General features: G+C 60.0%; 98 protein-coding genes and 1 tRNA gene (2 of these 99 cut by a window edge). 50 read left to right on the top strand and 49 right to left on the bottom strand.

Features of this window, described 5'->3' with window-relative positions; translation table 11 throughout:
• The 8 genes from rpe to AB4N64_RS27575 form a co-directional block, all read right to left on the bottom strand.
• On the bottom strand, positions 1–580 hold the 5' portion of the coding sequence (rpe, locus tag AB4N64_RS27610; protein ID WP_460120366.1) for a ribulose-phosphate 3-epimerase. Its footprint begins 95 nt before the window's first position; the window shows 580 of its 675 coding nt (coding positions 1–580); it begins with the start codon at positions 578–580; the stop codon falls past the left edge of the window.
• Positions 581–660: 80 nt separating this feature from the next.
• Positions 661–1809 (bottom strand): iron-containing alcohol dehydrogenase, encoded by a 1149-nt coding sequence (locus AB4N64_RS27605; protein WP_460120364.1) that lies wholly within the window; start codon positions 1807–1809, stop codon positions 661–663.
• 101 nt (positions 1810–1910) lie between these two features.
• Positions 1911–2735: an ABC transporter permease gene (locus AB4N64_RS27600; RefSeq protein WP_460120361.1), complete on the bottom strand. Its 825-nt coding sequence runs from the start codon at positions 2733–2735 to the stop codon at positions 1911–1913.
• A gap of 12 nt (positions 2736–2747) precedes the next feature.
• Positions 2748–3995 (bottom strand): ABC transporter permease, encoded by a 1248-nt coding sequence (locus tag AB4N64_RS27595; protein WP_460120360.1) that lies wholly within the window; start codon positions 3993–3995, stop codon positions 2748–2750.
• A gap of 165 nt (positions 3996–4160) precedes the next feature.
• A complete protein-coding gene (locus AB4N64_RS27590) occupies positions 4161–5204 on the bottom strand; it encodes an ABC transporter substrate-binding protein (RefSeq protein ID WP_460120358.1) in 1044 nt (347 codons plus the stop codon).
• A 45-nt stretch (positions 5205–5249) separates the two neighbouring features.
• Positions 5250–6374, bottom strand: a complete 1125-nt coding sequence (locus AB4N64_RS27585; RefSeq protein ID WP_460120356.1) for an ABC transporter ATP-binding protein — start codon at positions 6372–6374, stop codon at positions 5250–5252.
• A gap of 345 nt (positions 6375–6719) precedes the next feature.
• Positions 6720–7349 carry a response regulator gene (locus AB4N64_RS27580; RefSeq protein WP_201191885.1) on the bottom strand — a complete coding sequence of 210 codons (630 nt, stop codon included), beginning with the start codon at positions 7347–7349 and terminating at the stop codon, positions 6720–6722.
• Positions 7350–7362: 13 nt separating this feature from the next.
• Entirely contained in the window at positions 7363–9759 is a 2397-nt protein-coding gene (locus AB4N64_RS27575; RefSeq protein ID WP_460120354.1) for a PAS domain-containing sensor histidine kinase, read from the bottom strand.
• 73 nt (positions 9760–9832) lie between these two features.
• Here AB4N64_RS27575 and AB4N64_RS27570 point away from each other — a divergent pair, with 73 nt between their 5' ends.
• Positions 9833–10825, top strand: a complete 993-nt coding sequence (locus AB4N64_RS27570) for an alpha/beta hydrolase family protein (RefSeq protein WP_460120352.1) — start codon at positions 9833–9835, stop codon at positions 10823–10825.
• Between the two features lie 59 nt (positions 10826–10884).
• Here the strand turns inward: AB4N64_RS27570 and AB4N64_RS27565 are convergent, their stop codons facing one another.
• Genes AB4N64_RS27565 through AB4N64_RS27555 form a run of 3 tightly spaced genes read right to left on the bottom strand, consistent with a single transcriptional unit; the run spans position 10885 to position 13338 of the window.
• Positions 10885–11649 carry a TerB family tellurite resistance protein gene (locus AB4N64_RS27565; protein ID WP_460120350.1) on the bottom strand — a complete coding sequence of 255 codons (765 nt, stop codon included), beginning with the start codon at positions 11647–11649 and terminating at the stop codon, positions 10885–10887.
• A 1-nt stretch (position 11650) separates the two neighbouring features.
• Positions 11651–12322, bottom strand: coding sequence for an N-acetylmuramate alpha-1-phosphate uridylyltransferase MurU (gene murU / locus AB4N64_RS27560; protein ID WP_460120348.1), 672 nt, complete (start codon positions 12320–12322; stop codon positions 11651–11653).
• Positions 12319–13338, bottom strand: a complete 1020-nt coding sequence (locus AB4N64_RS27555) for an aminoglycoside phosphotransferase family protein (protein WP_460120346.1) — start codon at positions 13336–13338, stop codon at positions 12319–12321. The genes murU and AB4N64_RS27555 overlap by 4 nt, the downstream gene beginning before the upstream one ends.
• A 130-nt stretch (positions 13339–13468) precedes the next feature.
• On the opposite strand from AB4N64_RS27555, the gene AB4N64_RS27550 reads away from it, so the two are divergent.
• The 11 genes from AB4N64_RS27550 (at position 13469) to AB4N64_RS27500 (ending at position 27578) form a co-directional block, all read left to right on the top strand.
• Positions 13469–16267, top strand: a complete 2799-nt coding sequence (locus AB4N64_RS27550; RefSeq protein ID WP_460120345.1) for an LPS-assembly protein LptD — start codon at positions 13469–13471, stop codon at positions 16265–16267.
• Positions 16242–17564: a peptidylprolyl isomerase SurA gene (surA, locus tag AB4N64_RS27545; protein ID WP_460120343.1), complete on the top strand. Its 1323-nt coding sequence runs from the start codon at positions 16242–16244 to the stop codon at positions 17562–17564. The genes AB4N64_RS27550 and surA overlap by 26 nt, the downstream gene beginning before the upstream one ends.
• Positions 17561–18550, top strand: coding sequence for a 4-hydroxythreonine-4-phosphate dehydrogenase PdxA (gene pdxA, locus AB4N64_RS27540; RefSeq protein WP_460120341.1), 990 nt, complete (start codon positions 17561–17563; stop codon positions 18548–18550). The genes surA and pdxA overlap by 4 nt, the downstream gene beginning before the upstream one ends.
• The gene (rsmA, locus tag AB4N64_RS27535) at positions 18547–19365 is read left to right on the top strand and encodes a 16S rRNA (adenine(1518)-N(6)/adenine(1519)-N(6))-dimethyltransferase RsmA (RefSeq protein WP_460120338.1); all 819 of its coding nucleotides are present in this window, start codon (positions 18547–18549) and stop codon (positions 19363–19365) included. The genes pdxA and rsmA overlap by 4 nt, the downstream gene beginning before the upstream one ends.
• Before the next feature lie 123 nt (positions 19366–19488).
• Positions 19489–19869, top strand: coding sequence for a Co2+/Mg2+ efflux protein ApaG (gene apaG / locus AB4N64_RS27530; protein ID WP_460120335.1), 381 nt, complete (start codon positions 19489–19491; stop codon positions 19867–19869).
• Positions 19869–20750, top strand: coding sequence for a symmetrical bis(5'-nucleosyl)-tetraphosphatase (locus tag AB4N64_RS27525; RefSeq protein ID WP_460120333.1), 882 nt, complete (start codon positions 19869–19871; stop codon positions 20748–20750). Before apaG ends, AB4N64_RS27525 begins: the two co-directional genes overlap by 1 nt.
• Before the next feature lie 33 nt (positions 20751–20783).
• Positions 20784–21113, top strand: a complete 330-nt coding sequence (glpE, locus tag AB4N64_RS27520) for a thiosulfate sulfurtransferase GlpE (protein ID WP_460120330.1) — start codon at positions 20784–20786, stop codon at positions 21111–21113.
• A gap of 296 nt (positions 21114–21409) precedes the next feature.
• Positions 21410–23332: a PrkA family serine protein kinase gene (locus AB4N64_RS27515; protein ID WP_460120329.1), complete on the top strand. Its 1923-nt coding sequence runs from the start codon at positions 21410–21412 to the stop codon at positions 23330–23332.
• A 122-nt stretch (positions 23333–23454) separates the two neighbouring features.
• A complete protein-coding gene (locus tag AB4N64_RS27510; RefSeq protein ID WP_460120326.1) occupies positions 23455–24726 on the top strand; it encodes a YeaH/YhbH family protein in 1272 nt (423 codons plus the stop codon).
• On the top strand, positions 24723–26285 hold the full coding sequence (locus tag AB4N64_RS27505; RefSeq protein ID WP_460120324.1) for a SpoVR family protein: 1563 nt from the start codon (positions 24723–24725) through the stop codon (positions 26283–26285). The genes AB4N64_RS27510 and AB4N64_RS27505 overlap by 4 nt, the downstream gene beginning before the upstream one ends.
• Positions 26286–26348: 63 nt before the next feature.
• The gene (locus AB4N64_RS27500; protein ID WP_460120322.1) at positions 26349–27578 is read left to right on the top strand and encodes a multifunctional CCA addition/repair protein; all 1230 of its coding nucleotides are present in this window, start codon (positions 26349–26351) and stop codon (positions 27576–27578) included.
• 82 nt (positions 27579–27660) lie between these two features.
• Here AB4N64_RS27500 and folK read toward each other — a convergent pair whose 3' ends face one another.
• Positions 27661–28185, bottom strand: a complete 525-nt coding sequence (gene folK, locus AB4N64_RS27495) for a 2-amino-4-hydroxy-6-hydroxymethyldihydropteridine diphosphokinase (protein ID WP_460120320.1) — start codon at positions 28183–28185, stop codon at positions 27661–27663.
• Positions 28176–28532 (bottom strand): dihydroneopterin aldolase, encoded by a 357-nt coding sequence (gene folB, locus AB4N64_RS27490; RefSeq protein ID WP_460120318.1) that lies wholly within the window; start codon positions 28530–28532, stop codon positions 28176–28178. Before folB ends, folK begins: the two co-directional genes overlap by 10 nt.
• Positions 28533–28606: 74 nt before the next feature.
• Here folB and plsY point away from each other — a divergent pair, with 74 nt between their 5' ends.
• Positions 28607–29176 (top strand): glycerol-3-phosphate 1-O-acyltransferase PlsY, encoded by a 570-nt coding sequence (gene plsY, locus AB4N64_RS27485; RefSeq protein WP_460120316.1) that lies wholly within the window; start codon positions 28607–28609, stop codon positions 29174–29176.
• 23 nt (positions 29177–29199) lie between these two features.
• Here plsY and tsaD read toward each other — a convergent pair whose 3' ends face one another.
• Entirely contained in the window at positions 29200–30225 is a 1026-nt protein-coding gene (gene tsaD, locus AB4N64_RS27480) for a tRNA (adenosine(37)-N6)-threonylcarbamoyltransferase complex transferase subunit TsaD (protein WP_460120314.1), read from the bottom strand.
• 199 nt (positions 30226–30424) lie between these two features.
• Here tsaD and rpsU point away from each other — a divergent pair, with 199 nt between their 5' ends.
• The 6 genes from rpsU (at position 30425) to AB4N64_RS27450 (ending at position 40613) form a co-directional block, all read left to right on the top strand.
• Positions 30425–30640: a 30S ribosomal protein S21 gene (rpsU, locus tag AB4N64_RS27475; RefSeq protein WP_002551877.1), complete on the top strand. Its 216-nt coding sequence runs from the start codon at positions 30425–30427 to the stop codon at positions 30638–30640.
• 474 nt (positions 30641–31114) lie between these two features.
• Entirely contained in the window at positions 31115–33085 is a 1971-nt protein-coding gene (dnaG, locus tag AB4N64_RS27470) for a DNA primase (RefSeq protein ID WP_460120313.1), read from the top strand.
• A 67-nt stretch (positions 33086–33152) separates the two neighbouring features.
• Positions 33153–35000 carry an RNA polymerase sigma factor RpoD gene (gene rpoD, locus AB4N64_RS27465; RefSeq protein ID WP_460120311.1) on the top strand — a complete coding sequence of 616 codons (1848 nt, stop codon included), beginning with the start codon at positions 33153–33155 and terminating at the stop codon, positions 34998–35000.
• Positions 35001–35120: 120 nt separating this feature from the next.
• Complete coding sequence (locus tag AB4N64_RS27460) at positions 35121–38867, top strand: EAL domain-containing protein (RefSeq protein WP_460120309.1); 3747 nt, start codon at positions 35121–35123, stop codon at positions 38865–38867.
• Between the two features lie 15 nt (positions 38868–38882).
• Positions 38883–38959, top strand: a tRNA-Ile gene (locus AB4N64_RS27455).
• Between the two features lie 442 nt (positions 38960–39401).
• Entirely contained in the window at positions 39402–40613 is a 1212-nt protein-coding gene (locus AB4N64_RS27450; protein WP_460120307.1) for a glycosyltransferase family 4 protein, read from the top strand.
• A gap of 9 nt (positions 40614–40622) precedes the next feature.
• Here the strand turns inward: AB4N64_RS27450 and AB4N64_RS27445 are convergent, their stop codons facing one another.
• The gene (locus tag AB4N64_RS27445; protein ID WP_460120305.1) at positions 40623–41249 is read right to left on the bottom strand and encodes a peptidase M41; all 627 of its coding nucleotides are present in this window, start codon (positions 41247–41249) and stop codon (positions 40623–40625) included.
• A gap of 145 nt (positions 41250–41394) precedes the next feature.
• On the opposite strand from AB4N64_RS27445, the gene AB4N64_RS27440 reads away from it, so the two are divergent.
• The 10 genes from AB4N64_RS27440 to AB4N64_RS27395 all read left to right on the top strand — a co-directional run bounded on the left by AB4N64_RS27440 (position 41395) and on the right by AB4N64_RS27395 (position 52292).
• The gene (locus tag AB4N64_RS27440; RefSeq protein ID WP_460120303.1) at positions 41395–41856 is read left to right on the top strand and encodes an Lrp/AsnC family transcriptional regulator; all 462 of its coding nucleotides are present in this window, start codon (positions 41395–41397) and stop codon (positions 41854–41856) included.
• Positions 41857–42027: 171 nt separating this feature from the next.
• Positions 42028–43710 (top strand): flavin monoamine oxidase family protein, encoded by a 1683-nt coding sequence (locus AB4N64_RS27435; protein ID WP_460120301.1) that lies wholly within the window; start codon positions 42028–42030, stop codon positions 43708–43710.
• Between the two features lie 12 nt (positions 43711–43722).
• A complete protein-coding gene (locus AB4N64_RS27430) occupies positions 43723–44517 on the top strand; it encodes a carbon-nitrogen hydrolase family protein (RefSeq protein ID WP_460120299.1) in 795 nt (264 codons plus the stop codon).
• 48 nt (positions 44518–44565) lie between these two features.
• Positions 44566–47010: a pyrroloquinoline quinone biosynthesis protein PqqF gene (pqqF, locus tag AB4N64_RS27425; RefSeq protein WP_460120297.1), complete on the top strand. Its 2445-nt coding sequence runs from the start codon at positions 44566–44568 to the stop codon at positions 47008–47010.
• Between the two features lie 133 nt (positions 47011–47143).
• Positions 47144–47218, top strand: a complete 75-nt coding sequence (pqqA, locus tag AB4N64_RS27420) for a pyrroloquinoline quinone precursor peptide PqqA (protein ID WP_009045898.1) — start codon at positions 47144–47146, stop codon at positions 47216–47218.
• Between the two features lie 79 nt (positions 47219–47297).
• On the top strand, positions 47298–48209 hold the full coding sequence (gene pqqB, locus AB4N64_RS27415; protein ID WP_460120295.1) for a pyrroloquinoline quinone biosynthesis protein PqqB: 912 nt from the start codon (positions 47298–47300) through the stop codon (positions 48207–48209).
• 119 nt (positions 48210–48328) lie between these two features.
• The gene (gene pqqC, locus AB4N64_RS27410; protein ID WP_460120294.1) at positions 48329–49081 is read left to right on the top strand and encodes a pyrroloquinoline-quinone synthase PqqC; all 753 of its coding nucleotides are present in this window, start codon (positions 48329–48331) and stop codon (positions 49079–49081) included.
• Entirely contained in the window at positions 49078–49353 is a 276-nt protein-coding gene (pqqD, locus tag AB4N64_RS27405; RefSeq protein WP_460120292.1) for a pyrroloquinoline quinone biosynthesis peptide chaperone PqqD, read from the top strand. The genes pqqC and pqqD overlap by 4 nt, the downstream gene beginning before the upstream one ends.
• A gap of 4 nt (positions 49354–49357) precedes the next feature.
• Positions 49358–50500 (top strand): pyrroloquinoline quinone biosynthesis protein PqqE, encoded by a 1143-nt coding sequence (gene pqqE, locus AB4N64_RS27400; protein WP_460126878.1) that lies wholly within the window; start codon positions 49358–49360, stop codon positions 50498–50500.
• Positions 50466–52292: a S9 family peptidase gene (locus AB4N64_RS27395; protein WP_460120290.1), complete on the top strand. Its 1827-nt coding sequence runs from the start codon at positions 50466–50468 to the stop codon at positions 52290–52292. The genes pqqE and AB4N64_RS27395 overlap by 35 nt, the downstream gene beginning before the upstream one ends.
• A 102-nt stretch (positions 52293–52394) precedes the next feature.
• Here AB4N64_RS27395 and AB4N64_RS27390 read toward each other — a convergent pair whose 3' ends face one another.
• The 4 genes from AB4N64_RS27390 to AB4N64_RS27375 all read right to left on the bottom strand — a co-directional run bounded on the left by AB4N64_RS27390 (position 52395) and on the right by AB4N64_RS27375 (position 54843).
• Positions 52395–52553, bottom strand: coding sequence for a YqaE/Pmp3 family membrane protein (locus AB4N64_RS27390; protein WP_003228885.1), 159 nt, complete (start codon positions 52551–52553; stop codon positions 52395–52397).
• A gap of 82 nt (positions 52554–52635) precedes the next feature.
• A complete protein-coding gene (locus tag AB4N64_RS27385) occupies positions 52636–52956 on the bottom strand; it encodes a helix-turn-helix domain-containing protein (protein ID WP_460120288.1) in 321 nt (106 codons plus the stop codon).
• Positions 52949–53305 (bottom strand): type II toxin-antitoxin system RelE/ParE family toxin, encoded by a 357-nt coding sequence (locus tag AB4N64_RS27380; RefSeq protein ID WP_460120287.1) that lies wholly within the window; start codon positions 53303–53305, stop codon positions 52949–52951. Before AB4N64_RS27380 ends, AB4N64_RS27385 begins: the two co-directional genes overlap by 8 nt.
• A gap of 254 nt (positions 53306–53559) precedes the next feature.
• Positions 53560–54843 carry an aspartate aminotransferase family protein gene (locus tag AB4N64_RS27375; protein WP_460120285.1) on the bottom strand — a complete coding sequence of 428 codons (1284 nt, stop codon included), beginning with the start codon at positions 54841–54843 and terminating at the stop codon, positions 53560–53562.
• Between the two features lie 169 nt (positions 54844–55012).
• Between AB4N64_RS27375 and AB4N64_RS27370 the strand changes: the two genes are divergently transcribed.
• Entirely contained in the window at positions 55013–55936 is a 924-nt protein-coding gene (locus AB4N64_RS27370) for a LysR family transcriptional regulator (RefSeq protein WP_460120283.1), read from the top strand.
• 224 nt (positions 55937–56160) lie between these two features.
• Here the strand turns inward: AB4N64_RS27370 and AB4N64_RS27365 are convergent, their stop codons facing one another.
• From AB4N64_RS27365 to bioB, 11 genes are all read right to left on the bottom strand, one after another.
• The gene (locus tag AB4N64_RS27365; RefSeq protein ID WP_460120281.1) at positions 56161–57939 is read right to left on the bottom strand and encodes an acyl-CoA dehydrogenase C-terminal domain-containing protein; all 1779 of its coding nucleotides are present in this window, start codon (positions 57937–57939) and stop codon (positions 56161–56163) included.
• 203 nt (positions 57940–58142) lie between these two features.
• Complete coding sequence (locus AB4N64_RS27360; RefSeq protein WP_460120279.1) at positions 58143–59939, bottom strand: acyl-CoA dehydrogenase C-terminal domain-containing protein; 1797 nt, start codon at positions 59937–59939, stop codon at positions 58143–58145.
• 91 nt (positions 59940–60030) lie between these two features.
• Positions 60031–61320 carry a GGDEF domain-containing protein gene (locus AB4N64_RS27355; protein WP_460120277.1) on the bottom strand — a complete coding sequence of 430 codons (1290 nt, stop codon included), beginning with the start codon at positions 61318–61320 and terminating at the stop codon, positions 60031–60033.
• Positions 61321–61473: 153 nt separating this feature from the next.
• Positions 61474–63588 (bottom strand): cytochrome-c peroxidase, encoded by a 2115-nt coding sequence (locus tag AB4N64_RS27350; protein ID WP_460120275.1) that lies wholly within the window; start codon positions 63586–63588, stop codon positions 61474–61476.
• Between the two features lie 262 nt (positions 63589–63850).
• Entirely contained in the window at positions 63851–65656 is a 1806-nt protein-coding gene (locus tag AB4N64_RS27345; RefSeq protein WP_460120274.1) for a phenylacyl-CoA dehydrogenase, read from the bottom strand.
• Between the two features lie 276 nt (positions 65657–65932).
• Complete coding sequence (locus tag AB4N64_RS27340) at positions 65933–66229, bottom strand: pyrroloquinoline quinone biosynthesis protein PqqE (protein WP_460120272.1); 297 nt, start codon at positions 66227–66229, stop codon at positions 65933–65935.
• Positions 66230–66342: 113 nt separating this feature from the next.
• The gene (bioD, locus tag AB4N64_RS27335) at positions 66343–67023 is read right to left on the bottom strand and encodes a dethiobiotin synthase (RefSeq protein ID WP_460120270.1); all 681 of its coding nucleotides are present in this window, start codon (positions 67021–67023) and stop codon (positions 66343–66345) included.
• Complete coding sequence (gene bioC, locus AB4N64_RS27330) at positions 67020–67832, bottom strand: malonyl-ACP O-methyltransferase BioC (RefSeq protein WP_460120268.1); 813 nt, start codon at positions 67830–67832, stop codon at positions 67020–67022. The genes bioD and bioC overlap by 4 nt, the downstream gene beginning before the upstream one ends.
• The gene (locus AB4N64_RS27325) at positions 67825–68556 is read right to left on the bottom strand and encodes an alpha/beta fold hydrolase (protein ID WP_460120266.1); all 732 of its coding nucleotides are present in this window, start codon (positions 68554–68556) and stop codon (positions 67825–67827) included. Before AB4N64_RS27325 ends, bioC begins: the two co-directional genes overlap by 8 nt.
• Positions 68549–69727 (bottom strand): 8-amino-7-oxononanoate synthase, encoded by a 1179-nt coding sequence (gene bioF / locus AB4N64_RS27320; protein WP_460120264.1) that lies wholly within the window; start codon positions 69725–69727, stop codon positions 68549–68551. The genes AB4N64_RS27325 and bioF overlap by 8 nt, the downstream gene beginning before the upstream one ends.
• A 155-nt stretch (positions 69728–69882) precedes the next feature.
• Positions 69883–70938 (bottom strand): biotin synthase BioB, encoded by a 1056-nt coding sequence (gene bioB, locus AB4N64_RS27315; protein WP_460120262.1) that lies wholly within the window; start codon positions 70936–70938, stop codon positions 69883–69885.
• Positions 70939–71035: 97 nt separating this feature from the next.
• On the opposite strand from bioB, the gene AB4N64_RS27310 reads away from it, so the two are divergent.
• From AB4N64_RS27310 to rarD, 5 genes are all read left to right on the top strand, one after another.
• Complete coding sequence (locus tag AB4N64_RS27310) at positions 71036–71767, top strand: double zinc ribbon domain-containing protein (RefSeq protein WP_460120259.1); 732 nt, start codon at positions 71036–71038, stop codon at positions 71765–71767.
• 152 nt (positions 71768–71919) lie between these two features.
• A complete protein-coding gene (locus tag AB4N64_RS27305) occupies positions 71920–72684 on the top strand; it encodes a TOBE domain-containing protein (RefSeq protein ID WP_460120257.1) in 765 nt (254 codons plus the stop codon).
• Positions 72685–72741: 57 nt separating this feature from the next.
• A complete protein-coding gene (locus tag AB4N64_RS27300; protein WP_460120255.1) occupies positions 72742–74643 on the top strand; it encodes a PhoX family protein in 1902 nt (633 codons plus the stop codon).
• Between the two features lie 160 nt (positions 74644–74803).
• On the top strand, positions 74804–75778 hold the full coding sequence (locus tag AB4N64_RS27295; RefSeq protein WP_460120253.1) for a serine/threonine protein kinase: 975 nt from the start codon (positions 74804–74806) through the stop codon (positions 75776–75778).
• Positions 75779–75973: 195 nt separating this feature from the next.
• Positions 75974–76861 (top strand): EamA family transporter RarD, encoded by an 888-nt coding sequence (gene rarD / locus AB4N64_RS27290; protein ID WP_460120251.1) that lies wholly within the window; start codon positions 75974–75976, stop codon positions 76859–76861.
• 216 nt (positions 76862–77077) lie between these two features.
• Here rarD and AB4N64_RS27285 read toward each other — a convergent pair whose 3' ends face one another.
• Positions 77078–77596: a glycine cleavage system transcriptional repressor gene (locus AB4N64_RS27285; protein WP_460120249.1), complete on the bottom strand. Its 519-nt coding sequence runs from the start codon at positions 77594–77596 to the stop codon at positions 77078–77080.
• 507 nt (positions 77597–78103) lie between these two features.
• Between AB4N64_RS27285 and AB4N64_RS27280 the strand changes: the two genes are divergently transcribed.
• The gene (locus tag AB4N64_RS27280) at positions 78104–80281 is read left to right on the top strand and encodes a malate synthase G (RefSeq protein WP_460120248.1); all 2178 of its coding nucleotides are present in this window, start codon (positions 78104–78106) and stop codon (positions 80279–80281) included.
• A gap of 32 nt (positions 80282–80313) precedes the next feature.
• Here the strand turns inward: AB4N64_RS27280 and AB4N64_RS27275 are convergent, their stop codons facing one another.
• Both AB4N64_RS27275 and AB4N64_RS27270 read right to left on the bottom strand, forming a co-directional pair.
• The gene (locus AB4N64_RS27275; protein WP_460120246.1) at positions 80314–80448 is read right to left on the bottom strand and encodes a hypothetical protein; all 135 of its coding nucleotides are present in this window, start codon (positions 80446–80448) and stop codon (positions 80314–80316) included.
• 34 nt (positions 80449–80482) lie between these two features.
• The gene (locus AB4N64_RS27270) at positions 80483–80929 is read right to left on the bottom strand and encodes a response regulator (protein ID WP_460120244.1); all 447 of its coding nucleotides are present in this window, start codon (positions 80927–80929) and stop codon (positions 80483–80485) included.
• Between the two features lie 259 nt (positions 80930–81188).
• Here AB4N64_RS27270 and AB4N64_RS27265 point away from each other — a divergent pair, with 259 nt between their 5' ends.
• From AB4N64_RS27265 to AB4N64_RS27230, 8 genes are all read left to right on the top strand, one after another.
• Positions 81189–83123: a putative nucleotidyltransferase substrate binding domain-containing protein gene (locus AB4N64_RS27265; protein WP_460120242.1), complete on the top strand. Its 1935-nt coding sequence runs from the start codon at positions 81189–81191 to the stop codon at positions 83121–83123.
• The gene (locus AB4N64_RS27260) at positions 83120–83827 is read left to right on the top strand and encodes a 3'-5' exonuclease (protein ID WP_460120240.1); all 708 of its coding nucleotides are present in this window, start codon (positions 83120–83122) and stop codon (positions 83825–83827) included. Before AB4N64_RS27265 ends, AB4N64_RS27260 begins: the two co-directional genes overlap by 4 nt.
• 219 nt (positions 83828–84046) lie before the next feature.
• Entirely contained in the window at positions 84047–84565 is a 519-nt protein-coding gene (locus AB4N64_RS27255) for an RNA polymerase sigma factor (protein WP_460120238.1), read from the top strand.
• The gene (locus AB4N64_RS27250; RefSeq protein ID WP_460120236.1) at positions 84562–85533 is read left to right on the top strand and encodes a FecR domain-containing protein; all 972 of its coding nucleotides are present in this window, start codon (positions 84562–84564) and stop codon (positions 85531–85533) included. The genes AB4N64_RS27255 and AB4N64_RS27250 overlap by 4 nt, the downstream gene beginning before the upstream one ends.
• 190 nt (positions 85534–85723) lie before the next feature.
• A complete protein-coding gene (locus AB4N64_RS27245) occupies positions 85724–88132 on the top strand; it encodes a TonB-dependent siderophore receptor (RefSeq protein ID WP_460120234.1) in 2409 nt (802 codons plus the stop codon).
• Positions 88133–88200: 68 nt separating this feature from the next.
• Complete coding sequence (locus AB4N64_RS27240) at positions 88201–89331, top strand: PepSY-associated TM helix domain-containing protein (protein ID WP_460120232.1); 1131 nt, start codon at positions 88201–88203, stop codon at positions 89329–89331.
• The gene (locus AB4N64_RS27235) at positions 89328–89507 is read left to right on the top strand and encodes a hypothetical protein (protein WP_460120230.1); all 180 of its coding nucleotides are present in this window, start codon (positions 89328–89330) and stop codon (positions 89505–89507) included. The genes AB4N64_RS27240 and AB4N64_RS27235 overlap by 4 nt, the downstream gene beginning before the upstream one ends.
• 148 nt (positions 89508–89655) lie before the next feature.
• Positions 89656–90321 (top strand): glutathione S-transferase, encoded by a 666-nt coding sequence (locus AB4N64_RS27230; RefSeq protein ID WP_460120228.1) that lies wholly within the window; start codon positions 89656–89658, stop codon positions 90319–90321.
• 220 nt (positions 90322–90541) lie between these two features.
• Here AB4N64_RS27230 and creD read toward each other — a convergent pair whose 3' ends face one another.
• From creD to creB, 3 genes are all read right to left on the bottom strand, one after another.
• On the bottom strand, positions 90542–91912 hold the full coding sequence (creD, locus tag AB4N64_RS27225) for a cell envelope integrity protein CreD (RefSeq protein WP_460120226.1): 1371 nt from the start codon (positions 91910–91912) through the stop codon (positions 90542–90544).
• A 172-nt stretch (positions 91913–92084) separates the two neighbouring features.
• A complete protein-coding gene (gene creC, locus AB4N64_RS27220; RefSeq protein WP_460120224.1) occupies positions 92085–93503 on the bottom strand; it encodes a two-component system sensor histidine kinase CreC in 1419 nt (472 codons plus the stop codon).
• Positions 93503–94183, bottom strand: a complete 681-nt coding sequence (creB, locus tag AB4N64_RS27215) for a two-component system response regulator CreB (protein WP_460120222.1) — start codon at positions 94181–94183, stop codon at positions 93503–93505. The genes creC and creB overlap by 1 nt, the downstream gene beginning before the upstream one ends.
• Before the next feature lie 167 nt (positions 94184–94350).
• Here creB and AB4N64_RS27210 point away from each other — a divergent pair, with 167 nt between their 5' ends.
• The gene (locus AB4N64_RS27210; RefSeq protein WP_460120220.1) at positions 94351–95430 is read left to right on the top strand and encodes an RHS repeat-associated core domain-containing protein; all 1080 of its coding nucleotides are present in this window, start codon (positions 94351–94353) and stop codon (positions 95428–95430) included.
• Between the two features lie 44 nt (positions 95431–95474).
• On the opposite strand, the gene rloA2 is transcribed toward AB4N64_RS27210, so the two are convergent.
• Positions 95475–95978, bottom strand: a complete 504-nt coding sequence (rloA2, locus tag AB4N64_RS27205) for a retropepsin-like aspartic peptidase RloA2 (protein ID WP_460120218.1) — start codon at positions 95976–95978, stop codon at positions 95475–95477.
• A 268-nt stretch (positions 95979–96246) separates the two neighbouring features.
• Here rloA2 and AB4N64_RS27200 point away from each other — a divergent pair, with 268 nt between their 5' ends.
• Positions 96247–97134, top strand: a complete 888-nt coding sequence (locus AB4N64_RS27200; RefSeq protein WP_460120216.1) for an acyltransferase — start codon at positions 96247–96249, stop codon at positions 97132–97134.
• 1 nt (position 97135) lies between these two features.
• Here the strand turns inward: AB4N64_RS27200 and AB4N64_RS27195 are convergent, their stop codons facing one another.
• The gene (locus AB4N64_RS27195) at positions 97136–97684 is read right to left on the bottom strand and encodes a DUF2780 domain-containing protein (protein ID WP_460120214.1); all 549 of its coding nucleotides are present in this window, start codon (positions 97682–97684) and stop codon (positions 97136–97138) included.
• A 548-nt stretch (positions 97685–98232) separates the two neighbouring features.
• On the opposite strand from AB4N64_RS27195, the gene AB4N64_RS27190 reads away from it, so the two are divergent.
• Positions 98233–98529: a DUF6124 family protein gene (locus AB4N64_RS27190; RefSeq protein ID WP_460120213.1), complete on the top strand. Its 297-nt coding sequence runs from the start codon at positions 98233–98235 to the stop codon at positions 98527–98529.
• Between the two features lie 175 nt (positions 98530–98704).
• Here the strand turns inward: AB4N64_RS27190 and fdhA are convergent, their stop codons facing one another.
• The 8 genes from fdhA to AB4N64_RS27150 form a co-directional block, all read right to left on the bottom strand.
• Positions 98705–99904: a formaldehyde dehydrogenase, glutathione-independent gene (gene fdhA / locus AB4N64_RS27185; protein ID WP_027617107.1), complete on the bottom strand. Its 1200-nt coding sequence runs from the start codon at positions 99902–99904 to the stop codon at positions 98705–98707.
• 118 nt (positions 99905–100022) lie between these two features.
• Complete coding sequence (gene purU, locus AB4N64_RS27180) at positions 100023–100880, bottom strand: formyltetrahydrofolate deformylase (protein WP_460120210.1); 858 nt, start codon at positions 100878–100880, stop codon at positions 100023–100025.
• A gap of 142 nt (positions 100881–101022) precedes the next feature.
• Positions 101023–101655 (bottom strand): sarcosine oxidase subunit gamma, encoded by a 633-nt coding sequence (locus AB4N64_RS27175; RefSeq protein WP_460120208.1) that lies wholly within the window; start codon positions 101653–101655, stop codon positions 101023–101025.
• Between the two features lie 145 nt (positions 101656–101800).
• Positions 101801–104818, bottom strand: coding sequence for a sarcosine oxidase subunit alpha (locus tag AB4N64_RS27170; protein ID WP_460120206.1), 3018 nt, complete (start codon positions 104816–104818; stop codon positions 101801–101803).
• Entirely contained in the window at positions 104815–105144 is a 330-nt protein-coding gene (locus tag AB4N64_RS27165; protein ID WP_368555738.1) for a sarcosine oxidase subunit delta, read from the bottom strand. Before AB4N64_RS27165 ends, AB4N64_RS27170 begins: the two co-directional genes overlap by 4 nt.
• A 14-nt stretch (positions 105145–105158) precedes the next feature.
• Positions 105159–106409 (bottom strand): sarcosine oxidase subunit beta, encoded by a 1251-nt coding sequence (locus AB4N64_RS27160; protein ID WP_007980419.1) that lies wholly within the window; start codon positions 106407–106409, stop codon positions 105159–105161.
• A gap of 23 nt (positions 106410–106432) precedes the next feature.
• Positions 106433–107686: a serine hydroxymethyltransferase gene (gene glyA, locus AB4N64_RS27155; RefSeq protein ID WP_460120204.1), complete on the bottom strand. Its 1254-nt coding sequence runs from the start codon at positions 107684–107686 to the stop codon at positions 106433–106435.
• A 234-nt stretch (positions 107687–107920) separates the two neighbouring features.
• Positions 107921–108670 carry a TraX family protein gene (locus tag AB4N64_RS27150; RefSeq protein WP_460120202.1) on the bottom strand — a complete coding sequence of 250 codons (750 nt, stop codon included), beginning with the start codon at positions 108668–108670 and terminating at the stop codon, positions 107921–107923.
• Positions 108671–108803: 133 nt separating this feature from the next.
• On the opposite strand from AB4N64_RS27150, the gene AB4N64_RS27145 reads away from it, so the two are divergent.
• Positions 108804–109844, top strand: coding sequence for a threonine aldolase family protein (locus tag AB4N64_RS27145; RefSeq protein ID WP_460120201.1), 1041 nt, complete (start codon positions 108804–108806; stop codon positions 109842–109844).
• Between the two features lie 110 nt (positions 109845–109954).
• Entirely contained in the window at positions 109955–110779 is an 825-nt protein-coding gene (locus tag AB4N64_RS27140; protein ID WP_460120200.1) for an SDR family oxidoreductase, read from the top strand.
• A gap of 143 nt (positions 110780–110922) precedes the next feature.
• Here the strand turns inward: AB4N64_RS27140 and gbcB are convergent, their stop codons facing one another.
• Positions 110923–112023 (bottom strand): glycine-betaine demethylase subunit GbcB, encoded by a 1101-nt coding sequence (gene gbcB / locus AB4N64_RS27135; RefSeq protein ID WP_460120198.1) that lies wholly within the window; start codon positions 112021–112023, stop codon positions 110923–110925.
• 283 nt (positions 112024–112306) lie between these two features.
• Here gbcB and gbcA point away from each other — a divergent pair, with 283 nt between their 5' ends.
• Positions 112307–113602: a glycine-betaine demethylase subunit GbcA gene (gene gbcA, locus AB4N64_RS27130; RefSeq protein ID WP_460120196.1), complete on the top strand. Its 1296-nt coding sequence runs from the start codon at positions 112307–112309 to the stop codon at positions 113600–113602.
• 635 nt (positions 113603–114237) lie between these two features.
• On the opposite strand, the gene AB4N64_RS27125 is transcribed toward gbcA, so the two are convergent.
• Both AB4N64_RS27125 and etfB read right to left on the bottom strand, forming a co-directional pair.
• Entirely contained in the window at positions 114238–114804 is a 567-nt protein-coding gene (locus tag AB4N64_RS27125; RefSeq protein WP_460120195.1) for an N-acetyltransferase family protein, read from the bottom strand.
• A 148-nt stretch (positions 114805–114952) separates the two neighbouring features.
• Positions 114953–115343 carry the 3' portion of an electron transfer flavoprotein subunit beta gene (etfB, locus tag AB4N64_RS27120; protein ID WP_460120193.1) on the bottom strand. 380 nt of this gene lie beyond the right edge of the window, so the window shows 391 of its 771 coding nt (coding positions 381–771); the start codon falls outside the window, past its right edge; its stop codon occupies positions 114953–114955.

Here is a 115343-nt window from a genome sequence, read left to right as displayed (position 1 = left end):
CGGCGCCAGCGGCGGCGATTTCACGGATGTTGTTGACGTTCACGCCGCCATCGATTTCCAGGCGGATATCGCGACCGGACGCATCGATCAGCGCGCGGGCTTCACGCAGCTTGTCGAGGGTGCCCGGGATGAATTTCTGCCCGCCAAAGCCCGGGTTTACGCTCATCAGCAGAATCATGTCGACCTTGTCCATCACGTACTTGAGCACGTCCAGCGGAGTCGCCGGGTTGAACACCAGGCCCGACTTGCAGCCGCCTTCGCGGATCAGTTGCAGGGAACGGTCGATGTGCTGAGTGGCTTCGGGGTGGAAGGTGATGTACGTCGCGCCCGCTTCGATAAAGTCACCGACGATGCGGTCCACCGGGCTGACCATCAGGTGCGCGTCGATCGGCGCGGTCACGCCATACTTGCGCAGCGCAGCGCAGACCATCGGGCCGATGGTCAGGTTCGGTACGTAATGGTTGTCCATGACATCGAAGTGTACGAAGTCGGCGCCGGCGGCCAGGACATTGTCCACTTCCTCGCCCAGACGGGCGAAGTCGGCGGAGAGAATCGACGGAGCAATTACGAAGGGCTGCATGACGCACCTTTTCTGAGCTAAATCACGATGGCGCGCATTGTATACCTCATGCTTTGGCGTGCGCACCGTGAGCGCGATGATCAGTAGGCCGAGCGATAGATCTTCTCGATATCAATGGCGCTCAACTTGCGCGGATTGTTGCGCATCAAGCGCTCGATACCTGCGGCTTCCGCCGCCATGGCGGGAATGGCATCCTCTGGGACCCCGAAACTGCGCAAACCTGGCGGAATTTCCACTGCCGCGCATAACTCGGTCATCGCCTCGACGGCTTTGTCGGCCGCTTCGTGGGCACTCAGGTGAGCGGTTTTCACCCCCATGGCTTCGGCAATATCCTGCATGCGCTCGACACAGGCCATCTTGTTCCAGGTCATGACATAGGGCAGCAACAAGGCGTTGCTGACACCGTGGGCGATGTTGAAACGCCCACCCAGCGGATACGCCAACGCATGCACCGCCCCAACACCGGCATTGCCGAAGGCCATGCCGGCCATCAAGCTGGCGGTGGCCATGTCTTCGCGCGCTTGCAGGTTGGATGGGTTGGCATAGGCCTTGGGCAGCGCCTTGGCGATCAGCTTGATCGCACCGATGGCCAGCGCATCGGTAATCGCCGAGGCGTTGATCGACAGATAGGCCTCGATGGCGTGCACCAGCGCATCAACGCCACTGGCGGCGGTCACGCTGCGCGGGCAGGTCAGGGTCATTTGCGGGCTGACCAGCGCCACGTCGGGCAACAGATAGTCACTGACGATGCCTTTTTTCAGCTGCGCGGCCTTGTCGGAGAGGATCGCCACGTTGGTCACTTCAGAGCCGGTGCCGGCGGTGGTTGGGATCGCGATCAGCGGTGGCCCCTTGCGCGGCACCTGGTCGATGCCGAACAGATCTTCCAATGCGCCGTGATAACCGGCGTACGCCGCGACACATTTGGCGATGTCGATGGCACTGCCACCCCCGAGGCCGATCAGGCCGTCATGTCCGCCTTCGCGGTAAACCCGCATGCAGTCTTCGACGATGGCGATTTCCGGATCGGGCAGCACACGGTCAAAAATCTCGTAAGTACGATCACCCAGCTGTGCCAGCGCCAGGGCAACCGTGCCGGACTTGACCAACGCCGCATCCGTGACGATCAGCGGGTTGTCGATGTCCAGACGGTTGAGTTCGGCGGACAACTGCTCGATGGCAGCGGCGCCCGTGATCAGTTTGTGAGCGATTTTGAACGAGGAAAGACTCATCGTGCGCAGCCTCTTATAGCTAGGGGAGCTGGGCACAATAGTAGCTGGGGAATTGGGGTTGTCTCCCATTCAGGTTGTGAATGGGAGACAGGGGACGGCATTTACACCTGCGCGGTCCGCAGTTTCTCGCTACGGCCACGCAGCCATTCCAGGGTCAGCAGCAGGATCACCGAGAAAGCGATCAGCAGCGTTGCGGCGGCGGCGATGGTCGGGCTGAGGTTTTCGCGAATGCCGCTGAACATCTGCCGTGGCAGGGTCGCTTGCTCAGGACCGGCGAGGAAAAGCGTCACCACCACTTCATCGAACGAGGTAGCGAAGGCAAACAGCGCCCCCGAGATCACGCCCGGCGCAATCAGCGGCAACGTCACCCGGCGGAACGTCGTCAGCGGCGAAGCCCCGAGGCTGGCAGCGGCGCGCACCAGGTTGTGGTTGAAGCCCTGCAAGGTCGCTGACACGGTAATGATCACGAACGGTACTCCCAGCACCGCATGCACCACGATCAGCGAGAAGAAGCTGTTGCCCAGGCCCAGTGGCGCGAAAAACAGATAACTCGCTACACCGATGATGACCACCGGCACCACCATCGGCGAAATCACCAGCGCCATTACCAGGGATTTGCCCGGGAAGTCCCCGCGCGTCAGACCAATCGCCGCCAGCGTGCCGAAAACCATCGCCAGTGCCGTAGCCGCCGGGGCGACGATGATGCTGTTCTTCAGCGCGCGCATCCATTCCGCCGAGGCGAAGAAATCGTGGTACCACTGCAACGAGAAGCCCTGCAGCGGATACACCAGGAAGCTGCCGGAGTTGAACGACAACGGGATGATCACCAGCACCGGCAGCACCAGGAACAACAGGATCAGGCCGCACAGAATCCGCAAACTGTAGAACCACACCCGCTCGATGGGCGACATATAAGGACTCAGCATTTCAATCTCCCCTTAGCTCAGACGCAGGCGACTGGCGCCCACCAGCCAGCTGTAAATCAGATAAAGCACGACGGTTGCCAACAGCAGCAGCCCACCGAGTGCGGTCGCCATACCCCAGTTGATGCTGGTGTTGGTGTAGAAGGCGACGAAGTAGCTGACCATCTGATCGTTCGGGCTGCCCAGCAGTGCCGGGGTGATGTAGTAGCCAATGGCAAGGATGAATACCAGCAGGCAACCAGCCCCGACACCGGCATAGGTTTGCGGGAAGTACACCCGCCAGAAACTCGCGAACGGATGGCAGCCGAGGGAAATCGCTGCGCGCATGTAAGTCGGCGAAATGCCCTTCATCACGCTGTAGATGGGCAGAATCATGAATGGCAGGAGGATGTGCACCATGGAGATGTAGACCCCGGTGCGGTTGAATACCAGCTCCAGCGGTTTATCAATGATGCCCATGGCCATCAGCGCGCTGTTGATCAGGCCGCCCGACTGCAGCAAAACGATCCAGGCGGCAACCCGCACCAGGATCGACGTCCAGAACGGCAACAGCACCAGAATCATCAACAGGTTGCTCTGGCGCGCTGGCAGGTTTGCCAGCAGATAGGCCAATGGATACGCCAGCACCAGGCAGAGCGCAGTGATGATCAGGCCCATCCAGAACGTACGGGCGAAAATATCGAGATAGATCGCTTGATCGGGGGTCGCCGGTGCCACCTCTCCAAGGTCATCGATGCGATGATCGACCGCAGCCAGCAGGTAGTATGGCGTGATGCTGCTGGTGTTGCGGCGCACCGCTTGCCAATAGGCCGGATCGCCCCAGCGCTCATCGAGGCCTTCCAGCGCATCTTTATAAGAAGCCGGCACATCGGCGAATGGCAAGGCACGGGCGGTTTTGGTCAGCAGGCTGCGATAGCCGGCCAATTCCATGTTCAGGCGCTTGGACAAGTCACCCAGGGTCTGATTCTTGCGGGCTTCGGCGAGGTCTTCGGCGGCCGCTTTGTACACAGGTTCTGCGGGCAGGCCGCGGCCGTCCCAACTGGCAATGGCCTCGACCGTGCGCGGCATGCCGCCGACCACTTCAGGGTTGCCAACGCTTTTGTAGAGCAGCGCCACGATCGGCACCAGGAACACCAGCAACAGAAACAGCACCAGCGGCGCAATCAACGCCTGGGCTTTCCAGCGGTTGACACGCTCGGCGTGCTTGAGCCGCTGCTTCAAAGTGGGGTCAGTGCCCGCGTTCGCGGGAACGGCGATAGCCATGGCGTACTCCGGAAATCTATTGTTCTAATTCAAACGAACGGTAGGAGCGGGCTTGCCCGCGATTGTGTCGGCGAATTCAACAGCAATGGCGACTGGCAGACCGCTATCGCGAGCAAGCTCGCTCCTACAGGGGTGAGTGGTTAGCCCACCCCGGCAAGGTGTTGCTTATTTGGCAGCCCAGGCGTTGAAGCGCTGTTCCAGTTGCTCGCCGTTGTCAGCCCAGAAGCTGACATCGATCTGCACCTGGTTGGCGATGTTTTCCGGGGTGGTCGGCATGTCTTTCAGGACATCCTTGTTCAACAGCGGCACAGCCTGGGTGTTGGCCGGGCCGTAGGCGATGTTTTCCGAGTAGGTCTTCTGCTGTTGCGGCTGCACCGAGAAGGCGATGAATTTCTTCGCCGCTTCGGCACGCGCCTTGTCCAGCCCACGTGGAATGGCCCATGCGTCAAAGTCATAGATGCCGCCGTTCCACACGACCTTCAGGTTGCTTTCTTTCTGCACCGCAGCGATACGACCGTTGTAGGCCGAGCTCATGACCACGTCACCAGAGGCCAGGTATTGCGGCGGTTGTGCGCCCGCTTCCCACCACTGGATGTTTGGCTTGAGTTCATCGAGCTTTTTGAATGCGCGGTCCTGGCCATCTTTGCCGGCCAGCACTTTGTAGACGTCTTTTGGCGCAACGCCGTCGGCCATCAGGGCGAATTCCAGGGTGTACTTGGCGCCTTTACGCAGGCCGCGCTTGCCCGGGAATTGCTTGGTGTCCCAGAAGTCCGCCCAACTGGTTGGTGCGGTTTTCAGTTTGTCGGCGTTGTAGGCCAACACGGTGGACCACACGAAGAAGCCCACGCCGCAAGGCTGGATGGCGCCCTTGACGTAGTCTTCGGTCTTGCCGAATAGCGCAGGGTCGAGCTGCTCGAACATGTCTTCGTCGCAACCACGGGACAGCTCCGGCGATTCAACTTCCACCAGGTCCCAGGACACGCTCTTGGTGTCGACCATGGCCTTGACCTTGGCCATTTCACCGTTGTACTCGCCCGCTACGATCTTGCCGTTACCCGCCGCTTCCCACGGCGCGTAGAAGGCTTTGACTTGCGCCGCCTTGTTCGCCCCGCCAAAGGAGACGACGGTCAGGTCCGGGCCCGCCGCCATCGCGTGTGCCGCACCGATCATGCCCATGACCAGGGCGGTGAATTTCAGGGATCTCAACATTTATTGTTTTCTCCATGTGCAGGGTTGGTTGAAGCAGGGGGGCGATTAATTCGCCTCTAAAAGAGGGTCGAGCGCGCGAACGTGTTCGACCTGCCAGCCAAGCGGTACCACGTCACCGACGGCGAGCTGCGGATCGAGCTCGGCAATCGGTTGTTTCACGAAGAAGTCAGTCTTGCCGCAGACTTCCAGGCGAACTCGGACGTGGTCGCCCAGATAGATGAATTCCGCCACCCTCCCTGAGAAGCGGTTGACGCAGGACTCGCTCGAACCATTGAGGCTCACGCGCTCCGGACGAATCGACAGCGTGACGGGTTCGCCGGTCTTGCCGACATTGACCGCCAGGGCTTCAACCTTTTCACCACGACCTAACTCGACGACGCAGCGGTCGCCGGTCTGGCTGTGCAAACGGCCATTGAGACGGTTGTTCTCGCCGATAAAGTTAGCGACGAAGGTGTTTTTCGGTTCTTCATAAAGGTGGCGCGGTGGGGCGATCTGCTGGATTTCGCCCTGGTGGAACACCGCCACGCGGTCGGACATGGTCAGGGCTTCGCCCTGGTCGTGGGTCACGTAGACCACGGTTACGCCGAGGCGCTCGTGCAGGTGCTTGATCTCCATCTGCATGTGTTCACGCAGTTGCTTGTCCAATGCGCCGAGCGGTTCGTCCATCAGCACCAGTTGCGGTTCGAATACCAAGGCGCGAGCCAGGGCTACACGCTGTTGCTGTCCACCGGACAGTTGCGCCGGGTAGCGTTGGGCGAAGGTATCCAATTGCACCATGCTCAGGACACGTTTGACCCGTTCGCTGACATCACTTTTGTTCAGGCCACGCACGGTCAACGGGAACGCGAGGTTCTCCGACACGGTCATGTGCGGGAACAGCGCGTAGTTCTGGAACACCATACCGATGTCACGTTTGTGCGGCGGCACGTTGTTGATAGAGCGCCCCGCCAGAAGGATTTCACCGGCGGTCGGGGTTTCGAAACCGGCGAGCATCATCAGGCTGGTGGTCTTGCCCGAGCCCGAGGGCCCGAGCAAGGTGAGGAACTCGCCTTTGCGAATGTCCAGGTTGAGGTCTTTGACGATCAGGTTCTCGCCGTCGTAGCTCTTCTGCACTCCACGAAAGCTGACCAGAATGTCACTGGCCCCTGCGCTTGAATCAACCTGGCTCATACCCGCACCTTTGTTATTGATGACTGCTGTGGACTAAGCCTAGTGGACGCTTTGGAGCACGCAAATCGGGGCGCAGGAGAGAATCGCCTCAGCAGGACGGAAGGTCGAGGGTAGGGATTGCCCTACAAGGATGGCGCGCATTGGCATCCGCAGTTGTGAGCTTCAAGCGGCAAACCGCAAGCAAGGGCAAAAGCGGTGCGCGGGCGTGTCGCAAATGGATATGAACACCGCATATACCCTGTAGGAGCGAGCTTGCTCGCGATTGCGTAGCGCGGGCTTGCACATTGAGATCTGACACACCGCATCGCGAGCATGCTCGCTCCTACAGGGCGGGATGCGTAGGCCTTAGAGGAGCTTATGCTCCATCGCGTACTTCACCAATTCGGCCAGGGAGGTGATGTTGAGTTTTTGCATCAGCCGCGCCTTGTGGGTGCTGATGGTCTTGTTGCTCAGGGCCAGTTGCTGGGCGATGTCATTGACGTTGGCGCCCTGGGCCAAGCGTTCGAACACCGAGAACTCACGCTCCGAGAGCAGCGAATGCAAAGGCCGCGAATCGGTCAGACCGACTTCGAAGACCATGCGGTCGGCCAGTTCCGGGTCGATGTAGCGCCCGCCGGAGGCAACTTTACGGATCGCCGTCAGCAATAGCGCCGGGTCGCTGTCCTTGGTGGCATAACCCGCCGCGCCAACTTTCAAGGCCCGTGCCGCCATTTGCGCTTCGTCGTGCATCGACAACACCAGGATAGCCGGCGGATTGTTCAGCGCGCGGATCCGCGGAATCGCCTCCAGGCCATTGACCCCGGGCATGGAGATGTCCAGCAGCACCACTTCACACGGGACATGGCGCAAGGTCTCGAGCAATTGCTCGCCATTGCTCGCCTCCCCCACCACCTGCAGATCCTTGGCCAGGCCAATCAACTGTTTAATGCCTTCGCGAACGATGGTGTGGTCTTCGGCTACCAGTACACGGATCACTTTCTTCTCCAGATCAGGCTTTATCCACCGGTACGCGCACACTTAACGTCGTGCCCTCCCCCGGCTCACTCTCCAGCAACAACTGCCCGCCCATGATCAGCACCCGCTCGCGCATGCCGACCAAACCAAAGGATGTTGGCCGACCAGTGGCGGCGATAAATCCTACGCCATCATCGCTGATCGTAAGACACAACTCGTCGCCTTCCAGAGTCAGTGTCAATTCGACAGTATGCGCCTGAGCGTGTCGCATGACATTGGTCAGTGCCTCCTGAAGGATTCGGAACAGGCCGATAGCCTTGGCATCACTGAGCACTGGCAGACTCTCCGGCACTTGCACCAGGCACGGGATCTGTGTGCGCGCCTCGAAGCGCCGCGCCTGCCATTCGATGGCCGAGGCAATCCCTGCATCGAGAATCGGTGGACGCAGCGCCGTCGCGACATCACGCACCAATTGGAACAACTGGGCAATCAGGCGCTTCATGCTATTGAGGCGTTCGTTCAGACCCGGGTCCAACTGGGCGTAGGCCAGTTCGCACATGGACGTTTCGAGCTTCAATACCGTCAACATCTGGCCCAATTCATCATGAACTTCGCGAGCGATCCGCGCCTTTTCCTCTTCCCTCACACTTTCCAGATGCGCGGACAACTCGCGCAGTTGTTCGCGTGAACTGGCCAGCTCCAGTTCGATACGCTTGCTCTCGCTGATATCCCAGACAATACCGTCCCACACCGAGCTGCCATCCTCGAGTCGACGGGTAATGGCCTTGATCTCGGCCCAGCGCAACTCACCCAGACGCGTGAGAATCCGTCCCTGCCACGACCAGTCGCTGTCAGTGTCCAGCGCCTGATCCTGGGTCTGGTGGTAACTGGCCTTGTCCTCCGGGTAAACCAGGCTGCGCAAGCCCTTGTCGCGATGGGCCAGGGTTGCCGGCGAGTAACCCACCAAGCTTTCACTGCCCTCACTGATGTAGGCAAAGTCGATCTGCCCGGTGACCGGTGCACGCTCCAGGCGAAAGACCAGTCCCGGTACGTTGGCGGCGATCCCTTGCAGGCGAGCCTCGCTTTCCTGCAAGGCAGCCAGTGCGCGACGGCGCTCGGTCACATCGTTGAGGTAAACCACCAGGTATTCGCCACCACGAAAACGCAGGAAGCTCAGGGAAACATCGGTTGGGAGTATGCTGCCATCGGCCCGCAAGCAATTGGTTTCGAAGCTGAGCGGTCCTTCCTCACTGGCCCGCGCACGTTTCCACAGGTTCAACCAGCGGTCCATGTGCAGTCCGGGTTCGAAGTCGATCAGCGGCCGGTCGATGATGCCTCCCACGGGATAGCCGAGCATGGCTTCGGCCGCGCGGTTGGCATAGCGCACGTGGCTGTCCCAGTTCACCCAGAGGATACCGACAGTACTCTGGTCAATGGAAAACTGAGTCAGGCGCAGCGCTTCTTCACTGGCGACGCGCAGGGCAATGTCCTCCCGGGCGGCGAGCAGGCGCTGCTCCAGGCTGTGTTGCTGCCGACGCTGCCAGAACACGATGGCCATGCTGCTCAACATCAACACGGCCAACAGCAGGCTGAGGTTCTGCCAAAACCCCCGAGATTCGGTCAGGCGTGGATACTTGGGTTGCAGCCATTGATTGTGCAACTGCTCCAGGTCCTTGGCAGGAATCACCCGCAGTGCGCTTTCAACAATGCCGGCGAGTTCCGGCCAGTCGCGCCGCGTGGCCACGCGCAGCAGTTGGGGCAAACCGATGTCGCCGACCACCACCAAGCCCGCAAAATCCGGCTCAACCGACAGCCGCCCCAGCTGCGCTTCGTCTATCACCGCGTAGCTGGCCTGCTGGCTGACGAGCAACTGCAAGGCCTGGCGCTCGAGGGGAACGCCCTGAAGATTCAAATGCGGGTAATTGCTGCGCAGGTAGTCGGCGGTGGCGCTGGGCATGCGCACGGCAACGCGCACCTGGCTGTCGAGTTTTTCCAGCTCCACCAACCCCGTGGCTTTCTGGTCACTGACCACCAGTTGCGGCACCCGCATGTACGGGTCGGAAAATTGCCACAGGCGCAGGCCGGCGGGGGTTTGCGCCAGCCCAGGGGCGATGTCGATTTCGCCTTCGCGGAGGGCGGCCTCCAGTTGCGCCAGATCGGGAAAGTTGCGCCAACTCAGCTCGACCTTGAGCGACTTCGCTAACCACTTCATCAGCTCGATGTTCACACCGGACAGACGCTGCAAACGGCGATCGTACTGCGCAAAGGGAGCCTGCAAGACTACGCCGACGCGGAGTTCATTGTGCTGCGCCAGCCATTGTTGCTGGCTGGCAGACAGTGGCGCGACCTGCACAGGTGGCGCAGGCGTGGCCCAGCTCATCAAGGGAAACCACAAACAGCCGATAACCCACAGGCAGCGAAAACGCTTCATCGAAATCTCACACACTGACAAATACTGACCAACCCATTAGGCTGCCGGAATAACTTCTGGCCTGGAATATCCGATGCCCCCTGTCTTTCGCCTGGCACTGCCAGCATTGTGCCTGTCGCTGATCCTGCCTTGTGCCTTTTCCGTCGAGGCCGCTGACCCGACACCCGCTGCTGCGCAACAACCCGCCGACGAGAAGCCGGTGGAACGTCAGCCGCTCCTTGAGCGTAGCCAGGAAGAATCGACAGCACTTGAACGAAAAATCCCAGCGCAGGAACAGCAACAACTGCAGGCCGGCAGCGATACGTTTCTGGCCTTGTGGAAACCGGCCAATACTGCCGAACCCAAGGGTGCAGTCATTATCATCCCGGGCGCCGGTGAAACCGTTGACTGGCCGCAAGCAATCAGTCCACTGCGCCAAAAACTTCCGGACGCGCAGTGGAGCAGCCTGAGTATCACTCTGCCCGATCAACAAAGCGATGTCATCGCGCCCCGGGTTATCGAAGTCCCTTCCACGGTAAAAGCGCCTGATGTCGGCAGCAAGGACTCGACCACTGCCGCCCCCATCGAGCAGGCGGCCGGCGGTGAAACCGATATGGTTGACAAGGCGGTTGCCGAAACCAGCGACGAACAAGCCAAAGCCGATGCCGAGCGGATCTTCGCACGCATCGATGCCGCCATGGCCTACGCCGAACAACAAAGCGCTCGCAGCATCGTGCTGCTCGGCCATGGCACGGGCGCCTATTGGGCGGCGCGTTATCTGAGCGAGAAACAGCCCTCGCAGGTGGAAAAGTTCGTGATGGTTGCGGCCCAGGCACCCACGGCGGTGAAGCCTGAGCTGGTGGAGTTGACGCCAACCCTGAAACTGCCAACGGCCGACATCTTCTACATGGACAAGCGGCTGGATCGCAACGCAGCGCTGGAACGCTTGCAGGCCAGCAAGCGCCTGAAGGCGTCGGCATACAGCCAGGTGTCGCTCAAGACGATACCGGGCAACGATAAAGACCAGCAGGAACAATTGGTGCGTCGGGTGCGAGGGTGGTTGAATCCTCAGTCCCAAACGGATTGATAGACCGAGTCGCCTCCATCGCGAGCAGGCTCGCGATGGGTGCACCAACAATCTCCCTGCTAAAAATCCCGTTTCTGACGAATCAACGTGTAGGCACTATGTAATTCACGCGTCATATCAGTGGCCTTTCGCACCTGGGCTGCCGTGGCGCCGCTGCCGGCGACCTTGTCGGGATGATGCCGACTGAGCATGCGTCGATAGGCGCGCTTGATCTGCGCCGGTTCTGTGTCAGCGGCCACCCCCAGTAACTGCATGGCGTCCTTGTAAACCTGGGTACTGTTGGGCATTGAGCGTCTGGCGGGCTCGTAATCCGCCGCCAGTGCCTGCACCTGATATGACTTCCAGCCGAGCCACTTGCCCCATTGTGCGATCAGCTTGCGCTCGGCAGTACCGGCGCGACCGTCAGCCCAGACCATTCGCCAGCAGGCGCGCAATACGCCTTCGGCCGCATGAGGCTGAACACTCAGTCGGCGCAGGTAGCGGCGTAATGGGTCATGACCTGACTTTCCCCGGTTGAATGCCGCGATGGCCCGCTGCCTGGCCGCCTCAGTCATCTCCAGCGACTCCATTTCCCGTCTCGCCTGCTGGATATGGCCGTCCATCACCCTTCCGTTACTCTTGGCCAACCGCCCCAGCAGCACGAATAACAATTCATCGTTACGCAGGGCCGACCGACCACCGAGCATTTCGCGCAACTGCGCCCAACTGCGCAATTGCAAGCGTCGATCCAGTGCCTGGCCCAGTAAAGCGCCAAGCAAGGCCCCCGGAATGCTGGCGACAAAAAAGCCTGCTCCGGCTCCAATCAGAGTCCCTGGCCACAACATGTCAGCGACCCGCTCCGATCAAGGTTTCGACTTGCGCAAGTCGCTCGAGCGTGCCGACATCCACCCAACGACCACACAACCGCTCCCCAGTCACTTGCCCTTCAGCCATCGCCTTGCGCAACAGCGGCGCCAGCTTGAACGCTCCGGCCGAACAGCCATCGAACAATTGCGGATGCAGCACAGCGATACCGCTGTAGGTCAGGTTCGACCCTTTCGGTTGACCGTCCTGTACTTCACCATCGACCAGCAGGAAATCACCGCCCGGGTGATGAAGCGGGTTATCCACAAGCACCAAATGAGCCAGGCCGGTGATTGGCTGGTGCAACACGCTGAAATCGTAATCGGTCCAGATATCGCCATTAACCACCACAAACGCTTCATCGCCGAGCAACGGCAACGCACGGAAGATTCCGCCGCCAGTTTCCAGCGGCTCACCTTCCGGCGAGTACTCAATGCTCACGCCATACCGTGAGCCGTCACCCAGATAGTCTTCAATCTGCTGACCCAGCCACGCATGGTTGATCACGATGTCGGTGAATCCTGCACCAGCCAGTGCGTGCAGGTGATACTCGATCAACGGAACGCCGTTGGCTCGCACCAGTGGCTTGGGTGTCGTCAAGGTCAGGGGGCGCATGCGTTCCCCCTTGCCAGCCGCGAGAATCATTGCCTTCATGCATTGGCTCCGGCACGCAGACTGAGAAGTAGCACATCCAGTTCGGCCAGTTCTGGCCGGCGGGCGATCACCGACTCTATATAAGCAAAGAATCGCGGCACGTCAGCCAGGTAACGTGGTTTGCCGTCACGGTGGCAGATGCGGGCGAAAATGCCGATGACCTTCAGATGACGCTGAACGCCCATCAGGTCGCTGGCCCGCAGGAAGTCCTCGACGTCCGGCTGTACCGGAATGCCCAGGGTAGCGGCCTGCTTCCAGTAATTTTCCAACCAGCCGAGCACCCGCTCTTCCGGCCAACTGAGGAAAGCATCCTTGAACAGGCAAGTGACGTCATAGGTCACGGGGCCGTAGACCGCGTCCTGGAAATCCAGCACGCCGGGGTTGGGTTCACTGAGCATCAGATTGCGCGGCATGTAGTCGCGATGAACCAGCACTTTGGGCTGGGCCAGGGCACTGTCGATCAACAACTGCGTCAAGTTATCCCAGAGCACTTGTTGAGCCGGGTCGAACTCGATACCCAACTCGTGCTTCACATACCACTCGGGGAACAACTCCAATTCGCGACGCAGCAGCGCTACGTCATAACTGGGAAGCGGCGCAACCATCGGCAGCTGCTGAAAAGCGAGCAAGGCTTGCAACGCATCGCTGAACAAACCGTCTGCATTTTCATTGTCAATGACGTCCAGATACGTCTTGTTGCCCAGGTCATTGAGCAAAAGAAACCCGCGTTCGAGGTCTTCGGCATAAATTTTCGGCACATTTATTCCGGATTTCGCCAATAAAAAAGCGATATCCACGAAGGGTTTGCAGTTTTCCTGGGGTGGAGGAGCGTCCATGACGATGAAACTTCTTCCCGCTCCCTCCCACCGGAAATAGCGTCGAAAACTCGCGTCACTACTGGCCGCAGTCAACGTGGCCGGGGGTACGGCGCCCCAACCCTGCTCTGCAAAGAGGACCGCCAATTGCTCATCGAGCCAAACTTTCAGGTGTTGCAAACGTACATCTTGGTCAGGCATTACAAGGGTCTCCGACGGCCCTAGCCGTCAAGCGGGTCATGCTTTATTATCCAGCATCTTTTTCAGACCATCGAGAGGCGTGCGGCCCACACCGCGGGCAGATGGCACGCAGGAAGCCCGGACTAATAAGATGGCATTGAAATCCCCCGCGTTTCGTAAAAAATTTCCGTTGTTGGTTACCGGCAGTCTGCTGGCCCTGCAACCTTTAGCCACTTCGTACGTGGTCGCTGCGGAACAGTATGACTGCTCCGTCTCTGCTTCGGGTGCCTGGGACTGTGCGCCCAAGACGCCGGCGGCGGCATTGCCACCGCGTCCCGTCCATGACGGCAGCGCAGTCAGCTCCAGTGGCGACGCTCCGGCGCAGACCGGCTCAAGCGAAGAAACAGGCACCAAGCCTGTGCTGGTTACCGAATCAAAAGGTCGCGGCCTCAAGTCCCGTAGCGAAGACTACAGCCACCTTGACTGGGTTCCGCGCGAGAAGCTCACCGCAGCGCAATTGGCCGAAACCGGTCCTTACTGCTCTGGTTCCTATATCGAACCGATTCGTCCTGGCATGAATGACAAGACGAATAAAAGTGACGCCCCGACCTTCGTCGGCGCCAAGGCATCGCGTTACAAGCAGGATGAGCAGATTGCTACCCTCGCCGGCGACGTGGTCCTTCGCCAGGGCAGCATGCAGGCGGAAGCCGACGAAGCGAACCTCTACCAGGCTGAAAGCCGTGGTGAACTGGACGGCAACGTGCGCATTCGCGACAACGGCGCGCTGATCGTCGGTGACCACGCCGAAGTGCAACTCGACACCGGCGAAGCCAAGGTCGACAACGCCGAATACGTGATGCACAAGTCGCGTATTCGCGGTAACGCGCTGTACGCCAAGCGTGCCGAGAACGCGATCATCCGCCTCAAGGATGGTACATACACCACGTGCGAACCGAACAGTAACGCCTGGCAGCTCAAGGGCAACAACATCACCTTGAACCCGGCCACCGGTTTCGGTACCGCGACCAACGTGACACTGCGGGTCAAGGACATTCCAGTCCTGTACACGCCGTACATCTACTTCCCGATCGACGACCGTCGCCAGTCCGGCTTCCTGCCGCCGACCATCGGCAGCGGCAGCGATACCGGCTTCCTGCTGGTCACTCCGTACTACTTCAACCTGGCACCGAACTACGACGCCACGTTGTACCCGCGCTACATGAGCAAGCGCGGCCTGTTGATGGAAGGCGAGTTCCGCTACCTGACCAAATCCAGCGAAGGTCAGTTCGGCGCCGCGTACCTCAACGACGAGGATACCGATCGCAGCAAGCAGACCGACTACGAAAAAACCCGCTACATGTACAACTGGCAGCACCAGGGTGGTCTGGACTCTCGCGTCTACACCCAGGTTGACTACACCAAGATCAGCGATCCGTATTACTTCCAGGATCTGCAGACTGACCAGATTGGCGTGAAAAGTGAGGACTACGTCAACCAGCAGGGCTCGGTCAGCTACCGTGGCGACAGTTATACCGCTCGCATAAATGCACAGGCCTATCAACTGGCGACCGTTTCGAATATCACTCCGTATGATCGTCTGCCGCAGATCACCTTCGTTGGTCAGTTGCCGATGCACCCTAACGGCCTGAATTTCGACTACGAGACCGAGCTCGTACGGTTTGATCGTGACTTGAAGACCGGTCAGTTCTCCGATGAAAATGGCACACTGTCGCCTCGCCTGGACACCAACGTGTTCGGCCTGGCTCGTGCCAACGGTGACCGCCTGAACCTCAAGCCGGGTGTCAGCCTGCCAATGAACTGGACCTATGGCTTCGTGAAGCCATCGCTCAAGTATCAATACACCCAGTACCAACTGGATCTCGACGCACAGGGCAAAGCCGACATCGCCGGCCAGGACGCCGAAGGCAATCGCCTCAACGGCACCTTCAGCAGCAACCAGAACCGTGGCGTGCCGATTGCCAGCATTGACAGCGGCCTGTACTTCGATCGCAACACCAACTGGTTCGGCAAAGACTATCGCCAGACCCTCGAACCTCGTCTGTTCTACCTCTATGTTCCGGAGAAAGACCAGAGCGATATCCCTGTGTTCGACACCGGCGAGTACACCTTCAACTACTCGTCGCTGTTCCGCGACAACCGCTTCTCAGGATCTGACCGCGTCGGTGACGAGAACAAACTGTCGTTGGGTGTGACCAACCGCTGGATCGAAGACAATGGCTTCGAACGTCAGCGCATCAGCGTGGGCCAGGCCTACTACTTCAAAGACCGCAAAGTACAGTTGCCGGGTATCGATGCACGAACCCGCAAAGACTCGCAGTCGGACGTTTCGCCCTACGCGCTGGAATACGAATACCGCTGGAACCGTGATTGGCGCACCACTGCCGATTACAACTGGGACCCGGACAGCCGCAGCCCTCGCTCCGGCAGCGCGATGTTCCATTACCAGCCAGAAGACAACCCGAACAAGGTCATCAACGCCGGCTATCGCTATCGTAATGACCAGGTCCGTTACGACCAGAACACCGGTAAATGGTCGGTGGGTGGTGGTGACTACGGCACACCGGGCCAACCTGGCTACGTGAAGGACTACTACAAGATCCAGCAGCACGACTTCTCGGTGATCTGGCCGATCGTGCCGCAGTGGAACGCCATCAGCCGCTGGCAGTATGACTACAACCGCAACCGTACCCTGGAAGCCTTTGGTGGTTTTGAGTACGACAATTGCTGCTGGAAACTGCGCCTGATCAACCGTTACTGGGTTTCCTACGACGAATTCAGTCAGGAAGCGCCACAAAACGAAAAAGGCGACCACGGCGTCTTCCTACAAATCGTTCTGAAAGGTCTCGGCGGCCTCACCGGCGCCAAAGTAGAGAGCTTCCTCGACAAAGGCATCCAAGGTTATCGTGAACGTGAAGACCAAGCTTTCTGATTGTCTGCGCCCGCTCGTACTGGGCGCGCTGTTCCTGGGTACTGCGGCGAATGCCGCAGTACAGTCCATCGATAAAGTGGTGGCCATTGTCGATAACGATGTGGTCATGCAGAGCCAACTGGACCAGCGTGTTCACGAAGTTCAGCAAACCATCGCCAAGCGCGGCTCTGCCATACCGCCGGCCGGCGTGCTGGACCAGCAGGTGCTGGAGCGCCTGATCGTCGAGAACCTGCAACTGCAGATCGGCGAACGTTCCGGCATTCGCATCACTGACGAAGAACTGAACCAGGCGGTTGGCACCATTGCCCAGCGCAATAACATGTCGCTTGAACAGTTCCGCGCCGCACTGTCGCGTGATGGCCTGTCCTACGAGGACGCTCGCGAGCAGATTCGTCGCGAGATGATCATCAGCCGTGTGCGCCAGCGTCGTGTGGCCGAGCGCATTCAGGTTTCCGAGCAAGAAGTGAAGAACTTCCTCGCCTCTGACCTGGGTAAAATGCAGCTGTCCGAAGAGTTCCGCCTGGCCAACATCCTGATCCCTACGCCGGAAAGCGCCAACTCCGACGCGATTCAGAATGCAGCCAAACAGGCAGACGCGGTTTACCAGCAACTGCAGCAAGGCGCTGACTTTGGTCAAATGGCAATTGCCAAATCCGCCAGCGAAACCGCACTGGAAGGCGGCGACATGGGCTATCGCAAAGCTGCCCAGTTGCCACCTCCGTTCGATCGTATGCTGAGCACCATGAAAGTCGGTGATATCACTCCACCGATGCGCACCCCGGGCGGTTTCATCATCCTGAAGATCCTCGACAAGCGTGGCGGCGAAACCCAGACTCGTGACGAAGTTCACGTGCGTCATATTCTGGTCAAGCCAAGCCCGATCCGCGACGAGGCAAAAACCAAGGCGCTGGTTGAGTCGCTCTACAGCCGCATCGAAGCGGGTGAAGATTTCGGTGAGCTGGCCAAAAGCTATTCGGAAGATCCGGGTTCCGCCCTCAACGGTGGTGACTTGAACTGGATCGATCCAAATGCACTGGTACCCGAATTCCGCGAAGTGATGGCCAAGACCCCACAAGGTCAGTTGTCCAAGCCGTTCCAGACCCAATACGGCTGGCACGTACTGGAAGTCCTTGGCCGTCGCGCGACCGATAGCACCAACCAGGCGCGGGAGCAGCAAGCCATGACCGTGCTGCGTAACCGCAAATACGACGAAGAGCTGCAAACCTGGCTGCGTCAGATCCGTGACGAAGCCTATGTCGAAATCAAACTTCCTGGCGCAGACCAGGCAGCGCAGTGAAACCCAAACGTTTCGCGCTGACACCCGGCGAACCAGCGGGCATCGGTCCAGACCTGTGCCTGTTGCTCGCCTCGCAACCCCAGCCACACCCCCTGATTGCCATTACCAGCCGCGACCTGCTTGTTGAGCGGGCCGCGCAGCTGGGCGTAGCCGTCGATTTGCTATCGGTGACGCCGGACAACTGGCCGAATGTACCCGCGCCAGCCAACAGCCTGTACGTCTGGGACACACCGCTCGCGGCGCCCGTGACGGCAGGCCAGCTCGACACGGCCAATGCCCCATTCGTTCTGCAAACCCTGACCCGCGCAGGCCAGGGCTGCCTGGACGGGCATTTCGCCGGCATGATCACCGCGCCGGTGCACAAGGGCGTGATCAACGAGTCGGGGATCGCCTTTTCCGGCCACACCGAGTTTCTTGCCGACCTGACGCATACCGCACAGGTGGTGATGATGCTCGCCACTCGCGGCTTGCGCGTGGCACTGGTCACCACCCACCTGCCCCTGCGCGACATTGCCGATGCAATCACGCCGGAGCGCCTGGAGCGGGTCACGCGAATCCTGCACACCGACCTGCAGCAAAAATTCGGCATCGCCCGGCCACGTATCCTGGTCTGCGGGCTCAACCCCCATGCCGGTGAAGGCGGTCACCTGGGCCATGAAGAAATCGACATCATCGAACCCACCCTTGAGCGCCTGCGCGGCGACGGCATGGACCTGCGAGGCCCCCTGCCAGCCGACACGCTGTTTACCCCAAAATATCTGGAGCACTGCGACGCGGTGCTGGCGATGTACCACGATCAGGGGCTGCCCGTACTGAAATACAAAGGTTTCGGCGCGGCAGTCAATGTGACTCTGGGCCTGCCGATCATCCGCACCTCAGTCGACCACGGCACCGCCCTGGACCTGGCCGGCAGCGGCAAGATCGACACCGGCAGCCTGCAAGTCGCCCTGGAAACCGCCTACCAGATGGCCGAGACCCGTTTATGACCGAGCACTACCAACACAAGGCGCGCAAACGCTTTGGCCAAAACTTCCTGCACGATGCCGGCGTTATCGACCGCATCCTGCGCGCCATTCATGCCAAACCCGATGACCGACTGCTGGAAATCGGTCCAGGTCAGGGTGCCCTCACCCAGGGTTTGCTGGGCAGCGGAGCCCAGTTGGACGTGGTGGAGCTGGACAAGGACCTGATCCCGATCCTCAACCAGCAGTTCGCCGGCAAGAGCAATTTCAACCTGCATCAGGGCGACGCGTTGAAGTTCGACTTCAACAGCCTGAACGCCGCGCCGAACAGCCTGCGAGTCGTCGGCAATCTGCCGTACAACATCTCCACGCCACTGATTTTCCACCTGCTCAACAACGCAGGGATCATCCGTGACATGCACTTCATGCTGCAAAAGGAAGTGGTCGAGCGCCTCGCTGCGGGTCCTGGCGGCGGCGACTGGGGTCGCTTGTCGATCATGGTTCAGTATCACTGCCGTGTAGAGCACCTGTTCAATGTCGGGCCGGGTGCATTCAACCCGCCACCGAAAGTCGATTCGGCCATCGTTCGCCTGGTGCCGCATGCCGTCCTGCCGCATCCGGCCAAGGATCATCGCCTGCTGGCGCGTGTCGTGCGCGAAGCCTTCAACCAGCGCCGCAAGACCCTGCGCAACACCCTCAAATTACTGCTGAGCAGCGACGACATTACTGCCGCTGGCGTCGACGGCAGCTTGCGTCCGGAACAGCTCGACCTGGCCGCCTTCGTGCGCCTGGCCGACAAACTCAGCGAACAATCCCCGCAAAAGCCCGCCGCCGACTGACAGGCTTCGAACGCCATCGGGTAGGACACCAGCCATCATGTCTGGTTTACTACCCGATACTTGGCCTAGACTGAGTATCATCAGCTACGCCCCGCGTCCCGCTTCGTTTTTAAGGCCTTTTGAATGTCCGATCCTCGTTATCAGGTCGACGTCAGCGTCGTCACCCGCTATCTGGCAGAACAATCGCAACCCGAGCACAACCGCTTTGCCTTCGCCTACACCATTACCGTGCACAACAATGGCGAATTACCCGCCAAATTGCTGTCTCGGCACTGGGTGATCACTGATGGTGACGGTCATGTCGAGGAAGTGCGTGGCGCCGGGGTCGTGGGTCTGCAACCGTTGATTGCGGCCGGTGATAACCATACCTACAGCAGTGGCACGGTGATGACGACCAAGGTCGGCACCATGCAAGGCACCTATCAGATGATTGCCGACGATGGGAAACACTTCGACGCCATCATCGCCCCCTTCCGGCTGGCCGTGCCGGGAGCACTGCACTGATGGCAACGTACGCCGTCGGAGACTTGCAAGGGTGCCTCGAACCGCTCAAGTGCTTGCTTGAGCAGGTCGCCTTCGACCCGACCCGTGACAAGTTGTGGCTCGTGGGCGATCTGGTCAACCGCGGCCCACAGTCCCTGGAAACCTTGCGCTTCCTTTATGGCATTCGCCAGTCCCTCGTGTGCGTGCTCGGCAACCACGACCTGCACTTGCTGGCGGCCGGGCACAACATCGAGCGCCTGAAGAAATCCGATACCCTGCGCGAAATCATTCAGGCTCCTGACAGTGCAGACTTGCTTGAGTGGCTGCGCCAACTGAAACTCATGCATTACGACGAGCAGCGCAACATTGCCCTGGTACACGCAGGCATCCCGCCACAGTGGTCCTTGCGCAAGGCCCTCAAGTACGCGGCAGAAGTCGAGGAAGTGCTGCGTGACGACAACCGCCTGACGCCTTACCTCGACGGCATGTACGGCAACGAACCGCTGAAATGGGACAACAACCTCAAAGGCGTGTCTCGCCTGCGAGTGATCACCAACTATTTCACCCGCATGCGCTTCTGCACCAGCGAGGGCAAGCTGGATCTCAAGAGCAAGGAAGGCGTTGATACCGCCCTGCCCGGCTACGCCCCCTGGTTCAGCCACAAAGAGCGCAAGACCAAGGACGTGAAGATCGTCTTCGGCCACTGGGCAGCGCTTGAAGGCCGGTGTAGCGAGCCTGGAATCTTTGCCCTCGATACCGGTTGCGTCTGGGGTGGATCGATGACCCTGATGAACGTCGACACCCTCGAGCGCCTTCAATGCAAATGTGACGATCACGGCCATGCCCTGCCGCCAGTCGTCCCATCCACTTCCGTATCTACGCCAGCCAGCGCCCAGCGCTAGACTGCGCGTTCAGCCGAGCCACAGGAACCCGCCATGAGCGAATTCAAACGCATCCCCCCAGAACAGGCCCAGGCCCTGCGCGAAAAAGGCGCGGTGGTCGTCGATGTCCGAGACTCTGCGACATTCGCCGCCCTGCACATCAGTGGCTCGAAGCATCTGGACAATCATTCCCTCCACGCTTTCGTCCAGGGTGCTGACCTGGACGCGCCGACGGTGGTGGTCTGCTATCACGGCAACTCCAGCCAGGGAGCGGCCGCCTATCTGGTCGGCCAGGGCTTCTCGGATGTCTACAGCCTGGATGGCGGTTTTGAGCTGTGGCGTACGACCTACCCGACAGAAACATCCCAAGACCCTGGCGAATAATTTTTTTGTAACACGCAAGCCCCGGCTCCCGCGGGCTTGCGCGACACCAGACGAACGGTCTGCCACAACTAATTACGTATCCGCCCTTTACCTCCCGAATTCCCAACTATCCTTAAGCGCAGGCCATCCAAAACAGGGGAGAGCCGGTACACCGGCGCGCGGATCATCGGGAGTAGCCTTCGCAATTGTCAGTAGCGAGGGGTTTCTGGGGGGTAAACAGCAACTGCCTGTTCGGTTGCTGCCAGCATCGACTGAGTGATCCGGCGTCGGCTCCACGTATCGAGCGAGGTGACGTCATGAGTATCTTTAGCCACTTCCAACAACGCTTCGAGTCCACACGCCAGGAAGAACTCTCGCTGCAAGAGTACCTGGAGCTGTGCAAAACGGACCGCAGTGCCTACGTTTCCGCCGCCGAGCGACTTTTGCTGGCCATCGGAGAACCGGAGCTGCTGGATACTTCCACCAACTCGCGGCTTTCGCGAATTTTCTCCAACAAGGTGATCCGGCGTTATCCGGCCTTTGAAGACTTCCACGGGATGGAAGAATGCATTGACCAGATCGTGTCGTATTTCCGCCATGCCGCTCAGGGCCTGGAGGAGAAGAAACAGATTCTCTATCTGCTTGGCCCTGTCGGCGGCGGTAAATCGTCCCTGGCCGAGAAACTCAAACAACTGATCGAAAAGGTGCCCTTCTACGCCATCAAGGGCTCGCCGGTTTTCGAATCGCCCCTGGGTCTGTTCAACGCCACCGAAGATGGCGCGATCCTTGAGGAAGACTTCGGCATTCCACGGCGCTACCTCAATACCATCATGTCGCCTTGGGCGACCAAGCGTCTGGCCGAGTTCGGTGGAGACATCAGCCAGTTCCGCGTGGTGAAACTCTATCCTTCGATCCTCAACCAGATCGCCGTGGCCAAGACCGAGCCGGGAGATGAAAATAACCAGGACATCTCGGCACTGGTGGGTAAGGTCGATATCCGCAAACTGGAGGAATTCCCGCAGAACGATGCCGACGCCTACAGCTACTCGGGTGCCTTGTGCCGGGCCAACCAGGGCTTGATGGAATTTGTCGAAATGTTCAAGGCGCCGATCAAGGTGCTGCACCCATTACTGACGGCCACTCAGGAAGGTAACTACAACAGTACCGAAGGCCTGGGCGCCATTCCGTTTACCGGCATCCTGCTCGCCCACTCCAACGAGTCGGAATGGCACACCTTCCGCAACAACAAGAACAACGAAGCCTTCATTGACCGGATCTACATCGTCAAAGTGCCGTACTGCCTGCGCGTCAGCGACGAAGTGAAGATCTACGACAAGCTGCTGTTCAACAGCTCGCTGGCCAAGGCGCACTGCGCGCCCGACACCTTGAAGATGCTCGCCCAGTTCACTGTGCTTTCTCGCCTGAAAGAGCCGGAAAACTCGAACATCTATTCGAAGATGCGTGTGTACGACGGCGAAAACCTCAAGGACACCGACCCGAAGGCCAAGTCGATCCAGGAATACCGCGACAACGCCGGTGTCGATGAAGGCATGAACGGCCTGTCGACGCGCTTCGCGTTCAAGATCCTGTCCAAGGTGTTCAACTTCGACCCACACGAAATCGCCGCCAACCCGGTCCACTTGCTGTATGTGCTGGAACAGCAGATCGAACAGGAACAATTCCAGGCTGAAACCCGCGAGCGCTACCTGCGCTACCTCAAGGAATACCTGGCTCCTCGATACATCGAGTTCATCGGCAAGGAAATCCAGACGGCCTACCTCGAGTCCTACAGCGAGTACGGCCAGAACATCTTCGATCGCTACGTGCTCTACGCCGACTTCTGGATCCAGGACCAGGAATACCGCGACCCGGAAACCGGCGAAATCCTCAATCGCGTAGCATTGAACGAAGAACTGGAAAAAATCGAGAAACCGGCCGGCATCAGCAATCCGAAGGACTTCCGCAACGAAATCGTCAACTTCGTGCTGCGCGCCCGAGCCAACAACAACGGCAAGAACCCGACCTGGCTCAGCTACGAAAAACTGCGGGTGGTCATCGAGAAGAAAATGTTCTCCAACACCGAAGACCTCCTGCCGGTCATCAGCTTCAACGCCAAGGCCAGCAAAGAGGATCAGCAGAAACACAACGACTTCGTCACACGAATGGTCGAGCGCGGTTACACCGACAAACAGGTACGGCTGCTGTCCGAATGGTACCTGCGAGTCAGGAAATCTCAGTGAAGCAGCTGCAAGCTACAAGTTACAAGCTGCAAGGAAAAAGCGGTTGAGTCCCGGTTTCGGGAGTTGAAGGCGCTTCCACTTGCAGCTTGAAGCTTACAACTTGAAGCTCCCCGGAGGGGCCTATGAGCTATGTGATCGACCGACGTCTCAATGGCAAGAACAAGAGCACGGTAAACCGCCAGCGGTTTCTGCGGCGCTATCGTGATCACATCAAAAAGGCTGTCGAAGAGGCAGTCAGCCGCCGTTCCATCACTGACATGGAACACGGCGAACAGATCAGTATTCCCGGCCGCGACATCGACGAGCCGGTGCTTCATCATGGTCGCGGGGGCAAGCAAACCGTCGTACACCCCGGCAACAAGGAGTTCACCACCGGCGAACACATCGCCCGTCCGCCAGGAGGTGGTGGCGGCAGAGGGCCCGGCAAAGCAGGCAACTCCGGCGAAGGCATGGACGAATTCGTCTTCCAGATCACCCAGGAAGAATTCCTCGAATTCATGTTCGAGGACCTCGAGCTACCGAACCTGGTCAAACGTAACCTGACAGGCACGGACACGTTCAAGACCGTTCGCGCAGGGATCAGCAACGAAGGCAATCCCTCACGAATCAACATCATCCGCACCTTGCGATCAGCCCATGCGCGGCGCATAGCCTTGTCTGGCAGCAGCCGGGCGAAACTGCGCGACGCTAAAGAAGAACTTCTGCGACTCAAGCGCGATGAACCCGACAACCTCGGCGATATTCTGGAAATTGAAGCGGAAATTGAAAAACTCAGCGCGCGCATTCACCGCGTTCCGTTTCTCGACACTTTCGACCTCAAGTACAACCTGCTGATCAAGCAGCCCAATCCCAGCTCAAAGGCCGTCATGTTCTGCCTGATGGACGTATCCGGCTCCATGACACAAGCGACCAAGGACATCGCCAAGCGCTTCTTCATTCTTCTTTATCTGTTCCTCAAGCGTAACTACGACAAGATTGACGTGGTATTCATTCGCCACCACACCAGCGCCCGGGAAGTCGACGAGGAGGAGTTTTTCTACTCTCGCGAGACGGGCGGCACCATCGTCTCCAGCGCGTTGAAGCTGATGCAAGAGATCATGGCCGAGCGCTATCCGGCCAACGAATGGAACATCTACGCGGCCCAGGCTTCCGACGGGGATAACTGGAACGATGACTCGCCGATTTGCCGCGACATCCTGATCAACCAGATCATGCCGTTTGTGCAGTACTACACTTACGTTGAGATCACCCCCCGCGAACACCAGGCACTGTGGTTCGAGTACGAGCGCATCGCCGAAGCCTTTTCCGACACTTTTGCCCAGCAACAACTGGTCTCGGCCGGGGATATCTATCCGGTCTTCCGTGAACTCTTCCAGCGCAGGTTAGTGACATGACCGCCAAAGAGCAGAAGCGCCAACCCATTTCCACCGGTTCCGAGTGGACGTTTGAGCTGATCCAGGCCTACGACCGGGAAATCAGTCGTATTGCGGCTCGTTACGCGCTCGATACCTACCCCAACCAGATCGAAGTGATCACCGCCGAGCAGATGATGGATGCCTATGCCTCGGTCGGCATGCCGCTGGGCTACCACCACTGGTCCTACGGCAAACACTTCCTGAGCACTGAAAAATCCTATTCGCGAGGCCAAATGGGACTGGCCTACGAGATCGTGATCAACTCGGACCCTTGCATCGCCTACCTGATGGAGGAAAACACCATCTGCATGCAGGCTTTGGTAGTGGCGCATGCCTGCTATGGACACAACAGCTTCTTCAAGGGCAATTACCTGTTCCGCACCTGGACAGACGCCAGCTCGATCATCGATTACCTGGTATTTGCCAAGCAGTACATCATGCAATGCGAGGAGCGCCACGGCATAGACGCAGTCGAGGACCTGCTCGACTCCTGCCATGCGCTGATGAACTACGGGGTCGACCGTTACAAACGCCCCTACCCGATTTCTGCCGAGGAGGAACGCCGCCGGCAAAAGGATCGGGAAGAGCATATGCAGAAACAGATCAACGACCTGTGGCGAACCATTCCCAAAGGCGCCGACAAGTTCAGCGACAAGGACAACGCACGCTTCCCCGCAGAGCCGCAGGAAAACATCCTGTACTTCATCGAAAAACATGCGCCGCTGCTGGAACCCTGGCAGCGGGAGATCGTACGAATCGTGCGCAAGATCGCCCAATACTTCTACCCGCAACGCCAGACCCAGGTGATGAACGAAGGCTGGGCCACCTTCTGGCACTACACCCTGATGAACGACCTGTACGACGAAGGCCTGGTCACCGACGGCTTCATGATGGAATTCCTCACCTCGCACACCAGCGTGGTCTTCCAGCCCGGCTTCGACAGCCCGTACTACAGCGGCATCAACCCCTATACCCTGGGCTTCGCCATGTACCGGGACATCCGACGCATGTGCGAAAACCCTACCGAGGAGGATCATCGCTGGTTCCCGGACATCGCCGGCTCCGACTGGCTGTCCACCATCAAGTTCGCCATGAGCAGTTTCAAGGATGAGAGTTTCATCCTGCAGTACCTGTCACCTACGGTGATCCGCGACCTGAAGCTGTTCAGCATTCTCGATGACGATCAGAAGGACGATTTGCTGGTACCCGCGATTCATGATGAAGAAGGCTACCGCACCATCCGCGAAATCCTGGCCGCGCAGTACAACCTGGGCAATCGCGAACCCAACGTGCAGATCTACAGCATCGACCGCCGGGGTGACCGATCCCTGACCCTTCGGCACCAGCAACATGACCGTAAACCTTTGGGCGCGTCCACCGAGGAAGTACTCAAGCACCTGCATCGCCTGTGGGGCTTCGACATTCACCTGGAAACCCTGCAAGGGGATCAGGTGATGAAAACCCACCATGTTCCACCGCGAAACGAGCAAAGCGAGGGCGACTACGGCCGACTGGACCTGGCCGTCATTCATCTTTGAACCTGTTTTCGCCTCCGAAAGCCCGGCACAACGGTTATCCTGTCGGGCTAACGGAGGTTTTTTATGCAGATCTATAAGGTCGGTGGAGCGGTTCGTGATCGCCTGCTGGGCAAACCGGTTACCGATATTGATTGGGTGGTGGTCGGTGCCACCACTGAAGAAATGCTCGCCAAGGGATTTCGTCCGGTAGGGTCTGACTTTCCCGTTTTCCTGCACCCCAAAACCGGCGAGGAGTACGCTCTGGCCCGCACCGAGCGCAAGAGTGGCCGTGGTTATGGCGGGTTCACCTTTCACGCCAGCCCTGAGGTCACCCTTGAAGAAGACCTGATCCGCCGCGACCTGACCATCAATGCCATGGCCGAAGATGATCAGCAGAACTTGACCGACCCTTACCATGGACAACGCGACCTTGAAGCTCGCCTGCTTCGGCACGTTTCGCCTGCTTTCGCCGAAGATCCGCTCCGCGTCCTGCGCGTTGCCCGATTTGCGGCGCGTTACGCCTGCCTGGGCTTTACCGTCGCACCTGAAACGCTGGAACTGATGCGCGAGCTAAGCGGGTCGGGAGAACTGGAGGCACTGACCGCAGAGCGCAGCTGGAAGGAGATTTCCCGGGCGCTGATGGAAGATCAACCTCAGGTTTTCATCCAGGTATTGCGCGACTGCGCTGCCTTGAAGGTACTGATGCCGGAAGTCGACGCGCTGTTTGGCGTCCCGCAACCGGAGGCTCACCACCCGGAGATCGATACAGGCGTTCACACCCTGAGCGTGCTGGAACAGGCCGCCCGGCACCGCCAACCGCTGACCGTGCGTTGGGCCTGCCTGCTGCATGACTTGGGTAAGGGCCTCACGCCTGAAGACCAATGGCCCAGGCACATTGCCCACGAACACACGGGCCTGAAGCTGATCAAGGCAGTCAACGAGCGCTTCAAGGCGCCAAAGGATTGCCAGGAATTGGCGCTACTGGTGGGTCAGTACCACACCCATGGCCACCGGGCCCTGGATTTGAAGCCATCGACGCTACTGGAGTTGTTGCAGAGTTTTGATGTTTACCGTCGGCCGCAACGATTCGAAGAGTTCATTGCGGCGTGCGAGATGGACGCGCGGGGCCGCAAAGGTTTCGAAGAGCGAAGTTATCCACAGGCCGACTACCTGCGCGGCGCGGCTGACGCGGCTCGCGGGGTCGCGGTTCAGCCGCTGCTGGAGAAGGGATTCAAGGGGCCCGAGCTGGGCGAGGCGATAAAGTGCGAGCGGCTCAAGGCGTTGAAAGCCTACAAGCAGGCGGCGCCCAACTGAAAATCTCGCGAGCAGGCTCGCTCCCACAGAAGGGCCGGATAACCACCGGCCACTGTGGGAGCGAGCCTGCTCGGGATTGTTGTCAGCCGCCCAGTAAATTTGAAGGCGTCAACTGCCCCCCACGCCACTCAAACGCCACTGGCGCCAGCACTTGGTCAATCTGCGCCTCTTCCCACAATTGGGCAAAGGTTTTGCCAACCCCCGGATGCACACGATCCGGCGCAATCAGCGACAAAGGCCACAGGACGAAAGCGTTCTTGAGAATCTCCGCCCGCGGCAGGACAAGGCCGTCGAAGTTGCCCACCAGATCGCCAAACAGCAGGACATCGATATCCAGCGGCAGCCCTTTGCGGTCCGGTGCATAGCGACCATTGTCCGCTTCGATGAACTTGAGCCGGCGATCAAGCTCCATCAGTGGCAGATCGGTGTAGGCCGAGACCACAAAATTGAAAAAAGGGCCGCTCTTGATGCCCACCGGCTGGCTTTCGAATACGGCCGAACAGCGTATATCCGAGAGAAAACCCGCCAGGGCTTCCAGGCCAGCCTGCAAATGGGTTTCGCGCTCGATATTGCTACCGAGGCCGAGGTACACCTGGGTCAGAGGCATCCGCGCTCGATCTCCACGCCCACACCACCGGTAGCCGCCGGGACGGCACCTGGCTTGGTCAGCTTGAGGCGGACCCAGGAGATATTGAACTCACTCATCAACACCGCCACCAGACGCTCGGCAAAGGTCTCGACCAACTGGAATTGCGCCTGCTCGGCAAACGCCTGGATGCGCGTTGAAACGCTTGCGTAATCGAGGGCCAGGGTCAGGTCATCACCTGCAGCGGCCGGTCGATTATCCCATGCGAAGCTCAGATCAAGACGCAGACACTGTCGGATGCCTCGCTCCCAGTCGTAGGCACCGATTACGGTGTCAACTTCCAGGCCCTCGATAAACACTCTGTCCAAGCACTTTTCTCCGCTGCACGACAAGGGCGCAATGCGCCGTTAGAATCAGGGCGTCCCCGCCCGGAATAGTTAGCATGTTTTGGTTACTGGCGACTCTCGCCTACCTGCTCGGCTCGCTGTCCTTCGCCATTTTGCTCAGCCGCCTGACCGGAAATCCCGACCCGCGAATGAGTGGCTCGGGCAATGCCGGCGCCACCAACATGTTGCGCCTGGCCGGCAAAAAGCTCGCCATCCTCACCTTGCTCGGCGACCTCTGCAAAGGCCTGCTGCCGGTATTGATCGCTGGGCTTGCGGGCCTGTCGTTGCAAGAACAGGCCTGGATCGGCGTCTGCGCCGTCATCGGTCACCTGTTCCCTGTGTACTTTCGCTTTCGTGGTGGAAAGGGTGTCGCCACCGCCGCCGGCATGCTGCTGGGCCTTTATCCGCCGGCAGCCCTGCTGGCGGTATGCGCATGGCTGCTGACGTTTTATCTGACCCGCACCAGCTCACTGGCTGCCCTTATCGCCACCCCGCTTACCCTGCCGCTGCTGGCCTGGCAGGAACCGGCGGCCCTGCTGCCCATGAGCGCGCTCACGGGGCTGATCGTCTGGCGCCATCGCGGCAATCTACGCGACCTGCTCGCCGGGCGCGAACGGCATTTCTAGATGCCGCAGGTGAGCGCCGCTCATCATAGCCCCGACAACTGCTCCATCGGCCAACGCGCCTGCACGCTGATTGCGAGGCTTTCGTGCTGGCCGGCCTGCAAACGCTGGCAACCAGCAAACGCTATCATCGCGCCATTATCGGTACAGAACTCGGGGCGAGCGTAGAACACATCACCCTTCAGATCCCCGAGCATTTTCTCAAGCGATAAGCGCAGTGCCTTGTTTGCGCTGACGCCGCCGGCAATCACCAGGCGCTTCATACCCGCTTGTTTAAGGGCACGCTTGCACTTGATGGTCAAAGTCTCTACCACGGCCTCCTGGAACGCCAGCGCGATGTCGCAACGGGCTTGCTCGCTGTCGTCCCCGGCGCTGACGCTCTGCTGCCAGGTGTTGAGGGCAAAGGTTTTCAGGCCACTGAAGCTGAATGCCAGGCCTGGACGGTCGCACATCGGACGCGGGAAGGTGAAACGTCCTGCAACCCCACGCGCCGCCAGGCGTGCGATTTCCGGACCGCCCGGATAATTCAGACCCATCATCTTCGCCGTCTTGTCGAACGCTTCGCCAGCCGCATCGTCGAGGCTCTCGCCCATGAGCGTGTACTGGCCGATTCCGTCGACCTGAACCAGCTGCGTATGCCCCCCGGACACCAACAAAGCGACGAACGGAAATTCCGGCGGATGAGACTCCAGCATCGGGGCCAACAGGTGGCCTTCCATGTGATGCACGCCCAGCGCCGGAATGCCCCACGCGAAGGCCAGCGCCTGGGCGCATGAAGCCCCCACCAGCAGCGCACCGACCAGCCCGGGTCCCGCGGTGTAGGCGATCGCGTCGATTTCCGTTGGCACGCAGTCAGCTTCGGCCAGCACCTGACGAATCAAGGGCAGCATCCGTTTGACGTGATCACGCGAGGCCAGCTCCGGCACCACACCACCATAGGCTCGATGCAGGTCGATCTGGCTGAACAGCGCGTCGGCCAGCAGGCCCCGTTCACTGTCGTATAATGCGACTCCAGTTTCGTCGCAGGAAGTTTCCATTCCCAGTACTAGCATGGGTTTGCGCCTTGTTTAGGCCGAATTCGAAGGCGCGCATAATAGTCGCCGCGTGATGCGCCGACCAGCGGTTTTCGATCAGAGGCTTTGCATTCCGAGCGATGAGGGGTTAACATCCGCAACCCTTAAAAACCGACGTCTTCAAGTGCTCTTTTGCCGCGAGGATGTTGACCCCGGTAATGAATGAAGGTAGCTCTGGATGCCAGCCGTCAAAGTAAAAGAGAACGAACCCTTCGACGTAGCTCTGCGTCGTTTCAAGCGCTCCTGCGAAAAAGCCGGTGTACTGGCTGAAGTTCGTAGCCGCGAATTTTACGAGAAGCCAACTTCTGAGCGTAAGCGCAAGGCAGCTGCTGCTGTTAAGCGTCACGCCAAGAAAGTTCAGCGCGAACAGCGCCGCGCCGTTCGTCTGTACTAATACACAGACGATCGTAGCAAGCTTCTGCCAAGCCCGGCCCTCAGCCGGGCTAATGGCATTTGCGGAAAACGCTTGATGCTTCAACGTCGAAGCCGCACACGCGACCGAGACAAACTGCTTCACCGCGTCAGACCTGGCTCTTTTGCCAGCGGTGCACGTCTTTTCTGACGAGCCTTTCAAGGCTACTGACGAGCACACCCACTGATTCCTCTCACGACGATCAGCCCAAGGCGCCGCTTGCGTGCCGCATGATGAGCTATCCGAGACCGATGACTGGTCGCAGCCGGATTCAGCGAAACACTTTCAAATAGTCGAATACTGATTGGAATTAACGTCAGTGGATTTTCGGCAGATACACTTCCCGACAGCGATTACGCAGACGACACCGATCGAGCCGCACACCTTGTGCGCTTCATACCCGCGTTCGGCCGCCCACCGCTACGGTACCCTTTCATCGCAGACGACGAGAACGCCATGGCCGGGCTGATCCCCCAGAGCTTCATTGACGACCTTCTGAACCGCACCGACATCGTCGACGTGGTCAGCTCGCGCCTGCAACTGAAAAAAGCCGGCAAGAACCACACCGCCTGCTGCCCGTTTCATAAGGAAAAAACCCCGTCGTTCAGCGTCAGCCCCGACAAACAGTTCTATTACTGTTTTGGCTGCGGCGCCGGCGGCAACGCCCTCGGTTTCATCATGGACCACGACAACCTGGACTTTCCCCAGGCTGTCGAGGAACTGGCCAAAGCCGCCGGCATGGAAATCCCCCGCGAGGAAAGTGGCAGGGCGCGCAAACCGCGGCAGCCGACCGATTCGCCGCTGTATCCGCTGCTCACAGCCGCCGCCGACTTTTACCGCCAAGCACTCAAAAGCCACCCATCGCGCAAAGCCGCGGTGGATTACCTGAAGGGTCGTGGACTGACAGGGGAAATCGCCCGGGACTTCGGCCTCGGCTTCGCCCCACCCGGTTGGGACAACCTGTTCAAGCACTTGAGCAGCGACACCCTGCAACAGAAAGCCATGATCGATGCTGGCCTGCTGATCGAGAACGCCGAAACCGGCAAACGCTATGATCGTTTCCGCGATCGCGTCATGTTCCCGATTCGCGACAGCCGGGGTCGCATCATCGCCTTCGGCGGGCGGGTACTGGGCGATGACAAGCCCAAATACCTGAACTCACCGGAGACCCCGGTTTTTCACAAGGGCCAGGAGCTTTACGGCCTTTATGAAGCGCGCAAGAACAACCGCAACCTCGACGAAATCATCGTCGTCGAAGGCTACATGGACGTCATTGCGCTCGCCCAGCAAGGCCTGCGCAATGCCGTCGCCACGCTGGGTACGGCCACCAGCGAAGAGCACTTGAAGCGGCTGTTCCGCGTCGTACCGAACGTATTGTTCTGCTTCGACGGCGACCAGGCAGGCCGCAATGCTGCGTGGCGAGCCCTCGAAGCGACGCTATCGAGCTTGCAGGATGGACGCCGCGCACGCTTCCTGTTCCTGCCCGAGGGCGAAGACCCGGACACCCTGGTTCGCTCTGAAGGCACCGATGCTTTCCGCGCACGGATCAATCAGCACGCACAGCCCCTGGCGGATTACTTCTTCCAGCAACTGACTGAAGAAGCCGATCCACGCTCGCTCGAGGGCAAGGCGCACATGGCCACGCTTGCCGCGCCGCTGATCGATAAGGTTCCGGGTGCCAACCTGCGCACCCTGATGCGCCAGCGCCTGCTGGAAATCACCGGGCTGAGCGGTGAAGCCGTCAGCCAGCTGGTACACAGCGCACCACAGGACGCGCCGCCCGTCTATGACCCCGGCATGGACTACGACGCCATGCCCGATTACTCCGACTTCCATCAACCTCAGGAGGCCTATGCCCCCCAGCAGGAATGGACGCCGAAAAAATCCGCTACCGGCGGCAAAAAAAAATGGGACAAGAAACCGTGGAGCAAGGACGGCAAGCGTGGCGATCGCGAGGAGTACGCCCCGCGCACGCCCGTGGCAGTGGAAGCCCCGACGCTTATTGCCCTGCGAACGCTTATTCACCACCCCCAATTGGCCGGCAAGGTTGAAAGCGCCGATCATTTTGCCAACGAGAGCAACGTTTACGCCCAGGTGCTGATCGCCCTGATCGAAGCAGTGCAGAAAAATCCTCAGCTAAACTCTATTCAGTTGATGGCGCGCTGGCATGGCACCGAACAGGGGCGTTTGTTGAAGGCCCTTGCAGAAAAGGAGTGGTTGATTGATGGCGATAACCTTGAACAGCAATTTTTAGACACCATTAACAGGTTATCTGCGGGTCAACATACGCAGACCCTCGACGAACTTATCAAGAAAGCCAGGCAGCCGGGTTTATCGGCTGACGAGCAAATCCAGATAGCAAAACAGATGCGCGACCTCTTAAAACAGAACGTTTGCGCATCAAACCCGACCTCAACTGGCGCGTGAGGTCATAGCTCAGGTATAATCCTCGGCTTGTTTTTTGCCCGCCAAGACCTTCAGTGGATAGGGTGTTATGTCCGGAAAAGCGCAACAGCAGTCTCGTATTATTGAGTTGATCAAACTGGGTCGTGAGCAGAAGTATCTGACTTACGCCGAGGTCAACGACCACCTGCCCGAGGATATTTCAGATCCAGAGCAGGTGGAAGACATCATCCGCATGATTAATGACATGGGGATCCCCGTACACGAGAGTGCTCCGGATGCGGACGCCCTTATGCTGGCCGACGCCGATACCGACGAAGCCGCCGCCGAAGAGGCAGCAGCAGCGTTGGCAGCGGTCGAGACCGACATTGGTCGCACCACCGACCCTGTGCGCATGTATATGCGTGAAATGGGTACGGTAGAGCTCCTCACTCGTGAAGGCGAAATTGAAATCGCCAAGCGTATCGAGGAAGGCATCCGTGAAGTGATGGGCGCTATCGCGCACTTCCCTGGCACGGTCGACCATATTCTCTCCGAATACACTCGCGTCACCACCGAAGGTGGACGCCTGTCCGACGTTCTGAGTGGCTACATCGACCCGGATGACGGTATTACGCCGCCTGCCGCGGAAGTGCCGCCACCGGTCGACGCGAAAGCTGAAAAAGCCGACGACGACAGCGATGACGAAGAGGGCGAATCTTCGGACGACGAAGAAGAAGCCGAAAGCGGTCCGGATCCGATCGTCGCAGCCCAGCGTTTTGGTGCTGTTTCCGATCAGATGGAAATCACTCGCAAGGCGCTGAAAAAGCACGGTCGCGACAACAAGCAGGCAATTGCCGAGCTGTTGGCCCTGGCTGAGCTCTTCATGCCGATCAAGCTGGTACCCAAGCAATTCGAAGGCTTGGTCGAGCGTGTTCGCAGTGCCCTGGATCGTCTGCGTCAGCAAGAGCGTGCGATCATGCAATTGTGCGTTCGTGATGCCCGCATGCCGCGTGCCGATTTCCTGCGCCAGTTCCCGGGCAACGAAATCGACGAAAGCTGGACCGACGCGCTGGCCAAAGGCAAAAGCAAGTACGCCGAAGCCATTGCTCGCCTGCAACCGGACATCGTTCGTTGCCAGCAGAAGCTGTCCGCGCTTGAAGCCGAAACCGGCTTGACCATCGCCGAGATCAAGGACATCAACCGTCGCATGTCGATCGGTGAGGCCAAAGCCCGCCGCGCGAAGAAAGAGATGGTCGAAGCGAACTTGCGTCTGGTGATTTCCATCGCCAAGAAGTACACCAACCGTGGCCTGCAATTCCTCGACCTGATCCAGGAAGGCAACATTGGCCTGATGAAAGCGGTAGACAAGTTCGAATACCGTCGCGGCTACAAGTTCTCGACTTATGCCACCTGGTGGATCCGTCAGGCGATCACTCGCTCGATCGCCGACCAGGCACGCACCATCCGTATTCCGGTGCACATGATCGAGACGATCAACAAGCTCAACCGTATTTCCCGCCAGATGTTGCAGGAAATGGGTCGTGAACCGACTCCGGAAGAGCTGGGCGAACGCATGGAAATGCCTGAGGACAAGATCCGCAAGGTATTGAAGATCGCAAAAGAACCGATTTCCATGGAAACCCCGATCGGTGATGATGAAGACTCCCATCTGGGCGACTTCATCGAAGACTCGACCATGCAGTCGCCTATCGATGTCGCCACCGTTGAGAGCCTCAAGGAAGCGACTCGCGAAGTACTGTCCGGCCTCACGGCACGTGAAGCCAAGGTCCTGCGCATGCGCTTCGGCATCGACATGAACACCGACCACACGCTCGAAGAGGTTGGTAAGCAGTTCGACGTCACCCGCGAGCGGATTCGTCAGATCGAAGCCAAGGCGTTGCGCAAGCTGCGCCACCCGACGAGAAGCGAGCATCTGCGCTCCTTCCTCGACGAGTAGTCCAGAACCCCCGGCCCAGGCCGGGGGTTTTGCTTTTTGCAGATAAAATCCCCCGCACTTCGCTCCCGCCGTATAGCCCGTCTACACTCGAAACATTCCCCGAGCCATAACGAGACCGTTATGACCAGACTGCCGACCGTGCTTTTTTTGCTGTCGCTGATGACCTGGACTGCAACGGCTGGCGCGCTGACTCTGACCGACGAAGAACGTAGCTGGCTGACCGCCCACCCGGACTTGCGCCTGGGGGTCGATGCCTCATGGCCACCTTTTGAGTTTCGTGACGACCAAGGCCGTTATCAGGGGCTTGCAGCGGACTATATCGACCTGATCCGACAACGACTGGCCATCAACCTCACGCCCATCGAGCCCGTCAGCTGGACGGTCGTACTGGAGCAGGCCAGACAGGCCAAACTCGACCTGTTGCCTGGCATCATGTCGACCCCGGAACGCCAGACCTATCTATCGTTTACGCGACCCTATCTCGACTTCCCGATTGTCATCCTAGCCCACGTGGGGGGTGCTCAGCCGCGCAAAATCGAAGACCTGTACGGCCTGAAAATCGCTGTAGTGGAGGACTACGCCCCCCATGAACTGCTGCGCACCCATCATCCAGACCTGAACCTTGTGGGCATGCCCAACGTTGCCTCGGCGCTACAGGCATTGGCAACCGATGAAGTGGACGCCGTGGTGGGTGACCTGGCATCCAGCGTCTGGAGCCTGCGCCAGCTCAAGCTCGACGGCTTGTACGTCAGCGGTGAAACGCCTTATCGCTATCAGTTGGCGATGGGCGTTCCCCGCGAAAACAAGACTCTGGTGGGCATTCTGGACAAGGTGCTGGCCGATATGGCCCCGGAAGAAATCAGTTCGATCCAGGAACGCTGGATCGGCAACGTGCTGGACCATCGCACGTTTTGGTCCGACCTGCTGGTTTACGGCCTCCCCGGGCTGCTGCTACTGGTCACCATATTGGCCGTGGTCATCCGCATCAACCGCCGCCTGAGTTCAGAAATTGCTCGTCGTGTCGACCTTGAACAGGAGCTGCGCAGCAGCGAATACCATTACCGTGGGCTTGTGGAGAGTCTTTCGGCCATTGCCTGGGAAGCTCGGATTACCGATTTTACTTACAGCTACGTGTCACCCCATGCCGAAGAGCTGCTCGGCTACCCACTGGCCCATTGGCTCATTCCAGGCTTCTGGCGCAACATCATCCACCCCGCCGACCTGACCCGTGCCCAGACCTTCTGCGATCACGAAGTGCTGGCCGGTCGCGATCACAGCCTCGATTACCGGGTCATCACCGCCGACGGCCGCTGCATTTGGGTGCGCGACATTGTCAGCTTGATCGAGCATGGGCATGAACCCGTAATGCGCGGGCTGATGATCGACATCAGCGAGGCCAAACGCACCGAGGAGGCCTTGCGCCTGTCCGAGCAGAAGTTTGCCTCGGTATTCCAGCAGTGCCCGGACATCCTGGTCATCGCACGACTCTGCGACGGCTGCCTGCTGGAGGTCAACGAAGCCTTCGAAGAACAGATCGGCCTCAAGGCTGAAGATGTCATTGGCCAGACCGCCTCCGACCTGAACATCTGGGGCATTCCCGGGGTGGGGCCGGGGCTGTTGCAACGCTTGCAGGCCGGCAGTATCCGCAATCTGGAGATGCTTTTCAGGCGCAACAATGGTCAGGTGTTTACCGGCCTGATCTCGGCCGAACCGTTCGACCTCGATACCACGCCGGCGCTGGTGGTGGTCGTGCGTGACATCCACCAACTCAAGGAAACCCAGCAACAGCTGCAAACTTCTGAAGAAAAATTTGCCAAGGCCTTCCACGCCTCGCCCGACGGTCTGCTACTGTCGCGACAGAGCGACGGCCTGCTACTGGAGGTCAACGAAGGCTTCAGCCGCATCACCGGTTTTAACAGTGCCATGTCGGTGGACCGCTCATCGCTGGAACTGGGCATCTGGGTCAATCTCAATGAGCGCAAGCAGATGCTTGACCTGCTGCACCGCGACGGTTTCGTTCGTGACTTCAGCTGCCACATTCGCCGCAGCGACGGTCAGATCCGGCTTTGCGAAGTGTCGAGCCGGCCACTGCCCATCGGCGATGAAGACTGCATGCTCACCATCGCCCGGGACATCACCGAACGACACCTGATGCAGGAAAAACTGCAACAGGCCGCGACCGTGTTCGAAAGCACCGCCGAGGGCGTATTGATCACCGACACCCAGCAACACATCAGCGCGGTCAATCGCGCCTTCACTGAAATCACCGGCTACAGCGAAAGTGAAGCATTGGGCCACACCCCTCGCCTGCTCGCCTCCGGCCTGCACGACAGTGCGTTCTATGCAGCCATGTGGCATCAACTGACTGCCGAGGGACACTGGCAGGGGGAAATTTCCAACCGGCGCAAAAATGGCGAGCTGTACCCCAGCTGGCTGACCATCAGCGCGGTGCGCAACCGCGACAAATTCATCACCCACTTCGTTGCCGTGTTCGCGGATATTTCCAGCCTCAAGCACGCCCAGGCCAAGCTCGATTACCAGGCCCACCACGACCCATTGACCGGCTTGCCGAATCGCACGCTGTTCGAAAGCCGGCTGCAAACAGCACTGAACAACCAACGTGAAAACGGGGGCCAGGGCGCGGTGCTATTTCTCGATCTGGACCGATTCAAACACATCAATGACAGCCTGGGTCACCCGGTCGGCGACCTGCTCCTCAAAGGTATCGCGGTGCGCCTCAAGGAGCAGTTGCGCGACATCGACACCGTGGCGCGCCTGGGCGGCGATGAGTTCATCATCCTGCTGCCCGGCCTGCAACAGTGCAGCGACGCCGACAACATCGCGATCAAACTCCTCAACTGTTTCTGCGCCCCCTTCCAGGCTGGCGAGCATGAGTTCTTTATCAGCGCCAGCATCGGGACCAGCCTGTATCCAAAAGACGGCTGTGACGTGGCCACCCTGGTCAAGAACGCCGACGCGGCGATGTACCGCTCCAAGGCCAAGGGTCGCAATCGAGTCGAGAGCTACACTCGCGACTTGACCGCCCAGGCCAGCGAGCGCATCGCTCTGGAGTATGAACTGCGCCGCGCCATCGAGCGTAATGAGCTGTTGCTGCACTATCAGCCAAAAATCAGCCTTGAGGACAATCGCCTGGTCGGCGCCGAGGCTCTCATTCGCTGGCACCACCCGACCTTTGGCGAAGTACCGCCAGAACACTTCATTTCGTTGGCCGAAGAAAACGGCATGATCCTGCAAATCGGCGACTGGGTACTCGAAACCGCCTGCCGACAGATGTACGAATGGAGCCTGACGTATGAAAGCCTCGGGCCATTGTCGGTCAATCTTGCGGGCGCCCAATTGCGCCAGCCCAACCTGCTCGGACGGATCGACCAACTGCTCAAGGACAACGGACTTAAGCCCGGATTACTGCAACTGGAAATTACCGAAAACTTCATCATGAGCCAGGCCGAGGAAGCGCTGGCGGTGTTGCATCAACTCAAGCACCTGGGCGTGCAACTGGCCATCGATGATTTCGGCACCGGTTATTCGTCCCTCAGCTACCTCAAGCGACTGCCGCTGGACATCCTCAAGATCGACCAATCATTCGTTCGCGGCCTGCCGGATGACCCCCACGACGTGGCAATCGTGCGCGCCATCATCGCCCTGGGGCGCAGCATGCAGTTCACCGTCATCGCCGAAGGTGTCGAGACCTTGGCACAACAGCAATTCCTGGCCCAGGAAAGCTGTGAACAAATCCAGGGTTACATCGTCAGCCCCCCCATGCCCGCCGACGAATTCGCCGCGACGTTTCTTCGCATAGCCATATCGGATTTTTCGGATAGCACAGCCGAGAAACCGTCGTTATAATCCGCGACCTACTGAGGGCCTATAGCTCAGTTGGTTAGAGCAGAGGACTCATAATCCTTTGGTCCACGGTTCAAGTCCGTGTGGGCCCACCAAACAAGAAAGCCGCGCACTGCGCGGCTTTTGCGTTTTTATGAATAGGCCGATCTACATGAGAACGCGCTAGCCGAAACTTTGTATAAAGGGTCCGGCGCATCGCCGGATCGCTCCTGTCACATTCGGCGCCCGCTCACTCCGCTCGAGTGATCGATTCAGTACCCCCCTCCAGCGCTGATTACGGATCCCGCCTACCTGAAAAAATTGATCACCGCACACTCACGCGGTCGAAATTCTGCGTTAAAAAAACCCTTTTACCTTACAGGATAAGGACCTATAAAAATCTCAATCCGCAGGTGAAAAAAAGATGTTTCGGACTGCTACAATTCCCCCGAACGCCTGCAGTGTTATTTTCAATGGGCAGCAAAAAAATGGCGCCAGTAGTAGGACGCGCCCGGCAGGAAATACCACTTAGCCGTCAAGGATTCCTGTGAGGGGAATATGATCAACGAGCCATACATCCTGTTCACAAGAATCCCGATCAAAAAGGATGATCATGGCAACCTGTTCGCCGACCCTCTTTGGGCCAAAGATATAGAGTTGCATCTGGACTACATCCAGAGCTTTGGAATTTGCTGCCCTGTTGAAAAAAGCAATAAAGTCGACGGCTTGAAAAACATCACCAGCTTGAACATACAATGGCTCTACGGACTAAAAAACGACTACGGGCTAGTGTCCGTTGTTAAAAATCTTGTTCCAAACTTTATAACCGTCATAAAAGCCTGTAGAACCGCCCGAATTGTTCATTCCGATGGGGCAGGCTGGGCATTCCCGTTGTCTTTTTATCTTCTGCCACTCAAGCCGCTCATGCGCTTCCAATGGATCATTGTCATTGAGTCTTCATTCTGGATGCTCAGTCAGGGGGAGCCCAGGACCTTTAGAAAGGCCATTGAACACTACGCGCACAAGATTCTGTTGAAACGCTGTTTGAAGCGGGCAAACGCAAGGATATTTACCCAGTCATTTTATCGGGAATATTTTCTGGGCGACGATGACAGCCGAGCTTTGATAAACCATGCCACTTGGGTGGACAAACAACACGTCACCAATCAAGAGGCGGTCGAAAACAAATTCAGAGACCGGCTCGATGGCGCACTCAATATCTTTTACCCATCGCGTCTGGCGGAGGATAAAGGTGTACTCGTTGTACTCGATGCCATAAAAAAATTGAAACATGACAACTTGAACATTAATGTAACCGTCATGGGTTCAGGCGATCTTAAAGAGCATTGCCAGCGATTTGCCGAAGAAGATCACGGGGGCGTAAAAGTCCGGTTTCAGGACGCTGTCAATTATGGGGAGGACTTTTTCAACGTCATTTCCCAATATGACTGGTTGCTCGTCCCGACCCTGAAACAGGAGCAGCCCCGGATCATTTTTGACGCCTTCAGCCAGGGCGTGCCGGTCATCGCCTCCGACACCTCGGGAATTCTGGACATCACCAATGAGGACAACGCCCTGATCTTTGAAACGGGCAATTCGTCCAGCCTGGCAGACAGCATTCGGCATATCGCCCGGCATCCCGAACTGGCATTGAAAATGGGGCTGGCCGGTCTGGAATACGCGACTGGCAAAACCCACCTACAGATGCACCAGGACCGGGAAAAATTCCTCAAGAACAGTCTGGAACCCTACGCCAGCCTCCCAACCTGAGTGCCGCGCTCACACGCGCAACAATGGAATGGCCTGAACTATCGGCAATCTTTCCAGCGAGTCTCGGCCGAACACCACCTCGTAGGTATCCGCCGCCCTCCCCCACTGTTCGACGATCGCCATGCCGCCAACCAGCAAGCTTCCCAGTTCGATGATCGTGTCGGCCTGGTCCTCGACGACGGTTTGAGTTCGAACCCAGATCCCATCCGTCAGGGTCTTCAGCTCGGTCGCGATGCGCTCGGGCGACCCTGGATCCGTTTCGGGATAGCAGATGTTGCGCAGCAAATGCTGTAGTTCTTTGACCTTCGCGTAATCCTGTTCCGCTCCCAACGCACCTTTGAGAATGGCGATTGCCTTCGTTTTGTCGACCCCAGCCGGAGAAAGTGTCTGCGCCATGACGCCGGCAAAGAGCACCATCATCCGCGCTTCCAGGTGCGCTTTCATGACCGCCATCGACGCAATTGGCTTCGCCAGGGTGATGGTGGCACCTCCGTGATGCCTCAAGTCCATGGTCACGGCCAGGGTCACACCGCCGGTTGCAAACCCCAGGGTGCGCGCCACGACATAGTGGCCCATTTCGTGATGAGCGATCTGCAAAGCATGTTCGCGTACCGCGCTGGGCATGATCCTGGACATTTCTGCGCCTCGCTTCCTTCGATTCTGCATTCCACTATGGGCAATACATGACTGTCCAGACCCGATATCAAGCATTTACTGCCGCCAGCGTCTGCGGTGCCTGTAACATGTTCAATCCTGGATCTGTACCGCTGGAGCCCACCCATTGCACGACATCCGTCCGCCCGTTCTTGACGAAATCGACCGCCAACTGATCGCAGCCCTGCAGATCAATGCCCGCGAGAGCGTGGCCATGCTTGCCCGGCAACTGGGTATCGCGCGCACCACCGTCACGTCCCGGCTGGCGCGCCTGGAAAAGGCCAAGGTGATTACCGGATACGGTGTGCGCCTGGGTCAGCGGGTGGTGGACGGCGGCTTGCAGGCCTATGTCGGCATTACCGTGCAACCACGCTCCGGCAAGGAAGTACTGCGTCGTCTCAGCGCCATGGCGCAGGTGCAACAGTTGTGCGCGGTCAGTGGCGAATTTGATTATGTGGCGTGGCTGCGCACGGACTCGCCGGAGCAACTGGATCAATTGCTGGACCAGATTGGCTCGGTCGACGGGGTAGAGAAGACCACCACCTCGATCATCCTGAGCAGCAAAATTGATCGGGGCCAGCCGGTTTGAAGGGTTCGTAAAGCAACAACTATGATGTCGTCATTCGTCATATTGACTCAATAACAACCAGAATGACGACACTTTGCGCCTTATTAACGTGTTCTGCGCTCTCTAGAATGGCTGGCATCTTTTCCTATACTCAGACGCGCATCCCGTGTCCGGTCGCCAGTAAGGTCAGCCATGAACAAGAACAATCGCCACCCTGCAGACGGTAAGAAACCAGTCACCATTTTCGGCCCGGATTTCCCATTCGCCTTCGACGACTGGATCGAACACCCGGCGGGCCTGGGCAGCATTCCTGCACACCATCACGGCGCCGAAGTGGCGATCGTCGGCGCGGGCATCGCTGGTCTGGTGGCGGCCTACGAGCTGATGAAGCTGGGGCTTAAACCGGTCGTCTACGAAGCCTCGAAATTGGGTGGGCGCCTGCGCTCGCAAGCGTTCAACGGCACCGACGGGATCGTCGCCGAGTTAGGCGGCATGCGGTTTCCAGTGTCCTCCACCGCGTTCTACCACTATGTGGACAAACTGGGTCTTCAGACCAAGCCTTTCCCCAACCCCCTGACGCCTGCCTCCGGCAGCACCGTCATCGACCTGGAAGGCACCACTCACTACGCACAGAAACTGGCTGACCTTCCCGCACTGTTCCAGGAAGTGGCTGACGCCTGGGCTGACGCGCTGGAGGCTGGATCGCAATTCTCCGACATCCAGCAAGCGATCCGCGACCGCGACGTACCGCGCCTCAAAGAGCTGTGGAACACCCTTGTCCCATTATGGGACGACCGCACCTTCTACGACTTCGTTGCGACTTCCGAAGCGTTCGCCAAGCTATCTTTCCACCATCGGGAAGTGTTCGGCCAGGTTGGATTCGGCACGGGCGGCTGGGACTCGGACTTCCCGAACTCGATGCTGGAAATTTTCCGCGTGGTCATGACCAACTGCGACGATCACCAACACCTGGTGGTCGGCGGCGTGGAGCAAGTCCCACAGGGTATCTGGCGGCATGCTCCAGAGCGTTGCGTACACTGGCCGCAAGGCACCAGCCTCAAGTCACTGCACCGTGGAGCACCGCGCTCCGGGGTGAAAAAAATAGCTCACGCCGCCGATGGCCGATTTGCCGTCACCGATAACAACGGCGATACCCGCGAATACGCGGCGGTGCTGACCACTTGCCAAAGCTGGCTGTTGACGACCCAGATCGAATGCGACGAAACCCTGTTCTCGCAAAAAATGTGGATGGCCCTGGACCGTACCCGTTACATGCAATCCTCGAAGACCTTCGTGATGGTCGACCGCCCGTTCTGGAAGGACAAGGACCCGGAAACCGGCCGCGACCTGATGAGCATGACCCTCACCGACCGCCTGACCCGTGGCACGTACCTGTTCGACAACGGCGACGACAAACCCGGGGTCATCTGCCTGTCGTACTCGTGGATGAGCGACGCGCTGAAAATGCTCCCACACCCGGTGGAGAAACGCGTGAAGCTGGCGCTCGACGCCCTCAAGAAGATCTATCCGAAAGTCGACATTGCCGCACGGATCATCGGCGACCCGATCACCGTCTCCTGGGAGGCCGACCCGCACTTCCTCGGGGCCTTCAAAGGTGCGCTGCCCGGTCACTATCGCTACAACCAACGCATGTACGCGCACTTCATGCAGGACGAAATGCCGGCAGAACAGCGCGGGATTTTCATTGCGGGCGACGATGTATCGTGGACGCCAGCATGGGTCGAAGGCGCGGTGCAGACCTCACTCAATGCGGTCTGGGGCATCATGAAACACTTCGGCGGTGAAACTCACGCCGAGAACCCGGGTCCAGGAGATGTGTTCAAAGAGATCGGTCCGATCGCCCTGCCCGAGTAAGAGGAATCCCAAATGCGCGTAGCTCTTTACCAATGCCCACCGCTGCCCCTGGATGTCGCCGGTAACCTGCAACGCCTGCATCAGCTGGCGCTGGAGGCCAAGGGCGCCGACCTGCTGGTGGTGCCGGAGATGTTCCTGACCGGCTACAACATCGGCGTCGATGCGGTCAGCGTGCTGGCCGAGGTGTACAACGGTGAGTCGGCCCAGCAAATCGCGCGCATCGCCAAAGCCGCCGGGATTGCCATTTTGTATGGTTATCCCGAGCGCACCGAGGATGGGCAGATCTACAACGCGGTACAGTTGATCGACGCTAACGGCGAGCGCCTGTGCAACTACCGCAAGACTCACCTGTACGGCGACCTCGACCGCTCGATGTTCAGCGCCGGTCGCGACGATTTCCCAATCGTGGAGATTAACGGCTGGAAGCTCGGTTTCCTGATCTGCTACGACCTGGAGTTTCCAGAGAACGCGCGGCGCCTGGCCCTGGCGGGTGCCGAGCTGATTCTGGTGCCAACGGCGAACATGATTCCCTACGACTTTGTCGCCGACGTGACCGTGCGCTCTCGGGCCTTCGAAAACCAGTGCTACGTGGCTTACGCCAACTATTGCGGCAGCGAAGGCGACATTCAGTATTGCGGACAGAGCAGCATCGCCGCGCCGGATGGAAGCCGCGTCGCCCAGGCTGGCCTGGATGAAGCACTGATCGTCGGGGAGCTTGATCGCCCGTTGCTGAACGACTCCCGCGCAGCCAATCGCTACTTGCTCGATCGTCGCCCGGAGCTATACGGCGAGCTGAACAAGCGCTGATCCATCGTTATCCGCTAGCATGGGCGCTTCTCTGTCCTGGAAGTGCTCATGCCTGCGCCGATTCCCTCTCGCCCCCACACGGAAACCCTGGCCAACGGCTTGCGGGTGACGCTACGTCATGCCCCTGACTTAAAGCGCTGCGCGGCGGCATTAAGGGTCGCGGCAGGCAGTCATGATGTGCCGCTGGCCTGGCCGGGCCTGGCGCATTTCCTTGAGCACCTGCTGTTTCTCGGCACAGACCGCTTCCCTGGAAATCAAGGGTTGATGGCCTACGTTCAATGTCACGGCGGGCAGGTCAATGCGCGAACCAGTGAGCGCACGACCGACTTCTTTTTCGAGCTGCCCCCCAAGCATTTCAGCGCAGGGCTTGAACGACTGTCAGACATGCTCGCTCATCCGCGAATGAGTCCGGACGATCAACAGCGTGAACGCGAGGTGTTGCACGCTGAATTTGTCGCCTGGTCGCAGGATGCGCGGGCGCAACAGCAGCTGGCGCTGTTCGATGGGCTGTCGGCGGGTCATCCATTACGAGGGTTTCACGCTGGTAATCGCGACACGTTGCCGGTGCCGGAAGCGGACTTTCAACTGGCACTGAAGGATTTCCATCAGCGTTTCTACCAGACCGGACAGATGACCTTGAGCCTGGCGGGGCCACAGAGTATCGAAGATCTGCGGCAACTGGCGCTGGGTTTCGGTGCAGTGATTACAACCGGAGAAAACATCCCACAGACAAAACCGTTGGCGCTGATGGCGTCCTCAGACAGCACGTATCAACAGGTGAGCGAGCGCCGGCTCGATCTACTCTTCACGTTTGAATCGCTGCCTCCTTTCTCGGGTGAGGCGCTGGCGTTCCTGTGTCACTGGCTGAACCTCGGAAGACACGGAGGGTTGCTGTCACAGTTGCGTGCCAGTGACTTGGCGGAGCGTTTGAAGGCGCAGGTGCTGTATCGGTTTGCCGAACAAGCCGTGCTGCATATCGAGGTCGCCACAACAGCCCCGCCGAACGTAGTCCGCGAGAACCTCCTCGACTGGCTGGGCTTCTTTGCCAAGCAGGATTGGTCGGCTCTGCGTGACGAATACACGGTATTGCAGGCGCGTCAGCAACAGATGAGCAGCGCCCTGCAATTGGCCCGCCTGGACAGTGAACAGCTCGAAATCGGTTTATCCAATCAAGGTGTCGTCGCGCTTGAACACATTCTGAAGACTATGGGCGCTGTGGATAACTTCAGCGGTGAATGGCAGTTGCCCGCACCCAATCCGTTCCTGCACCTCGAAGCTCCCGCCCAGAATGCTGGCCTTATTCGCGGTCAAACCAGCAAACACCGTGGCCTGAGAACCTTTGCCCAGGATCGCTCGCGCAACCGTCGTGAAACTTCGCCGATGCAATTCAGCCAGGCCCTGCCAGACAACACGGCACAAGGGGCAATCTACCTGCGCTGGCGACTGCAGGCCTCGCCTCAGCCACGTCTGCAACAACATCTTGAGGACCGACTGCAACCGCTGTGCGAAGAAGCCCGCCAAGCCGGCGTCGAGATATCATTCAGCGCGTCGGGCAATGAATGGCTGCTGAGAGTGACGGGGCTGCAGGAGTCGATGCCGAGTATTTTGGAACACGCGCTGAAAGAACTGACGACGCCCGTCAGTGGCTGCTCACTTGAGGTGTCGAAAAATCCTGCGCCGATCCCAATCAAGCAGTTGCTCAAAGTCTTGCCCGATCATTGCCTTGAGCCGACGGCGCTCTGCGATGATGCGCAGCAGCTGTGGTCCACCGCACGGTGGGAAGGCCTGGCCGTCGGTCTCTCAGCGCAGACGCAGGCCGCATTGGGGTTAGCCCTGAGCCGCACACCCGGTATTGCCGATGGCCAAGTGGCAACCGCACGCTCGATCAACGGGCAGCGTCTGTGGACAACGTTGGATACCGGCTCCAGCGAACACGCGATTCTGCTGTTCTGTCCGACAGCTACGCGGGAAATCTCCGACGAGGCTGCCTGGCGCCTCTTAGGGTTGGTCTGTCAGACGCCGATCTATCAGCGTCTGCGTGTTGAACTGCAATTGGGTTATGCCGTCTTCAGCTCTCTGCGCCAGATCCATGGGCGGACCGGACTGCTGATAGGCGTACAGTCGCCAAGTACCCCACCCCTGCAATTGCTGGAACACATTGAACGCTTCTTCGGCGAGCTACCCGCCATGATCGAGGCGATCGATGCCGCCACATTCATCTCCCAGCGCCAGTCGCTCGCCGAGCAATTCGATCCAGCCCTATTGCCGCTGGCCCAGGCCGCCGAACAGCTCTGGCAGGGTAAACAGGCAGGCCACTCGTCGGATTACCTGGCTCAGTTGCCATTGGCGATTCAGGCCCTCCAACACAGCGATTTGATCGCCGCCGCCCACCGACTGAACGATACCGAAGGTGGCTGGCGATGCCTGGCCACCCATTCTGAACCGCCGCCTCCCTGGCGCTTGACGCGAGGATTTTTACCGCTGGTGCAATGAGCTTTTTCCGAGATTGCCGGCCATTCATTTGTAAATTTGAGTAACATAGCCACCTAACTATCTGAACATCTCCGGTTGGAGGTGGACTATATGTATAGCTATCAACCGTCCCATCACCACAAGGAGCGCTCCCATGTCCTGGTCCAAGCCTGCTTACACCGACCTGCGTATCGGCTTTGAAGTCACCATGTACTTCGCCAGCCGCTAAGGTTGTAGACTCAAAGCGATGTGCAACGCCTCGGTTTACCGGGGCGTTTTTATTTTCAGAGTTGAATGACGGAGCGCCCATGTTTGTCCAGATCCTAGGTTCCGCTGCCGGCGGCGGTTTCCCCCAGTGGAACTGCAACTGCGTGAACTGCGCAGGTTTTCGCGACGGCAGCCTGAATGCCAAGGCCCGAACCCAGTCATCCATTGCGATTTCCGATGACGGTATCAACTGGGTCCTGTGCAACGCCTCGCCGGACATCCGTGCCCAGCTCCAGAGCTTCGCCCCAATGCAACCGGGCCGGGCCCTTCGCGACACCGGCATCAGCGCCATTGTGTTGATGGACAGCCAGATCGATCACACCACCGGCCTGCTCAGTCTGCGTGAGGGATGCCCGCACAACGTCTGGTGCACCGACATGGTCCATGAAGACCTGAGCACCGGTTTCCCGCTGTTCACCATGCTTACCCACTGGAACGGCGGGCTAAGCTGGAACCGCATCGAGTTGGACCGCAGCTTCACCATTCCCGCTTGCCCGAACCTGCGTTTCATCCCACTGCCACTGCGCAGTGCGGCGCCACCGTATTCACCGCATCGCTTCGACCCGCATCCTGGCGACAACATCGGGCTCATCGTTGAGGACCTGAACACCGGCGGCAAGCTGTTCTACGCCCCCGGCCTGGGCAAGGTGGACGCGCCGCTGATGCAGATCATGGCAGGCAGCGACTGCCTGCTGGTGGATGGCACGTTATGGGATGACGACGAAATGCAACGCCGCGGCGTCGGCACCCGCACCGGCCGTGAAATGGGACACTTGGCACAGAACGGCGCCGGCGGCATGCTCGAGGTGCTGGATCAGTTGCCCAAGCAGCGCAAGGTGCTTATCCACATCAACAACACCAACCCGATTCTCGATGAAGACTCGCCGGAGCGCGCGGAGCTGGTTCGGCGTGACGTCGAAGTGGCGTATGACGGGATGAGTATTGTTTTGTAAGAGGCCAAGACCGCTTCGCGGCCTATCGCGAGCAGGCTCGCTCCCATACGATGACGGGCTGCCTGCATTTACAGCAAAGCTCGCGATGAGGCCCTACCCGACACCGCTGGAGCCCCGAAATGACTGACACCCCGCTCTCCCCCGCCGAATTCGAAGCCGCCCTGAAGGCCAAGGGCGCCTATTACCACATCCATCACCCCTACCACGTGGCGATGTACGAAGGCCGGGCGACCCGGGAGCAAATCCAGGGCTGGGTCGCCAACCGTTTCTACTATCAGGTGAACATCCCCCTGAAGGACGCGGCCATCCTGGCCAACTGCCCGGACCGCGAAATCCGCCGCGAGTGGATTCAGCGCCTGCTCGATCACGATGGCGCCCCTGGCGAAGACGGCGGAATTGAAGCCTGGTTGCGCCTGGGCCAGGCTGTCGGCCTCGACCCTGACCAATTGCGTTCCCAGGAACTGGTCCTGCCCGGTGTGCGTTTTGCCGTGGACGCCTACGTCAACTTCGCCCGCCGTGCGAGCTGGCAGGAAGCCGCCAGCAGCTCGCTGACCGAACTGTTCGCGCCACAGATACACCAGTCGCGCCTGGACAGCTGGCCCCAGCATTACCCGTGGATCGACCCGGCCGGCTACGAATACTTTCGCACTCGCCTGGGCCAGGCGCGGCGCGATGTCGAGCATGGACTGGCGATCACCCTGCGACACTACACGACACGGGAAGGCCAGGAGCGCATGCTGGAAATTCTCCAGTTCAAACTGGACATTCTTTGGAGCATGCTCGACGCCATGAGCATGGCCTACGAATTGAAACGCCCGCCGTATCACAGCGTGACCGAACAACGGGTCTGGCATAAAGGAATCAACCTATGAGTTTCGACCGCAGCAAAACCCCGACCTGGCGTCCCGGCTACCGTTTCCAGTACGAACCGGCGCAAAAAGGTCACGTGCTGCTGTACCCCGAAGGCATGATCAAACTCAATGACAGTGCCGCGCTGATCGGTGGTTTGATCGACGGCCAGCGCGACGTCGCGGCGATCATCACCGAGCTCGACAAGCAGTTCCCCGGGGTACCGGAACTGGGTGACGACATCGAGCAATTCATGGAGGTTGCCCGTGCTCAGCACTGGATCGAACTTGCCTGACGACGTGTCGGATAAGTTACCGCCCAAGCCGGACGTCGGCCTGCCGCTGTGGCTGCTGGCCGAGCTGACCTATCGTTGCCCATTGCAATGCCCCTACTGCTCCAACCCGCTGGACTTCGCCGAGCAAGGCAAAGAGCTGAGCACCGAGCAGTGGATCAAGGTGTTTCGTGAAGCGCGGGAAATGGGCGCGGCGCAACTGGGCTTTTCCGGTGGCGAACCGCTCGTGCGCCAGGACCTTGCGCAGTTGATTGGCGAGGCGCGCAAGCTCGGTTTCTATACCAACCTGATCACTTCGGGCATTGGTCTGACCGAGCAGAAAATCAGTGACTTCAAAAAGGCCGGCCTGGACCATATCCAGATCAGTTTCCAGGCCAGCGACGAGCAAGTGAACAACCTGCTGGCCGGTTCAAAAAAAGCGTTCGCGCAGAAACTGGAGATGGCCCGTGCAGTAAAGGCCCATGGCTATCCAATGGTGCTGAACTTCGTTACCCATCGGCACAACATCGATAAAATCGACCGCATCATCGAGCTGTGCATTGCCCTCGAAGCCGACTTCGTTGAACTCGCCACCTGCCAGTTCTACGGTTGGGCACAACTCAATCGGGTGGGCCTGCTGCCGACCCAGGAACAACTGACGCGCGCTGAACGCATCACCAACCAATATCGCGCCAAACTGGAAGCAGAAGGACACCCCTGCAAACTGATTTTCGTCACTCCGGACTATTACGAAGAACGCCCGAAGGCCTGCATGAACGGCTGGGGCAGTATTTTTCTGACAGTGACACCCGACGGTACAGCCCTTCCCTGTCACGGTGCCCGACAGATGCCGGTGCAATTTCCCAATGTGCGCGATCACAGCATGCAACACATCTGGTACGACTCCTTTGGCTTCAACCGTTTTCGCGGCTACGACTGGATGCCCGAGCCTTGTCGCTCCTGCGACGAAAAAGAAAAGGACTTTGGCGGCTGTCGCTGTCAGGCGTTCATGCTCACCGGTGACGCCAGCAACGCCGACCCGGTGTGCAGCAAATCGCAGCATCACGGCATGATTCTCAAGGCCCGCGAAGAGGCCGAGCACGCCACCGAAACCATCGAACAACTGGCCTTTCGCAATGAACGAAACTCACACCTCATCGCCAAAAGCTGAACCGCTGAGCGCCGCCAATGCCGTGGCCGCTGGCGTCGACTTTGCCGAACTGCTGGTCGGGCAGCATGGCCTGTTCTGGAATGAATACCGCCCCGAAGACGCCGCATGCCGCATCTGGCATTGGCGTGACGACCAGGCACATTGCCTGACGCCCGACGGTTTCAGCGTACGCAGTCGCGTGTACGAATATGGCGGTGGAGCGTTTTGCCTGACAGACGATGGAATCGTGTTCGTCAACGAAGCAGACCAACAGTTGTATCGCCAATCGCTGCAGGGCGAAACACCCGTGCCGCTGACGTCCGGTGAATGCCGGTATGGCGATCTGAAGTTCGCCGAGGGTCAGGTTCTGGCCGTGGAAGAACAGCGCAATCACCACCGTCTGGTGGCCATTGATCTGGCGAGCGGGAACCGCCATCTGTTGGCCGAGGGTGCTGATTTCTATGCCGCGCCGACGCTGAGCCCCGACGGACAGCGCCTGGCCTGGATCGAATGGAGCCGTCCGGATCAGCCCTGGACCGCTACGCGCCTGATGGTCGCCGAGCGCACAAACGGCGGCGTTTTTCCCCCTGCTCGCTGCGTGGCCGGCGAAGAAACTCAGGAATCGGTACAACAGCCCCGTTTCGATGAGCATGGTCGTCTTTATTGCCTGACGGATCGCACCGGGTACTGGCAGCCTTGGGGGGAGTCACCGGACGGTTTGCGAGCGTTGCCCAGCGTTGCGGCCGACCACGGCCCCGCGCCTTGGCAACTGGGTGGCTGCACCTGGCTGCCACTCGCAGATAACGCTTTTCTGGCCAGTTGGACCGAAGACGGTTTCGGCCGACTCGCCATCTGCACGGAAACCGTTGAAGACTTCACCGGCGACTACAGCCGTTTCCGACATTTGGCCATGGATGAAGATTTCATCTACTGCATCGCTGCCTCCCCCGTCAGACCATCCGCGATCATCGCCATCGAGCGCACTACCGGACAAGCGAAAGTGCTGGCGGGCGGCGTGGCACCATTGCCGGCAGAACGGATCAGCGTCCCGCAAACCCTGCGTTACCCGAGCGGCTCGGGCGAGGCACACGGATTCTTTTATCCCGCGATGTCCGGCGAGGCGAAACCGCCGCTGGTGGTATTCATCCACGGCGGCCCGACGTCAGCGTGCTACCCGATACTGGATCCGCGCATTCAGTATTGGGCGCAACGCGGTTTCGCCGTGGCCGACCTCAATTACCGTGGCAGCAGCGGCTATGGGCGGGCGTACCGCCAAGCGCTGTATTTGAGCTGGGGGGAAGTGGATGTAGAGGATGCTTGCGCGGTGGTGACACATCTCGCCAACCGTGGCTTGATCGATGGCGATAGAGCGTTCATCCGCGGTGGCAGTGCCGGTGGCTACACCACGTTGTGCGCGCTGGCGTTCAACACGGTGTTTCGCGCCGGTGCGAGTCTCTACGGGGTCAGCGATCCCGTGGCGCTGGGCCGGATCACCCACAAGTTCGAGGGTGATTACCTGGATTGGCTGATCGGCGATCCCGACAGGGACGCCGAACGCTACGCCGCCCGTACGCCTCTGCTTCATGCAGGAAACATCCGCGTACCGATGATCTTCTTCCAGGGTGAACTCGACGCCGTCGTGGTGCCTCAACAGACCCGCGACATGGTCGAGGCTCTACAGGAAAACGGCATCCTGGTTGAAGCCCATTACTATCCCGACGAACGCCATGGTTTCCGCAAGGCGGGGAACCAAGCCCATGCACTGGAGCACGAGTGGTTGTTTTACAAGCGGGTGATGAAATCATCCACTTGAGATAGCGTCGTTCCAATTGCTGGCAAGCCAGCTCTACAAGATACGCAATCCCCTGTAGGAGCTGGCTTGCCAGCGAAAACTACCTATCGGTCGCAGCGACTCTCAGCGCTTGGCGATGATGTAGACCGCGTGCACGATCCCCGGAATGTAACCGCACAACGTCAGCAGAATATTCAGCCAGAACGCCCCACCGAAGCCGACCTGAAGAAACACACCCAGTGGCGGTAGAAGAATAGCGATGATGATGCGAATGAAATCCATGGGGCAGCTCCTGATTTGAAGTGGGCGCGTGCGCCCTACAGCTAATCGACCTGCGCCGTTCGTCAGGGTTCAGTTCGCGAATTCAGGCCAGTATTTCCAGCCCGTGTTTCTGCACGATGCTCAGCAGTTTGAGCGCCATGCCACTGGGATGTTTGGCGCCGGCTTCCCATTGCTTTACCGTCGATGCACTGGTGTTCAGATAACGTGCGAACACCGGCTGGCTGACATTGTTGCGCTCGCGCAGCGCCTTGATCTGCTCCGCCGGGATCGCATCGGGAACGGTTGCAAGGCAGGACTCATCGAACTCGCGCATGGTTGCCTTGCTGATTGCGCCGATGGCGTACAGGGCGCTGGCGGATTCGTGTACCGATTCCAATGCCTCACTTTTGAACTTTCTACTCATGAAAAACCTCCAAAAACTCCTTTGTATCCAGCAGGGACTGGAGTTGCAGTTCTGTCAGCATCTCGTAGGTCTTCGCCACTTTCCGAAAGCCGATCAAATCCGCTTGACTGATATTGCTTTGATCTTTTTTGGCGTACAGGAATTGATACACCCAGTAACGCTCACCCTTGGCCACAACAATCGAGCGATGTCGATTGGCATTCAAGCGTTTCTTCCAAACCCCACCGCCGAGGCTTTCGGCCTGGCCCCTTAGCATTTGCGCAAAAGCGTCGCGAAGCTCGTCATCGCCAATCCATGCCTTGCCAGCCTGCACGGCAAAACGCTTGGTCTTGAACAACCGGGGTCTCATCGGCATCCCTTCCTAAAAAAACATACCACTTAGTGGTATATAAATCAAAGCCTGCTGAATGACTCTGTCACTCTGCGGGCATCGGCACTCCTTGCCGACGTGCACTAAAAAACCACCGATCGCGCCATCGCTCAAGCACCGATTGGCATCTGGAAAAATGCAGAGACAAAAAAACGCCCCACGTCAAAAGAATCAAACGTGGGGCGACGCGTTATACCGCGAGACGGTTCGGAAATTCGTGCAGGACGTTGCTGTCAGACGGCAATCCCTTTGCGGCATTGCAGTTGTGCCGTCCGCACGCGGGAGAAGGCACGGGCCAGGCGCAGGAGCATTTCGTCGATGTTGGCGTTGCTGACCGTGAGCGCCGGGGTGAAACGCAAGCAATCGGGTTGCGGGGCGTCGAGCAGCAGGCCTTCGGACATGGCGGCCTTGACCACTGCCCCAGCCGAAGCGTCGGACAGGGTCAGGCCCCAAAGCAGCCCCTGGCCTCGCAATTGGCCATGGCCATAGCGATGCGCCAGTCGCGCCAGGCCTTCGCGCAAATGCTCGCCAGTCTCCCCGACATGCTTGAGAAACCCCTTGTCCTGCACGCTGCCGAGTACGGCAAGCGCGGCCGCCGTCATCAAAGCATTGCCGTGATGAGTACCCGTCAGCTCGCCCACATCGAAACAGCAGGCTTTGCCCCGGGCCAGGAGTGCCGCAACCGGTACTCCGCCACCCAGCCCTTTACCGAGCACGACGATATCTGCCCGCACGCCGTAGGATTGCTCCGCGAGCAAGGTGCCGAGACGACCGACGCCGGTTTGCACTTCATCCAGGATCAACAGAATGCCCAGCTCACGGCACAGGCGCTCAACGCCCTTGAGGTAATGCTCGGTGGCGGGAATAACCCCGGCTTCGCTCTGGACCGGTTCAAGCATGATCGCGACGGTTTGTGCGTCGACGGCGGCATGCAACGCGGCCAGATCGTTGAACGGCACATGGCTGAAGCCCGGCAGCTGTGGCTCGAAACGGTTGGCCAGGTTGACACTGTCTGACGCCGGAATAGTCCCGAGACTGCGGCCGTGGCACCCATTGTTGGCGACGATGATCCCCGAAGCGCCTCCGCGGTGCAGTTGGCCCCACTTGCGTGCCAGCTTGATCGCCGCCTCACACGCCTCGCTGCCAGTGTTGAGCAGGTACGCCTGATCGCTGCCGGCACTGGCGCAAAGACGTTCAGCGAGATTGAGCATGCCGCGGTTATGCAGACCAAAGCCTGGATTGATCAGCGACTGAGCCTGAGCAGAAATGGCGTTGACCAACACTGATGGGCTGTGCCCAAGACTATTGGCGCCGTTACCCTGAGAGAAATCGAGGTAAGCGCGATCATCGCTGTCCCACAACCATGAACCCTGCCCTCGCACAAAGACCTGCTTGGGCCGCTCGACGCTGGGCATCAGGTATTCGCTGGACGAGGCGTCGTCCGTGGACGGCATGAACGCCTCCTCACTCAGGTCTTCGAGGCTGGGGGTACTGCGCCGCAAACTGAACAAATTCATACAAAAAAACCTTCATTGAGGTTTTTTGCCTTACCTATGCAAACACCCTTTCGGTGAATGGTATTCATCGCGCTCTCTGGCCCTGTAAGCCTAGTGAATGCGGTTAGACTAGGCCTATGCCGGTCCCTGGACCATTTCGTTTTTCCAGTATTTTCAATAAGTAAAACTTATGGATTTCAAACAACTGCGTTATTTCGTCGCGGTCTACGAAGAGGGCCATGTCGGACGGGCCGCCGAGCGTCTGTCGATCTCTCAACCAGCGCTGTCCCAACAGATTCGCCAGCTTGAGCAGAACCTCGATCTCAGCTTGTTCGAGCGCAGCAGCAAACGCCTGCTGCCGACCCTGGCTGCCCACACGCTGTACAACCACGCCCTCCCCTTGCTCGACGGCTTGCAACGGGCCCGTGAAGCGATGGGCAACTTCAAGGGTCAGGCCCTGCGAACACTGGCCATCGGCGTGCTGCAAACGGTGCACAGCAGCCTAGTGCCGCAGCTGCTCGAGCGTGTGCGCAAGGCGCAGCCGCATCTGGTGGTGCAGATCTATGAGCTCTCGGGTCTGGAGATTGAGCGACGCCTGCTCAGTGGTACCCTGGACATCGGCATCAGCTACCTGCCACCACGCCAACCGGGATTGCATGGCGTGATGCTGTACGAAGACGAACTGACTCTCGTCATCCCGGCTGATCATCCGTTGCGCGAATTCAAGAAGGTTTCCATGGGGCAGGCAGCCGAACTGCCGATGTTGCTGCTGGGCGAGGAGTTTCAGGTGCGGCAGATCTGGCAGACGCAACTGGCCAGCCTGGGGCGGCGACCGCAAGTGCAGGCGGAGTTGAATAACATGGCGGGGATTCTCGACAGCCTGCCCCACACCCGCTTGGCAACCGTGCTGCCGGGGCGATCACAAAAAGTACTGGGCAGCCATGAGCTGCTGTGGAAGCCTCTGACCGAACCGCGAGTACCGCTGAAAGTCGGGCTGGTATGTCGTGACGTACAACGTCAACAGGCATCAATGACGTTGTTACGCAATTTGCTGGAAGAAGTGATGAGTGCCACGGATGATCGCTCGATAAACCCTGACGGGCTGAGCGGATAACTTTTCTGCGGGCATAAGAAAACCCCGCCGAAGCGGGGCTTTGCAGACTGTTTCCCTGACATCCATTTCACTCCGCCGTCCTGGCAGAATCCTACGTGTCCGTGTTGTAACTTGCGCTTTCCTGCGCGACGTCCATGTGAAGTAGATTAGCCGTGGATCCAATCTGCATCTATGGGAGATGAGCAGCACGTCGTGTAAGAGAATGCTTACACGACGTTCCACAGTCAGAACTGTGCGGCATCCAGCAGGAACAGCGACTCGCTGCCTGCCCGCACCGATGCGCTGAGCGAGTGAATTCGTGGCAGCAAGCGTGCGAAATAGAAGCGCGCTGTACCCACTTTGCTCGCATAGAAATCGTCCTGTGTTTCCTTGCCCAGCGCCGCCTTGGCCATCAATGCCCACATGTAGGCGTAGGCAACATAACCGAAGGTTTGCAGGTACTCGACCGAAGCCGCGCCGATTTCATTCGGGTTGTTCTTAGCCCGGTCCAGCAGCCAGGCGGTCAGTTCATCCAACGTGGTCAACGCGTCATTCAGCGGTTGGGTGAACTCGCCCAGATCGGCACTGGCCGTTGTGGTGAAGTGCCGAATCTCATCGGCGAACAGCTTGTAGAAAGCTCCGCCGCTGCCAACGACCTTGCGCCCCACAAGGTCCAGCGCCTGAATGCCGTTGGTGCCTTCGTAGATCTGGGTGATGCGCACGTCACGCACCAACTGCTCCTGGCCCCACTCACGGATGTAACCGTGGCCGCCGAACACCTGCTGGCCGTGAACGGTGGTTTCCAGGCCGAGGTCGGTCAGGAATGCCTTGGCTACCGGAGTCAGCAGCGCCACCAGGTCTTCTGCACGCTTGCGGGTGGCGGCGTCTTCGCTGAACTTGGCGGTGTCCAACTGCATGGCCACGTAAGTGGAGAACGCGCGGCCGCCTTCGTTCGCAGCTTTCATGGTCAGCAGCATGCGGCGCACGTCCGGATGCACGATGATCGGGTCTGCAACCTTGTCTTTGTTCTGCGCACCCGTCGGTGAACGGCTTTGCAGGCGATCGCGGGCATACTCGACGGCGTTCTGGTAGGAACGCTCACCCGTCGCGAGCCCCTGGATGCCTACGCCCAGGCGCTCGTAGTTCATCATGGTGAACATTGCCGCGAGGCCCTTGTTCGGCTCGCCGACCAGATAACCCACGGCTTCATCGAAGTTCATCACGCAGGTGGCGGACGCCTGGATACCCATTTTGTGTTCGATCGAGCCGCAATTTGCAGGGTTGCGCTCACCCAGGCTGCCGTCGGCGTTGACCAGGAACTTGGGCACCAGAAATAGCGAAATACCCTTGGGCCCTGCCGGTGCGTCCGGCAGTTTCGCCAGCACCAGGTGGATGATGTTCTCGGTCAGGTCATGTTCACCGCCAGTGATGAAGATCTTGGTGCCGCTGACCTTGTAGGAACCGTCCGCTTGAGGCTCGGCCTTGGTACGAATGATCCCCAGATCCGTGCCGGCATGCGGCTCGGTCAGGCACATGGAACCTGCCCAGATACCGGCGTACATGTTCGGCAGGTAAGCCGCCTTCAGCTCGTCGCTGGCGTGGGCGTTGATCGACAGGCAAGCGCCCGCCGTCAGCATCGGGTACAGACCGAACGCCAGGCTCGAGGAGTTGACCATTTCCTCGACCTGGGCCGAGACCGCCTTGGGCATGCCCATGCCGCCGTAAGCCGGGTGACCGCCCACACCGACCCAGCCGCCTTCGGCATACGTCTGGTAAGCCTGTGGGAAACCTGCTGGCGTGGTAACAGCGCCATCCGCCCAATGGCAACCTTCTTCGTCGGCCCCACGGCTCAGCGGCGCGATGCTTTTACTGGTGACCTTGCCGGCTTCTTCAAGAATGGCCTCGACCGTTTCCGCGTCGACGGTCTCGGCCAGTGCAGGCAACTCGGCCCACAATTTGGCAACCTCGAACACTTCATTGAGGACGAAGCGCATATCACGCAGGGGCGCTTTGTAGTCAGCCATGGCAAACCTCGCAAGATCTTTTACAGGTGATGTGTAGGAAGAGTGTCTCGTTGGGCCCGAGTGTACCCCAACAACTTTTGCGACACATAGGGTCAACTAGTGACCCTTTTGTAATTTTTGGTCACCAGTATTTCATGAGCCCTGCAGCGAGCTTGTGAGCCTGCCGGATTAGCGAAGGCTCACGAAGCGTTCACCGCCAGTCGTCAGAGCGCAAATGATTCCGCCGACAGCGACATCAGGCAATCGCTGCCCGCTTCGATGGCGGCGCGGTGAGAAGCGGTACGCGGCAACAAACGCTTGAAGTAAAACTCGTTGGTCGCCAGCTTGCCTCGATGGAACTCCGCCTCGCCCTCGCCCGATTCCAGGCGTGCCTGCGCCACAAGGGCCATGCGCAGCCACAGGTAGCCCAGCACGATGTAGCCGCTGTACATCAAGTAGTCCACGGATGCAGCGCCGACCTCATCCGGGTTTTTCATTGCCGCCATGCCCACCCGAGTCGTCACCTCGCCCCACTGCTGGTTGAGTTCATTGAGCTGCGCCACGTAACTGCCCAGTTGCGGATGCCCGGCGTTCGCCGTACAGAACTTGTGGACGATCCTGGTGAAGCCACGCAACAGCTTGCCCTGGCTACCGAGCACTTTTCGCCCCAGCAGATCCAATGCCTGAATACCGTTGGTGCCTTCATAGATAGGTGCAATCCGGCAATCGCGAACCAGTTGCTCCATGCCCCATTCTCGAATGAAACCGTGGCCGCCGAACACCTGCATGCCGAGGTTGGTCACTTCCAGCCCGGTGTCGGTCATGAAGGCCTTGCAGATCGGCGTCAGGAAGGCCAGCAAGTCTTCGGCGTTCTGACGTGCCGTTTCGTCCGCACTCAAATGCGCGACGTCCAGTAACTGGGCGGTGAAGTAGGTGAGCGCGCGGTTGCCTTCGTTGAAGGCCTTCATGGTGAGCAACATCCGTCGTACGTCAGGATGAACGATGATCGGGTCGGCGGCTTTTTCCGGTGCTTTAGCGCCGGTCAGCGCGCGCATTTGCAAGCGATCATTGGCGTACTTGATCGCTCCCTGGAAGCTCGCTTCACCAAGACACAGGCCCTGCATCCCGGTGCCCAGCCGCGCATGGTTCATCATGGTGAACATGCAGTTCAGGCCCTTGTTCGGCTCACCGATGAGAAAGCCCCTCGCGTCATCGAAGTTCAGCACGCAGGTGGCAGACGCCTTGATACCCATCTTGTGTTCGATGGAGCCACAGGAAACACCGTTGCGCTCGCCGGCCTCACCGTGTGCATCGGGCAGGAATTTGGGAACGATGAACAACGAAATGCCCTTGGTGCCCGGCGGAGCATCCGGCAGTTTCGCCAACACGAGGTGAACGATGTTTTCGCTCATGTCGTGTTCTCCGGCGGAGATGAAGATCTTGCTGCCGGAAATCGCATAGCTGCCGTCCGCAGTGGGTACGGCGCGTGTCTTGATGATGCCCAGGTCGGTGCCGCAATGGGCTTCGGTCAGGCACATGGTGCCCGTCCATTGGCCGGCGGTCAGTTTGCTCAGGTAGGTGTTTTTCTGCGCCTGCGTGCCATGCGCGTGAATTGCCGACATCGCCCCGTGCGTCAAGCCCGGGTACATGCCCCACGAGGTGTTGCTGGACCCGACCATCTCGCTGATGACCAGTCCCAACGAAGTGGGTAGTCCCTGGCCACCGTACCCAGGGTCGGCGGCCAGGCCATGCCAGCCACCTTCGACATACTGGGCGAAAGCCTGCTTGAAACCGGCCGGCGTCGTCACTACACCATTGTCGAAATGACAGCCTTCCTCATCACCGCTTCTATTGAGTGGGGCGAGCACGTTCTCGCAGAACCTCGCCCCCTCTTCGAGGATCGCATCGACCATGTCCGGGCTGGCCTCCGTGGCGCCCAGCGCAGCGTAATTGCTGTGAAAATCGAACACGTGATTGATCAGAAAGCGCATGTCGCGCAAGGGCGCCTTGTACTCGGGCATGGTGACTTCTCCGGTAGCAGATGCCCTAAACCTACTGCCACCGAACCCACACCGACAATCACAGTCCAGACGCTGAATGCGCCGTCATCACTCAACCGGCAGCCGCCTCCGTGCGCACCGCACCGCGCCGATTCTGCCCATAGGCGACCACGCAGTTGCGTCCGGCGCCCTTGGCGGCATAAAGCGCCTCGTCAGCGGACTTGAGCACTTTTTCCGGGTTACGTTGGTCTACGCGCTCGGCGACGCCGATGCTGACAGTGACCGATACCGTGGAGGCTGCGGAGCCGGAGCGGCGCTGGCGCCCCTGCTGGTCGTCCTGGGGACGGTTGTCCTGGTTGCGCAAATGGATGCTGTAAGTCTCGATCGATTCGCGAATGACCTCCAGGTGCGGCATGCATTCCTCAAGCGTCTTGCCGGCGAACACCAGGGCAAATTCCTCACCGCCGTAGCGATACGCCCTACCGCCGCCACCGATCTTCGACAACTTGCTGGCCACCAGCCGCAGCACCTGATCGCCGACGTCGTGACCGTGGGTATCGTTGAATTTCTTGAAGTGATCGACGTCGCTCATGGCCAGCACGTAGTTGCGCCCCAATCGCTGCATGCGCTCGTTCAAGGCACGGCGACCCGGCAAGCCGGTAAGCTCATCACGGAACGCCATTTGATAGGCTTCGTGGGCGACGGCGGCAGCGATCATCAACATCACCTGGCTGCACATGATGTTGAGGGTGAAGGGCAGGATGAAGGTCTTCGGCAACGCCCAGAACAACCCCAGCAGCCCCACCAGTTGAGCCGCGTGCAAAGGGCGCGGGTTGCGCCAGTATTGCCAGCCCAGCAGCACGAACACGCTGAAGAATACCGGATAGGACAATTGGATGAGGCTCATCCAGGCGCCATGCAAGGCCGGCCAGCGGATTTCCGACAACCACATCAGCAAGGGCTGCGGATAACTCTGCTCCAGGCCCAACGCCACGCTGCCGACAGCCAGCAGCACCGCAAACCGCGCCACCATGTCCTGGAACAGATGGGTTCGCTCCTGCCACGCTGCGAACAGGCCGAACATCAGGGGCAGCAGCAGGCAACACAGGTGGAAAACCACCGCAGCGTCTTCACGCACGCGGCCATTGTCACGGTAATAATCGGTCTGGGTATCGAGCAGAAAGTAGGCGATGTACACCGTGACCATCAGAAACAGCTCACGCTGGCGTCGGTAAACCCCGCAGTAGGCACCGCCGAGCAACAGCACCAACGTGGGCAGCACGTTGAACAGTGAGGTGAAGAAGACGTTCAGATCCTTGACGTACGCCGCCGCCAGTCCCGAGAACAACAGCAGAAGTGACGGCAGAAAATGACTGAAACGTACTGCGGAAGAACGCGGCAAGGGTAAAGCTCCGACCCGTCTGATCAATAGATGGCAATGTGCCCACATACTGTAACGGCAGTCCCCCTGACTTTCTGAGTTATTTAGTCAGGTTTTTTTGTTGCGGCTATGTAACGGGATGCAACTGCGCAGCCCGTCACTCGCATCGAAGTCTTAAAGGTCGTTGTCAAACGTCCGCAATGGCCCCTCCGAAACACCACGCCCCTCCGCCCCCACCGGCTTGAGCGTCAGCAACGCATCGGCTGCCTGGCGAGTGGTGATCTTCGGGCTGACCGGTTTCGGAGTCACAGCGTTCTCATCTCCCACGTGCCCCAAGGGGATGACCAGCGACGGGTGATCGAAAGGCGCCTGCTCCCAGGCCACGCGAGGATCGGTCAGGCCGACCTCCATGAACTTGACCAATGCATCGATCTCATCGGGGCTCAGGTTCAATGATGTCATGTCCGGATCGAGGTTTGAGGTGTTGTGCTGATTGACACTGGCATGATCGAAGCCGCTGGTGTTGTTGGCATCCGAACCCCGCCGATCGCCACCGCGATTGTAAAACTCCATGACCTGCTTGAGTGTCGACCGGCTGCCGTTGTGGAAGTAAGGCCCGGTGAGTGCGATGTTGCGCAGCGTCGGCGTCTTGAAGGCGCCATCGACTGCGTCGCGGAATCCGACAGTGGGCTTGAGCGTCGCGTCGCAGGGGATCGCCGCGCTCAACGGCGCTTCGAATGTGCACACATCGACATCCAGCGGATCTGGCACCCTGGCACCCTGAATCTGGCTGTTGTACTCGCGAGTGAAGGCCAGCGGATTGCCCCAGGCGTCGGTGCCGCCGAGCGCCAGGTCTTCGGAAGTCGGGCGCACCCCGGTGTTATAAAAGCCGTTGTCGTACAGCGTGGTCAGGTTGTCCGCCATGACCATACGCTCGATTCGCTCACGCGGATGGAACAGCAGCCGGCTGCCAGCGTTGGTCAGCTCCGCACCTCCATGACAACTGACGCATTTGCCCTTGCCGAGGAACAGGTTCATCCCTTCGACCTGCTGCGCATTCAATGCTTGATGATCACCTTGCAGATAGGCGTCGAGCGGCGCCTGGTCGGAAATCAGCGTGGATTCGTACATCTGGATCGCCAGTCCGAAGAACAAGGGAAAGTTCGCCTCCATCTGGGTGTACGAGGCACCGCCCAGCGAAACCGGTTGTGTGGCATTCCAAAGCCGCGGGTGGAAAGCGGCCTTGATCAGCTCGCGGTACGTTGGCCGGCGTGCGCCGGACACCGGGCCAAGCACCGAGTCTGTGGAGGAAATACGCTGCTGCTTGAGCATCAGCGTGTCGAGCATCCGTCGGCCAATGTCGGCGAAGGTGCGCCCGCCGCAGGACATTTCCACCGCGCTCCCCGGCGGTCCTACGGCTTGCGAGGCGGCAGACGCATCATTGAGCGCCAGGCGCACTTTGGTCGCCACGCCACTGCGATCGCTGGTGACAAAAATTCCGGCATCGGGATCGCGATTACCAAAAGGCGAAAAGCCGTTGAACACGTTGTTGGCCCGGCCATCCCAGAAGTTGCGCACGTTGAACGCGGCGTTGATCACCGACGGCGCGTTGCGCCCGGTCGCACGACGGACGTTGATCCCGCCAACTTGGAAAATACCATCCGGCTGCTGCGTGCACTTATCGAAACGCGGCTGGTTGGGCTTGACGAAATTGGCGTCGAACACGCCTTGCGAGCCGATCACATCGTCGGTTGAATAAGCGATGGGCGAGTCACGGTCCAACGGGTTGACCAGCAGATGGGTGGGGAAATCGGTTTTCTTCAGCGTGTAGTTCGGGCCGCCCTTGCCACCGGACAGCGTCGCGTAGGACGCCACGTCACCGGGGATGTCGGATGCGGTGAACGGTTTGTTGAATATCGAGGCCACGTTGGCGTTGGTGTGCGCCTGGCCAGGGTTGACCTGATTGGTGATCCGATGATCAACCCCGGCGTGAAAGTGGCAGGACGCGCACGCCGTGGCGCTATCGCTGCCGACTTCCATGTCCCAGAACAACGCCTTGCCCAACAGGATTGCAGCACCGCGATTGAGGACGTAATCGGTCATCAGGTCGACTTTGCGTCCGCCCTCGGTGCCTGATGGGTCGGGCGGCTGCATGCCACGCAACGATTGCAGGCTGGGGACCTCCGGCACGGGCGGATCCACTTCGGCGACAGTGGCCGCCATGACGCCGTGGGCGGACAGTGCGATGGGTAACCAGAAGGTCAAACGAACGAGGCGACTGATGTTCATGAGCTTCACCCTGACTGTTGTTGTTAAGTGGCCGGGCGTGAGGCTTCTTCGAGCGAGACAGTTCTTTGCAGCACCGGTTGATGGGTGCGGTGCAATTAATTTGCCACTCCATGTCGAAACATTTTGAATCAATTAACTCAGCGTTCTCGGAAGCCGAGCGTTGGGCATGCTGGGGAAAAGCACCCGACTTCGGGGGAAAACGAGCAAAAAAAAACCGCTACCCCCAAAGGAGCAGCGGTTTTCTGCGAGGCCGCGTAAAGGCTTAGTAGCCCAGAGCGAAGTCTTCTTCTTTCATGTCCATCAGATTGTTGGCACCCGACAGCATGGTTGCCACGTGAGTGCGTGTACGCGGCAGGATGCGCTGGAAGTAGAAGCGCGCAGTCTGCAGCTTGGCGGTGTAGAACGCCGTGTCGCTGGTGCCGGCTGCCAGCTTCTCGGCTGCCAGACGCGCCATGTCAGCCCAGAAGTAGGCCAGGCAGGCGTAACCGGAGTACATCAGGTAGTCCACCGAGGCCGCGCCGACTTCCTCACGGTCTTTCATGGCAGCCATACCGACCTTCATAGTCAGTTCGCCCCATTCCTTGTTCAGTGCAGCCAACGGTGCGACGAATTCCTGAACGGCTTCGTTGCCTTCGTTGTTCTGGCAGAACTTGTGGACAATCTTGGTGAAGCCTTTGAGCGCTTCACCTTGGGTCATCAGCACTTTACGACCCAGCAGGTCGAGTGCCTGGATGCCGGTGGTGCCTTCGTACAGCATCGAGATGCGGCTGTCGCGAACGTTCTGCTCCATGCCCCACTCGGCGATAAAGCCATGGCCGCCGTAGATCTGCACGCCGTGGTTGGCCGATTCGAAACCGACTTCGGTCATGAAGGCCTTGGCGATTGGCGTCATGAACGCCAACAGCGCATCAGCCTTTTTCTTCTCTTCTTCGTCCACACCGTATTTGACGATGTCGACCTGCTTGGCCGTGAAGTAAACCATCGCGCGGTTGCCTTCGGCGAACGCCTTCATGGTCAACAGCATGCGACGCACATCCGGGTGCACGATGATCGGGTCAGCGGCTTTGTCCGGTGCTTTCGGGCCAGTCAGCGAGCGCATTTGCAGGCGATCGCGAGCGTATTTCAGGCCGCCCTGGAAGCCGATTTCGGCGTGGGCCAGGCCTTGCAGCGCGGTGCCCAGGCGAGCAGTGTTCATGAAGGTGAACATGCAGTTCAGGCCTTTGTTCGCCGGGCCGATCAGGAAACCGGTGGCCGCGTCGAAGTTCATCACGCAAGTGGCGTTGCCGTGGATACCCATCTTGTGTTCCAGGGAACCGCAGGACACGGCGTTACGCGCGCCGATCGAGCCGTCTGCGTTCGGCAGGAACTTGGGCACGATGAACAGCGAAATACCTTTGGTGCCAGCCGGTGCATCCGGCAAGCGCGCCAACACGATGTGGACGATGTTGTCGGCCATGTCGTGTTCACCGGCCGAGATGAAGATCTTGGTGCCGGAAACTTTATAAGAACCGTCGGCCTGAGGTTCGGCCTTGGTACGCAGCATGCCCAGGTCGGTGCCGCAGTGCGGTTCGGTCAGGCACATGGTGCCGGTCCACTCGCCGGAAACCAGCTTGGTGAGGTACGCCTCTTGCTGCTCAGGGGTGCCGTGCTCGGAGATGGTGTTCATCGCACCATGGGACAGGCCTGGGTACATGCCCCACGACCAGTTGGCTTCGCCGACCATTTCGCTGACCGCCAGGCCCAGCGACTCAGGCAGACCCTGACCGCCGTGCTCGACGTCGTGGGCCAGGCTCGGCCAACCGCCATCGACAAATTGCTTATAGGCTTCTTTGAAGCCGGTCGGGGTTTTCACACCGGACTCGCTCCAGGTGCAGCCTTCAAGGTCGCCCACGCGGTTCAGCGGTGCCAGCACCTGCTCACAAAACTTGGCGCCCTCTTCGAGAATGGCGTCAACCATGTCCGGCGTGGCGTCTGCGCAGGCCGGAAGGCTCTGATAGTGCGCTTCGTAGCCGAGCAGTTCGTCACGAACGAAGCGAATATCACGCAAGGGGGCCTTGTAGTCAGGCATAGCGATAAACCTCTGCTGATGTAACCGGGGATGGACGACCGCTGGAATTGTTGTAACGGTCAAACAGTTGTTTGAAACATACGTTTACGCCTAAATCTTGTCAAGCATCGATCTTTTGCCGTTCGTCATCGCTGCATGCAAATGCCGGACACACGAAGATGCGACACGGCGACACAGGCGGGCCGTCGTGCGGAAAAGTTTAGTTGGCAGAGAAAGACTTACAGACAAAAACGCCGCGAAAGGTCGCGGCGATGACGGTGCGGAGTCAGCAGAAAATCAGGCGAAGGTATCGATCAGCGTACCGAGCATTTCGTCGGAAGCCTTGGCCACCTTGACGCCCGCCTCGACCTGGAACTTGCCTTGGGCCATTTCGATCGCGTTGCTGGCGAGATCCGACTGCTGGCTGCGATCGACCCCACGCAGGCGATCGACCTGAACTTCGGAGGACTGGCTGGTAACCGAACGCTCGATCGTATTGTTGGCGATCTGGCCCGCAGCCTGATCGACGCGGTTCTGCCCTGTCTGAATAGTACTCAGACCGGCGTAGAAAGCGGTATTTCCTGAGATTTCCATGGGAGAACTCGTCCTGAAAAAGGATCAACAGCGCCTATTGAAGCAGAGATGACCCTATTACGCCCGACAAAAACACTAATGGCACAGTGCCTTGTCATAGCAAAAACCAAACGTCAGTCGAGCAGGTCCAACTGAAGATGTTCGGCAACCGCCTCAGCCGTCACCAGCTTGAGTTTGGGCACTCGGCCCAGGCAGGGTGCGGGAATGCGCTCGGCGAGAGTCGCCAGGTTTTCCTCCAGGCGCGACGTTTTCGGATCGATGACATTGGCCACCCAGCCCGCCAGCTGCAAACCGTCATGGGCAATTGCTTCGGCCGTCAGCAACGCGTGGCTGATACACCCCAACCGAACGCCGACCACCAGGATCACCGGCAGGTCCAGCGCCATGGCCAGGTCCGACAGGTTGTCCTGGTCCGCCAACGGCACACGCCAGCCACCCGCGCCTTCGATCAGGGTGAAATCCGCCTCCATCTGCAGAATCTCACGCATCGGCGCAAGCAGCGACTGCACCGTCAACGCCACGCCCGCCTCACGCGCCGCCAGATGCGGAGCGATGGCCGGCTCGAACGCGACCGGATTGACCTGGGCATAGGTCAGCGGCAACGAACACTCGGCCTGCAGTGCCAGTGCATCGGCGTTGCGCAACCCCTTGGGCGTCACGTCGCAACCCGAGGCCACCGGTTTGCCCGCCGCCGTACTCAGCCCCGCCAACCGAGCAGCATGCAAAAGGCCCGCGGCGACGGTGGTCTTGCCGACATCGGTATCGGTACCGGTGATGAAATACGCTGCGCTCATAAGGGTTTCTCCAAAACGGCGTACACCACTTGATAAGTCGCCGGCAGGCCACTGGCCTGACGAAACTGCTCATAAGCCTCGACCAGGCCGAGAATCCGCGCCCGCCCGGTCAATCCTCCCGGTCGCCCGGGGTTGAGGTTGTGCGCACCCAGCGCCTTGAGTTCGTGTGTCAGGGTGCGTACATCCGGGTAGTGCAACACATGGGGTCGGGTTTGCAGCCCTACAACCCGCAGACCGCTGCCCCCGCACAGCTGTTGATATCCGGCGAACTCGCGAAAACGATTGACGTGGACCATGCGATCCACTTGACGCCAGCTTTCGCGCAGCTCTGACAGCGTGCCCACGCACAGACTAGCAAACGCAAAAATACCACCAGGTTTGAGTACGCGCCGGGCTTCACTGAGTACCGCAGCGAAGTCGTCACACCACTGCACTGCCAGGCTGGAGAAAATCAGGTCACAGGTCGAATCCTGCAACGGCAGGCGCTCGGCATCACCCGCGATGAAGTGCGTGGCGCCACCCAACGGACGGGCGTGATTGAGCATGCCTTCGGCGATGTCCAACGCAACGCCTTTCGTCTCAGGAAAACGCTCATCCAACGCCCGGCTGAAATACCCGGTGCCGCACCCCAGGTCGAGCCAGCGGTCCGGTACGAAGTCGCCTGGTAATCGGCTCAGCAACTGGTTGCCCACATCACGCTGCAATTGGGCGACGCTGTCGTAACTGGCCGCTGCGCGGGAGAAGGATGCCGCCACCTGGCGCTTGTCCGGCAAGGCACCGGGCAGGTTGGGAATGGATAAATCAGTCATCACCGCTCTCATGCAAAAAGGCCTGGATCGCCCCCGCCACTCCGTGCGGGTCCTCCAGGAGAAACGCGTGGCTGGCCTGTTCGATCAGACCGATTTCGACATCCGGCAACAACGCCAGCAACTCGCCGGCCGTTTCGGCGGGCACCAGTCCATCGAGTCCGGCGAACAAATGCAGTTGCGGACCGCGAAACCCTTGCAACGCCTGACGGGTATCCAGTTGCGCCAGCAACTCCAGGCCACTCATCAACACCGATGTTGCCGTGTTTGGCGCGCCACCGAGCAGCAGCCGTGACAGGCCGCGCGGGTCTTCGGCACCTTGGGCACAGAGCAGCGAAAAGCGCTTGAGCGTCAATCGTGGATCGGTGTTGCAGCCCGCCAGAAAAGCGTCAAAGGTCTCACCGGGCATCGCGCTCGGCCACAGCTCATGGGCAACGAAAGAAGGATTGCTCGCCAGAGTCAGCAAGCCACAGCAGCGATCACCGCGCCGCGACGCGAGTTCAGAAGCGAGCATACCCCCCAGCGACCAGCCGCCGAGCCAGGCATCCTGGGGCACGCTGGAGTCGAGTTCGTCGAGCCAGTCTTCCAGATCACTGGAGTCCAGTTCCGGCAGCGGTTCGATCTCCACGCGCAGGTGTTCATCCAGCCCTTGCAGCGCAGCGGCCAAGGGTTCCAGCGGTGAAATGCCGAGGCCCCAGCCAGGCAACAGAATCAGGCGATCACGCATGGCTTGGCTCCGCTCCCAGTTTTTCAAAACAATCGGCCAGTCCTTCTAACAATAGCTGCACCTGCGCCTCGCTGTGAGCCGCGGTCAGGGTCACGCGCAAGCGCGCGCTGCCGGCGGGGACGGTGGGTGGGCGGATCGCAGTCACCATCAAGCCGCGCTCGCGCAGCACCTGCGACAGGCGCACCGCACGCCCGGCATCGCCAATCATGATCGGCTGGATCGGGGTGAAGCTTTCCATCAATTCCAGGCCGATTTGCTCGGCGCCGTGGCGGAACTGGCGAATCAGCCGGTCCAGATGCTCGCGTCGCCAATGCTCGGTGCGCAGCAGATCGAGGCTTTTGAGGGTCGCACATGCCAGCGCCGGCGGTTGGCTGGTGGTGTAAATGTAGGGGCGGGCGAACTGGATCAGGCTTTCGACCAACTCTTCGCTACCGGCGACGAAGGCACCCGCCGTACCGAATGCCTTGCCGAGGGTGCCGACCAGCACGGGCACATCGTCCTGGCTGAGGCCGAAATGCTCGACGATCCCACCGCCATTGGCCCCCAACGGACCAAAACCGTGGGCGTCATCGACCATCAGCCACGCGCCTTTGGCTTTGGCCGCACGGGCCAGCGCCGGCAGGTCGGCGATATCGCCGTCCATGCTGAACACGCCATCGGTGACCACCAGCGTGTTGCCAGTGGCCTTTTCCAGACGACTGGCCAGGCTTGCAGCGTCGTTATGCAGGTAGCGACTGAAACGCGCACCGGACAACAGGCCGGCATCGAGCAATGAGGCGTGATTGAGGCGGTCTTCCAGCACCGTATCACCCTGCCCCACCAACGCCGTCACCGCGCCGAGGTTAGCCATGTAACCCGTGGAGAACAACAGGACACGTTGGCGGCCGGTCAGGTCCGCCAAGGCTTCTTCCAACGCATGGTGAGGACCGCTGTGGCCAATCACCAGATGCGAAGCGCCGCCACCGACGCCCCACTTTGCGGCACCCGCGCGCCAGGCCTCGATCACCTGGGGGTGATTGGCCAGGCCCAGGTAATCGTTGTTGCAAAACGCCAGCAACGGCTGGCCATCGACAACCACCTCAGGGCCTTGCGGGCTTTCGAGCAGGGGGCGTTGCCGGTAAAGATTTTCGGCACGGCGGGTAGCCAGGCGTGCAGCGAGATCGAAAGACATGCAGGCCTCAGACAGCAATCAATGTAAAACCGGACATGTGGGAGCGGGCTTGCCCGCGATAGCAATCAGTCTGTCGACATCTGTGTTGAATGTGACAAAGCCATCGCGGGCAAGCCCGCTCCCACAAGGTGTGGGGTTGTACTCAACCAGCGAGATCAAACAGCCGCGTTGTAAAACATCTCGCTGCTCTTCTGCTCCACCAGTGCCTGCTCGATCGCCGCCTGATGCACCTCGTCGGCATGTTCTTCCCGCGCTTCGGGCTGAATGCCCAGTCGCGAGAACAGTTGCATGTCCTTGTCGGCCTGCGGGTTGGCGGTGGTCAGCAGCTTTTCACCGTAGAAAATCGAGTTGGCGCCCGCGAAGAACGCCAGGGCCTGCATCTGCTCGTTCATGGCCTCGCGGCCGGCGGACAGGCGCACGTGTGATTGCGGCATCAGGATGCGTGCCACGGCGAGCATGCGGATGAAGTCGAACGGGTCGACGTCTTCGGCGTTTTCCAGCGGCGTGCCGGCGACTTTCACCAGCATGTTGATCGGCACCGATTCCGGATGCTCTGGCAGGTTGGCCAGCTGGATCAGCAGGTTGGCGCGGTCGTCCAGGGATTCGCCCATGCCGAGAATGCCGCCGGAACAGATCTTCATCCCCGAATCACGCACGTAGGCCAGGGTTTGCAGGCGCTCGCTGTAGGTGCGGGTGGTGATGATGCTGCCGTAGAACTCCGGCGAGGTGTCGAGGTTGTGGTTGTAGTAATCGAGGCCGGCCTTGGCCAGCGCTTCGGTCTGCTCCTGGTCGAGGCGACCCAGGGTCATGCAGGTTTCCAGGCCCATGGCTTTCACGCCTTCGACCATTTTCAACACGTAGGGCATGTCCTTGGCCGACGGGTGTTTCCACGCCGCGCCCATGCAGAAACGGGTCGAGCCGATGGCCTTGGCGCGAGCGGCCTCTTCGAGGACCTTCTGCACTTCCATCAGTTTTTCTTTTTCCAGGCCGGTGTTGTAGTGACCGGACTGCGGACAGTATTTGCAATCTTCCGGGCAAGCGCCGGTTTTGATCGACAGCAGCGTGGACACTTGCACGCGGTTGGCGTCGAAATGCGCGCGGTGCACGGTCTGCGCCTGAAACAACAGGTCATTGAATGGCTGTACGAAGAGTGCTTTGACTTCGGCCAAAGACCAGTCATGACGCAAAGTGGCAGAGGTGCTGGCGCTCATGGGCGTTACCTTTATTCTGAACGGGGCAAGGCTGGCGACTGCGGCAGGGAATAACCACAGGCGCTACACGGATGTTTGGCATATTTAAGGAAGAGCGATGCGCTGTCAACCGCACTACGATGGACCGGTTTACATCTGGTTAAAAAACAAACAAATATGTTTGCTTTGCAGCGAGCCAGCCGATGAAGCCACGCCCATCTGCACCGATTGCGAAACCGAATTGCCGTGGCTTGGCGATCATTGCCAAACCTGCGCCCTGCCCCTGCCGGCTCCGGGGCTGACCTGTGGCCAGTGCCTGCACGAGCCGCCGCCGTTCCAGCGGGTGATCGCACCGTGGCTGTACGACTTTCCGCTGGACAGCCTGATCACCCGCTTCAAACACAGCGCAAAGTGGCCCTACGGTCGCCTGCTCGGCGAACTTCTCGCCCAGTTCCTGCAGCACCGCTTTGACGAAGGGCTGGCATGCCCCGACGCCCTGGTGCCGGTGCCGCTCGCGGTCAAGCGATTGCGTCAGCGCGGGTTCAACCAGGCGGCGATGCTGGCCCGCTGGTTGGGCGACAGCCTGGGAATCGCCAGCGACGAACACCTGCTCAAGCGCGTGCAAGACACCAGTGCCCAACAGGAACTCAAGGCCGAGGCGCGCAAGAAGAACCTGCGCCATGCCTTTGCCTTGATGCCTGGTGCGCAGGTGGTGGGCCGCCACCTGGCACTGGTGGATGACGTGCTCACTACCGGCGCCACCACCCAGGCGTTGGCGCACCTGTTGATGGAGGCCGGTGCGGCGCGGGTCGATGTGTATTGCCTGGCGCGAACACCAAAACCGGCCTGATCGGTGTTCCTGTGGGAGCGAGCTTGCTCGCGATGGTCGCCAACGATAACGTTGACTCCCTGACACTGCGCGGCGTTTCAGAGATCATCGCGACGGTTCGACAAGCTCGCTCCTGCAGTCACTCAATCATTCACCCACCGAAGCAACCCGCCATGCCTCTGTCCACCCTGTTGTCCCAACACATCATTCGCCGCCCGCAGCGCATCGCGTTGCTGCAACACATTGCCGAACAGGGCTCGATCACCCGTGCCGCAAAAAGTGCGGGGCTGAGCTACAAGGCGGCGTGGGACGCCATCGATGAGTTGAACAATTTGGCGCAAAAGCCGCTGGTGGAGCGCAGTGTCGGTGGCAAGGGCGGTGGTGGTGCCAAGCTGTCGAGCGAGGGTGAGCGCGTGTTGCGCCTGTATCAGAAGCTGCAAACATTGCAGGCACAGGTGCTGGAAGCAGCCGAAGAAGCCAGCGACCTCGACCTGCTCGGGCGGCTCATGCTCAGGACCAGCGCGCGCAATCAGTTGCACGGCAAAGTCAGGACGATCGAAGCACAGGGCCGCAATGACCTGATTCGCCTGGAGCTGGCCGCAGGGCTGGCGCTCGATGCACAGATCACCCATGACAGCACCGTGCGCCTGGCACTGGAGCCCGGCAGCGAAGTGGTTGCGCTGATCAAGGCAGGCTGGCTCGACTTACTGGCGGTCCAAGCCCCGGCAACACCGGGACACAATGACCTGACCGGCATCATCGAAGAGATCCTCGACGCACAGGACGGCCCCAGTGAAGTGCGCATTGGCCTGCCCAATGGCCAGACATTGTGCGCTCTGGCCGAACCCCAGGACCTGCGCGCCCGTGGCCTGAGCGTCGACAAACCGGTGCGAGTGCAGTTTGCCGCGTCACACGTGCTGCTCGGTACACAGCTCTGAAACACAAGCGTCATTTAAGCGCTTTAAGGTGACTGCAAAAACCGCAGGGAGCCTGACGTGAGCCTATTAGAAGAGAACCAATCCACCGACCTCGAGAAGATGGTCGGCCTAAGCCGCCGTGGTTTCATCAGCGCCGGTGCCTTGTGCGGTGCCGCGATGTTCCTCGGCGGCAACCTGCTGAGTCGCAGCGTAATGGCCGCCAGCGTCAGCGCCGGCAACAGCCAACTGCTGGGCTTTGCCAGCATCCCTGCTGCTACCAGCGACGCTATCACCCTGCCTCCGGGCTACAAGTCCTCGGTGCTGATCAGTTGGGGCCAGCCCTTGCAAAAGGACGGCCCGGCGTTCGATCCGAGCGGCAACGGCACCGCTGCCCAGCAGGAAGTGCAGTTTGGCGACAACAACGACGGCATGAGCCTGTTCGAGTTCCCCGGCGAGAAAGACCGTGCGCTCATGGCGATCAACAACGAATACACCAACTACCGCTACCTCTACCCCCACGGCGGTATGCCGCAGTCGGCGGAAGAAGTGCGCAAGGCATTGGCCTGCGAAGGCGTGACGGTGATCGAAGTACAGCGCAAGAATGACCAATGGAAGTTCGTCCAGGGTTCGCGCTACAACCGGCGCATCCACGGCAATGCGCCGATCACACTCAGCGGCCCCGCTGCCGGCCATGACCTGCTCAAGACCACCGCAGACCCGCAAGGCAAGAACGTCCTCGGTACGTTCCAGAATTGCGCCAACGGCAAGACGCCGTGGGGCACGTACCTGACCTGCGAAGAGAACTTCACCGACTGCTTTGGCAGCAGCAATGCCGAGCAAAAATTCGATGCCGCGCAGAAACGCTACGGGGTGGTGGCCGCCAGCAAGGAGATCAACTGGCACCCTCACGACGAACGTTTTGACCTGGCGAAAAACCCCAACGAACTCAACCGTCACGGTTGGGTGGTGGAAATCGATCCGTTCGATCCGAAGTCGACGCCGGTCAAGCGCACGGCCCTGGGCCGTTTCAAACATGAAAACGCCGCCCTGGCCGAGACCCGCGACGGTCACGCCGTGGTGTACATGGGCGACGACGAACGTGGCGAGTTCATCTACAAGTTCGTCAGCCGCGACAAGATCAACCACAAAAACCCCAAGGCCAACCGCGACCTGCTGGACCACGGCACCCTGTACGTGGCGATTTTCGATGCCGGCGATGGCAACACGGATCACCCGAAAGGCAAAGGCCGATGGGTCGAGCTGACCCACGGCAAGAACGGCATTGACGCCAGTAGCGGCTTCGCCAGTCAGGCCGAAGTGCTGATCAACGCACGCCTGGCGGCCTCTGTGGTGAAAGCCACGCGCATGGACCGCCCGGAGTGGATTGTCGTCAGCCCCAAGGATGGCCAGGTCTATTGCACCCTGACCAACAATGCCAAGCGCGGCGAAGACGGTCAGCCTGTGGGCGGGCCAAACCCGCGTGAAAAGAACGTCTACGGACAGATTTTGCGCTGGCGCACCGACCTCGACGATCACGCCTCGAACACCTTCGGCTGGGACCTGTTCGTGGTGGCCGGCAACCCTGGCGTCCACGCGGGCACGCCCAAGGGAGGCTCGTCCAACATCACCCCACAGAACATGTTCAACAGCCCCGACGGCCTGGGTTTCGACAAGGCCGGCCGGTTGTGGATCCTCACTGACGGCGACTCGAGCAACACCGGTGACTTCGCCGGCATGGGCAATAACCAGATGCTCTGCGCCGACCCGGTGAGCGGCGAGATCCGCCGCTTCATGGTCGGACCGATTGGTTGCGAGGTCACGGGGATCAGCTTCTCGCCGGATCAGAAGACCTTGTTCGTGGGGATTCAGCATCCGGGGGAAAACGGCGGATCGACCTTCCCCGAGCATTTGCCGAACGGCAAGCCACGCTCCTCGGTGATGGCGATCACCCGTGAGGATGGCGGGATCGTCGGCGCCTGACAGGGCCTCATCGCGGGCAAGCCCGCTCCTACAGGACCATCAAAAACCCTGTGGGAGCGAGCCTGCTCGCGATGGCTTCAGCACAGCCACAACCCTTGCAAGGCAGTCTGCGCTACCATGCCTGGCCGGACGCAGCAGCCTGCTGCGCGCAGGAGTCAGCATGGCCCACCCGTTTGCAACCCTTACCCCAGACCTCGTGCTCGATGCCGTCGAAAGCATCGGTTTTCTCAGCGACGCGCGCATTCTGGCGCTCAACAGTTACGAGAACCGCGTCTATCAGGTCGGCATCGAAGACTCGGAACCGCTGATCGCCAAGTTCTATCGCCCGCAGCGCTGGACCCACGAAGCGATCCTGGAAGAACACCAGTTCACCTTCGAACTCGCCGAATGCGAGGTGCCGGTGGTGGCACCGTTGATCCACAACGGCACCAGCCTGCACGAACACAACGGGTTTCGTTTCACCCTGTTTCCACGCCGTGGCGGACGCGCGCCCGAGCCCGGCAATCTCGATCAACTGTATCGCTTGGGCCAGTTGCTCGGACGCTTGCACGCCGTTGGCTCGACCAAGCCGTTCGAACACCGCGAAGCATTGGCGCCGCAGAACTTCGGTCATGATTCGCTGAACACATTGCTCGAAGGCCATTTCATCCCCAAAAGCCTGTTGCCGGCCTACGAGTCGGTGGCGCGCGACCTGCTCAAGCGCGTGGAGGAGGTTTACCAGGCCACACCGCACCAGAACATCCGCATGCATGGCGATTGTCACCCCGGCAACATGATGTGTCGCGACGAAGTCTTCCACATCGTCGACCTTGACGATTGCCGCATGGGTCCGGCGGTACAGGACATCTGGATGATGCTTGCCGGTGATCGTCAGGCCTGCCTGGGGCAGTTGTCAGAACTGATGGACGGCTACAACGAGTTTCACGACTTCGACCCGCGGGAGCTCGCGCTCATCGAACCTTTACGTGCGTTGCGCCTGATGCACTACAGCGCGTGGCTGGCCCGCCGCTGGGACGATCCGGCATTCCCGCACAGTTTTCCGTGGTTCGGCACCGAGCGGTATTGGGGCGATCAGGTGCTGGCGTTGCGCGAGCAGTTGGCGGCGTTGAACGAAGAGCCATTAAAACTCTTCTAATCATCGCCACACCCCCTGTAGGAGCGAACTTGCTCGCGATTGCGGTGTATCAGTCGGCATCAATGTCGGCTGGCCCACCGCAATCGCGAGCATGCTCGCTCCGACAGTTAATGTGCCTACCTTTGTATATGGGACATTTGTAGACAAACTTCCTTACAATCACTCTTTTGTTAGCTGCCTAAGCAAGGATTCTGCATGCAAGCTGCCAACCCGCGTCGCGGGTACATTCTGGGCCTGACTGCCTACATCATCTGGGGCTTGTTCCCGATCTACTTCAAAGCCATCGCCAGCGTGCCCGCCGTCGAGATCATCATCCACCGGGCGATCTGGTCAGCACTGTTCGGCAGCCTGTTGCTGCTGGTCTGGAAGCACCCGGGCTGGTGGCGCGAGTTGCGCGACAACCCCAAACGCCTGGCCATACTTGCCCTGAGCGGCACGCTGATCGCTGCCAACTGGCTGACGTATGTGTGGTCAGTGAACAACGGTCGCATGCTCGAAGCCAGTCTCGGCTACTACATCAACCCGCTGGTGAACGTGCTGCTGGGGATGCTGATCCTCGGCGAACGCTTGCGTCGCATGCAGTGGATCGCGGTGGGGTTGGCCGCAGTCGGCGTGGCGCAGCAGGTGTGGCAGGTCGGCAGCTTGCCGTGGGTCTCGCTGGTACTGGCGTTGACGTTCGGCTTCTACGGCCTGATCCGCAAGCAGGCACCGGTCAAGGCCTTGCCTGGCCTGGTGGTGGAAACCTGGATGCTGGTACCGCTGGCCATGGCGTGGCTGTTGTTCAATCAGACAGCCATGACCGCTCAACCCGAGTTCTGGACAACCACCGAAGCCTGGTGGCTGATCGCCGCTGGGCCGGTCACCCTGGTGCCGCTGGTGTGTTTCAACGCTGCCGCACGGCACCTGCCCTACACCACCCTGGGGTTCCTGCAGTACCTGGCGCCGACATTGGTGCTGCTGCAAGCCGTGCTGCTGTTTGGCGAACACCTTTCGTCCACCACGCTGGTCGCCTTCCTGTTCATCTGGGCGGGCCTGGCGGTTTACAGCGTCGATGCGTGGATAAGTCTGCGTCGCCGCAGTTGATCAAAAATCGTACAGAACGCTACAGGCCACATTCCGCGTGGCCTGCATCCATCCTTCCCAAGGTTATCCACAACCTGATCCCCGATGTTTGTGCGCAAGTCACTGAATGTTGGCGGTTTTTTGAGCAATACTGGCCAACCCCCGTATTACGTGGCCTGGCGGGCAGTCTCTACAGGTTATCCACAGGCAGGTGCACGTTAAAACTGGATAAGCCGTTTAGGCTTCGCTGCGCAAAACCAGTTCCACCATCAAGTCATCCGCCAGGGTTTCCAGGCGCGATTGCAGCACATCCAGTGACAAGGTCAGCGGCACGGCGAGAATCGCCTCGGCGTGGAACAGCGGCTCACTGCTCATGGGCGCCGGACGCACTTCGGTAACCAGTCGTTCCAGGCTCACCCCTTGTTCACTCAACAAGCGCGTGATGTCGCGCACGATCCCGGGGCGATCATTGCCCACCAACTCCATCGCAATCGGCTTCCAGGTGCAGGACTGTTCGATCGAGCTTTCGGCAATCAACACGCGAATGCCCTGGCCCGACAACCCTTGCAGGGCATCGACCAAGGCGTCGTAGGCTTCTGCCGGTACGCCCACCCGAAGAATCCCGGCGAACTGCCCGGCCATGCGCGACATGCGGCTCTCCAGCCAGTTACCACCCTGCTCGGCGATGCACTGAGCAATGCGCTCGACCTGGCCGGGCTTGTCTGGAGCAAAAACAGTCAGTACGAGGTGGTCCATGGCGCAGCCCTCTCTGGTCATGATTTTTGTCGTTGAGAGGGAAGTATAGGCAAGAGGGGGTTGTGTGTTGTCTGGGCGGGCCTCATCGCGGGCAAGCCCGCTCCTACAGGGATCGGGACACCCCAAAGCAAGGGTGAACAACAAATCGTGTACAACTCAGATATTTAACTGGAACAATCCATAAGTTTTTTGAGAACATCCCGTACCCCGCCGTGACTGCAATGCGTCACGAGGTCGCAGAACGACGTAATTAGTCTAATTTTCACAAGCGCAATTGATCATGTAGTATGCCGCAGCGCGCACTACATAACGTTGGATCGATGTCTGCCGCAGGCACGTTCGCAACCCCCAAAGCCCTGTCAGCAAGGCCTCAAAGCCGTTGATCGGTTCCATCCCAGCCGCCTGAAATGGCATGTACTGGGGGAAGGGGTTTGTGGTTTAAATAGCCGAGGCTTCATTGTCATTTGAAGAATAAAAGCGAAATAGCTGAGCAGAGTGAGGCAAGCAATGACTGAACACGTTCAAGTCGGTGGCCTGCAGGTCGCCAAAGTCCTGTTCGACTTCGTGAACAACGAAGCCATTCCCGGAACCGGCCTGACTGCCGAAGCGTTCTGGGCCGGTGCCGACAAGGTCATTCATGACCTGGCGCCGAAGAACAAAGCCCTACTCGCCAAACGCGATGATTTCCAGGCTCGTATCGACGCCTGGCACCAGGAGCGTGCAGGCCAGGCGCACGACGCCGTGGCCTACAAGGCGTTCCTGCAAGACATCGGTTATCTGCTGCCAGAAGCGGCCGATTTCCAGGTCTCGACGCAAAACGTCGATGAAGAAATCGCCCACATGGCCGGCCCGCAGCTCGTGGTGCCGGTGATGAATGCCCGTTTCGCGCTCAATGCCTCGAACGCCCGTTGGGGTTCGCTGTACGACGCGCTCTACGGCACCGACGCCATCAGCGAAGCTGACGGCGCGGAAAAAGGCAAAGGCTACAACAAGGTTCGCGGCGACAAGGTCATCGCCTTCGCCCGTGCCTTCCTCGACGAGGCCGCACCGCTCGCCGCCGGCTCCCACGTCGATGCCACCCGTTACAGCATCGCGGACGGCAAACTGCTGGTCGCCCTCAAAGGTGGCAGCAACAGCGGCCTGCGCAACGATGCCCAGTTGATCGGTTTCCAGGGCGATGCCTCGGCACCCATCGCAATCCTGCTGAAAAACAACGGCCTGCATTTCGAAATCCAGGTCGATGCCAGCACCCCCGTCGGCCAGACCGACGCTGCCGGCGTCAAAGACATCCTGATGGAAGCCGCGCTGACCACCATCATGGACTGCGAAGACTCCGTCGCTGCCGTAGATGCCGATGACAAGGTGGTGATCTACCGCAACTGGCTCGGCCTGATGACGGGCGACCTGTCGGAAGAAGTCGCCAAGGGCGGCAAGACCTTCACCCGCACCATGAACGCCGACCGGACCTACACCGCCGTCGACGGCAGCCCGTTGAGCCTGCACGGTCGTTCGCTGCTGTTCGTGCGTAACGTCGGCCACCTGATGACCATCGATGCGATTCTCGACAGCCAAGGCAACGAAGTGCCGGAAGGCATCCTCGACGGCTTGGTGACGTGCCTGGCCGCCATGCACAACCTCAATGGCAACACTTCGCGCAAAAACACGCGCACCGGCTCGGTCTACATCGTCAAACCGAAAATGCACGGTCCGGAAGAAGCAGCGTTCACCAACGAGCTGTTCGGTCGCGTCGAAGACGTACTGGGCCTGCCGCGCAATACCCTCAAAGTCGGAATCATGGACGAGGAGCGCCGTACCACGGTCAACCTCAAGGCCTGCATCAAGGCGGCCAGCGAGCGCGTCGTGTTCATCAACACCGGTTTCCTCGACCGCACGGGCGATGAAATCCACACCTCCATGGAAGCCGGCCCGATGGTGCGCAAGGCGGACATGAAGGCGGAAAAATGGATCGGCGCCTACGAGAACTCCAACGTCGACATCGGTTTGAGCACCGGCCTGCAAGGTCGTGCGCAGATCGGTAAAGGCATGTGGGCCATGCCTGACCTGATGGCAGCGATGCTCGAACAGAAAATCGCTCACCCAATGGCCGGCGCCAACACCGCCTGGGTTCCATCGCCAACTGCCGCCGCGCTGCACGCGCTGCACTACCACAAGGTCGACGTGTTCGCGCGCCAGGCCGAACTGGCCAAGCGTGCGCCGGCGTCGGTGGACGACATCCTGACCATCCCGCTGGCGGTCAACCCGCAGTGGAGCGCCGAACAGATCAAGAACGAACTGGACAACAACGCCCAGGGCATTCTCGGTTACGTGGTGCGTTGGATCGATCAGGGCGTGGGTTGCTCGAAGGTGCCGGACATCAATGACGTCGGCCTGATGGAAGACCGTGCCACCCTGCGCATTTCCAGTCAGCACATCGCCAACTGGCTGCGTCACGGCATCGTCACCCAGGAACAAGTACTGGAAAGCCTCAAGCGCATGGCGCCGGTGGTTGACCGTCAGAATGCCAACGACCCGCTGTACCGGCCTCTGGCACCGAACTTCGACAGCAACATCGCCTTCCAGGCGGCGGTCGAATTGGTGATCGAAGGCACCCAGCAGCCGAACGGCTACACCGAGCCGGTCCTGCACCGTCGCCGCCGCGAGTTCAAGGCGGCCAATGGCCTGTAACTGAAGCCCATGAAAAAGCCCTGATCTGTCGATCAGGGCTTTTTTGTATGTGCTGTCTTGATTTCTGTAGGAGCGAGCATGTCGAAACGTCGAACCGTCGCGATGGACGTGAACGATAACGCTGGCAAACTGATGCCCAACGGTGCCTTGAAGACCATCGCGAGCATGCTCGCTCCTACAGAAATGTGTGTACCGAATCGGTCAGGGCTCCATCCCCAACTCATGCTTGACCAGCGCCAGCAACTTGCCGGTGTCGATGGGTTTGAGCAGGAAGTCCACCACGCTCAAATGCATCGCGGCGATCGCGTCCTTCACGTCGGCATCGCCGGAAACAATAATGAACGGCATCGCCGCCCGTACCGATTCGCGAACCTGGCGGATCAAATCCAACCCATTGACGTGCCCCATCCGCAGATCGGTGATCACCAGACCGATCGAAGGTTTTTCGCTCAGCATCTTCAGCGCCGTTTCGCCGCTGGCGGCGGTCATGCAGCGAATGCCATCCAAACCCAATATTTCCGACAACAGCTCGCGAGCGTCCTTGTCGTCATCGACGATCAGCACCCGTTGCGGGGGCAAATCGGGCTCCAGCATGACGGCACTCAGCGCTTCGCGTTCGGCGTCACTCAAAATATCGTGGTCGGACATGGCTTTCTCTAAGTGATCGAGTTCTTTCCCTGGCACAGTGGTGAGACATCGCCGAGCAGACCTTCTAATGTGCACTTCGTCGGATTTGTTGCCTATAAGGGAAAGGATAGGTTCTCCCTCGATTTTCGTAAGGGTTTTCCCAAATCTCACCTCACAAAGCCATCCTAGACTTACGTCCAATGGGCACTGCGCGTTCAGAAGCTGACCATGGCCGAGTCATCCGACAACAACAATTTCAAAAAAGACTGCGGTAATGGTTATGAGTAAAGCGGACGCCTTCACCCAGGCAGGGAAAACCGCGGTGTTGCAGAACATCCAGGGAACCCTGCAATTCCTCCAGCGCTTCCCCCCTTTCAATCAGATGGAACACGCTCACCTGGCGTACCTGGTTGAACAATGTCAGCTACGTTTCTATGCGCCCGGCGAGAGCATCATCAAGCCCGCCGATGGCCCGGTCGAGCATTTCTACATCGTCAAGCAGGGCCGCGTGGTGGGTGAGCGTCCCCACAGCGCCAAGGGCGGCACCGAAACCACCTTCGAAATCACCGGCGGCGAATGCTTTCCCCTCGCCGCCCTGTTGGGTGAACGTGCGACCCGTACCGAACACCTCGCGGCCGAAGACACCTTTTGCCTGCAACTGAACAAGCTCGCCTTCATCAAGCTGTTTGCCCTGTCCACCACCTTTCGCGACTTTGCCCTGCGTGGCGTCAGCAGCCTGCTGGACCAAGTCAACCAGCAAGTGCAGCAAAAAGCCGTGGAAACCCTCGGCACCCAGTACTCTCTCAACACTCGCCTGGGCGAACTGGCCATGCGTCACCCGGTGACGTGCGGCCCCGACACACCCCTGCGCGAAGCCGTGACGTTGATGCACGAGCAGCAGGTCGGCAGCATCGTGGTGGTCAACGAACACAAGGCGCCCCAGGGGATTTTTACCCTGCGTGACCTGCGCCAGGTGGTGGCAGGCGGCACCAACGATTTCAACGAGTCCATCGAGCGACACATGACCCGCGCGCCGTTCTTCCTGAGCCCGGATCACAGCGCGTTCGATGCAGCGATTGCCATGACCGAGCGGCACATCGCCCACGTCTGCCTGGTCAAGGATCAGCGCCTGTGTGGTGTGGTGTCGGAGCGTGATCTGTTCTCCCTGCAACGGGTCGATCTGGTGCACCTGGCTCGCACCATCCGCAGTGCCCTGCGCGTGGAAAACCTGGTGGTGCTGCGCGGCGAGATCGGCCAGCTGGTGGAGCGCATGCTCGCCCATGGCGCGTCGTCGACCCAGATCACCCACATCATCACCCTGCTCAACGATCACACCGTGTGCCGGGTCATCGAACTGACGCTCGCCGAAAAAGGCGACCCCGGCGTGCCGTTCAGTTGGTTGTGCTTCGGCAGCGAAGGCCGTCGCGAGCAGACGCTGCACACCGACCAGGACAACGGCATCCTCTTCGAAGCCCGTGATGCGGCGCACGCCGCCGAGATTCGCGGCAAGCTGCTGCCCATCGCACAACACATCAACCAGAGCCTGGCGTTGTGCGGCTTCACCCTGTGCAAGGGTAACATCATGGCCGGAAACCCCGAGCTGTGCCTGTCTCGCGCCGAATGGGCGCGCCGCTTTTCGGCGTTCATCCGTGAAGCGACGCCGGAGAACCTGCTGGGCTCCAGCATCTATTTCGACCTGCGGGTGGTCTGGGGCGACGAGCAAAGCTGCGATCAATTGCGTCGGGGAGTTCTCGACCAGGTCGCCGACAATCGTCTGTTCCAGCGCATGATGGCCGAAAACGCCCTGCGCAATCGCCCGCCCGTAGGACGGTTCCGCGAGTTCGTGCTGGCGCGCAAGAATGGCGAGAAAGCCACGCTGGACCTGAAGGTCCAAGGGCTGGGGCCGTTCGTCGAGGGCGCTCGATTGCTCGCATTGGCCCACGGCATCGAGGCAAACAATACCCTGGAGCGTTTTCGCCAATTGGTGGAAAAGCAGGTGATCGATCAGCTCGATGGCGCGGCCTACGAAGAGGCGTACCACTTCATTCAGCAAACCCGCATGCAGCAACATCAGCGACAGACGCGGGAGAACCTGCCCTACTCCAACCGGGTCGATCCCGACAGCCTCAACCACCTGGACCGCCGGATCCTGCGTGAGTCCCTGCGCCAGGCACAACGCCTGCAAAGCAGCCTGACCCTGCGGTATCAACTATGAGTCTGTTTTCCTGGCTGCGCCCGGCAGGTCCGATGTTATCCGGCCAACTGCAGCAACGCCTCAAGGACTTGCCGGTGGAGGCCGCGCTGGGTGAGTGCAGCCTGCGCGAACAGCGCTGGGTGGTGGTGGACCTGGAAACCACCGGGCTGAACCTGAACAAGGACCGTGTGCTGTCCATCGGCGCCGTGGTGATCGAAGACGGCGCCATCGATTTCAGCCAACAGTTCGAACGCACCCTGCAATGCGCCGACATGAAAGTGGCGCCCAGTGTGCTGATTCACGGCCTGGGGCCCAGCGCGATAGCCGCCGGCACGGATCCGGCGCAGGCACTGATCGAGTTCATGGAGTTTGTCGGCGACAGTCCGCTGCTGGCGTTCCATGCGCCCTTTGACCAGCACATGCTCGGGCGCGCGCTGAAAGATCATCTGGGGTACAAGTTGCAGCATCCGTTTCTGGACGTGGCCGACATCGCGCCGCTGCTGTGCCCGCAGGCGAACATTCGCGAGGCCGGCCTGGATGAGTGGATCAATTGGTTCAAGCTCGAAGTGATCGAACGCCACAACGCCAGTGCCGATGCGCTGGCCACCGCAGAATTGGCTCTGATCCTGTTCAGCCGGGCACGGCAGCAGCAGATTCATAGCCCGTTGAACCTGCAACAGCGGTTGAGCCAGTGGAAGCGGCGGCAGAATTCGCCGTCGTTTTGATTTGCGGCGCCTGATCGGGCGCCATCGCGGGCAAGCCCGCTCCTACAGGATGGTCGGCGCTCAGAGATCTCTGTAGGAGCGGGCTTGCCCGCGATGAACGATAACGCGGTCCATCGCCTTGTCCACCAGCCGACCAGCGGCCAATTGCTTCCCTCCCGCGCCTCTGCCACAATCGCGAACAATTCTCGTTAGTTAACACTTCTTAATCGGTGATGCGTCGTGGCGTCAGTCCCCAGCCCTCAAAGTGAACTCGTCGGTGCGTTGTATCGTGACCATCGCAGTTGGCTATTGGCCTGGCTTCGGCGCAACGTCGCCTGCCCGCAGCGGGCCGAGGACCTGAGCCAGGACACCTTCGTACGCTTGCTGGGCCGCGAGGAACTGACAGCGCCGCGCGAACCCCGGGCGTTCCTGGTGGCGATCGCCAAGGGCCTGCTGTTCGACTACTTCCGACGGGCCGCGCTGGAACAGGCCTACCTCACCGAATTGATGCTGATTCCCGAAGAAGAACACCCTTCGGCGGAAGAACAGCAAATGATCCTCGAAGACCTGAAAAACATCGACCGCCTGCTCGGCAAGCTGTCGAGCAAGGCGCGAGCGGCGTTTCTCTACAACCGTCTCGACGGCTTGAGCCACGCAGAAATCGCCCAGCGCCTCGGCGTTTCGGTGCCACGGGTGCGCCAATACCTGGCCCAAGGCATTCGCCAGTGCTACATCGCCTTATACGGGGAGCCCGTATGACCCCGGCCAGCTCCAGACCCGTCTCGGCACAGGTGCTGGACGCGGCGATTGCCTGGCAATTGTCGCTGGACTCTGACAACCCGGTGGAGCGCGAAGAGTTCGCCAAGTGGCACGCCGCCCACGAGGAACACGCCCGCGCCTGGCGCCAGCTGGGCATGCTCGATCAGCGTTTCAGCGTGGTCAGCGGGCCGGCGCGCACCGCGTTGCTGCAATCACGCGAAGGCATTCGACGGCGGGTGCGCAAGCTGGGCAATGGCCTGGCAACCGTCGTAGCGGTGATCGGCCTGGCGCTGTTCGCCGGTGAGCGCTACCTGCCAGTCGATTACTGGCTGGCCGATCAACGTACCGCCACCGGCGAGCAACGCACCTTGCGCCTGAGCGACGGCACCGTGATCAACCTCAACACCCACAGCGCGGTGGATGTGCGCTTCGACGAGAAGCAACGGCGGGTAATACTTCAGGACGGCGAAATCCTCGTCGAGACGGGTCACGGCGACGCCCGGCCGTTCATCGTCGAAACCCGTGAAGGCAGCATGCGTGCACTGGGGACGCGCTTCCTGGTCAAGCGCGAAGAGGAAGGCACGCGCCTGAGCGTGTTGAAGTCCGCCGTGGCGGCGCATCCCGAGTCCAGCCCCGACGAACAGATTCTGCAGGAAGGCCAGCAAGTGCTGATGCGCAGCAACGGCCTGGGGCCGATCGCCGCGCTGGACCTCGGCGCCGACGCCTGGACCCGGGGCATGCTGGTGGTGGACAACGCACGCCTGGAGGACCTGGTACATGAACTGGGTCGCTACCGTCGTGGGCACCTTGGGGTCGCGCCAGAAGTGGCAGATTGGCGGATTACCGGCAGCTTTCCGTTGAACGACACCGACCTGGCGTTGAGCGCCCTGCTGCCGACGTTGCCGGTGCAGATCGAGCAGCGCACGGCTTGGTGGGTGACGGTGGCGAAGGCCGATGCGAAGCCTTGAGAGCGTTGGCGTCTGAAAGTGCGGCGCCATCGGGGGCAAGCCCCCTGTAGGAGCGGGCTTGCCCCCGATGGCGGCCTATCAGCCCCACCGAACCCCCTGAATAAAAATTATTTTCATCCACCCCTATCACTTTGCACATCTCGTTCGGCACACAGGCAATTGAGAAGTATTCCCTTTCAGGAGCCATCCCATGTCCCGTTCGCTCGACACCTTGTTGCGCCCCAGTTTGCTGGCGGTAGCCATTGCCCTCTGTACCCCGCTGGCCAGCAGCCCACTGATCGCCGCTGAGCAAGCGTCCAACGTTCGCGCCTATAACCTGCCGGCTGCGCCTTTGGCCAGCACCCTGAACCAGATCGCCAGCCAGTCGGGCCTTGCCCTTTCGTTGAACCCATCCCTGGCGGCGGGAAAGACATCGGCTCCGGTCAGCGGCCAGTACGACGCCGTTGGCGCCTTGCGCGCTGCCCTGCGTGGCACCGGCTTGCAACTGGAACAGAGCGGCACCGGCACCTACAGCCTTGTGGCCGCACCAGAGGGCGTGATGGCGCTGCCGGAAACGGCGATCATCGGTGTCGAGAACACCGAAAGCGCTTGGGGGCCGGTGGAGGGATATGTGGCTACCCGCACGGCTGCCGGCACAAAAACCGATACGCCCATTGTCGAAGCACCACGCTCGATGTCGGTGATCACCCGCGCGCAGATGGAAGATCGTGGCGTGCAGAATCTCGATGACGCCGTGCGTTACATGCCAGGCGTGATCGCCAGTAGCTACGGCAGCGACTCGCGGGCCGACTGGCTGCGCGTACGTGGCTTCGAACCGACCCAGTTCCTTGATGGCCTGCCGCTGCCAAAAGGTTCCTACGCCAACCCCAAGGCCGAAACCTGGGACCTGGAACGCATCACGCTCCTGCGCGGGCCTGCCTCTTCGGTATACGGCCAGACTCCACCGGGCGGCATGCTCGATATGGTCAGCCGCCGTCCAGATGCCATTGCCAGCCACGAAGTACGCGCTGAAGTGGGCAGCAATAACCGCAAGCAGATGAGCTTCGACAGCACCGGCAAGATCGATGACGAAGGTCAGTTTCTCTACCGCGTCGACGGCGTGGTGCGTGACAGCGGTATGCCGGTCGACCACACCGATGACAAGCGCTATAACTTGGCACCGAGCCTGACCTGGAATGTCGACGATGACACGCACCTGACATTCCTCTCGCAGTTCACTCGCGACGATACCGGGGTCAGCGGTCAATTCCTGCCATTGCAAGGCACCAAGCTGGCCTCGCCGGCCGGGGCGAAAATTTCCCACCACAAGAACCTGGGTGATCCGGACTCCGATCACTATGATCGCACCTACTACGCCCTGGGCTACGCCTTCGACCATCGCCTGAACGATGTCTGGCAGTTCAAACAGAACCTGCGCTATACCAAAAGCGATCTGTCCTTCCAGCAAGCCTACGCGTCCTTCGGTGACGTCGTAGCGCCGGACGGCACCCTGAGCCGCTTGGTCGACAAGGTCGACGAGGACATCAGCCAGTTCGCCGTCGACAACAACTTTCAGGCTGACTTCCAGACCGGTGCGCTAAGCCACGTCGTCCTGCTGGGCCTGGATCACCAGCGCACAAACACCAACTACAAATGGCTGGAAGGCACTGCGCCAACCAGCAACGTGATTCACCCGATTCGTGGTGCGGACTTCTCAAATGTTTCCTACGCCACGTTCTACGACTACAACCAGAAGACCAACCAGACCGGCCTCTATGCTCAGGACCAGATTTCCTTGGACAAATGGCGCCTGACCTTGGGTGGCCGTGAGGACTGGATTCACAGCGCGACGACATTCAACAACCAGAACGATGCGACCAACACCCAGCGCGACAAGGCCTTCAGCGGTAATGCCGGCCTGAGCTATGTCTTTGACTCCGGTATCACCCCCTACATTTCCTACACGGAGTCGTTCCAGCCGTCGATGGGTGCCGACGCCCGTGCGACCGAGGGATTCAAGCCCACTGAAGGCAAGCAGACCGAGATCGGCGTGAAGTACCAGCCGCCGGGCAGCCGCACCCTGCTCACCGCTGCCGCGTTCGACCTGCGCCAGGAAAACGTATCGGTTTCGCAGAACAACGTCACCAGCCAGATCGGCGAGCTGAAAGTGCGCGGTATTGAGCTTGAAGCCACGTCCGACGTGACCGACAACCTGAAACTGGTGGGTTCCTACACCTACACCGATACCGAGATCCTCAAGGGCGACGATAAGGGCAACCGGATGAAACTGGTCCCGCGTAACCAGGCCTCGTTGTGGTCCGACTACACGTGGCACGCGGGCGTGCTCGACGGGTTCGGCGTAGGGGCTGGCGTGCGTTATGTCGGCGACACTTACGGCAACACCGCTAACACCGCCAACGGTCATGTAGGTTCCTACACCGTTTACGACGCCGCCGTGCATTACGACTTGAGCCGCCTGAACCCGGCGCTGGCAGGGATCTCGGTGGATGTCACCGCGAAGAACCTGTTCAACAAGGATTATCTGTCGACCTGTGACGGCACGTGGTGCTACTACGGCGACGAACGTAACGTCATCGCGGGCGTGAACTACAAGTGGTAAGCCACTGAGCGGTGCGCAACCACCCAGGGGTCACGGTCAGCCGTGACCTTTTGGCATTTGGATGGGTTATGAAAAGCAAAACAATCCGCCGCTGGTCCTTCGTCCACACCTGGACCAGCTTGATCTGCACGGTATTCCTGCTGATGCTGGCACTCACCGGCCTGCCGCTGATCTTCCATCACGAGATCGATCATCTGCTGGGTGATGCACCGGAGTTGAAGGTCATGCCGGCCGATACCCCGCAGCTTAATTTGCAGCAACTGGTGCAGGCAGCAGAAAAACATCGTCCCGGCGAAGTCATGCAGTATTTCGGCTTCGACGAAGACGAACCCAATGGCGCCATTGCGATCATGGCAGCCACCGCTGGCACCGAGCCCAACTCGTCGCACACGTTCATGCTCGACGCCCGCACCGGGCAAGCGCTGGAAATGCCGTCGGCCAACGGCGGTTTCATGATGTTCATGCTGCGCCTGCACGTGGACATGTTTGCCGACTTGCCGGGCAAGCTGTTGCTGGCGTTCATGGGCATCCTGTTCGTGGTGGCGATTGTCTCCGGGACGGTGTTGTACCTGCCGTTCATGCGACGGCTGAAATTCGCCACCGTGCGCCAGGACAAATCCACCCGCCTGCGTTGGCTCGACCTGCACAACCTGATAGGCGTGGTCACCCTGACCTGGGCGCTGGTGGTGGGCGTTACCGGCGTGATCAGCGCCTGCGCCGACTTGCTCATCGCCCAATGGCGCAACGACACGCTCAGCACGATGATCGCGCCGTACCGCGATGCGCCGCCGCTGACCCAACTGGCCCCGGCCACCCGCCTGCTCGACATCGCCCGCGATGCTGCACCTGGCATGCGTCCGGATTTCATCGCCTTCCCCGGTACGCGTTTTTCCAGCGAGCACCATTACGCGGTGTTCATGAAAGGCAGCACGCACCTGACCTCGCACCTGTTGACGCCGATCCTGATCGACGCCAGCAATCTTGAGGTCACCGCCGTGGTCGAGCGCCCCTGGTACATGGACGCCATGGGCATGTCGCAGCCCCTGCACTTCGGTGATTACGGCGGCATGCCGATGAAAATCCTCTGGGCCACCCTCGACGTGCTGACCATCATCGTGCTCGGCAGCGGTGTTTACCTGTGGGTAGTGCGGCGCAAGGCCGCCAAACCCGTCTTGGAAAAAGCCGAGGCCAGCGCATGAGGCCCCGGCAATCGAACTTCTGGAAAGTCTTCGCCACGCCCACGGTGATCGCCTTGCTGACCGCCGCAGGGTTGTTTGCCGCGTTGCTCGGCGACGGCGCCTGGGATGCGCTGAGCTGGCTCGGCTTGGGCATTCCCGCCGCCCTGGCCCTGCGCGGCCTTCTGCGTCGACACTAACCGCCCCCTGTAGGAGCGAGCTTGCTCGCGATGCGGTGTATCAGTTGATAGCAATGCTGGCTGACACACCGCCATCGCGAGCAATCGAGCGTCGACCGGCTGCTCCTACAGGGGGAATGGAGTATTCAAGCCCCTGCCCCAACACGCTATGCTGCCCACCTCCGCCACCGCCCGAGACGCAGCCATGTCCACCCCGAGCATGACCCTGTACCACAACCCCCTCTCGCCCTTCGTTCGCAAAGTCATGGTGCTGCTGCACGAAACCGGCCAGCAGGACCGCGTCGCGCTGCAAAACTGCGTACTCACCCCGGTCGACCCGGACCAGGCGCTGATCGACGACAACCCGCTGAGCAAAATCCCGGCCCTGCGCCTCGCCGACGGCAGCGTCATCCACGACAGCCGGGTGATCCTCGACTACCTCGACCACCAGCACGTCGGCAACCCGCTGATCCCCCGCGAGGGCTCGGCCCGCTGGCGCCGCCTGACCCTGGCCTCGATGGCCGACGGCATCATGGACGCCGCCGTGCTGGTCCGCTACGAAGTCGCCCTGCGTGCCCCGCAAAAACACTGGGCCGAGTGGCTCGATGGCCAGCGCGACAAAATCCGCCGCGCCCTGGCCCTGCTGGAAAAAGACGCGATCGCCGAACTGACCAGCCACTTCGACGTGGCCGCCATCAGCGTCGCGTGTGCCCTGGGCTACATCGATCTGCGCCACCCGGACCTGGCCTGGCGCGAGGCCAACCCGCAACTGGCCGCCTGGTTTTTCGAAGTCAGCCAACGGCCGTCGATGCTGGCGACGATGCCCAAGGTTTAGGTTTTCGCTGACCGGGTTGGCCTCATCGCGAGCAAGTCGAATCGTCGCCCCCACAGTTGATCGCGTTGTTGCTCACGGCTCGATCTAAGGAGGGAGCGACGGGGCGACGATTCGATCTGCTCGCGATGCCATCCCACCGGCTCCGACGCAAACAACTCACAGACCAATACCACCAGCCTCTCCCCTTCTCGCTGATCCTCCCGCAACCCCACCCACCGGCTCATTTCACCTCTCCCAGATCAAACGCCACCGGCTTGCCCACCTTCTGCCCCACCCCATACCAATCCAGCTTCCGGGTCAGCACCATGAACACCCCCAACACCCCAAACAACAACCCCGAGCCCATCAACAACGCGTAGTCCTCGGCGCTCAGCAACCCGTAAAGCAGGCCATACAACGCCGCCAGTCCCGCCGAAAAACTCAGGCCGTGGCGCACGCTGTGCAGCACGTGGCAGACGTAGAAGCCGATCAACACCACACAGGCACTGGCCGACGCGAGATAGGCCAGGGCGAAGCCGATGTGTTCGGACAACGACAGCAACAGCAGGTAGAAGAACGCCAGGGCCACCCCCACCAACGCGTACTGCACTGGGTGCACCGCGAGGCTTTTCAGCACTTCGAAGAGGAAGAAGCCAGCGAAGGTCAGGACGATGAACAGCAGCGCGTACTTGATCGCCCGGTCGCTTTTCAAATACTGGTCCACCGGGTCGATGAAGCTCACCCCGAAGCTGCGGCCGTTGAACGCTTCGCAGCTGCGGCGCAGCACGCAATCGTTCAGGGCTTCTTGCAGGTTGGTGGAGAAAAACGTTGTTTGCCATTCGGCGGAGAAGCCTTGCTCGGTGATGTCACGCTTGGCCGGCAGGTAGTTGCCGATGAAGCTGGGGTGCGGCCAGTTGGCGGTCAGCGAGACGCTGCTGGTTTTGCCCACCGGCACCACCTGCAACTGCCCGGTGCCTTGCAGTTTCAGGTCGAACGCGAATGCCAGCTCGGTGTTTTGTTTGGCATCCAGCGCCGGCAACATCACGTGAACACCCTCGCCCAGCCACCCCACCTGGCTGCCGGGCACGAAGTCCAGGCGCTGGCCGTTGAGTTCGAGTTTCAGGGCGTTCTCGATGCCGCGAATGTCGCTGATGCCCACCGCCAGGAACGGCTGGTCGAACTGGTAATCGGCGAAGTCCTCCTTGATGCCCAGTTGCGCCGGCAGGGAAAAATGCCCGTTGATGCGATTGTCGGCATGGAACAGTCGCGCCTGATAAATACCCCGGGCGCGCAGTTCGGTGGCTACCTCGCCGTCGAGTTCGAAGCGCTCCGGCAGGAAGTACAAACGACCGCGCTCCTCGCCGACTTCCTGATACCGCTTGTTGGTCTTTTCGTTGAGTTTCCAGGTACGTACCACCTTGCGATACGGCACCACCATCAGCGGCCCGCTCAATTGCTGGCTGTAGCTGGAGCTGCGGGCGATGTCTTCCAGCACACCGTCACGCAGTTGCTGGCGCTCCTGGATGACGCCGTTGATCATCAACAGCGGGATCAGCAGCAGCAAAATCAGCAGGGCAATGGCCCCGAGTTTCAAGGTCAGATTGCGGTTCATGGGACTCTCCCTGTTTGGATAGGGAGAGTCTGGGCCCGGTATGTGGGCGCTTTATGTGGGGTTTATGGAGATTGTGTGGAGACAGGGTGGGCCCGATCCTACAAGAACCGCGCTCACCTGTAGGAGCGAGCTTGTCGAAGCGTCGAACCGTCGCGATGGCGGCAACTCGGTCTCAAGGCAAGCACAAGGTGACTTCCACCCCACCCTCAACATTGCCGATCCTCAACACTCCACCATGCAACTTGGCCACTTCCTCGACAAAATTAAGCCCCAACCCGGTGCTCTTGCGCCCACTGTCCGGACGCGGCAGCGAATAGAAACGCTCACTTAAACGCGGCAATGCATAGTCGGGAATCGCTTCAGCCTGGTTGAACAGTTTGAATTCGACCTGCCCGCCAACTCGTGCGGCACTGAAACGCAACAGCCCCTGAACCGGCGTGAAATCCAGGGCATTTTCCAGCAGATTCGCCAGCGCCTGGCGCAGCAGGAACGGCTCACCGTTCACCAGCAGATCATCAGGAATAGCCCGTTCCACGCGCAACTGCTTGCCTTCGATACGCCCGGCCTGAGCACCCAGCAACTCATCCACCAGACCCGCCAGCGGTACCGCCACGCGCTCTTCCAGCCCCTGACGTTGTTCCACCAGCGCCAGATTCAACAACCGCTCGATCAACTGCTGCATCCGCACGCTTTCATTGTCGATGTTGCTGACAAAGCGCTGGCGTTGCGTCAACGGCATCTCGCCCTGCAACAGCTCCGCCGCACCGCGAATCGCCGCCAGCGGGCTTTTCAATTCATGGGTAAGGGTGTGCACGTAACGCTCCACGTAAGCCTTGCCCTCGAGCTGCGTACGCATCTGTTCCACCGCGCTCGCCAGTTGCTCCAGCTCGCCGCCTCGGTAGTGCGGCACCTCAACCCGTCGCCCCTCGCTCACCGCCTGCGCATATGCGGTCAGGCGTCGCAATGCTGCACTCAGCCACCACGACAACAACGCGCCGAACAACAGGCCCAAGCCGATCAACCCGGCGCCATAGGCCAACAACCGACGCTCGGTGCGATCCACATAGGGCTGCAGCGAACTATTGGGCTTCGCCACCGTGACCACGCCTATGATCTGGCCGTTGTCGCGAATCGCCGCGCCCACGTGCATCACCGAAGAGCTGGCATCGTTCGGATCGCTGCGAGTCGAACGCGCACCGTACTCGCCGCGCAGGGTCAGGTACACATCGTTCCAGCGCGAGTAATTCTGGCCGACAGCCGTGCCGCTGGAATCCAGCACCACGATGCCCTTGGCGTCGGTGACGTAGATGCGATGGTTGACCTGATTTTTCGGCAAACCCCAGATGCTCGCCTTCGGCTGCCGTTCGCCGTAGGCCTTGAGCAACTGCGGCCAGCGGTTCTGGTTGAGGGTGCCGGCCTTGAAGTCGTCGCGCAGGATCTCCGCCATCAGGTTGGCCGTGTCCACCAGGGTTTCCTCCGTGGACTGGCGCACGCCGGGGCGGATTTCCTCCATCACCGTACTCAGCACGAAATAACCGGTCAGGCCAACGAACAGCACATACACCAGGAAAATCCGGATGCCCAGCGACATCAGCTGTTACCCGGGCTGTAGCTGTAACCGAGCCCGCGATGGGTCTGGATCGGCTCGGCGTCGGCCTTCACCCCGCGCAACTTGGCGCGCACGCTCTTGATGTGGCTGTCGATGCTGCGTTCGTAACCGGCGTCAGGAGCCACGCCAAGCGCATCGAGCAACTGCTCGCGGCTGAACACCCGCTCGGGTTGCTCGAGCAGGCATTGCAGCAGGCGGAATTCGTGACGGGTCAGGGTCAGCGGCTGGCTGCGATAACTGATCTGCACCCGCTCAGGGTCGATGCGAAACAGTGTGGAATCAGTTTCAGCGGCCGTTCTCGGCGCCACGCGCTTGAGGATCGCCCGAACCCGGGCCGTCACCTCGCGGGGGCTGAACGGCTTGACCACGTAATCGTCAGCGCCAATCTCCAGGCCCACCACCCGATCGATCTCCGCGTCCCGCGCCGTGAGAAAAATCACCGGGACCTCGGAGAAACGCCGCAATTGCTTGCAGGTTTCAAAACCTGTGATGTCAGGCAGGCCGACGTCAAGAATGATCAGGTCCGCCGGCGTCTGTTGCTGATGCTCCAGCGCCGCCGCTCCAAGGGTCAGCCACGTGGTGCTGAAACCCTCGCCCTGCAAGGCAAAAATCAGCGTATCGGCAATCGCCGCTTCGTCTTCGACAATCAGGATATGAGGCATGGCGTCCGAGCCCGGTCAGTGGAGTGGGCGAACGGTGAACCAAGGGGCGGTGGACGTCAATCCACTAGAGTGAGTCAGCGTGACTATCAGTTCTGCTAGTGGCCAAAAAATAGAAATACGTCAATGCTGCGTGCTCCAGTCAACACGCATTGCAAGAGAAAATCGCCATGTCGGGCTCATCTGTTCAAAGACTTCTGTGCCTTTACAGCTACGACCCATTGGACCGTCAGACCGGATTTTCATACCCGGGTGGCTCACCGTTGCAGCGCTTTTACCGCAAAAACCAAATTTGTACGGAGCTCCAAGGCAACCTGCAAACCAGTTTTTTTCAAAACGCTAAACAACCTTTGGCTGAACTTTGCCAAGAAAATGGCAAGACAACTACGGCCTTGCTGGCAGCCGACCAACAATTCTCAATACTAAAAGCAATGGATGTGACTCAGTTACAGGCCATTGCTTATTCACCCTACGGTTTTCATCCTGCCTGTAGAGGTCAGTTAAGCCTACTTAATTATAACGGCGAACGACCAGACACTATTACCGGACACTACCCTTTAGGTAACGGCTACCGCGCGTTCAATCCAGTATTAATGAGATTCAATAGCCCGGACAGGTGGAGCCCTTTTGGCCGCGGGGGCATTAATGCATATGTTTATTGCGCGGGTGATCCTATCAACCGACGTGATCCAAATGGTCGGTTCTGGTTTAGCAAAGGGTCGTGGTTTAATTCACTGCTCAAGGGTCTCAATAAAAATTTATCGAAGAGATCCACCACTACGCACCCTTCTAGAAAGCTCACTGACACGACGGTACGCCTGCTTAATGAATCCCTCGAAAGGCTCGGAGGAGAAAAAGCAGTCGCCAAACTCGCAAAAAAAGCAAAGCTCACTCCAAAGCAATATTTTACAAAAAAATCTTCTTTGACCAATCAACTTAAATCGAACCCACATGAGATTTTTTCAGACTCCCCGCACGAACTGGTGGATGAAAATATTAAATTATTGATTGCACGGGAAGTGGCATTAACAGACCTGCAGGCAGCATTTGGTGCTAAAAATAATTTTAACCATGATTACTACAGTGGGCTTATTGAGCAGACAAGAGACTACATCGAATTGAACCGTGACCTGCGAAATACCTGGTCAGGCGGATTGCCCTCTTCCAGGCTTTTGGAAGATCCTTCAGCAGGTGATTTTTTTCACAGGCCACCGCCACCCTCATACGAAGATGCGCTGAAAAATCAGTGAGGGACCGGATGCCCCACAGAGAGGGGGAAACGAGTATCCCCCTCTCAACAATCCGGCTTATCCGCAGTGTATCGCCGAGCCGGGTTCACCGCCGCGCCAAACTCGCGCAACGCCTTGGCGCCGATCAGCAATGGATAGTTAAAGCTGCTGCGGTCGGTGAGGTTGACCTCGACAGTGCGCTTGACGTTGCCCAGGCACAGTTCCAGGTCGACCACCGGGCGCTTGGTCGGTGACGCCACTTCTTCGTCGTCATCCTCTTCGGAGCGGGTCTTGATCTTGCTGATGCGCGCGATCTTGTGCTCGTACACCTTGTTGCTCGCGCCCTTGGTGGCCAGGCGGAACCGCACCCAGTCTTCGCCGTCGCGGGTGAAGGTTTCGATGTCCTTGGCCGACAGGGAGGCGGTCAGGGCGCCGGTGTCCATTTTCGCCTTGAGCACTTCACCGCCGATTTCCGGCAGGGCGATGTATTCGTAGCGGCCGTACAGGGTGGGTTCGGCGGCCATGACTGGCAGGGCGACGAGGGACAAAATTGCGAGTAAAGATTTCACGTGATCGGTGTCCTTTAGAAAGGGGCAGCGGGATTTTAGACCGTCAGCGAGGGATTGGTTCGCGCTGAAACCGCTATCGCGAGCAAGCCCGCTCCCACAGGTATCGAGTCGCCCCTGTGGGAGCGGGCTTGCTCGCGAAGGGGCCGACATGTCAGGCCAAATTTCTTTGAGCTTACCGATTGCCAGGTGAAACATTCGTCACCACGAATTTGGCCTCCCACCCGAACCTGCTTATCATGGCCCGCTCAACCGCTTTCAAGAGTCGCCCATGCGCCGCCTGCTCACTGGCTGTTTCGTCGCCCTGCTGCTGTTGCTCAACACCCTGATCCTGATCGGGCCGTTGATGGTGTTTGCCCTGCTCAAGCTGGTCCTGCCCGGCCGCTTTCGCGACTACGCGTCCGGGGCGGTGATGTGGATCGCCGAGACCTGGTCGGAGATCGACAAACTGATCTTTCACCTGTGCATCCCGACCCAATGGGACATTCGCGGCGACGATGGGCTGCAGCGCGACACTTCGTACCTGGTGATCAGCAACCATCAATCCTGGGTCGATATCCCGGCGCTGATCCAGACACTCAACCGACGCACACCGTTCTTCAAGTTCTTCCTCAAGAAAGAACTGATCTGGGTGCCGTTCCTGGGGCTGGCGTGGTGGGCGCTGGATTACCCGTTCATGAAGCGCTACACCAAGGCGTTTATCGCGAAAAATCCGGAACTGGCAGGCAAGGACCTGGAAATCACCAAAGCCGCCTGTGAGCTGTTCAAGCGCCAGCCGGTGACCGTGGTGAATTACCTGGAAGGCACCCGTTACACCCCGGCAAAAAGCACCCAGCAGCAATCACCGTTCAGCCACCTGCTCAAGCCCAAGGCGGGCGGCGTGGCGTTCGTACTGGCGGCGATGGGTGAACAGCTGGACGCGATTCTCGATGTGACGGTGGTTTACCCGCAGGCGAAGATCCCGGGGTTCTGGGACCTGATCAGCGGCAACGTGCCAAGGGTGATCATCGACATCCGGACCCGCGAACTCGACCCGGTGCTGTGGCAGGGCGATTACGAAAATGACCCGGTGTTTCGCGAATCGGTGCAGAACTGGGTCAACCAGCTCTGGACCGAGAAAGACCAGCGTATCGCCACCCTGCGCAGCGAAAGCCGCTGAATCAGCTGCCGGTGCCCCAGATACCGCCCAGGCTTTGCAGCAGTGAGCCGCCAACGCCCTGCTGACCCAGGTATTGCAAAATCACCGGGGCAAACTGGCCGATCATGCCGCTGTCCATGCCCAGCGCGCTGAAAGCATTGTTCAGGTCGTTGGCATCCTTGACATTGCCCAAGGCGTTGTCGAGGCCGGCGGCCTTGCCATTGGGACCGAGCAGGCTGGCCAGCGCGCCCAGCTCGCCGCCGCCCGACAACTTGTCGATGCCCGGCACACTCTTGGCCAGTTCGGCGTAGTCGGTGGTGCTCAATTGATTTTTGGCCAGACCGAGCATCGCCCCGGCGCCGCCGACGGCTTGTTGCGGGGTCACGTCCAACTGGCTGAGCGCGCCGAGCAGATCAGCCGTCTCGGAGGTCGGCGCGGCCTGCGTGGCAGCGTTTTCGCCCTTCATGCCGGCAATGGCATTGGCCGCATCGCCCAGGCTGAACTGCGCGAACACCGGCCCGGCGGCCAGGGTCATGAGCGATGCCAGTACCAAACCGCGTGAAACCTTCATTCAGACATCCTCAACGAAAAACCGCCCGGGAATGGGCGGTTGAAACAGTTTGTTGGACTGGGATCGGCAGGTATTGTTCCCTGTGGGAGCGGGCTTGCCCGCGAAGACGGCAGCCAGTACACCGAAGCTGTCAGAGCTTTCCCGATAACCCTCTGGAAATAATCACCCAAAGGCAAAAGCCGTCAGAAATCCTCCCTGTTTATCGGTGATGTTTAAAACCACCTCCAGTTACTTCCTGAAAGCCACAAAACCTTGCGTCGTTCCCTACGCCCCACCCAGAATCCGCCGGCTAGTGCAGCCAGGCCATGGGCTCTATCGTTGACTCGCCACTGAACCTCAGTGGTCGGGCTTAGCGGCCGACGATCCCCCAGCTTGCACATGCGTCCACCAAACAGGCATCTCCCCATGCCTGCGGTTTCATGGTGGCTGCACGCAGGGCGCCTTCGGGCGCACCGGCTGAGGGATCCCGGTCCGCTAACCTGCGTGCAGCTGCCACCCCACTTCGCTTAGCGGCACACAGGGGAAGGCATCCAACAGAGGTCCCTCCGATGCGCAAGGCCAAACCTGATTCACCCAACACCGACGAAACCCCAGCCTCCGCCGCCGACATCAAAGCCAAACCCCGCAAACCGTGTTCGATGTACAGCGTCAATCCCAACGTCCACGTCCAGGACCTGCTCGGCAGTATCAGCGAATCACTGGCCTCGGCCAACGTCATCACCCTGGACCTCGCCGACCGCGAAACCGGCGCCGGCCGCAACACCCTGCTGGGCATCGCCCAAATCGTCATGCTGGCGGAAATCTCGGTGAACCGCGTGCTGGATCAACTCGACCCAATTGCCTGAAACAAAAAAACCTGTAGGAGCGAGCTTGCTCGCGATGGCCGTCAACGATAACGCTGGGTACCTGACACCCCGTGGCGTTTTCGAGTCCATCGCGAGCATGCTCGCTCCTACAGGGGCGGGGGCGGGCCAATAGAAAAGGGCGACATTGCGTCGCCCTTTTCCTTGCGCGTATTACTTACGCCGCACTAAACATCTTGTGCGGGTCGATCACAAACTTCTTCGGCACGCCGGCATCGAACTCGCCGTAGCCTTCTGGTGCCTGGTCCAGGCTGATGACCTGTACGCCCACCACTTCAGCGATGTTGATGCGGTCCCACATGATGGCTTGCATCAGCGCACGGTTGTACTTCATCACCGGAGTCTGGCCGGTGTGGAAGCTGTGGGATTTGGCCCAGCCCAGGCCGAAGCGGATGCTCAGGCTGCCCATTTTGGCGGCAGCGTCGACAGCGCCCGGGTCTTCGGTGACGTAGAGGCCGGGGATGCCGATCTTGCCGGCAACGCGTACCACGCCCATCAGGGAGTTGAGCACGGTAGCCGGGGCTTCGTGTTTCACGCCGTCATGGCCGTGGCCACGGGCTTCGAAGCCCACGCAGTCGACGGCGCAATCCACTTCCGGCTCGCCCAGCAGCGCGGCGATCTGCTCGTGCAGCGGCGCGTCCTTGGACAGGTCGACGATTTCAAAACCCTGGGCCTTGGCGTGGGCCAGGCGGATGGTGTTGACGTCGCCGATGATCACCACCGCCGCACCCAGCAGGCGCGCCGAAGCGGCAGCGGCCAGGCCGACCGGGCCCGCACCGGCGATGTACACGGTGCTGCCTGGGCCGACACCGGCGGTGACGGCACCGTGGTAGCCGGTGGGCAGGATGTCGGAGAGGCAGGTCAGGTCACGGATTTTTTCCATGGCCTTGTCGCGGTCCGGCAGTTTCAGCAGGTTGAAGTCAGCGTACGGCACCAGCACGTATTCGGCCTGGCCGCCGGTCCAGTCGCCCATGTCGACGTAGCCGTAAGCGCCACCAGCACGGGCCGGGTTGACGGTCAGGCACACGCCGGTGTGTTGCTCCTTGCAGGAACGGCAGCGCCCGCAAGCCACGTTGAACGGTACGGACACCAGGTCGCCGATTTTCAGGTTCTCGACGTCGCTGCCTTTCTCGATCACTTCACCGGTGATTTCGTGACCCAGGACCAGACCGGTTTGAGCGGTGGTACGGCCACGCACCATGTGCTGGTCGGAACCACAAATGTTGGTGGACACCACACGCAGGATGACACCGTGCTCGATCTTCCTGCCGCGCGGGTCCTGCATTTTCGGATAGTCGATTTTCTGTACTTCGACCTTGCCAGCGCCGAGATACACCACACCACGATTGCCAGACATGCCATCACCTCTGTAATTGTTGTTGGATAGAGCGTGGTTGAGCTTCCAGCGGCAAGCTACAAGCCGCAAGAAGTGTACACACCGCGTTTTCTTGCGGCTTGGAGCTAAAGGCTTGCAGCTATAAAACGACTGTCCTGTTCGCGTTGAGGAACACTCTTCTTTCGATGTGATACCCCACCGCCCGCGCCAACGTCAGGCCTTCGATATCCCGCCCCTTGGCGATCAAGTCTTCCGGGTAATGGCTGTGATCCACCACCTCCACGCCCTGGGCGATGATCGGGCCTTCGTCCAGGTCGTTGTTGATGTAATGCGCCGTCGCGCCGACCAGTTTCACGCCCTTGTTGTAAGCCTGGTGGTAAGGCTTGGCGCCCTTGAAACCGGGCAGTAGGGAGTGATGGATGTTGATCGCCTTGCCATCGAGCTTGCGGCACAGTTCCGGCGACAACACCTGCATGTAGCGCGCAAGGATCACCAGTTCGGCACCGGCCTCTTCGATCACCTGCAATACCTGGCGCTCCTGCGACGGCTTGTCGTTCGGGTCCAGGGGGAAATGGTAGTACGGAATCTGGTGCCAGTCGGCCAGCGGCTTGAGATCCGGATGGTTGGACACCACCGCCGCCACGTCCATCGACAACTGGCCGATGCGCTGGCGATAAAGCAGGTCGTTGAGGCAGTGATCGGCCTTGGAGACCATGATCACCACTTTCGGCCGGTAATGCGGCGGCGTCAGTTCGAAGACCATGCCGAACGTCTCGCCACGCTCTTGCAGGCCGGCGCGGAAAGACTGTTCGTCGAAGCCGTCGGGCTGACGGAATTCCACTCGAATGAAAAAGCGGCCCGAGAGCCGGTCATCGAACGAATGGTGCTCGGTGACGTAGCAGCCCTGCTCGAACAGAAAGCGGGTCACCGCGTCCACGGTGCCGAGTACGCTGGGGCAGTCGGCGGTCAGGATCCATGTGTCTGGGGCGCGGCTCATAGCGGGTGACTCCAGAAGCGAAGGTGGCCTGTAGGAGCGAGCATGCTCGCGATGGTGGCGCAGACACCGCTGGTATTCAGAAAGCCAACGTCATCGTTGACGACCATCGCGAGCATGCTCGCTCCTACAGGAAGAGCAGTCATCAGGGCTGCACGGCCAGGCCGTACTCGGCCGAGGCATCTTGCAGCCACAGCCACCAGTAGTCCGAGAAGCTGCGGCGGATCAGCAGTTCCCAGGTGTCTTCGGCGGTGTGGCGGATCACCAGTTGCGACTTGGCGAACACGGTGCCAACGGCCTTGCCCACTGGGAAACTGTTGGGGTGTACGTCGTAGCTGGTGGACTTCATCAGCACCTGGCGCACGTTGGGGCCACTCAGTTCGAGGATCTGCTGGCCGCCGCTGACGTTGACGATCTGGATGTGCAGATCGCCCAGGGCTTCACGCAGCTTTTTCTCGGCCTCGAATTCTTCACCGCTCGGCACGATCAGCAGCCATTCGTCCGGGCCCATCCATTGCAGACTGGTCTCGCCCTTGACGATGACGGTCAGCGCACCCGGCAGCTCGATGCCCAGGGCCTTGTGCACGCCGGTGGCGAACGCGGCGTCATGAGCATCGCCACGAATGGTCAGGTGGCCCAGAAGTTTTTTCTCGCGCACGGTCACGCCGGCGCTCTTGCGACCCTTGCCCACCAGGCTGGCGAGGTCGGCATGATGCAGCGACGACTCGGCTTTAGCCCCGGTGGTTGGGCGTTGTTGGTAAACGTTGGCTGCGGTCATAAGGCACCCTTTCTGAATTCTGTGTTCTCTGTGGGAGCTGGCTTGCCAGCGATAGCGGTATGTCAGTCACAGTTGTTTTGTCTGGCCTGACGCTATCGCGGCGATGCGGCGGGCCGACAAGCCCGCTCCCACAGGGACTGTGGTGTTAAACGTTCTGGCGCTCACCCTTCGGATCAAAGAACACCGAAGAAACAATCTCTGCCTCGATCACGCTGCCGTCGGCCAGCGGTGCGAACACGCGCTCACCCAGGCGCTTCAGCCCACCCTTGACCACGCCCATGGCAAACGAATAGCCCAGGGAGTTGTGCAGGTAGCTGGAGGTGACGTGGCCGACCATGGTCATCGGGATCGACTGCTTGGTGTTGAACACCAGTTGCGCACCTTCCGGCAGCCATTTGGTCGGGTCGACCGGCTTGAGGCCCACCAGTTGCTTGCGCTGGTCACGTACGCAGTCTTCACGGTTCATGCCGCGCTGGCCGATCCACGAGAACGGTTTGGTGCGACCCACGCACCAGCCCATGTTCAGGTCGTCGGGGGTCATCGAGCCGTCGGTGTCCTGGCCGACGATGATGAAGCCCTTCTCGGCCCGCAGGATGTGCATGGTTTCGGTACCGTACGGCGTCAGGTTGTACTTTTTGCCAGCCTCGACGATTTTCTCGAGCACGCCCATCGCGTAATCGGCCTGCACGTTGACTTCGTACGACAGCTCACCGGTAAACGAAATCCGGAACACACGCGCCGGCACGCCACCCACCAGGCCTTCTTTCCAGGTCATGAACGGGAACGCTTCGTTGCTCAAATCAACGTCGGTGACTTCGCTGAGCAGCTTGCGGCTGTTCGGCCCGGACAGGGTCATGGTCGCCCAGTGATCCGTCACGGAGGTGAAGTACACCTTCAGGTCAGGCCATTCGGTCTGCTGGTAGATTTCCAGCCATTGCAGCACACGTGCCGCGCCGCCGGTGGTGGTGGTCATGACGAAATGGTTGTCGGCGAGACAGGCGGTTACGCCGTCGTCGAACACCATGCCGTCTTCCTTGCACATCAGGCCGTAACGCGCCTTGCCCACGTCCAGCTTGGTCCAGGCGTTGGTGTAGATGCGGTTGAGGAACTCACGCGCGTCCGGCCCCTGGATGTCGATCTTGCCCAGGGTCGAGGCGTCCAGCAGGCCGACGCTGTCGCGCACGGCTTTGCATTCGCGTTTGACCGCCGCGTGGATGTCTTCACCGTTTTTCGGGAAGTACCACGGACGCTTCCACTGACCGACGTCTTCAAACTCGGCGCCGTTCTTCACGTGCCAGTGATGCAGCGCGGTGAAACGCACTGGCTCGAAGATGTGCCCACAGTGACGACCGGCCACGGCGCCGAAGGTCACCGGCGTGTAGTTCGGACGGAACATGGTGGTGCCCATCTGCGGGATGGTCACGTTCAGCGAACGGGCGGCGATGGCCAGGCCGTTGACGTTGCCGAGCTTGCCCTGGTCGGTGCCGAAGCCCAGCGCGGTGTAGCGTTTGACGTGTTCGACCGACTCGAAGCCCTCGCGGGTCGCCAGTTCGATACCCCCCGCCGTCACATCGTTTTGCAGGTCGACGAATTGCTTCGGTGCACGCGCCGAGTTCTTCTCGTGCGGCACCTGGAATAGCGCCAGGGTCGGTTCTTCGAGACGGCTCAGGGCTTTGGGCAAGGTGCCTTCGACCACGGCGAAACCGGCTTCGCTGGCCGCACGAGCGCCTCCTTCAAAACCGTCGGCCAGGGAATCACCCAGCGCGTAGACACCATTGATGCCACCGACGCACACGCGCTTCTGCGGTGCTTCGCCCGGTACGAAACCGAGGATGTCTTCACGCCAGATCGGCTTGCCACCCAAGTGCGAGGCCAGGTGAACCACCGGGCTGTAACCACCGGAGCTGGCAATCAAGTCGCAATCGAGCCATTCGCCCGGGCTGGTCACCGCATGGGCTTTTACATCGATCGCGGCCACGCGGGCAGCGGTCACGCGTTTGGTGCCACGGGTCTCGATCACGGCGCTGCCGGTCAGGATGCGAATGCCTTTGGCGCGCGCTTCTTCCACCAACGCACCGCGCGGGTTGCTGCGGGCGTCGGCGATGGCCACCACTTGCAGGCTGGCATCGAGCCAATCCAGGGCCACGCGGTAGGCGTGGTCATTGTTGGTCGAGAGCACCAGTTTCTTGCCCGGTGCCACGCCGTAACGACGGACGTAAGTCGACACCGCGCCGGCCAGCATGTTGCCCGGCACGTCGTTGTTGCCGTAAACCAATGGACGCTCGTGAGCACCGGTCGCCAGGACCACGCGCTTGGCGCGAACCCGGTGGATGCGCTGGCGAACCTGGCCAATCGGGGCGCGATCGCCCAGGTGATCGGTCAGGCGCTCGTGAATGGTCAGGAAGTTATGGTCGTGGTAGCCGTTGACGGTGGCGCGCGGCAACAGCAGCACGTCCGGGGTGTTCGTGAGTTCCGAAATGACGCTGGCGACCCATTCCATGGCCGGCTTGCCGTCCAGGCTTTCGCGGGAGTCGAGCAGGCTGCCGCCGAACTCTTCCTGTTCATCGGCGATGATCACCCGGGCGCCGCTGCGCGCAGCCGCCAGTGCAGCGGCCAGGCCTGCGGGGCCGGCGCCGACGATCAGCACGTCGCAGTGCTGGTTCATGTAGTCGTAGGTGTCCGGATCGTTCTCGGTCGGCGAACGGCCGAGGCCCGCCGCCTTGCGGATGTACTTTTCGTAAGTCATCCAGAACGATTGCGGGTACATGAAGGTTTTGTAGTAGAAGCCCGGAGGCATCAGCTTGCCGCCGACCTTGCCGAGAATCCCCATCATGTCGTTGTTCACGCTTGGCCAGCCGTTGGTGCTGGTGGCGACCAGGCCTTGGTACAGCGCTTGTTGAGTGGCGCGCACGTTCGGGATTTGCGTGGCTTCGGTGGCGCCGATCTGCAGCACCGCGTTCGGCTCTTCGGCACCGGCAGCGAAAATGCCGCGTGGGCGCGAATATTTGAAGCTGCGACCGATGATGTCAACGCCGTTGGCCAGCAGCGCTGCGGCCAGCGAGTCGCCTTCAAAACCTTTGTAGCTCTGGCCGTTGAAGGTGAAGCTCAGGACTTTGTTGCGGTCGATCCGTCCTCCGTTGGACAGGCGATTGGTCTGGCTCATACCTTCTCTCCCAGAGCCGTGGCGGCCGCTTTCGGGCTCTCGGTCTTGTCGGTGAATTGGGGCTTGGTGCCGATCTTGTAGGTTTCCAGAATCTCGTAGGTCACGGTGTCGCGGGTGGCGTTGAAGTACTGACGGCAACCGGCGGCGTGGATCCACAGTTCATGGTGCAGGCCGCGAGGGTTGTCGCGGAAGAACATGTAGTCGCCCCACTCCTCGTCGGTGCAGCTGTTGGGGTCCAGTGGACGCGGGATGTGCGCCTGGCCGGATGCGTGGAATTCCTCTTCGGAGCGCAGTTCGCCGCAGTGAGGACAGAAGATATGCAACATGGGGATTTCTCCTGTTAGTGGGCAACCGCAGCAGCGCCGTGTTCATCGATCAACGCACCGTTGTGGAAACGGTCGATAGAGAAAGGGGCGGCCAACGGGTGCATTTCACCCTTGGCCAGGCTCGCGGCAAATACGTTGCCCGAGCCAGGTGTCGCCTTGAAGCCACCGGTGCCCCAACCGCAGTTGAAGAACATGTTCGGGACCGGGGTTTTGGAAATGATCGGGCAGGCATCCGGAGTGGTGTCGACGATGCCGCCCCACTGACGGTTCATGCGCACCCGCGACAGCACCGGGAACATCTCGACGATGGCCTGGATGGTGTGCTCGATCACCGGGTACGAACCGCGCTGGCCGTAGCCGTTGTAGCCGTCGATACCGGCGCCGATCACCAGGTCGCCCTTGTCGGACTGGCTGATGTAACCGTGCACGGCGTTGGACATGATCACGCTGTCGATAATCGGCTTGATCGGCTCGGACACCAGCGCTTGCAGCGGGTGCGATTCGATCGGCAGGCGGAAACCGGCCAGCTTGGCCATGTGCCCGGAGTTACCGGCGGTCACCACGCCGACGCGCTTGGCGCCAATGAAACCCTTGTTGGTTTCGACACCGATGCACACGCCGTTTTCCTTGCGGAAACCGATCACTTCGGTCTGCTGGATCAGGTCCACGCCCAGGGCGTCGGCAGCCCGGGCAAAGCCCCAGGCCACCGCATCGTGACGGGCCACGCCGCCGCGACGCTGGACGGTGGCGCCCATCACCGGGTAGCGGGTGTTTTTCGAGCAGTCCAGGTACGGAATTTCGTCGGCGACCTGCTTGGCATCGAGCAGCTCACCATCCACGCCATTGAGGCGGTTGGCGCTGACCCGGCGCTCGGAATCGCGAATGTCCTGCAGCGTGTGGCACAGGTTGTAGACGCCGCGCTGGGAGAACATCACGTTGTAGTTGAGGTCCTGGGACAGGCCTTCCCACAGTTTCATCGCGTGTTCGTACAGGTGCGCCGACTCGTCCCACAGGTAGTTGGAGCGAACGATGGTGGTGTTGCGCGCGGTGTTACCGCCGCCCAGCCAGCCCTTTTCGACCACGGCCACATTGGTGATGCCGTGTTCCTTGGCCAGGTAGTAGGCAGTCGCCAGGCCATGCCCGCCACCACCGACGATGACCACGTCGTAGACCTTCTTGGGTGTGGGCGTGCGCCACATGCGCTGCCAGTTTTCGTGATGGCTCAGAGAGTGCTTGAAGAGGCCGAAGCCTGAGTAGCGTTGCATAGTCATTTACTCCAAAACTGCACTCAGCGATAAACCGGGAAGTCTGCGCACAGGGCCGATACCTGCTCGGCGACGTTGGCCTCGACATCGGCATCGCCGAGGTTGTCGAGGATGTCGCAGATCCAGCCGGCCAGCGTGACGCACTGGGTCACCTTGAAACCGCGCGTGGTTACCGCCGGGGTGCCGATACGCAGGCCGGAGGTGACGAACGGCGACTGCGGGTCGTTCGGCACGGCGTTCTTGTTCACGGTGATGTGGGCGCGACCGAGGGCGGCGTCTGCGTCCTTGCCGGTGAGGCCCTGACGGATCAGGCTGACCAGGAACAGGTGGTTATCGGTGCCGCCGGACACTACATCGTAGCCGCGTTTGATAAACACGCCGGCCATGGCCTGGGCGTTCTCGATCACTTGTTGCTGATAGGCCTTGAAGCCTGGTTCCAAAGCTTCCTTGAAGCACACGGCCTTGCCCGCAATCACGTGCATCAGCGGGCCGCCCTGGGCGCCGGGGAATACGGCGGCGTTGAGCTTCTTCTCGATTTCTTCGTTGGACTTGGCCAGGATCAGGCCGCCACGTGGACCGCGCAGGGTCTTGTGGGTGGTGGTGGTGACCACGTCAGCGAACGGAATCGGGTTCGGATACAGGCCAGCAGCGACCAGGCCGGCCACGTGGGCCATGTCGACGAACAGCAACGCCCCCACCTTGTCGGCGATCTGGCGGAAGCGTGGGAAATCCAGGGTTTTGGAGTAGGCCGAGAACCCGGCAACGATCATCTTCGGCTTGCATTCAACGGCCAGACGCTCGACTTCGTCGTAATCGATCAGGCCGGTATCGGTGTTGATGCCGTATTGAACGGCGTTGTACAGCTTGCCCGAGGACGAGACTTTGGCGCCGTGGGTCAGGTGACCACCGTGGGCCAGGCTCATGCCCAGGATGGTATCGCCGGCTTGCAGCAGGGCCAGGTACACGGCGCTGTTGGCCGAGGAACCGGAGTGCGGCTGCACGTTGGCGTAATCGGCGCCGAACAGTTGTTTGGCGCGTTCGATGGCCAGGGCTTCGACCTTGTCCACGTGCTCGCAGCCACCGTAGTAGCGTTTGCCCGGGTAGCCTTCGGCGTATTTGTTGGTCAGGCCGCTGCCTTGGGCTTGCATGACGCGTTTGCTGGTGTAGTTCTCCGACGCGATCAGCTCGATGTGATCTTCCTGACGTTGCTCCTCGGCATTCATCGCCGCCAGCAGTGCATCGTCGTAACCCTGGATCTGGTCTTGCTTGCTGAACATCGCGTCTCTCCCAGCGGCATCTGTGCGCCATTCGTCTCGGTGAGGCACCGGTTTTTCGGCAGTGCCCTTTGAATGCGATGGTATGGCCGGCGTCGAGAGGCCAAATGCCTACGGACGCCACGCAAAGGCGCGTTTACGACATGGCGTAAACAGCCGAGACAGAACGTGACACCGGGAACAACTCAAAACCTTGTGGGAGCGGGCTTGCCCGCGATTGCGGCGGGTCAGCTGCATCTATGTTGGCTGATACACCGCTATCGCGAGCAAGCCCGCTCCCACAAAGGCTCGTACTGCATAGAGAACCAGGAAATGCCCCGGATAAAGCGCATACGCCCACCGGCGCATCGGCGGTGGTTTTACGCCCTGTGCATGTCGCAACAGGAACAGTCCCAGCCATGGCGCAATCAGACACGTGATAACGGCCGCCATCGCGACGGGGCTGCCCAGGCGGATCGAGTGATACAGCACCGACCACTGGTTGGCCGCCAGGCACACCAGCCCCGGCAACAGGGCGAAATACCAGGGTTTGCGATACACCAGCAGCGTCGCCAGCGGCAACAGCACGCCAAACACGCCGAACATCAAATGCCCCGAAAACAGCAGCGCCAGCACCATGGCCGACACCCCCAATACCCTTGCCTGTAAACCCGGCGCCTGCCAGCCCCGCGCCACCAACAGCCCCAGTGACAGGGTGGGGAGTACGTTCAAGGTGTCGGCATCGGCGATGAACAGCCGATAGGGGATCTCGCTCACCGCACTGAACAGCACCAGCCAGCCCAGGTAGCGCCATTGCCCGGTGACGACGGCCGGCCCGCGCGCCAAATTGGTTGCCATCGCCAGGCAGAACCATGGGAACGCCAATCGCCCCGGCACGTACAGCCAATCGGCGGAGAACCCGACATATCGCAGGTGATCGAGCACCATGCTCAGCAGCGCCAGCCACTTGAGCAAATCCAGTGCCCCATCCCTGTGCGTCATGTGCATAATTGGCCGTCGTCCTTGAGTTTGTTTGTCTGACGCATCCCGTGTGCTCCCCGGATGATCTTCGGTAGAGTGCGCACCATCAATGACCTTGAGCCGCTTCACCATAGGCGTCTCGACCACGGAAAGCAGGGCCATGACCGATAAGAGCCAACAATTCGCCAGCGATAACTATTCCGGTATCTGCCCTGAAGCCTGGGCGGCGATGGAGCAGGCCAACCATGGCCATCAGCGCGCCTACGGCGACGATGAATGGACCGCCCGCGCGTCTGATCAATTCCGCAAATTGTTCGAAACCGACTGCGAAGTATTTTTCGCCTTCAACGGCACCGCTGCCAACTCCCTGGCCCTGTCGTCGCTGTGCCAGAGTTACCACAGCGTGATCTGCTCGGAAACCGCCCACGTCGAAACCGATGAATGCGGTGCGCCGGAGTTTTTCTCCAACGGCTCCAAACTGCTGATCGCCGGCACCGAAAACGGCAAGCTGACCCCGGAATCGATCCGAGAGGTCGCCCTCAAGCGCCAGGACATTCACTACCCCAAACCGCGGGTGGTGACCCTGACCCAGGCCACCGAAGTCGGCAGCGTCTACACCCCGGAAGAAATCCGCGCCATCAGCGCCACCTGCAAGGAACTGGGCCTGAACCTGCACATGGACGGTGCCCGTTTCTCCAACGCTTGCGCGTACCTGGGCTGCACGCCCGCCGACCTGACCTGGAAGGCCGGCGTCGACGTGCTGTGTTTTGGCGGTACGAAAAACGGCATGGCGGTGGGCGAGGCCATTCTGTTCTTCAACCACAAACTGGCGGAAGACTTCGACTACCGCTGCAAACAGGCCGGGCAACTGGCCTCGAAAATGCGCTTCCTCTCGGCGCCCTGGGTCGGCATCCTTGAAAACGACGCCTGGCTCAAATATGCCCGCCACGCCAATCGCTGCGCGCAATTGCTCGCCGAACTGGTCAGCGACATTCCAGGGGTAGAACTGATGTTCCCGGTGCAGGCCAACGGCGTGTTCCTGCAACTCTCGGAACCGGCCATCGCTGCCCTGACTGCCAAGGGCTGGCGTTTCTACACCTTCATCGGCAAGGGCGGCGCTCGCTTCATGTGCTCCTGGGACACCGAGGAAGACCGTGTCCGCGAACTGGCCGCCGATATCCGCGAAGTGATGACTCGCTGAGCACTAACTGAGAAATCACTCATCCCTGTGGGAGCGGCGGTGCGACTGAAGACTTCGTCTACATTGTTTCTCGAGCCTTTGCTCGAATAACAATAATCAGGAGCACGCGCATGTCCTTGCAAGGCAAAACCCTGTTCATTACCGGCGCCAGCCGTGGGATTGGTCGTGAGATTGCCCTGCGCGCTGCGCGCGATGGCGCCAACATCGTGATTGCCGCCAAGAGTGCCGAGCCGCACGCCAAGTTGCCCGGGACGATTTACAGCGTGGCCGAGGAAGTCGAGGCCGCCGGCGGCAGGGCGCTGGCCCTGCAAGTGGATGTGCGTGACGAGGTCGCCGTGCATCAGGCCCTGGCGCAGGCCAATGAACATTTCGGCGGTATCGATGCGCTGGTCAACAACGCAGGCGCCATCAAGCTGACTGGCGTTGCGCACCTGGAGCTCAAGCGCTTCGACCTGATGCATCAGATCAACACTCGCGCGGTATTGCTATGCAGCCAGGCTGCCCTGCCCTACCTGAAGAAATCCGCCGGGCACATCCTCAACCTGTCCCCGCCGCTGAACCTGGATACCCAATGGTTCGCCCAATACAGCCCATACACCGTGACCAAATACGGCATGAGCATGCTGACCCTCGGGATGAGCGAGGAATTTCGTCACGTCGGGATCAGCGTCAATTCGCTGTGGCCGCAAACCATGATCGCCACCGCGGCCATCGAGTTCCAACTGGGCTCGCGCGAATCGTTCAAGCACGCCAGGACCCCGGCGATCATGGCCGATGCCGCCCACGTGATTCTCGGCAGCTCTGGCCGAACACTGACCGGGCGTTTGTTGATCGATGAGCAGGTATTGCGCGACAGCGGCGTAACCGAGTTCGAACACTACCGATTCGAACCGGGCAGCAGCGCCCCGTTGATGCCGGATTTATTCATCGACTGAACACCCCGAACCCTGTTGGAGCGAGCTTGCTCGCGATGGAAGCCCAGGCACCGCTGGCATTCAGACAGCCAGCGTCATCGTTGACGACCATCGCGACGGTTCGACGCCTCGACATGCTCGCTCCTACAGAAAGCAGGGGACTATCAGAATTCGATCCGCACATCGCCTTTGGGCACGCTGCAGCACGACAGGATATACCCCTCAGCTTCGTCTTCCTCGGTGATCCCGCCGTTGTGCTCCATCTCGACTTCGCCGCCCAGCTTCAGCACTTTGCAGGTGCCGCAGATGCCCATGCCGCAGGCCTTTGGGATCAGCAGGCCAACCTTGGCCGCCGCCGCATGCACGGTTTCGCCCGGCGCCACACGAATGCTCTTGCCCGAGGAAATGAATTCCACCTGATGCAGGTCCGCGGCATCGACTTCCGGCGCATCCGCCGCCTGCTCGGCCTGTTCCACCGCGTCGGCCCGGGCCTCTTCCGGCGTCGCGCCGAAGGATTCCTCGTGATAACGCTTCATGTCGAAGCCAGCGGACTCGAGCATGCGCTTGACCGCGTTCATGTAGGGCGTCGGGCCGCAGCAGAACACTTCGCGCTCCATGAAGTCCGGGGTCATCAGTTCGAGCATCTTGTGGTTCAGGTAACCGCGATAACCGGCCCAGGGTTCACCCAGACCATGCTTTTCGCAGATCAGGTGCAGGCTGAAGTTATCGATGCGCGACGCCATGTGTTCCAGCTCGCGGTGGTAAATGATGTCTTTGGGCGAGCGGGCGCTGTGGATAAACACCATGTCCACGTTGCCGTTGGTGTCATAGAACCAGCGGGCCATGGACATGCACGGCGTGATGCCGACACCGCCGCTGAGGTACAGCACTTTCGGCGCCGGGAAGTCGATGGCATTGAACAGCCCGACCGGCCCGTGCACCGCCAGCTCCTGTCCTTCATGCAGGGTGTCGTGCAACCAGTTCGATACCTTGCCGCCCGGTACGCGCTTGATGGTCACCGAGAAGCTGTAAGGCACCGATGGCGAACTTGAAATGGTGTACGACCGCATGATCGGCTGGCCTTCGATTTCCAGTTCCAGGGTGACGAACTGCCCCGGCTTGAAGAAGAACATGATCGGCTGGTCGGCCATGAAGCAGAAGGTGCGCACGTCCCAGGTTTCCTGGATGACTTTGACGCAACGCACGATATGACGGCCGTTGGCCCAGGTCTGGGTGGTTACCGTGTTCAGGAAGTTATTGGACATGCTGTTCTCCGTAGCCGATGGTCGGCCGTATGGTGGCGATTCTGCGTATAGCGCAAACCGCCCATTTACCTACCAGCGACATTCACATACTTATCGCGACCAGCCCATAACCACCGGGGGTTGCGCGTCGGGAACAGATTGGGCCATGTCGCCCATGGATAAGGTTGCGAGCAACGCCGGCCCCACACTCGCCCCATACCAAGACAGACATTCAAACCCTTGCGTAGCAACCCTGATTAGCCACTTTCGCTGGCCACACAGAATGGCCTTGAGGATCACAATGATGGACGTCACCACTACCCTGAGCCTGGGCGATCCGCTGGAACCCGCACGCAAGGCCACCGCCCAGATGCTGCAAGAGCGTGAGCGCACCTTCTCGCTGCCCCAGCCGTTCTACTCCGACGAGCGCCTGTTCGATATCGACATGCAGGAGATCTTCCAGAAAGAGTGGCTGATCGCCGGCATGACCTGCGAAATCCCGGCCAAGGGCAACTACCTGACCCTGCAGGTCGGCAAGAACCCGATCATCGTCATCCGTGGCGCTGAAGGCGTGGTTCATGCCTTCCACAACGTCTGCCGCCACCGTGGATCGCGCCTGTGTACCAGCGACAAGGGCAAGGTCGCCAAACTGGTTTGCCACTACCACCAGTGGACCTACGAACTCGACGGTCGCCTGTTGTTCGCCGGCACCGAAATGGGTGCCGACTTCGACATGAAGCAATACGGCCTCAAGCCTGTGAACGTGAAAACCGCCGGCGGCTATATCTTCATCAGCCTGGCGGAAAACCCGCCGGCCATCGACGAGTTCCTGTCGACACTCAACCACTACATGGAACCGTACGACATGGAAAACACCAAGGTGGCGGTGCAAACCACCTTGATGGAGAAGGCCAACTGGAAATTGGTGCTGGAAAACAACCGCGAGTGCTACCACTGCAACGCATCGCACCCGGAACTGCTCAAAACCCTGCTGGAATGGGACGACGTTACCGACCCACGTGCCGACCAGGCGTTCAAGGACCACGTTGCCGCCTCCGCGGCCGCCTGGGAAGCGGAAAAGATCCCTTACGCCCACGCCAGCTTCGGCCTGCGTAACCGCATCGTGCGCATGCCGCTGCTCAAAGGCACCGTGTCGATGACCATGGACGGCAAACAGGGCTGCGCCAAGCTGATGGGCCGCATCAAGAACCCGGACCTGGGCTCGATGCGCATCCTGCACCTGCCGCACTCGTGGAACCACTGCATGGGCGACCACATCATCGTGTTCACCGTCTGGCCGATCAGCGCCCAGGAAACCATGGTCACCACCAAGTGGCTGGTGCACAAGGACGCGGTCGAAGGGGTGGACTATGACGTGGAGCGCATGCGCCAGGTCTGGGACGCCACCAATGACCAAGACCGTCGTCTGGCCGAAGAGAACCAGCGCGGTATCAACTCGTCGGCCTACCAGCCAGGCCCCTACTCCAAGACCTATGAGTTCGGTGTGGTGAACTTCATCGACTGGTACAGCGGCCGCATGCTCAACAACCTCGGGGCTGAGCCTGCGCCTTACCTCAAGGGTGTCGCAGTCAGCGGTTAACAACAGCAAAAGCTTCGCGGGCAAGCCCGCTCCCACAGGTTCTGCGAAAATCCCCCTGTAGGAGCGGGCTTGCCCGCGATGGCATCTTTCCAATCACCAAACATCTCAAGGGATAGAACTGTACGAAATTTAACCTATTCCATTCAGCACTAAGCCCGCCGCACCTCCCAGCCTTCCGCAAACAAGTTATCCACACCTCCACCCACAGCAACTGGGGACAACTGTGGATACCTGACCATTTCCATTCACAGAAACTGAAGAAAATCCGTGACTTATCCAAAAGCATGTCTTTGGATAACCAATGGCTACTTTTTGATCAAACCTCTGTAGCCCTCTATATACAAGGCCTGTAGAGGATGGCGAACACGTTATCCACAGAAGCACCAACAGACTTTGGGGGCAACTTTAGCGCCGCTGTGGAAAAGTGCCACGGACATTGAAAAACAAAGGTTTTCAGTGTGTTCGGAGAGTAAATAAGCCACTTTGGCTATTTTTTGATCAACTTCGTGAAAGACCCGTTTTTAGAGGCTTTGGGGCGATAGCAAACATCTTATCCACAGATGCGCCAACAGCGTTTGTGAGTAATCCATGTCGAGCAGTCGTAGCCCCGACGAATAGCTGCCTAAACTGGAGTTCTATGGCCGATACATCAAGTACGCCTCACCGGTCACCCGAATCATCGGATGCGGCGTGATCTGGCAGGTATCGACGATGCGAAAGCCGTGGCGCTCGTAGAAACGCCGGGCCCCGGTGTTGGCGGCGTAGTCGATCAGGCTCAGGCCGTTGAGGCCGAGCTGGTTGGCGCGGTCGTAGGCGTAGGCGAGGAACTCCTTGCCCAGGCCCTGGCCGCGCCAGCCCTCATGCAGCGCCAGGCTGGAGATGTAGAGGGTGTCGGGTATTTCCATGGTGGCATAGGGCGCGAGCACCGGATCGGTGGTGGGTTCTGCCAGGGGGTCATGGCGCATGACATAGCTGTGCATCATGCCGATCACTTCGCCGTTCGCTTCGGCAATCAGGCAGTTCTGGTACGAGAAGTCCACGTCGTCGCGGGCGTAGCGAACGGCGCCCACGTCAAGCAGGTCCTGGCCGGGTTCGGCGAGCTGGCTCCAGATGTAATCGGAGGCACCTTCAGAGGAAATCTGAAACAGACGGGCAATCTCCCGCGCGTCGCTGCGCAGGGCTGGACGGAATTCGACGGTCATTGGGTGTTTCCAAGTGGGAGACTTTATGGGGATCCCTGTGGGAGCGGGCTTGCCCGCGATTGCGGTGTGCCTGTCCAAGGCTGTGTACCTGATACGCCGCCATCGCGGGCAAGCCCGCTCCCACATTGGATATTCAACGTCAAAGCAATCAGCGCACCACACCTTCCTCGATCAACAACTTGAGAATCGCCTCGGCACCGGCCTGCGCACTCACGCCCTTGAGCACCTGCCCGCCTCCGCCGCTGGCCTTGGCCGTGGCGGCTTTCATGCGGTCGGCGCCGCTCTTGGCCTTAATCACCTTGAGGCGTTTGGGTCGCGGCTTGGCCGGTTGCAGGGTCGCCACCGCCAGCAGCTCATCGTCGACCACTTCTACGTCATCGGCCTGCAACACACCGCGCCGCGCCGGACCATAGGCGCTCTGGCGTGGCTTGGGCGCCGCGTTATCCACAGTGGCCAGGAATGGCAGGCGCACCTTCAGGCGACGACGTTGACCGCGTGGCAACGCCTGGAGCACCAGGGCCGAACTGCCGTCGATGGAT

The sequence above is a fragment of the Pseudomonas sp. S2_C03 genome (assembly GCF_054668405.1).
This window is presented reverse-complemented; position numbering and strand designations above follow the sequence as displayed.

What these genes read in the sequence shown, in the direction of transcription:
- AB4N64_RS27605 (WP_460120364.1), bottom strand. Translation starts at nt 1,809, where the DNA reads ATGAGTCTTTCCTCGTTCAAAATCGCTCACAAACTGATCACGGGCGCC.
- AB4N64_RS27600 (WP_460120361.1), bottom strand. Translation starts at nt 2,735, where the DNA reads ATGCTGAGTCCTTATATGTCGCCCATCGAGCGGGTGTGGTTCTACAGT.
- AB4N64_RS27595 (WP_460120360.1), bottom strand. Translation starts at nt 3,995, where the DNA reads ATGGCTATCGCCGTTCCCGCGAACGCGGGCACTGACCCCACTTTGAAG.
- AB4N64_RS27590 (WP_460120358.1), bottom strand. Translation starts at nt 5,204, where the DNA reads ATGTTGAGATCCCTGAAATTCACCGCCCTGGTCATGGGCATGATCGGT.
- AB4N64_RS27585 (WP_460120356.1), bottom strand. Translation starts at nt 6,374, where the DNA reads ATGAGCCAGGTTGATTCAAGCGCAGGGGCCAGTGACATTCTGGTCAGC.
- AB4N64_RS27575 (WP_460120354.1), bottom strand. Translation starts at nt 9,759, where the DNA reads ATGAAGCGTTTTCGCTGCCTGTGGGTTATCGGCTGTTTGTGGTTTCCC.
- AB4N64_RS27570 (WP_460120352.1), top strand. Translation starts at nt 9,833, where the DNA reads ATGCCCCCTGTCTTTCGCCTGGCACTGCCAGCATTGTGCCTGTCGCTG.
- AB4N64_RS27565 (WP_460120350.1), bottom strand. Translation starts at nt 11,649, where the DNA reads ATGTTGTGGCCAGGGACTCTGATTGGAGCCGGAGCAGGCTTTTTTGTC.
- murU (WP_460120348.1), bottom strand. Translation starts at nt 12,322, where the DNA reads ATGAAGGCAATGATTCTCGCGGCTGGCAAGGGGGAACGCATGCGCCCC.
- AB4N64_RS27555 (WP_460120346.1), bottom strand. Translation starts at nt 13,338, where the DNA reads ATGCCTGACCAAGATGTACGTTTGCAACACCTGAAAGTTTGGCTCGAT.
- AB4N64_RS27550 (WP_460120345.1), top strand. Translation starts at nt 13,469, where the DNA reads ATGGCATTGAAATCCCCCGCGTTTCGTAAAAAATTTCCGTTGTTGGTT.
- rsmA (WP_460120338.1), top strand. Translation starts at nt 18,547, where the DNA reads ATGACCGAGCACTACCAACACAAGGCGCGCAAACGCTTTGGCCAAAAC.
- apaG (WP_460120335.1), top strand. Translation starts at nt 19,489, where the DNA reads ATGTCCGATCCTCGTTATCAGGTCGACGTCAGCGTCGTCACCCGCTAT.
- AB4N64_RS27525 (WP_460120333.1), top strand. Translation starts at nt 19,869, where the DNA reads ATGGCAACGTACGCCGTCGGAGACTTGCAAGGGTGCCTCGAACCGCTC.
- glpE (WP_460120330.1), top strand. Translation starts at nt 20,784, where the DNA reads ATGAGCGAATTCAAACGCATCCCCCCAGAACAGGCCCAGGCCCTGCGC.
- AB4N64_RS27515 (WP_460120329.1), top strand. Translation starts at nt 21,410, where the DNA reads ATGAGTATCTTTAGCCACTTCCAACAACGCTTCGAGTCCACACGCCAG.
- AB4N64_RS27510 (WP_460120326.1), top strand. Translation starts at nt 23,455, where the DNA reads ATGAGCTATGTGATCGACCGACGTCTCAATGGCAAGAACAAGAGCACG.
- AB4N64_RS27505 (WP_460120324.1), top strand. Translation starts at nt 24,723, where the DNA reads ATGACCGCCAAAGAGCAGAAGCGCCAACCCATTTCCACCGGTTCCGAG.
- AB4N64_RS27500 (WP_460120322.1), top strand. Translation starts at nt 26,349, where the DNA reads ATGCAGATCTATAAGGTCGGTGGAGCGGTTCGTGATCGCCTGCTGGGC.
- folK (WP_460120320.1), bottom strand. Translation starts at nt 28,185, where the DNA reads ATGCCTCTGACCCAGGTGTACCTCGGCCTCGGTAGCAATATCGAGCGC.
- plsY (WP_460120316.1), top strand. Translation starts at nt 28,607, where the DNA reads ATGTTTTGGTTACTGGCGACTCTCGCCTACCTGCTCGGCTCGCTGTCC.
- tsaD (WP_460120314.1), bottom strand. Translation starts at nt 30,225, where the DNA reads ATGCTAGTACTGGGAATGGAAACTTCCTGCGACGAAACTGGAGTCGCA.
- rpsU (WP_002551877.1), top strand. Translation starts at nt 30,425, where the DNA reads ATGCCAGCCGTCAAAGTAAAAGAGAACGAACCCTTCGACGTAGCTCTG.
- dnaG (WP_460120313.1), top strand. Translation starts at nt 31,115, where the DNA reads ATGGCCGGGCTGATCCCCCAGAGCTTCATTGACGACCTTCTGAACCGC.
- rpoD (WP_460120311.1), top strand. Translation starts at nt 33,153, where the DNA reads ATGTCCGGAAAAGCGCAACAGCAGTCTCGTATTATTGAGTTGATCAAA.
- AB4N64_RS27460 (WP_460120309.1), top strand. Translation starts at nt 35,121, where the DNA reads ATGACCAGACTGCCGACCGTGCTTTTTTTGCTGTCGCTGATGACCTGG.
- AB4N64_RS27450 (WP_460120307.1), top strand. Translation starts at nt 39,402, where the DNA reads ATGATCAACGAGCCATACATCCTGTTCACAAGAATCCCGATCAAAAAG.
- AB4N64_RS27445 (WP_460120305.1), bottom strand. Translation starts at nt 41,249, where the DNA reads ATGTCCAGGATCATGCCCAGCGCGGTACGCGAACATGCTTTGCAGATC.
- AB4N64_RS27435 (WP_460120301.1), top strand. Translation starts at nt 42,028, where the DNA reads ATGAACAAGAACAATCGCCACCCTGCAGACGGTAAGAAACCAGTCACC.
- AB4N64_RS27430 (WP_460120299.1), top strand. Translation starts at nt 43,723, where the DNA reads ATGCGCGTAGCTCTTTACCAATGCCCACCGCTGCCCCTGGATGTCGCC.
- pqqF (WP_460120297.1), top strand. Translation starts at nt 44,566, where the DNA reads ATGCCTGCGCCGATTCCCTCTCGCCCCCACACGGAAACCCTGGCCAAC.
- pqqB (WP_460120295.1), top strand. Translation starts at nt 47,298, where the DNA reads ATGTTTGTCCAGATCCTAGGTTCCGCTGCCGGCGGCGGTTTCCCCCAG.
- pqqC (WP_460120294.1), top strand. Translation starts at nt 48,329, where the DNA reads ATGACTGACACCCCGCTCTCCCCCGCCGAATTCGAAGCCGCCCTGAAG.
- pqqD (WP_460120292.1), top strand. Translation starts at nt 49,078, where the DNA reads ATGAGTTTCGACCGCAGCAAAACCCCGACCTGGCGTCCCGGCTACCGT.
- AB4N64_RS27395 (WP_460120290.1), top strand. Translation starts at nt 50,466, where the DNA reads ATGAACGAAACTCACACCTCATCGCCAAAAGCTGAACCGCTGAGCGCC.
- AB4N64_RS27390 (WP_003228885.1), bottom strand. Translation starts at nt 52,553, where the DNA reads ATGGATTTCATTCGCATCATCATCGCTATTCTTCTACCGCCACTGGGT.
- AB4N64_RS27385 (WP_460120288.1), bottom strand. Translation starts at nt 52,956, where the DNA reads ATGAGTAGAAAGTTCAAAAGTGAGGCATTGGAATCGGTACACGAATCC.
- AB4N64_RS27380 (WP_460120287.1), bottom strand. Translation starts at nt 53,305, where the DNA reads ATGAGACCCCGGTTGTTCAAGACCAAGCGTTTTGCCGTGCAGGCTGGC.
- AB4N64_RS27375 (WP_460120285.1), bottom strand. Translation starts at nt 54,843, where the DNA reads ATGAATTTGTTCAGTTTGCGGCGCAGTACCCCCAGCCTCGAAGACCTG.
- AB4N64_RS27370 (WP_460120283.1), top strand. Translation starts at nt 55,013, where the DNA reads ATGGATTTCAAACAACTGCGTTATTTCGTCGCGGTCTACGAAGAGGGC.
- AB4N64_RS27365 (WP_460120281.1), bottom strand. Translation starts at nt 57,939, where the DNA reads ATGGCTGACTACAAAGCGCCCCTGCGTGATATGCGCTTCGTCCTCAAT.
- AB4N64_RS27360 (WP_460120279.1), bottom strand. Translation starts at nt 59,939, where the DNA reads ATGCCCGAGTACAAGGCGCCCTTGCGCGACATGCGCTTTCTGATCAAT.
- AB4N64_RS27350 (WP_460120275.1), bottom strand. Translation starts at nt 63,588, where the DNA reads ATGAACATCAGTCGCCTCGTTCGTTTGACCTTCTGGTTACCCATCGCA.
- AB4N64_RS27345 (WP_460120274.1), bottom strand. Translation starts at nt 65,656, where the DNA reads ATGCCTGACTACAAGGCCCCCTTGCGTGATATTCGCTTCGTTCGTGAC.
- AB4N64_RS27340 (WP_460120272.1), bottom strand. Translation starts at nt 66,229, where the DNA reads ATGGAAATCTCAGGAAATACCGCTTTCTACGCCGGTCTGAGTACTATT.
- bioD (WP_460120270.1), bottom strand. Translation starts at nt 67,023, where the DNA reads ATGAGCGCAGCGTATTTCATCACCGGTACCGATACCGATGTCGGCAAG.
- bioC (WP_460120268.1), bottom strand. Translation starts at nt 67,832, where the DNA reads ATGACTGATTTATCCATTCCCAACCTGCCCGGTGCCTTGCCGGACAAG.
- AB4N64_RS27325 (WP_460120266.1), bottom strand. Translation starts at nt 68,556, where the DNA reads ATGCGTGATCGCCTGATTCTGTTGCCTGGCTGGGGCCTCGGCATTTCA.
- bioF (WP_460120264.1), bottom strand. Translation starts at nt 69,727, where the DNA reads ATGTCTTTCGATCTCGCTGCACGCCTGGCTACCCGCCGTGCCGAAAAT.
- bioB (WP_460120262.1), bottom strand. Translation starts at nt 70,938, where the DNA reads ATGAGCGCCAGCACCTCTGCCACTTTGCGTCATGACTGGTCTTTGGCC.
- AB4N64_RS27310 (WP_460120259.1), top strand. Translation starts at nt 71,036, where the DNA reads ATGCGCTGTCAACCGCACTACGATGGACCGGTTTACATCTGGTTAAAA.
- AB4N64_RS27305 (WP_460120257.1), top strand. Translation starts at nt 71,920, where the DNA reads ATGCCTCTGTCCACCCTGTTGTCCCAACACATCATTCGCCGCCCGCAG.
- AB4N64_RS27295 (WP_460120253.1), top strand. Translation starts at nt 74,804, where the DNA reads ATGGCCCACCCGTTTGCAACCCTTACCCCAGACCTCGTGCTCGATGCC.
- rarD (WP_460120251.1), top strand. Translation starts at nt 75,974, where the DNA reads ATGCAAGCTGCCAACCCGCGTCGCGGGTACATTCTGGGCCTGACTGCC.
- AB4N64_RS27285 (WP_460120249.1), bottom strand. Translation starts at nt 77,596, where the DNA reads ATGGACCACCTCGTACTGACTGTTTTTGCTCCAGACAAGCCCGGCCAG.
- AB4N64_RS27280 (WP_460120248.1), top strand. Translation starts at nt 78,104, where the DNA reads ATGACTGAACACGTTCAAGTCGGTGGCCTGCAGGTCGCCAAAGTCCTG.
- AB4N64_RS27275 (WP_460120246.1), bottom strand. Translation starts at nt 80,448, where the DNA reads ATGCTCGCGATGGTCTTCAAGGCACCGTTGGGCATCAGTTTGCCAGCG.
- AB4N64_RS27270 (WP_460120244.1), bottom strand. Translation starts at nt 80,929, where the DNA reads ATGTCCGACCACGATATTTTGAGTGACGCCGAACGCGAAGCGCTGAGT.
- AB4N64_RS27265 (WP_460120242.1), top strand. Translation starts at nt 81,189, where the DNA reads ATGAGTAAAGCGGACGCCTTCACCCAGGCAGGGAAAACCGCGGTGTTG.
- AB4N64_RS27260 (WP_460120240.1), top strand. Translation starts at nt 83,120, where the DNA reads ATGAGTCTGTTTTCCTGGCTGCGCCCGGCAGGTCCGATGTTATCCGGC.
- AB4N64_RS27250 (WP_460120236.1), top strand. Translation starts at nt 84,562, where the DNA reads ATGACCCCGGCCAGCTCCAGACCCGTCTCGGCACAGGTGCTGGACGCG.
- AB4N64_RS27245 (WP_460120234.1), top strand. Translation starts at nt 85,724, where the DNA reads ATGTCCCGTTCGCTCGACACCTTGTTGCGCCCCAGTTTGCTGGCGGTA.
- AB4N64_RS27240 (WP_460120232.1), top strand. Translation starts at nt 88,201, where the DNA reads ATGAAAAGCAAAACAATCCGCCGCTGGTCCTTCGTCCACACCTGGACC.
- AB4N64_RS27235 (WP_460120230.1), top strand. Translation starts at nt 89,328, where the DNA reads ATGAGGCCCCGGCAATCGAACTTCTGGAAAGTCTTCGCCACGCCCACG.
- AB4N64_RS27230 (WP_460120228.1), top strand. Translation starts at nt 89,656, where the DNA reads ATGCTGCCCACCTCCGCCACCGCCCGAGACGCAGCCATGTCCACCCCG.
- creD (WP_460120226.1), bottom strand. Translation starts at nt 91,912, where the DNA reads ATGAACCGCAATCTGACCTTGAAACTCGGGGCCATTGCCCTGCTGATT.
- creC (WP_460120224.1), bottom strand. Translation starts at nt 93,503, where the DNA reads ATGTCGCTGGGCATCCGGATTTTCCTGGTGTATGTGCTGTTCGTTGGC.
- creB (WP_460120222.1), bottom strand. Translation starts at nt 94,183, where the DNA reads ATGCCTCATATCCTGATTGTCGAAGACGAAGCGGCGATTGCCGATACG.
- AB4N64_RS27210 (WP_460120220.1), top strand. Translation starts at nt 94,351, where the DNA reads ATGTCGGGCTCATCTGTTCAAAGACTTCTGTGCCTTTACAGCTACGAC.
- AB4N64_RS27200 (WP_460120216.1), top strand. Translation starts at nt 96,247, where the DNA reads ATGCGCCGCCTGCTCACTGGCTGTTTCGTCGCCCTGCTGCTGTTGCTC.
- AB4N64_RS27195 (WP_460120214.1), bottom strand. Translation starts at nt 97,684, where the DNA reads ATGAAGGTTTCACGCGGTTTGGTACTGGCATCGCTCATGACCCTGGCC.
- AB4N64_RS27190 (WP_460120213.1), top strand. Translation starts at nt 98,233, where the DNA reads ATGCGCAAGGCCAAACCTGATTCACCCAACACCGACGAAACCCCAGCC.
- fdhA (WP_027617107.1), bottom strand. Translation starts at nt 99,904, where the DNA reads ATGTCTGGCAATCGTGGTGTGGTGTATCTCGGCGCTGGCAAGGTCGAA.
- purU (WP_460120210.1), bottom strand. Translation starts at nt 100,880, where the DNA reads ATGAGCCGCGCCCCAGACACATGGATCCTGACCGCCGACTGCCCCAGC.
- AB4N64_RS27175 (WP_460120208.1), bottom strand. Translation starts at nt 101,655, where the DNA reads ATGACCGCAGCCAACGTTTACCAACAACGCCCAACCACCGGGGCTAAA.
- AB4N64_RS27170 (WP_460120206.1), bottom strand. Translation starts at nt 104,818, where the DNA reads ATGAGCCAGACCAATCGCCTGTCCAACGGAGGACGGATCGACCGCAAC.
- AB4N64_RS27165 (WP_368555738.1), bottom strand. Translation starts at nt 105,144, where the DNA reads ATGTTGCATATCTTCTGTCCTCACTGCGGCGAACTGCGCTCCGAAGAG.
- AB4N64_RS27160 (WP_007980419.1), bottom strand. Translation starts at nt 106,409, where the DNA reads ATGCAACGCTACTCAGGCTTCGGCCTCTTCAAGCACTCTCTGAGCCAT.
- glyA (WP_460120204.1), bottom strand. Translation starts at nt 107,686, where the DNA reads ATGTTCAGCAAGCAAGACCAGATCCAGGGTTACGACGATGCACTGCTG.
- AB4N64_RS27150 (WP_460120202.1), bottom strand. Translation starts at nt 108,670, where the DNA reads ATGCACATGACGCACAGGGATGGGGCACTGGATTTGCTCAAGTGGCTG.
- AB4N64_RS27145 (WP_460120201.1), top strand. Translation starts at nt 108,804, where the DNA reads ATGACCGATAAGAGCCAACAATTCGCCAGCGATAACTATTCCGGTATC.
- AB4N64_RS27140 (WP_460120200.1), top strand. Translation starts at nt 109,955, where the DNA reads ATGTCCTTGCAAGGCAAAACCCTGTTCATTACCGGCGCCAGCCGTGGG.
- gbcB (WP_460120198.1), bottom strand. Translation starts at nt 112,023, where the DNA reads ATGTCCAATAACTTCCTGAACACGGTAACCACCCAGACCTGGGCCAAC.
- gbcA (WP_460120196.1), top strand. Translation starts at nt 112,307, where the DNA reads ATGGACGTCACCACTACCCTGAGCCTGGGCGATCCGCTGGAACCCGCA.
- AB4N64_RS27125 (WP_460120195.1), bottom strand. Translation starts at nt 114,804, where the DNA reads ATGACCGTCGAATTCCGTCCAGCCCTGCGCAGCGACGCGCGGGAGATT.